The organism is Stenotrophomonas sp. STEN018, from assembly GCF_056760235.1.
Genome location: NZ_JBRREK010000015.1, coordinates 1 through 86,322 on the forward strand (window position 1 = coordinate 1; position 86,322 = coordinate 86,322).

Annotated in this window: 72 protein-coding genes and 2 tRNA genes; 41 read left to right on the forward strand and 33 right to left on the reverse strand. The window is 63.0% G+C overall.

The features are described 5' to 3' along the window. Positions 1-353: 353 nt before the first annotated feature. Positions 354-1,448, reverse strand: coding sequence for an ABC transporter ATP-binding protein (locus ACVOMB_RS07900; RefSeq protein ID WP_481530658.1), 1,095 nt, complete (start codon positions 1,446-1,448; stop codon positions 354-356). Between the two features lie 185 nt (positions 1,449-1,633). On the opposite strand from ACVOMB_RS07900, the gene zwf reads away from it, so the two are divergent. The 5 genes from zwf (at position 1,634) to eda (ending at position 7,689) form a co-directional block, all read left to right on the forward strand. Continuing rightward, positions 1,634-3,205, forward strand: coding sequence for a glucose-6-phosphate dehydrogenase (zwf, locus tag ACVOMB_RS07905; RefSeq protein WP_481530659.1), 1,572 nt, complete (start codon positions 1,634-1,636; stop codon positions 3,203-3,205). Then, complete coding sequence (glk, locus tag ACVOMB_RS07910) at positions 3,202-4,209, forward strand: glucokinase (protein WP_481530660.1); 1,008 nt, start codon at positions 3,202-3,204, stop codon at positions 4,207-4,209. Before zwf ends, glk begins: the two co-directional genes overlap by 4 nt. After that, on the forward strand, positions 4,206-4,925 hold the full coding sequence (pgl, locus tag ACVOMB_RS07915; protein ID WP_481530661.1) for a 6-phosphogluconolactonase: 720 nt from the start codon (positions 4,206-4,208) through the stop codon (positions 4,923-4,925). Before glk ends, pgl begins: the two co-directional genes overlap by 4 nt. A gap of 141 nt (positions 4,926-5,066) precedes the next feature. Then, the gene (gene edd / locus ACVOMB_RS07920) at positions 5,067-6,977 is read left to right on the forward strand and encodes a phosphogluconate dehydratase (RefSeq protein ID WP_481530662.1); all 1,911 of its coding nucleotides are present in this window, start codon (positions 5,067-5,069) and stop codon (positions 6,975-6,977) included. Positions 6,978-7,029: 52 nt separating this feature from the next. Further along, positions 7,030-7,689 (forward strand): bifunctional 4-hydroxy-2-oxoglutarate aldolase/2-dehydro-3-deoxy-phosphogluconate aldolase, encoded by a 660-nt coding sequence (gene eda, locus ACVOMB_RS07925; RefSeq protein WP_481530663.1) that lies wholly within the window; start codon positions 7,030-7,032, stop codon positions 7,687-7,689. Positions 7,690-8,023: 334 nt separating this feature from the next. On the opposite strand, the gene ACVOMB_RS07930 is transcribed toward eda, so the two are convergent. From ACVOMB_RS07930 to ACVOMB_RS07970, 9 genes are all read right to left on the reverse strand, one after another. Next, entirely contained in the window at positions 8,024-11,173 is a 3,150-nt protein-coding gene (locus ACVOMB_RS07930) for a discoidin domain-containing protein (RefSeq protein WP_481530723.1), read from the reverse strand. A gap of 139 nt (positions 11,174-11,312) precedes the next feature. Beyond that, entirely contained in the window at positions 11,313-12,149 is an 837-nt protein-coding gene (locus ACVOMB_RS07935; RefSeq protein WP_481530664.1) for a carbohydrate ABC transporter permease, read from the reverse strand. Beyond that, positions 12,146-13,027: a carbohydrate ABC transporter permease gene (locus ACVOMB_RS07940; protein ID WP_481530665.1), complete on the reverse strand. Its 882-nt coding sequence runs from the start codon at positions 13,025-13,027 to the stop codon at positions 12,146-12,148. The genes ACVOMB_RS07935 and ACVOMB_RS07940 overlap by 4 nt, the downstream gene beginning before the upstream one ends. Then, the gene (locus ACVOMB_RS07945; protein ID WP_481530666.1) at positions 13,024-14,298 is read right to left on the reverse strand and encodes a sugar ABC transporter substrate-binding protein; all 1,275 of its coding nucleotides are present in this window, start codon (positions 14,296-14,298) and stop codon (positions 13,024-13,026) included. The genes ACVOMB_RS07940 and ACVOMB_RS07945 overlap by 4 nt, the downstream gene beginning before the upstream one ends. A 13-nt stretch (positions 14,299-14,311) precedes the next feature. Continuing rightward, positions 14,312-15,886, reverse strand: a complete 1,575-nt coding sequence (locus ACVOMB_RS07950; RefSeq protein WP_481530724.1) for a glucoamylase family protein — start codon at positions 15,884-15,886, stop codon at positions 14,312-14,314. A gap of 157 nt (positions 15,887-16,043) precedes the next feature. Beyond that, positions 16,044-19,001 (reverse strand): TonB-dependent receptor, encoded by a 2,958-nt coding sequence (locus tag ACVOMB_RS07955; RefSeq protein ID WP_481530667.1) that lies wholly within the window; start codon positions 18,999-19,001, stop codon positions 16,044-16,046. 76 nt (positions 19,002-19,077) lie between these two features. After that, entirely contained in the window at positions 19,078-20,097 is a 1,020-nt protein-coding gene (locus ACVOMB_RS07960; RefSeq protein WP_481530668.1) for a LacI family DNA-binding transcriptional regulator, read from the reverse strand. A 144-nt stretch (positions 20,098-20,241) separates the two neighbouring features. Continuing rightward, positions 20,242-20,520, reverse strand: coding sequence for a BolA family protein (locus ACVOMB_RS07965; protein ID WP_481530669.1), 279 nt, complete (start codon positions 20,518-20,520; stop codon positions 20,242-20,244). After that, on the reverse strand, positions 20,517-20,816 hold the full coding sequence (locus ACVOMB_RS07970) for a YciI family protein (protein ID WP_481530670.1): 300 nt from the start codon (positions 20,814-20,816) through the stop codon (positions 20,517-20,519). The genes ACVOMB_RS07965 and ACVOMB_RS07970 overlap by 4 nt, the downstream gene beginning before the upstream one ends. 351 nt (positions 20,817-21,167) lie before the next feature. Here ACVOMB_RS07970 and ACVOMB_RS07975 point away from each other — a divergent pair, with 351 nt between their 5' ends. The 3 genes from ACVOMB_RS07975 to ACVOMB_RS07985 are packed head-to-tail and all read left to right on the forward strand — an operon-like array spanning position 21,168 to position 24,577. Further along, positions 21,168-22,064 (forward strand): segregation and condensation protein A, encoded by an 897-nt coding sequence (locus tag ACVOMB_RS07975; protein ID WP_481530671.1) that lies wholly within the window; start codon positions 21,168-21,170, stop codon positions 22,062-22,064. 16 nt (positions 22,065-22,080) lie between these two features. Continuing rightward, positions 22,081-22,932, forward strand: a complete 852-nt coding sequence (gene scpB / locus ACVOMB_RS07980) for an SMC-Scp complex subunit ScpB (RefSeq protein WP_481530672.1) — start codon at positions 22,081-22,083, stop codon at positions 22,930-22,932. Then, a complete protein-coding gene (locus ACVOMB_RS07985) occupies positions 22,925-24,577 on the forward strand; it encodes a pseudouridine synthase (RefSeq protein ID WP_481530673.1) in 1,653 nt (550 codons plus the stop codon). Before scpB ends, ACVOMB_RS07985 begins: the two co-directional genes overlap by 8 nt. Positions 24,578-24,692: 115 nt before the next feature. Here ACVOMB_RS07985 and ACVOMB_RS07990 read toward each other — a convergent pair whose 3' ends face one another. The 5 genes from ACVOMB_RS07990 to ACVOMB_RS08010 all read right to left on the reverse strand — a co-directional run bounded on the left by ACVOMB_RS07990 (position 24,693) and on the right by ACVOMB_RS08010 (position 27,854). After that, positions 24,693-24,926, reverse strand: a complete 234-nt coding sequence (locus tag ACVOMB_RS07990) for a hypothetical protein (protein WP_481530674.1) — start codon at positions 24,924-24,926, stop codon at positions 24,693-24,695. Between the two features lie 108 nt (positions 24,927-25,034). Then, a complete protein-coding gene (locus ACVOMB_RS07995) occupies positions 25,035-25,466 on the reverse strand; it encodes a hypothetical protein (RefSeq protein WP_481530675.1) in 432 nt (143 codons plus the stop codon). 92 nt (positions 25,467-25,558) lie between these two features. Continuing rightward, positions 25,559-26,374: an amidohydrolase gene (locus ACVOMB_RS08000; protein WP_481530725.1), complete on the reverse strand. Its 816-nt coding sequence runs from the start codon at positions 26,372-26,374 to the stop codon at positions 25,559-25,561. A 5-nt stretch (positions 26,375-26,379) separates the two neighbouring features. Continuing rightward, a complete protein-coding gene (locus tag ACVOMB_RS08005) occupies positions 26,380-26,691 on the reverse strand; it encodes a hypothetical protein (protein ID WP_481530676.1) in 312 nt (103 codons plus the stop codon). A gap of 14 nt (positions 26,692-26,705) precedes the next feature. Continuing rightward, on the reverse strand, positions 26,706-27,854 hold the full coding sequence (locus tag ACVOMB_RS08010) for a pyridoxal phosphate-dependent aminotransferase (protein WP_481515500.1): 1,149 nt from the start codon (positions 27,852-27,854) through the stop codon (positions 26,706-26,708). Between the two features lie 182 nt (positions 27,855-28,036). Here ACVOMB_RS08010 and ccmA point away from each other — a divergent pair, with 182 nt between their 5' ends. The 19 genes from ccmA to ACVOMB_RS08105 all read left to right on the forward strand — a co-directional run bounded on the left by ccmA (position 28,037) and on the right by ACVOMB_RS08105 (position 46,621). Continuing rightward, positions 28,037-28,696, forward strand: coding sequence for a heme ABC exporter ATP-binding protein CcmA (gene ccmA, locus ACVOMB_RS08015; protein WP_481530677.1), 660 nt, complete (start codon positions 28,037-28,039; stop codon positions 28,694-28,696). After that, complete coding sequence (gene ccmB, locus ACVOMB_RS08020) at positions 28,693-29,388, forward strand: heme exporter protein CcmB (RefSeq protein WP_481512113.1); 696 nt, start codon at positions 28,693-28,695, stop codon at positions 29,386-29,388. The genes ccmA and ccmB overlap by 4 nt, the downstream gene beginning before the upstream one ends. Before the next feature lie 99 nt (positions 29,389-29,487). Beyond that, complete coding sequence (locus ACVOMB_RS08025) at positions 29,488-30,120, forward strand: TetR/AcrR family transcriptional regulator (protein WP_481530678.1); 633 nt, start codon at positions 29,488-29,490, stop codon at positions 30,118-30,120. Between the two features lie 129 nt (positions 30,121-30,249). Beyond that, positions 30,250-31,293, forward strand: a complete 1,044-nt coding sequence (locus tag ACVOMB_RS08030) for a DmsE family decaheme c-type cytochrome (RefSeq protein WP_481530679.1) — start codon at positions 30,250-30,252, stop codon at positions 31,291-31,293. A 54-nt stretch (positions 31,294-31,347) separates the two neighbouring features. Next, the gene (locus ACVOMB_RS08035; RefSeq protein WP_481530680.1) at positions 31,348-33,837 is read left to right on the forward strand and encodes an MtrB/PioB family outer membrane beta-barrel protein; all 2,490 of its coding nucleotides are present in this window, start codon (positions 31,348-31,350) and stop codon (positions 33,835-33,837) included. Then, positions 33,834-34,592, forward strand: coding sequence for a c-type cytochrome (locus ACVOMB_RS08040; RefSeq protein ID WP_481530681.1), 759 nt, complete (start codon positions 33,834-33,836; stop codon positions 34,590-34,592). Before ACVOMB_RS08035 ends, ACVOMB_RS08040 begins: the two co-directional genes overlap by 4 nt. A 73-nt stretch (positions 34,593-34,665) precedes the next feature. After that, positions 34,666-35,118: an azurin gene (gene azu, locus ACVOMB_RS08045; protein ID WP_481530682.1), complete on the forward strand. Its 453-nt coding sequence runs from the start codon at positions 34,666-34,668 to the stop codon at positions 35,116-35,118. A gap of 141 nt (positions 35,119-35,259) precedes the next feature. Further along, positions 35,260-36,012 (forward strand): heme ABC transporter permease CcmC, encoded by a 753-nt coding sequence (gene ccmC / locus ACVOMB_RS08050; RefSeq protein WP_481530683.1) that lies wholly within the window; start codon positions 35,260-35,262, stop codon positions 36,010-36,012. Then, a complete protein-coding gene (gene ccmD, locus ACVOMB_RS08055; protein ID WP_481530684.1) occupies positions 36,009-36,182 on the forward strand; it encodes a heme exporter protein CcmD in 174 nt (57 codons plus the stop codon). The genes ccmC and ccmD overlap by 4 nt, the downstream gene beginning before the upstream one ends. Beyond that, complete coding sequence (gene ccmE, locus ACVOMB_RS08060; protein WP_481530685.1) at positions 36,179-36,646, forward strand: cytochrome c maturation protein CcmE; 468 nt, start codon at positions 36,179-36,181, stop codon at positions 36,644-36,646. The genes ccmD and ccmE overlap by 4 nt, the downstream gene beginning before the upstream one ends. After that, the gene (locus ACVOMB_RS08065; RefSeq protein ID WP_481530686.1) at positions 36,647-38,581 is read left to right on the forward strand and encodes a heme lyase CcmF/NrfE family subunit; all 1,935 of its coding nucleotides are present in this window, start codon (positions 36,647-36,649) and stop codon (positions 38,579-38,581) included. After that, positions 38,578-39,204, forward strand: a complete 627-nt coding sequence (locus tag ACVOMB_RS08070) for a DsbE family thiol:disulfide interchange protein (protein WP_481530687.1) — start codon at positions 38,578-38,580, stop codon at positions 39,202-39,204. The genes ACVOMB_RS08065 and ACVOMB_RS08070 overlap by 4 nt, the downstream gene beginning before the upstream one ends. Further along, positions 39,201-39,653 carry a cytochrome c-type biogenesis protein gene (locus ACVOMB_RS08075; RefSeq protein ID WP_481530688.1) on the forward strand — a complete coding sequence of 151 codons (453 nt, stop codon included), beginning with the start codon at positions 39,201-39,203 and terminating at the stop codon, positions 39,651-39,653. Before ACVOMB_RS08070 ends, ACVOMB_RS08075 begins: the two co-directional genes overlap by 4 nt. After that, a complete protein-coding gene (locus ACVOMB_RS08080; RefSeq protein ID WP_481530689.1) occupies positions 39,647-40,675 on the forward strand; it encodes a tetratricopeptide repeat protein in 1,029 nt (342 codons plus the stop codon). The genes ACVOMB_RS08075 and ACVOMB_RS08080 overlap by 7 nt, the downstream gene beginning before the upstream one ends. A 322-nt stretch (positions 40,676-40,997) precedes the next feature. After that, complete coding sequence (metX, locus tag ACVOMB_RS08085) at positions 40,998-42,122, forward strand: homoserine O-acetyltransferase MetX (RefSeq protein WP_481530690.1); 1,125 nt, start codon at positions 40,998-41,000, stop codon at positions 42,120-42,122. A gap of 92 nt (positions 42,123-42,214) precedes the next feature. Beyond that, positions 42,215-43,051 carry a DNA ligase gene (locus ACVOMB_RS08090; RefSeq protein ID WP_481530691.1) on the forward strand — a complete coding sequence of 279 codons (837 nt, stop codon included), beginning with the start codon at positions 42,215-42,217 and terminating at the stop codon, positions 43,049-43,051. A 240-nt stretch (positions 43,052-43,291) separates the two neighbouring features. Then, entirely contained in the window at positions 43,292-43,900 is a 609-nt protein-coding gene (locus tag ACVOMB_RS08095; RefSeq protein WP_481530692.1) for a DUF1294 domain-containing protein, read from the forward strand. 237 nt (positions 43,901-44,137) lie between these two features. Beyond that, on the forward strand, positions 44,138-46,126 hold the full coding sequence (locus ACVOMB_RS08100) for a PEP/pyruvate-binding domain-containing protein (protein ID WP_481530693.1): 1,989 nt from the start codon (positions 44,138-44,140) through the stop codon (positions 46,124-46,126). A 222-nt stretch (positions 46,127-46,348) separates the two neighbouring features. Next, positions 46,349-46,621 carry a hypothetical protein gene (locus ACVOMB_RS08105; protein ID WP_481530694.1) on the forward strand — a complete coding sequence of 91 codons (273 nt, stop codon included), beginning with the start codon at positions 46,349-46,351 and terminating at the stop codon, positions 46,619-46,621. 64 nt (positions 46,622-46,685) lie between these two features. Here the strand turns inward: ACVOMB_RS08105 and cydC are convergent, their stop codons facing one another. Together cydC and cydD are read right to left on the reverse strand one after the other, a co-directional pair. Beyond that, the gene (gene cydC, locus ACVOMB_RS08110; RefSeq protein WP_481530695.1) at positions 46,686-48,353 is read right to left on the reverse strand and encodes a thiol reductant ABC exporter subunit CydC; all 1,668 of its coding nucleotides are present in this window, start codon (positions 48,351-48,353) and stop codon (positions 46,686-46,688) included. Continuing rightward, positions 48,350-50,071, reverse strand: coding sequence for a thiol reductant ABC exporter subunit CydD (gene cydD, locus ACVOMB_RS08115; protein WP_481530696.1), 1,722 nt, complete (start codon positions 50,069-50,071; stop codon positions 48,350-48,352). The genes cydC and cydD overlap by 4 nt, the downstream gene beginning before the upstream one ends. A gap of 201 nt (positions 50,072-50,272) precedes the next feature. Here cydD and ACVOMB_RS08120 point away from each other — a divergent pair, with 201 nt between their 5' ends. The 6 genes from ACVOMB_RS08120 (at position 50,273) to ACVOMB_RS08145 (ending at position 54,835) form a co-directional block, all read left to right on the forward strand. Continuing rightward, the gene (locus ACVOMB_RS08120) at positions 50,273-51,859 is read left to right on the forward strand and encodes a cytochrome ubiquinol oxidase subunit I (protein WP_481530697.1); all 1,587 of its coding nucleotides are present in this window, start codon (positions 50,273-50,275) and stop codon (positions 51,857-51,859) included. 15 nt (positions 51,860-51,874) lie between these two features. Beyond that, positions 51,875-53,026: a cytochrome d ubiquinol oxidase subunit II gene (cydB, locus tag ACVOMB_RS08125; RefSeq protein WP_481530698.1), complete on the forward strand. Its 1,152-nt coding sequence runs from the start codon at positions 51,875-51,877 to the stop codon at positions 53,024-53,026. A 30-nt stretch (positions 53,027-53,056) separates the two neighbouring features. Then, entirely contained in the window at positions 53,057-53,167 is a 111-nt protein-coding gene (cydX, locus tag ACVOMB_RS08130; RefSeq protein WP_282269734.1) for a cytochrome bd-I oxidase subunit CydX, read from the forward strand. A 60-nt stretch (positions 53,168-53,227) separates the two neighbouring features. Then, positions 53,228-53,304, forward strand: a tRNA-Pro gene (locus tag ACVOMB_RS08135). Positions 53,305-53,466: 162 nt separating this feature from the next. Then, a tRNA-Pro gene (locus tag ACVOMB_RS08140) sits at positions 53,467-53,543 on the forward strand. An 80-nt stretch (positions 53,544-53,623) separates the two neighbouring features. Beyond that, on the forward strand, positions 53,624-54,835 hold the full coding sequence (locus tag ACVOMB_RS08145) for a CynX/NimT family MFS transporter (protein WP_481530699.1): 1,212 nt from the start codon (positions 53,624-53,626) through the stop codon (positions 54,833-54,835). Positions 54,836-54,950: 115 nt separating this feature from the next. On the opposite strand, the gene ACVOMB_RS08150 is transcribed toward ACVOMB_RS08145, so the two are convergent. The 11 genes from ACVOMB_RS08150 to ACVOMB_RS08200 form a co-directional block, all read right to left on the reverse strand. Beyond that, positions 54,951-56,207 carry a glutamate-5-semialdehyde dehydrogenase gene (locus ACVOMB_RS08150; RefSeq protein WP_481530700.1) on the reverse strand — a complete coding sequence of 419 codons (1,257 nt, stop codon included), beginning with the start codon at positions 56,205-56,207 and terminating at the stop codon, positions 54,951-54,953. 30 nt (positions 56,208-56,237) lie between these two features. Further along, on the reverse strand, positions 56,238-57,386 hold the full coding sequence (gene proB, locus ACVOMB_RS08155) for a glutamate 5-kinase (RefSeq protein ID WP_481530701.1): 1,149 nt from the start codon (positions 57,384-57,386) through the stop codon (positions 56,238-56,240). A gap of 4 nt (positions 57,387-57,390) precedes the next feature. After that, positions 57,391-57,648 (reverse strand): YciI family protein, encoded by a 258-nt coding sequence (locus ACVOMB_RS08160; RefSeq protein ID WP_481530702.1) that lies wholly within the window; start codon positions 57,646-57,648, stop codon positions 57,391-57,393. A gap of 460 nt (positions 57,649-58,108) precedes the next feature. Further along, positions 58,109-59,407: an argininosuccinate lyase gene (locus tag ACVOMB_RS08165; RefSeq protein WP_481530703.1), complete on the reverse strand. Its 1,299-nt coding sequence runs from the start codon at positions 59,405-59,407 to the stop codon at positions 58,109-58,111. Positions 59,408-59,491: 84 nt separating this feature from the next. Continuing rightward, complete coding sequence (gene argC / locus ACVOMB_RS08170; protein WP_481530704.1) at positions 59,492-60,445, reverse strand: N-acetyl-gamma-glutamyl-phosphate reductase; 954 nt, start codon at positions 60,443-60,445, stop codon at positions 59,492-59,494. Continuing rightward, positions 60,442-61,050: a GNAT family N-acetyltransferase gene (locus ACVOMB_RS08175; protein WP_481530705.1), complete on the reverse strand. Its 609-nt coding sequence runs from the start codon at positions 61,048-61,050 to the stop codon at positions 60,442-60,444. The genes argC and ACVOMB_RS08175 overlap by 4 nt, the downstream gene beginning before the upstream one ends. Positions 61,051-61,052: 2 nt before the next feature. Next, positions 61,053-62,381 (reverse strand): acetylglutamate kinase, encoded by a 1,329-nt coding sequence (locus ACVOMB_RS08180; protein WP_481530706.1) that lies wholly within the window; start codon positions 62,379-62,381, stop codon positions 61,053-61,055. A gap of 73 nt (positions 62,382-62,454) precedes the next feature. Beyond that, positions 62,455-63,552 (reverse strand): acetylornithine deacetylase, encoded by a 1,098-nt coding sequence (locus ACVOMB_RS08185; RefSeq protein WP_481530707.1) that lies wholly within the window; start codon positions 63,550-63,552, stop codon positions 62,455-62,457. Between the two features lie 282 nt (positions 63,553-63,834). Continuing rightward, positions 63,835-65,025 carry an argininosuccinate synthase gene (locus tag ACVOMB_RS08190; protein ID WP_481530708.1) on the reverse strand — a complete coding sequence of 397 codons (1,191 nt, stop codon included), beginning with the start codon at positions 65,023-65,025 and terminating at the stop codon, positions 63,835-63,837. Positions 65,026-65,174: 149 nt separating this feature from the next. Next, a complete protein-coding gene (locus tag ACVOMB_RS08195) occupies positions 65,175-66,185 on the reverse strand; it encodes an N-acetylornithine carbamoyltransferase (RefSeq protein WP_481530709.1) in 1,011 nt (336 codons plus the stop codon). Between the two features lie 302 nt (positions 66,186-66,487). Further along, the gene (locus ACVOMB_RS08200; protein WP_481530710.1) at positions 66,488-67,045 is read right to left on the reverse strand and encodes a hypothetical protein; all 558 of its coding nucleotides are present in this window, start codon (positions 67,043-67,045) and stop codon (positions 66,488-66,490) included. Between the two features lie 166 nt (positions 67,046-67,211). Between ACVOMB_RS08200 and cysS the strand changes: the two genes are divergently transcribed. The 3 genes from cysS to ACVOMB_RS08215 all read left to right on the forward strand — a co-directional run bounded on the left by cysS (position 67,212) and on the right by ACVOMB_RS08215 (position 70,447). Further along, positions 67,212-68,579, forward strand: coding sequence for a cysteine--tRNA ligase (gene cysS / locus ACVOMB_RS08205; RefSeq protein WP_481530711.1), 1,368 nt, complete (start codon positions 67,212-67,214; stop codon positions 68,577-68,579). Positions 68,580-68,777: 198 nt separating this feature from the next. Then, positions 68,778-69,215, forward strand: a complete 438-nt coding sequence (locus tag ACVOMB_RS08210) for a SufE family protein (RefSeq protein ID WP_481530712.1) — start codon at positions 68,778-68,780, stop codon at positions 69,213-69,215. Continuing rightward, the gene (locus tag ACVOMB_RS08215) at positions 69,212-70,447 is read left to right on the forward strand and encodes an MFS transporter (RefSeq protein WP_481530713.1); all 1,236 of its coding nucleotides are present in this window, start codon (positions 69,212-69,214) and stop codon (positions 70,445-70,447) included. The genes ACVOMB_RS08210 and ACVOMB_RS08215 overlap by 4 nt, the downstream gene beginning before the upstream one ends. Positions 70,448-70,512: 65 nt before the next feature. Here the strand turns inward: ACVOMB_RS08215 and ACVOMB_RS08220 are convergent, their stop codons facing one another. From ACVOMB_RS08220 to ACVOMB_RS08230, 3 genes are all read right to left on the reverse strand, one after another. Beyond that, positions 70,513-72,846 (reverse strand): glycoside hydrolase family 3 C-terminal domain-containing protein, encoded by a 2,334-nt coding sequence (locus ACVOMB_RS08220; RefSeq protein ID WP_481530714.1) that lies wholly within the window; start codon positions 72,844-72,846, stop codon positions 70,513-70,515. Between the two features lie 712 nt (positions 72,847-73,558). After that, a complete protein-coding gene (locus ACVOMB_RS08225) occupies positions 73,559-75,880 on the reverse strand; it encodes a beta-glucosidase (protein WP_481530715.1) in 2,322 nt (773 codons plus the stop codon). Between the two features lie 199 nt (positions 75,881-76,079). Continuing rightward, positions 76,080-77,444, reverse strand: coding sequence for a carbohydrate porin (locus tag ACVOMB_RS08230; RefSeq protein WP_481530716.1), 1,365 nt, complete (start codon positions 77,442-77,444; stop codon positions 76,080-76,082). On the opposite strand from ACVOMB_RS08230, the gene ACVOMB_RS08235 reads away from it, so the two are divergent. Continuing rightward, positions 77,437-77,592 (forward strand): hypothetical protein, encoded by a 156-nt coding sequence (locus ACVOMB_RS08235; RefSeq protein ID WP_481530717.1) that lies wholly within the window; start codon positions 77,437-77,439, stop codon positions 77,590-77,592. The genes ACVOMB_RS08230 and ACVOMB_RS08235 overlap by 8 nt on opposite strands. A 290-nt stretch (positions 77,593-77,882) precedes the next feature. After that, positions 77,883-78,548, forward strand: coding sequence for a TetR family transcriptional regulator (locus tag ACVOMB_RS08240; RefSeq protein ID WP_481530718.1), 666 nt, complete (start codon positions 77,883-77,885; stop codon positions 78,546-78,548). Between the two features lie 402 nt (positions 78,549-78,950). On the opposite strand, the gene ACVOMB_RS08245 is transcribed toward ACVOMB_RS08240, so the two are convergent. Both ACVOMB_RS08245 and dksA read right to left on the reverse strand, forming a co-directional pair. Beyond that, positions 78,951-81,968 (reverse strand): ATP-binding protein, encoded by a 3,018-nt coding sequence (locus ACVOMB_RS08245; protein ID WP_481530719.1) that lies wholly within the window; start codon positions 81,966-81,968, stop codon positions 78,951-78,953. 338 nt (positions 81,969-82,306) lie between these two features. After that, positions 82,307-83,449: an RNA polymerase-binding protein DksA gene (gene dksA, locus ACVOMB_RS08250; protein ID WP_481530720.1), complete on the reverse strand. Its 1,143-nt coding sequence runs from the start codon at positions 83,447-83,449 to the stop codon at positions 82,307-82,309. A 259-nt stretch (positions 83,450-83,708) separates the two neighbouring features. On the opposite strand from dksA, the gene yidD reads away from it, so the two are divergent. The 3 genes from yidD to ACVOMB_RS08265 are packed head-to-tail and all read left to right on the forward strand — an operon-like array spanning position 83,709 to position 86,180. Then, positions 83,709-83,981 (forward strand): membrane protein insertion efficiency factor YidD, encoded by a 273-nt coding sequence (gene yidD, locus ACVOMB_RS08255; RefSeq protein WP_481512077.1) that lies wholly within the window; start codon positions 83,709-83,711, stop codon positions 83,979-83,981. 1 nt (position 83,982) lies between these two features. After that, entirely contained in the window at positions 83,983-85,329 is a 1,347-nt protein-coding gene (locus ACVOMB_RS08260) for a dihydroorotase (protein ID WP_481530721.1), read from the forward strand. Further along, a complete protein-coding gene (locus ACVOMB_RS08265; RefSeq protein WP_481530722.1) occupies positions 85,329-86,180 on the forward strand; it encodes a M23 family metallopeptidase in 852 nt (283 codons plus the stop codon). Before ACVOMB_RS08260 ends, ACVOMB_RS08265 begins: the two co-directional genes overlap by 1 nt. Positions 86,181-86,322: the final 142 nt, after the last annotated feature.

An 86,322-nucleotide genomic window follows, 5' to 3' on the forward strand; every position in this document is an offset into this window, starting at 1 on the left:
CCCCCCCCCCCCCACGTGCAGGGCCGCCCCCGCTCCCCCCCGGCGGCCCCCCCCCCGGCGCGCAATGGGGCTTACCCCCAAACCCCGCGCCCGAGCTGGCCGCGACACTACAAAGGCGTTGCCGGCCAACTGGTGTAGGAGCGGCGTAAGCCGCGAAGCCACAACTGCATCAGATCGTATCGAACGCTACCCTCCCCAGCCCTCCCCTTGCCTGCGGCAAAGGGAGGGAGCAAGAGCGCAGAGCCGAGCCATGCTCGGCTGGGGTGTTACCGATAGAGCCTCTGTCGAGCATGGCTCGGCACTACATGGCATTTCTGGTAAGGCCTCTGCCGAGCATGGCTCGGCACTACCGGTCAGGTTCCGGTTTCGATACGACTGCCACTGTCCGCTTCGAAAAAGTGCAGCTTCGATGCGTTCACTTCAACTGCTATCTCCTGCCCAACCTGCGGCAGCTGCTGCGGCGGCACCCGCATGATCAGCGCCTGCTCGCCATAGCGCAGATTGACGAAAATTTCGTTACCAACCGGCTCCAGCCCTTCGATGCGCGCATTGAACGCCGCCGCACCACTGCCCGGCTGCAGATGCTCAGGCCGCACCCCAACCACCAGTGGCTTGCCAAACCATTCTGCATCCAGTGACACAGCGCCGAACGTCACGTCGACACCCTCGTCCAACTGCAGCACAGCTACATTCGTCGCATCGCGCCGCAACTGACCGCGCAGCATATTCATCGCTGGGCTACCTAGAAAGCCCGCTACAAACAGATTGACCGGCCTGTCATACAGCGCCATCGGTGTATCGATCTGCTGGATGACGCCTTCGCTGAGCACAACGATGCGTTGCCCCAGCGTCATCGCCTCGACCTGGTCATGGGTGACATAGATCATCGTGGTGCCGAGCTTGCGATGCAGCTGCGCAATCTCGGTGCGCACCGAATGCCGTAGCTTTGCATCCAGATTGGACAGCGGCTCATCCAGCAGGAACACCGCCGGCTCACGCACCAGTGCACGCCCCAGCGCCACGCGCTGACGCTGGCCACCCGACATCGCCCGCGGCAGCTTGTCCAGCATCGAGGTCAGCCCCAACGAATCGGCAGCCTCCTGCACACGGCGCTGCACCTCGGCCTTGTCATGCCCGCGCAACTTCAAGCCAAAGCCCAGGTTTTCGGCCACCGTCATATGCGGGTAGAGCGCGTAGTTCTGGAACACCATGGCGATGTCCCGATCTTTCGGCGCGACGTCATTGACCACCCGCTCGTCGATACGCAGGCTGCCAGCACTGATCTCCTCAAGCCCGGCCACCATTCGCAGCAGTGTGGACTTGCCACAACCCGATGGCCCCACCAGCACCATCAGCTCGCCATCGGCGATATCGAAACTGGCCCCGGCCACGGCGACCTGACCGTTGTCATACACCTTGCGCACACCGTCGAATTGAACCTTGGCCATCACTACCTCGTTGCGAGTCGAAACCTGGAGCCGGGGAACACTTGCGTTACAACGACAGAACAGTTTCCTGCAATCGTATACATCCGAAACATTGTGCACGGTAAGCATATTCATATGGCACCATCACAGTCGCTATTACACGGCACCTGCGCTCCGCTGCACGGACCTGCTTCCGCCTTCGCGGCATGCTGCATTGCACAAGCACAGGTTGCCCACGCCCGCCCCCTCGCGCCGATGGACGCGGACGTCCCAATCGCGGCGCAGGCCTTGAAGACGAACAATTGACAACGATGTCATCCGCACCCGAAACTCGTGCAATGCACGACACCCTCTTCCTGTTCGGTGCCACAGGCGATCTGGCCCAGCGTTATCTGTTCCCGTCCCTGCTACGCCTGCTCGGCGACGGCCTACTTCCTGAAGATTTCCGCGTGCGTGCGCTGGCCTTGTCGCCGCATGACACCGAAAAATTCCGCGACCTGCTGCGTCCGCGCCTGGAAGCAGCCATGCCGCATGCCAGCCAGGATGACATCGGCAACCTGCTCAACCGCATCGACTACCGCTCGGTGGACCTGCGCAATGCCGAGTCCGTCGCCGAGGCCGTCAAGGACCTGGTGCACCGCAGGTGCGTCAGCTATCTGGCGATCCCGCCGGGCCTGTACATCTCCACCTGCGAAGGCCTGGCACTGGGCGGCGCCTTGGCTGCACCGAACCGGCTGATGCTGGAGAAGCCGATCGGCTCGGACAGCGACAGCGCCGAGGAGATCCTGCAATCGATTGGCAAGCTGATCGACGAAGACCGCGTGTTCCGCCTGGATCATTATCTGGGCAAGGCGCCGGTACAGAACCTGATGGCGCTGCGCTTCGGCAACACCTTGCTGGAAGCGGTGTGGAACCGTAACTACATCGCCTCGGTGCACATCCTGGTTGCCGAAAGCGACGGCGTGGATGGCCGTGACTCCTATTACTCGCGCTCCGGCGCCCTGCGCGACATGGTGCAGAGCCATATCCTGCAGCTGCTGTGCCTGGTGGCAATGGAGCCGCCGGCATCGCTGGAAGCCGACCGCATCCGCGATGAGAAGGTCAAGGTGCTGCGCGCCCTGCGCCCGCTCGACGCCAAGCACGCAGCCAAGGACAGCGTGCGTGGCCGCTACACCGCCGGCACCATCAACGGTCAGCCGGCGCAGGCCTATCAGCCGCCGGAAGGCAGCGAGGCCGAAACCTTTGTCGGCGTCACCGCGCATATCGACAACTGGCGCTGGGCCGGTGTGCCGTTCCATCTGGTTACCGGCAAGCGTCTGCCCGAGCGCACCACCCGCATCGAGGTCAACCTCAAGCCGGTGACGCATTGGCTGTTCGAGCGCCCCGACCGCAAGAACGCCACCCCCAACCGCCTGACCTTCCAGCTGCAGCCGCAGGAGAACATCCAGCTCGGCTTGATGAGCTCGCTGGCCGGCCCGGAATGGGGCGCGCTGGAACTGCAGCCGCTGGAACTGGAACTGTCGGTTCCCACCGGCCTGCACCGCCGCATCGCCTACGAGCGCCTGTTCCTGGACGCATTCAACGGCAACCACGCACTGTTCGTACGCGATGATGAAGTGCGTGCCGCCTGGGCCTGGATCGACAGCGTCAGCGATGCCTGGAAGGCCGCCGACCTGCCGATGGAACCCTACCCGGCCGGCGGCTGGGGCCCGCGACTGGCGCAGGACTTCCTGCCCGAATCCATAGCCGCCGATGCCGGCCCGGAGCAGGGGCTGTGAGCCCCAGCCCTGACCTGGTACTGGTAGCGGATATTGGTGGCACCAACGCGCGCTTCGCGCTGGCCGACCGCTCCGCTGCCATCCCACTGGATCAGAGCAGCATCGACGAATACCCGGTGGCGCAGTTCGCGTCACTGGCCGATGCCGCCGCGCACTACCTGCAGCAACGTGGTGCGAGCGCCACCAGCGGCGTGTTCGCGGTAGCCGGCCGGGTCGACGGTGACGAAGCACGTATCACCAATCATCCGTGGGTGATCTCGCGTTCGCGCACCGCCGAGCAGCTGGGTTTCGAGCAGCTGCACCTGATCAACGACTTCGTCGCCCAGGCCATGTCGATTGCCCTGCTCGGTGTTGACGATGTGGTGCAGGTCGGCGGCGCAGGCTGGCAACCCGCCGCAGAAGGCGAATCGCGCAACTACTGCGTGCTCGGCCCCGGCACCGGTCTGGGTGTTGGTGGTTTGGTGGTGCGTGACGGTCGCAATTACCCGCTGGCTACCGAAGGTGGCCATGCCGGTTTTGCACCGAACTCGCCGGAACAGATCCGCATTCTGGAAATCCTCTCGGCACAGTTCGGCCGGGTTTCCAATGAGCGCCTGGTCTGCGGCCCAGGCCTGGTCAACATCCATCGCGCCATCTGCGAGATGGCGGGTACCGATCCGGGCCTGTTGCAACCGGCCGACGTCAGCGCACGCGCTGCCGAAGGCGATGTACTGGCCAGCCGTGCAGTTGAAGTCTTTCTTGAAATATTCGGCGCCGTCGCCGGTGACGCGGTGCTGGTGCAAGGCGCCTGGGACGGCGTATTCCTGACCGGCGGGCTGGTCCCGCGCCTGCTGCAGCAGCTGCAGCATTCCGGCTTCCGCCAACGTTTTGAAAGCAAGGGCCGGTTTGCCGCGACCATGTCGCAGATTCCTTCAATGGCCATCGTCCATCCCTGCCCCGGGCTGCTTGGTGCCGCCGCTTACGCGCTGGACATGCAGCGCGCCAACTCTGGAGTTACCGCATGAACGCCGCTGTTTCCGACCGCATCACACTTGTCCGCCATGCTGACGAAGAGGCCTGGACCGAAGGTGTCGCCAAGGAAATGGCAGCGCTGTTGAGCGCGGAAATCGAGCAGCGCGGGCGCGCCCGCATGCTGCTATCCGGCGGTACCACGCCGGCTCCCATCTACGAACTATTGTCCGACCAAGGCCTGGAGTGGGCGCGGGTTGAAGTTGGCTTGGCCGACGAACGCTGGCTCTCGCCACAGGACAAGGATAGCAACGCCTGGCTGGTACGCGACAGCTTCCTGCGCCATGCCGAGGGTGCGCATTTTGATCCGCTGGTGCGGGTTGGCCTGCCCATCGCCGAATGCGTGCACACCGCCAATCTGCTCGCCACCCATTCGCAGCCGGCCTGTCTGGTGGTGCTGGGCATGGGCAACGACGGCCATACCGCCTCGTTGTTCCCGGGCTCACCCGATCTGCCGCAGGTACTGCAGAGCAAGCACCCTTATGCGGCATTGGATGCCACCGGCTGCCCGGTCGCCAAACACTGGTCCTTGCGCATCACCTTGACCCCGCACGGGTTGGCTTTGGCCAATCAGCGCCTGCTGCTGCTGCGTGGCAAGCAAAAGCTTGAGGTGCTCGAAGCCGCACTTGCATCCGGCGACGTGCATACCTACCCGATCCTTGCTGCGATCAATGCGCCCGGCAACAAGCTGCGCGTGCATTGGTGCCCTTGAGCGGGGAGTAGCGCATCGGGAACATGGAATGGACCTCGCCCGCAGCTCCCATCAGCTGCAGGCGGAATTTTTCGAACCACCAGAACCCGAAGCCCACCGCTCTGCTTGCTGCACCCTCCTCCTCATTCCAGCCATAGAGCCATGCATCCGAAAATCCAAGCCATCACCGATCGCATCCGCCAGCGCAGCGCCCCGTCGCGCGCGGCTTATCTGGCCGGGATTGACGCCGCACTGCGCGAAGGCCCGTTCCGCTCACGCCTGAGCTGCGGCAACCTGGCCCACGCCTATGCCGCCTGTGGCCCAACCGACAAAGACCGCCTGCGTGGCGACGTGACGCCCAACCTGGGCATCATCACTTCGTACAACGACATGTTGTCGGCGCACCAGCCGTTCGAGAACTACCCGGAGCTGATCCGCGACGCTGCCCGTGAGCTGGGCGCGACCGCGCAGGTAGCCGGCGCAGTGCCTGCGATGTGCGACGGCGTTACCCAGGGCCGTGGCGGCATGGAGCTGTCGCTGTTCTCGCGCGACGTGATTGCCCAGGCAACGGCAATTGGCCTCAGCCATGACATGTTCGACGCCACCATCTATCTGGGCGTATGCGACAAGATCGTGCCCGGCCTGCTGATCGGCGCCCTCGCCTTTGGTCACCTGCCGGCGGTGTTCGTACCGGCCGGGCCGATGACCCCGGGCATTCCGAACAAGAAGAAGGCCGAAGTCCGCGAGCGCTATGCCGCCGGCGAAGCCAGCCGCGAAGAACTGCTGGAAGCCGAATCGGCCTCGTACCACGGCCCGGGCACCTGCACCTTCTACGGCACCGCCAATTCCAACCAGGTATTGCTCGAAGCAATGGGCGTGCAGCTGCCTGGTGCCTCGTTCGTCAACCCGGAACTGCCGTTGCGCGATGCCCTTACCCGCGCCGCCACTGCGCGCGTATTGGAAATCAGCGCGCTGGGCAATGACTTTCGCCCCTTCGGCCGCGTGATTGACGAGCGTGCAATCGTCAACGCCGTGGTCGCACTGATGGCCACTGGCGGCTCCACCAACCACACCATCCACTGGATCGCAGTCGCGCGTGCCGCCGGCATCGTGTTGACCTGGGACGACATGGACGAGCTGTCGCAGATCGTGCCGCTGCTGGCCCGCGTCTACCCGAACGGCGAAGCCGACGTGAACCGCTTTGCAGCGGCCGGCGGCCCCGGCTTCGTGTTCCGTGAGCTGATGGACGCTGGCCTGATGCACGCCGATGCGACCACCATTGCCGAAGGTGGCATGCGCGCCTTCGCCCAGGAACCGCGCCTCACCGACGGCAAGGTCACCTATGTTCCCGCCGCTGAACTCAGCGGTGACGACGAAGTGGTACGTCCTGCCTCCAATCCGTTCGAGGCCCAGGGCGGCCTGCGCCTGCTGCGCGGCAATATTGGCCGTTCGCTGATCAAGCTGTCGGCGGTGAAGCCGCAATACCGCACGATCGAAGCCCCGGCCGTGGTCGTCGACGCACCGCAGATCCTCAACAAACTGCATGCCGCTGGCGTCCTGCCGCAGGATTTCGTCGCCGTGGTCCGCTATCAGGGCCCGCGCTCGAACGGCATGCCGGAACTGCATTCGCTGGCACCGCTGCTGGGCCTGCTGCAGAACCAGGGCCGACGCGTCGCGCTGGTCACCGATGGCCGCCTGTCGGGTGCCTCCGGCAAGATTCCGGCCGCCATCCACGTTACTCCGGAAGCCTCGCGCGGCGGCCCGATCGCACGCATCCGCGAAGGCGACATCATTCGCCTGGACGGCGAAGCTGGCACGCTGGAAGTGCTGGTCGATGCCGCCGAATGGGCAGCGCGCGGTATTGCCGCCAACACCGCACCGGCAGGCTCGGACATGGGCCGCAACCTGTTCGCGATGAACCGCCGCATCGTCGGCCCGGCCGATCAGGGCGCGATTTCGATCTCCTGCGGCCCGGCCCGTCCCGACGGCAGCCTGTGGGACTACGACGCCGAGTACGAACTCGGCCACGACCACGCTGCTGCCGCCGCCCCGCACGAAGCCAACGACGCCTGAGATTCGCGAGTCTGGATTAGAGATTCGCGAACACGTAATCAATGAGGACACTATGAGCATTGCCCAATATCAGGACCGCGCCGAGCAGCTGCTGAGCGCCGCTGGCATCCTGCCGGTCGTTACCGTGCACACCCTCGATCAGGCGCGCGCCGTCAGTGCCGCCCTGCTCGAAGGCGGCCTGCCCGCGATTGAACTGACCCTGCGCACGCCGGTGGCGATGGAAGCACTGGCCATGCTCAAACGCGAACTGCCGGATGTGGTGGTAGGTGCCGGCACGGTACTGACTGTCGAGCAGATGCAGCGCTCGATCGATGCCGGTGCCGATTTCATTGTCACCCCGGGCACGCCAGCGCACATGGCCGATGCCCTGGCTGCCGCGCCGCTGCCGGTAGTCCCGGGTGCCGCTTCACCGACTGAACTGCTGGAACTGGTTGCGCGCGGCTTCCGCGTCTGCAAACTGTTCCCGGCCACCGCCGTTGGCGGGCTGGCGATGATCAAGGGTGTTGCCGGTCCGATCCCGGAACTAAAGCTCTGCCCCACCGGCGGCATCACCGAAGCCACCGCAGGCGACTATCTGTCGCAGAAAAACGTGGTCTGCATCGGCGGCTCGTGGATGGTGCAGGACAGCTGGATCCGCAACGGCCAATGGGACGAAGTGAAAAAGTCCGCCGCCGCTGCCGCAGCCATCGTCAAGCAGGCTCGCGCCGGCTGATTCATCGCCGTCTTTTCGTGGGAGCGGCGTAAGCCGCGAAACCGGCAGCATCGAAACCACCCGCATCCGCTTCCCAAGGTTCCGACCAGGAAGTGGATGCCGTTTTATGCATGATCTGCAAGCAATATCAGCTTCGCGGCTTACGCCGCTCCTACAAGCATTTTCCGGGAAAGCCCCTGCCGAGCATGGCTCGGCACTACATCTTTGCTCCCAGCCATTGGCCGCAAGCCAACGGGAGCATGGTGGTTTCTTTTTCTCAGATCCGACGGAAGTTCTTCCTCTCCCTCTCGTCGACTGGCCTGCGCCTCGGTATTCGAGGCGCAGTTTTTATCTTTCAGCGCTTGCTGCGCTCACTGCGGCGCAGCTCAGCAGGAATCTCGATTTCGGCCTTGGCTGGCAGGCTGCTGATATGCAGTTCATTGCCCAGCCACTGTGCCGGTTCGCCATTGATGGTCGCTTCCCCCGGCGTGCCTTCATAAGGCCACTGCAGCAACAGCCCCGCAGCCGGCAAACGCAGTCCTTCAGACACCTGCAAGGTCAGCTGCTTGTCACTGCGTTGCAGCGCGTAGCTCAAGGTGCCGTGCGAGGTATTCAAGTCCTCGATGGCGATGCCCTTACCGGTCAGCCAGGCACTGGGCACACCAGCAGCCAACACGATCGGCCCGTCCACATCGCGCTCATAGGCAAACATGTCCAAGGCCGAACGAACGAAATCCGACGCCACCCAGGCATGTGGCAGGTCGCCGACAAAGAATGGCTGGCGCGGCGTGGAAGACACCACCTCGGCCCACTGGTTCCAGGCAGGCGGCGCACGGTCCTTGAAGAAGAATTCGGTCGCCTCCCAGGCCCGCGCACGCCAGCCCAGGCGCACGAAGGCGCTCACATTGCGCCACTCGTATGGTGTGTAGTCCTTCCATTGGCGTTTGCCGTCACGACGCTCGACGAAGTGCTGCCAATAGCGCTCGAAGGTATTGTCCAAGGCCGGCTGCGGCAACCTGCCCTGCTCGCCCCCCGGCGCCAAGGCAATCGTGGTCGAGGTGGCATCGAAGTCACCCAGCTCCACCGAGCCGGGCAGATAGTCGATCTTGTGCGCCGCCATCGCCGCACGCAGTGATTCATCCAGGTCCTGGCGGAACTGATCGCGCGACGCGGCCATGGTCAGTGCTTCGGCTTCCAGACCCAAAGCAGCTGCCATATCTGCTGCGTCCTTGTAACCGCGCAGCGCCCAGAAGTTGTCCCAGTACGAATGCACCGGCTTGGCCGAATAGCCTTCGTGACTGATCGAAGCCGGCATCATTCCGTAGAAGCCGGCATTGCGCTCGCGGTTGGCCTCGGTACGCTCACTCAGGCGCAGTTGCTCCATGTAGTTCCACGCCTTCTGCACGTGCGGCCACATCTGCTGCAGGAAGGCGGTGTCACCGGTATGTCGCCAGTACTCGGCAATGGTGTAGATCAGTTCGCCGTGGCTGTCGTTCTCCGGCACCGGGTCGCTGCCACGCGCGTCCACACAGCACGGCACCATGCCGCTTTCAAACTGATACGGCGCATACCAGTCGACGTACTGACGCACTGCATCGGCGCGTCCCATCCGCAACAAGCCCTCCGAGATCATCGCGCCGTCGCGGATCCAGCTGCGTGCATAGGAACGCGTGCCCGGCTGCAGGCTCGGCCCAACCCGCGAGATCAGCATATGTGCGAGCGCGGTGCGCAGCGTATTGGCCAACGGCTGGCCCGCCTCAGGCACGCGCAGCTTGAGCTCGTCCAACTTCTGCCGCCACATCGTGGCGACCTGTTGCTGCGCTTTGTCGGCATCGAACTTGGCCGGCATCTGCCAATTGCCTGTCTGCGGCAGCACCAGCACTACTTCACGGCGCTGGCCCGGCTCCAGTTTCCAGCTATAGACCAAGGCACCCGACGCCAAGCCGGTGGCGTCGCGAACCTCCTGCGTAGCCGGCAAGTCCTTGTCAGCCAGATGGGTGACATCCAGCTTGCTGTCGAAGCTGCTGGCGAAACTGGCATCAGCCGGTGAGGTGGCATAGACCCGTGGCTGGCCGTTGACGCTGATCCGCGCGTTCTGCATGGCCAGATTGTCGATGCGACTGACGCCGCCGACGGTATTGAGGAACTGGCTGGGCGGATTGACCTGGAATGGCCGCACCGCAAGCGCCAATCGGTACTCGTGCGCAACCTTGTCGGTATTGCGCAGCTCGTAGCGCGCCACCAGCTGCGCCTGCTCCGGCCGGCCCTGGACGAAACCGCTCACGTTCAAACCAAACTGATCGTGCTGCCAGGCCACCGACGGCATCGGCAGATAACCGTCCTGCAGACTCTGGCTGGACTTCACCTCGGCCCAACCAAGCACCTTGCCATCGAGCACCACAAACGGCTCGATACTGAAGCCACCCTTCATCGCTTCCAGTGCGCCGTCCTCGCTGATCAGCGCCTGCTCGCGGCCGCCGTCCAGGCCCAGGATGGTCCAGTACGGTTGCTCGCCACTGAAGCCACGCGGCAAGGAACCGCGCGGCAGATCAGCTGCAACGGAGCGGACGAAATCATTCGGCGTATTGGCAAACGACAAGGGCTTGAGGCTGATATCACGGATGCCGTAGCGCCAGTTGGGGCCATCGACCAGATCAAAGCGCAGGTAGCGCGCCTCGGTCTCCGGCAGTGCCAACCAATCCTTGCCACCAGTACCGCTGGTGACTTCACGCAGCGTCTTCCAGTCACGCCCATCGGCGGACGCGCGTACCACGTAACGGCTCGCTTCCAGACCGGGCGCCCATTGCACGACCGCGCCGCCGAACTCGCGCACCTTGCCCAGGTCCAGGCTGACCGTCTGCTGCTTTACCCCGCCGCTGATCCACAAGGTATCCGGCTTGCCGTCGGCGATGCGCTGCTGCAGCGCAGTCGCGGTATCGGCGATCACCGTGGTGGTCAGCGCCGAGTTGTCTTCCTTCGGCAGCGGCTGCAGGGTCAGCTGGTCAAAGCACACCGTGCCGCGGCCGCCGACCTTGCTGTAGATGGTGAATTCCACCGCTGCGCTGCGGCGCAGGGTCTTGTCCTGGTCCGGGCCCCAGGCCTTCTCGATATGCCGCTTGCGATAACTGATGCGCGTCCAGTTCTTGGGGAAATTGAAACCGGGACGATTGACCCACCAGACGTTGTCGCCACTGGCGTCTACCAGCTTGAACTGCAGGTCGTTGGCCGGCGAATCGCCACGCAGATCGAAGGACAGTTGGTAGTTCTCCGGCCAGGTCACGTCCAGCGCGCGGCGGATGCCAACATAGCCGGAGACTTCATGAAAGTCATAGTCCAGGCACAGCGCACGCCCGTTGTTGCCGGCCACCGGCCGCAAGGAGCCACTCACCTGCGGCGAGGTGATCAGCTGCCACGCCGCAATATCGTCAAACTTGGTGAGCACGGCGGCGCTGGCCGGTTGCACCCACGCCAACAGCAAACCCAGCAGGCCGATCACATAACGCATATTCATCACCAGAGTTCCAATTCACCACCAGCAATACCTGCTGGATTTTCGCAAAGATCAGCGCCATTCGCGGCGGTATGTTACGTATGGAAGTGCGGCATCGCGGGCGCATCAAGACCCCGTGCTTCACCGCTGCAACTCAGCCCTTGACGCTGCCAAGCAACAGGCCCTGGATGTAGTAACGCTGCAGCACCAGGAACAACAACAGTACCGGCAACACCGTCACCACCGCGCCGGCCATCATCATTTCCACATCCATGATGTGCTCGCGCGACAAACTGGCCATTGCCACCGGCAAGGTGTAGTGCTCCTGGTCGGTCAACACGATCAACGGCCACATGAAATCGTTCCATGCGCCCATGAAGGTGAAGATCGCCAAGGTCACCAGCACTGGCTTGAGCATCGGCAGCACGATCTGGAAGAAGATCCGCGCCTCACTGGCTCCATCGATACGCGCCGCTTCCAGCAACTCATCGGGAATCGAGCGCGCGTACTGACGTACCAGGAAGATGCCGAACACGCTGGCCAAGGCCGGAATCACTACACCACCAAAGGTATTCACCAAGCCCATCTGCTTCATCAGCAGGAATAGCGGCAGCATCGCTACCTGCGCAGGAATGACCAACGCGGCCAACAACATCTGGAACAGCCGCTCGCTGCCGGCGAAACGCAGCTTGGCAAAGGCATACCCAGCCAAGGTATTGAACAGCAGCGAACCCAAGGTGATCGCAATCGAGACCAGCAAGCTGTTGACGAAGTTGTTGCCCATGCCGGTGCGGGCAAACAAGGCCTGGTAGTTGGCCAGCGTGGTATGCGCTGGCAGCAGCGGTGGAGGGAACTGCGATGCCTGCCCGCTGGGCATGAACGACACCGACAGCATCCACGCCAACGGCGCCAGGCTAATCACCGCCAGCAACAACAGCCCACCGTTCACCCACCACGCATGCCAACGCGACTGACCAATCTCGCGGCTCATACCAGCTCCCTACGCTTGCCGAAGCGCAACATCAACGTAGTCACCGCCAGGATGATCAGGAACAACAGGAAGGCCACGGCCGAGGCACGCCCCAGGTTCCACCACTTGAAGCCTTCCTCGAACATGAAGTACAGCACGCTCACGGTACTTTGCAGCGGATCGCCACGGGTCATCACATAGGGCTCGGCAAACAACTGAAAATACCCGGAAACGGTGATCACACCGACCACCAGCAGTACCGGCCCCAGCATTGGCAAGGTGATATGCAGGAACTGCTGCCACCGCGAAGCGCCGTCAATGCGCGCCGCCTCGTACAGGTCCTTGGGAATCGCCTGCAGACCGGCCAGGAAGATCACCATGTTGTAGCCGAAGTTCTTCCACACCGCGAAACCAATGATGGTCGGCATCGCCCAGTTCGGGTCGCCGAGCCAGTCGATCGGATTGATGCCGATCTGGCCCAGCCCCCAGTTCACCAGCCCGTAGCGGGTGTGGAACAGATAACGCCAGATCACCGCCACCGCCACCAAGGTAGTCACCACTGGCGCGAACAATGCGGTGCGGAACAGAGCCTTGAAGCGCGAGGCCGGAGCGTTGAGCAACAGCGCAGCACCCAACGAAACACCTATCGACAAGGGCACGCCGGCCACCACGAAGTACGCGGTATTTCCCAGCGATTTCCAGAACATCGGCGTCTGCAGCAGGTCGATGTAATTACCAAGGCCGGCGAAGCGCAGGTTGTGCGGATCAGCCAAGGCATAGAGATCGAAGTCGGTCAGGCTCAAGGCCAGCGCCGACAACACCGGCAAGCCAAAGAACACACCGATCACGATCAGCGCCGGTGCGGCAAAGATCCAGCCAGCCAGCGAGCCGCGCTTCATGGCGCCGCCTTCGCAGCCGCAGCAGCCTGCTGCTCGACGATCCAGCGGCGCTTGGCGAGGATATCGTCCACCTGCTGATCCAACTGACCTACCGCCTTGTCCTGCGGCAAGCCGCCACGTACCACCTGCTCGGTAACCACCCGCATCTGCTGGGCGATGCGCTCCCACTCCAAAACCTTTGGTGTGGGCTTGACCCGCTCCAGCTGGTCCGCGAACGCGGCGGTCAGCGGATCGTCGCGAAGCTCCGGCGAATCCCAAGCACTGCGCCGCGGCGGAAGATCACCAATGATTTTGTAGAAGCGTTGCTGGATGGCAGGACGCGACAGGAACTCGATCAGCTTCCACGCCGCCTCTTTCTTCTGCGAGGAACGGAACACCACCAGGCTGGTGCCGCCGGCAATACCCGTGCCGGGGCCGTTGGGACCGGGTAACGGCGTAGTGCCCCACTCACCTTCCATGCTGGCTGGCTGGCGCTGACGAAACTCGCGGATGTTCCACGGGCCCGACAGATAGAACGCGGTGAAGCCACGGAAGAACTCATCCCAGACATTGGATATCTGGGTCTCGGACATCTTCGGCGCCCAGCCCTGCTCGAACATATTGTCGTAGAAGGCCAAGGTGCGACGGAAACCGGGGCTGCCGAAGTTGCCGCGGGTATCGCCATCGCGCAACAGCGAATCCTCCTGCTGCAGCGCGAACGACAGCTGCGGCTCGAATTCGTTCAAGGGCATCAGCACCGGGTAGCCACGCGTGCCCATGATCTTCTTCAGCGCCGCGTTCATCTGTTCCCATTCGGCCCAGGTCTTCGGCGGTTGCGAGTAACCGGCCTGACGCAATAGATCCTTGCGATAGAACAGCAGCCGTGTATCCACGTACCAAGGAATACCAACCAATTGACCATCGACGACATTGGTATCCCAGATGCCGGGAAAGTAGTCGTGCCGATCAATGACCGTGGAGGCGTCAACCAGTGGTTGCAGCGGTGTCAGTGTCTGCAAGGTGGCGAACTCGGCGATCCAGGTGTTGCCGAGCTGACAGACATCGGGCAAGCCATCAGCCGCATAAGCGGTCAACAGCTTCTCGTGCGCCGCCGTCCACGGAATGCTTTGCACATCAACACGAATGCCCGGGTTTTCCGCCTCGAACTCACGTACCAGCTCGCCAACCACCTCAGCCTCACGGCCCATCGCCCAGAACCGCAAGGTGGTGCCCTGCTCTGGCTTGGCGCAGCCTGCGAGCAGCAACAGCAACAGCATGCCCAGCGCGCGCATCATTGGTTGCGCATCACTGTTTTTTTACCGGCGGCGTCGCCGGTTGCTGGCTGGCCGCCTTCTGCTCGGCTGCAGCCGCGGCGCGCGACTCGGCAATACCCGATGCCCGCGCCGACGCTGCCTGCTCGTCCTTCTGCAACGGCTGGAAGCTGTCCTCAGGCGCCAACCAACCGCCGGTGAACCCAGCCCGCTCCAAGCCCTTGCGAATATAAGGATTGGTCTTCATCACGTTCCAGACGAATTCGTTCCGGTAGTTGGCGATGCCGGCCAAAATCGGCCCTTGGTCGATGGCGATGTAATCACTGGCCACCCAACCACGGTCCGGGATCAGCCGGCCAGTCTTGAGCGGGATGTCGTAGTTGAAACTGGGGTTGAACGAATCCAGGAAGCCATAGCTGGAATACAGATAGTCGCCATAGCGCTTGTGCATCTCCACCGTGGTTGGAATCACGACTTCCGGGGCGAATGGCAATGAAGAAATAGCTGCCGAAGGCACGATGGTGCCGTCGTCAAAGTTCTCCCGCAAACCCGCGCCACGCGAGGAGTAATGGCGGAACTGGCGTTGCTCACCCTTGTATTCCTGGGTGGTGTTCTGCGGACCATCGCCAGCGGTCAGACCCCAGACATTTTCGCCATAGTCCTTCCACTGCATCGGGTTCTCGATCGCATACTCGCGCTGGGCCAAGGTTGCGCGCCGGCTATTGAGAAAATAGTCGATGCCGCGTTCACGCATGTACGGGTCCTGGATATCGCGGAAGTCGATCCAGACGTGGCTGTACTGGTGGCCGAACAGCGGCCCAAACGACAGGTACTCCTGCCCTTGGTACACACCCCAATCGTTGTCATAGGTGCGTGTCCATACCGTCCATGCATCCGGCTCGACCGGATGGGTCGGCGAGCCCAACGCGAGCACGTACAGCATCATCGCCTCGTTGTAGCCCATCCAATCATGCTGGATGAAGCCGCTCTCCGGGAACCAGCCCATCGACACCAACGGCTTGTTGCGTTGCAGCCACTGCCAATCCACCCGCTTGTAGATCGTATCGGCTATCTGCCGGATCTCTTTCTCGCGCGGATCATCCTTGTCGTAGTAACTCTGTGCAAACAGCACACCCATCAGCAACAGCGCTGTATCCACGCTGGACAGTTCCACCCAGCTGTCGTAACGACGGCCCTCGTGCATGTCCAGAAAATGGTAGTAGAAGCCCTTGTAACCCGCCTTGCCGGTGCGCTGCGGGCCACTTGGCAGATCGCGGAAGAACTTCAGCGTCAGCAAGGTGCGATCCACCGCCTGATTGCGACTGACCCAGCCGTTCTCGATACCGATCGGATACGAGGTCAATGCGAATCCCACCGAAGCGATGCTGGCGAACGGCCGCGACGGATAGCGATCAGGAGTAAGCCCGTTCTGCTCGTTGGTGGTGTCCCAGAAGAACTGGAAGGTGCGTCGCTCGATGTCATCGAACAGCGGCGGCAGTTCCGGCTTCATCGGCCTCGGCGGCAGGTCCGCCTCGATCAGGATCACCTGCGGCAATACCTTAGGCATCGGCGGCTCCGGCGCTTTGCCACAGCCCCCCAACAACGCCAGCCCGATACCGGCGAGGACACAGGCCAACAACTGCGGGGTACGTGACTTGCTCAAGGCGACATCCATCTCGAAAACATAGCACCACACTCACGTGGCGAAGGCGTACTGCATATAGGAAACGTCCCGGCCGACTATAAGCCGGCCGGGACGTTGGCACTTACCAATCCAGACCAAATGACAACTTGAAGGTACGGGTGGCGTACTGGTCCCAACTATTGACCACGCCGGTATTCCAGTTGATGCCGTAACCGCCCCAGTTGGTCCAGTTGAAGACATTGATGATGTCGGCACGGACCTTGAGCTTCAGGTCGGTGCCGGTATCCCAGGTCTTGGTCAACGACATGTCGAACTGCTTGAACGCACTACCACTCGCCTCCCAGCTGTGCGGGCGCTCGTAGCCACCGTAGGCGTCGGTTCCGTCGATATCCCAGCGCTTGATCTTGCTGGCAAGGGTCAGCTTGCCAGACGCGCTGATGCCCCACGGCAGATCGGTGAAGCCGCTGACCACCAGGCGGTGTTTCGGTGCCCAGGCACCATCGAACCAACCACCCTGCTGGAAGTACCAGCCATACACCGGGTCCTTCTCGTGAATGTTCTGCTTGGCATCGGTCAAGGTGTAGGCCACGTTGAGGTTCCACGGGCTTTCAGCCGTATACGGCTTGTCCAAGCTCAGCAGCAATGCCGTGTTCTTGGACTCGAAGCCGTTGGTGGCAACGATCAGCGCACCGAGACCTGGCAGGCCCGGCGCGTTCCACGGGCTGCCGTTGGGAGCAAAAACGCCGCCATCGGCATAACGGTTGCCACGCGAGATCAGCAAGCCATCCTTGTAACGGGTGTGCTGGATGGTGGCCGAACTGTTCCAATCCTGCCCGCCCATGTTGAAACTGCTGCGGATGCCTAGGCTGAACTGGTCGGAGTACGGGGTCTTCAACTTGTTGTCGAACATCCACACTTCGCGACCTGCCTCGGTCGAATCGATCAGCGACATCAGGTAATCGCGGTCAAGCAACTGCGGATTCCAGTCCAGACAGTCGCCACCCACCGCACAGGCATGCCCGGGCGAGTTGATCTTGAAGCGGCGGGTCGGGAACGAGGCCTTGCTGCGTTCCAGCTGCAGGTAGTCGAACAGATTGCGGTCGTAGGAGCGACCGACACCGCCGAACAACACCAGCCGCTCATCGCCGCTGAGGTCATAGGAGAAACCCAGACGCGGCTGGATGGCATTCTTGAACGGCTTGCGATTATTGCCGGTGCTGATGTAACGGTTGACGTCGATGCCCCCCAACGCCAGCGTCTGCGCATAGGTCTGCCCAGCCGCGGCGTTGGGATCCTGGCTGGCCAGCGAGGCCAGCACATCCGGCGCAGTGGCAAAGTCCAGATACGACGGGGTCTTCTCGTAGTCCCAACGCAGGCCCAGGTTCAAGGTCAGGCGATCAGTGACATCCCAGTCATCCTGGATGTAGATGCCGAACTGCTTGTTCTTGGAGGTAACCGCGCCGCCGTCGGTACCGACAGCCGGGCTGCCAAAGCGCACGAAGTAAGGAACGACGCCGCCTTGGTTGATGTCGTAGTAGAACTGCGGGTTGTACGGCTGCTGCTCGATGGTGTCGAGATCAACCTGTTTGTACTTCACACCGAACTTGAGCGTGTGCCCCTCCCAGCCGAAGAAGGTGGTGTCGTTCTGGAACGACCAGCCCTTCTGCCCCTTGTCCTGCAGGCCGCCTTCACCGGCACCGATGCGGTAGATCTGCTTGCCGTCATCGCCACTGCCGTCGGTCAGCACACTGCCGTTGCCAAAGTTGACCGGCGCCTTGGTCCAGAATGCTTTTTCGTAAGTCAGGTGCGAGTCACTGAGCCAGTTGGTACTGGAGTATTGCCAACGCAGGTCGTAGCGATCCTCGGTCACGCCGGTATCAGTGCCGTAGCTGCGCGCACTCTGGCCGCCAACGTTGCCGATCTCGCTTTCCTCGCGGCGCTTGTAGGTGAATTCGAGCAGGTTGGCATCGTTCACCGACCAATCCAGCTTGCCGAAGTACAGGTCTTCCTTGAATGGCGTTGCGGTGGCGCCAAGCTGGTCACGCCAGGCCTGCGGCAGGTCGCTGGGCAGCCGCCCCTCACCGGGCTTCAAGTCCTGCGGTGCGTTGTATTCCTTGCCTTCATAGGTAACGAAGAAGTGCGCCTTGTCCTGCACGATCGGGCCGCCGAAGCTGGCGCCGTACTGTTTCTCGCCGGAACGGGTCTTGCCGACGCCGTTCTTCTCACTCTCGCGCGGCGCGCGCCAATCCTGATTGGTGTAATCCCAGAAGAACGAGCCCTTGAATTCATTGGTACCGGACTTGGTCACCGCAGTCACCGCCGCGGAGCTGATCTGGTCATACTCGGCCTTGTAGTTCGAGGTGATGACCTTGTATTCACCGATGGCCAGCTGCGGGAACGGATTGCCGCGACTTGCGTCCTGACCGGTGATGCCGCCTTGGGTGACGTAGTTTTTCTGGCCCACACCGTCGATGTAGACGTTGACGTTGTTGGCGCTCTGCACGCCACCACGCAGCTTGGTTGAACCATTGGCAGGGTTCTGCTCGAACGCCATGCCAGGCACGGTGTCGGCAAACGCCAGGAAGTTGCGCGTGCCCTGCGGCAAGGCCTGGATCTGCTGCGGAGTGATGTAGGTGGCGATTTCCGAAGTCTTGGTTTCGATCGGCGCCTGCGCCGTTACCTGCACCGCATCCAGCGTGGTAGCCGAACCACCGCCGCTTTCTGCCACACCGCCCACACCCAGGTTCACTGTCGCGGTCTGGCCCACGGCCACGGTGATGTTCTGGCTGCTGCTCTTGCCACCGGCTTTGACGTCCACTTTGTAGGTACCCGGCGGCAGGCCGGCCAACGAATAGCTGCCAGTGCCGGTGCTCTGCACGCTGCGGGTCAGGCCGGTGGCGATATTGGTAGCGGTGATCTGCGCCTGCGCGGCGGGGGCCGCGTCAGCCGTCACCTGACCACGGATGGTCGCGCTGGTGCTCTGCGCGAACACAGGTGCCGCGCCCAGCAACAGGCAAGCAGCAAGCGCGCTGCTTAACAGTTTGCGTGTATGTGGAAACTTACGAGCTTTGTTGTTCATTCTTTACCTCTCCCGAAGCGACGGCATAGGCCGCAAGGAATGTGTCTGTGAGCAGCTGTCCCGGTCTATCGCCGGGTCAAGGGAAGTCGTTGGCGGCAGTGGAGTCGCGTACGACCAGGGTCGGAACCAGCGTTACGCCAGGTGCTGTCTGCGCCTGCCCGCTATCGATCATCTGCACCAGGTGCAGCATCGCCCGCTCGCCCAACTCGGCGATGCTGACCTGCATCGTTGTCAACGCAGGGTGAACAAAGCGCGCCAATGGAATGTCGTCAAAGCCTGCCAACGCCACTTGCGCAGGCACTTGCACGCCTGCCTGCGAGAACGCATACAAGCACCCCAAAGCCATCATGTCGTTGGCGGCGAACACCGCATCGGGCAGCTCAGAACCCGCCAGCAGCGCCAATCCGGCCTGGTGACCGGAGGCCTCGTCGAAGTTGCCTGACAGTTCGATGGCTTCTGCTTTTCCATCAAATGCCGCCATCGCCTCGCGGAAACCGAGCAGCCGTTGTTGTGCGTCATGGTTGTGTTCCGGCCCGCCGATGAAGGCGATACGGCGATGCCCACCTTCAAGCAAATGCCGGGTCATGCTCAGTGCACCGGAATAATCATCGATGCTGAAGACCGGGTACTGCGAATCGGCCAAAGGCGTATTGATCAATACCGTAGGCAGCGCAGGCGGCAGATTGTCGACCAGGAAATCGGAATCGCCGGCATAAGGCGACAGCACCAGCAGACCATCAACGCGTCCGCGCATCGCCTGCAATACCGAACCTTGTTGCTGCTGGTCACCGTGGTAGCTGGACACAAGCAGATGCCGACGATGGGCGCTGGCGACGCCGTCAATGCCTCGCATCAACTCAGAAAAGAACTCGCCGTACAGGTCGGGAAGCACCACACCGACTGTCTGGGTACTGCGGCTGCTCAGGCTGCGGGCGGCCGCATGCGGGGTGTAACGCAGCCGGCTGGCTACTTCCAACACCAGTTTGCGGACCGGCGCGGCGACGTTGTCATGGCCGTTGAGGGCGCGCGACACGGTTGCGACGGAGACATTCGCCTCACGGGCAACATCCTTGATCGTTATTGCCGACTTCGCCACTGACCTACCCACCGCAGTACAGGGTCGGGCGGACTGTAAACGTTTTCAACTGTACTTGTAAACCGTTCGTTAGCTCAATTTGACCTATCTGGACAACGCCTGTCCCGGCAGCTCTGGCGGAAGCCCCGCAGCGCCCCATCCCGTTCAACCTGCCTCGCCCAGTTCCTGCGGCGTCAGCGCCTTGATCGACAGCGCGTGGATATCTGTCTCCATCATCTCACCGAGTGCGGCGTACACCGCCCGATGCCGGGCAAGCGGCGCCTTGCCGGCGAAGGCATCGCTGACCACCATGACCTTGAAGTGGCCGCGCCCATCGCGGGCGCCGGCATGACCGGCGTGACGGTGGCTGTCATCCTTCACTTCCAGTTGCAGGGGCGCAAAAGCGGCCTGCAGGGCGGCCTGGATCCGTTCGACCCGGCTCATGGCAGCACCTTGCGGAACGGGCGCACTTCCACACGCGCATAGACGCCGGCTGCCACATACGGATCAGCATCGGCCCAGGCCCTCGCGGCAACCAGGTCCTCAAAGCTGGCAATCACCACGCTGCCACTGAAACCGGCCGGGCCGGGGTCTTCCGCGTCAATCGCAGGACAGGGACCGGCCAAAAGAAGTCGCCCCTGGTCATGCAATGTCTGCAATCGCGCCAGGTGCGCCGCCCGCGCCTGCAGCCGCGCCGCCAGTACATCCGCTCCGTCATAGCCCTCAATTACGTACCACACTGGCCTTTCTCCGCTTGTCTGCTGAATGGAAGGATGCCAAGTCTAGCGTCACAAGGCTGGACAGCGCCCTGCCCGGGCGATTACTCTTTAGTCCATTGCACGCAGTCGGCCAGTAGCCGCTCGGTGCGGTGGCAGGCCCAGACCTGCCACCCAACCACCGCAGCACATCACTTCCCGTACCGCGTAGACGACCTCCTCGTAATGACGCTACCGCTGATCCTGCGGCGCGTCTTGTTGTTCATATGTGGAAGCGCGCAGAACAAGCGCGAGTAGCTCGTAATACAGGGCTGGAATCCTCTCGGGCGGGAACCCGGGGTGTGCACAGTTCGCAATACCCCGAATGTCGACCTGATGACTTCCGAACTCGCGCACGACGCGAACCCGCCAGCGCAGCATCCCTTACCTCAGCAGCAGGAAATGCCGCTGGCGATGGTGCATGGCCAGCCGGTACTGCAGATTCCTCAGGATCTGTACATCCCACCGGATGCCCTGGAAGTCATTCTCGACGCCTTCGAGGGCCCGCTGGATCTACTGCTTTACCTGATCCGCCGGCAGAACCTGGACATCCTGGATATCCCGGTCGCCGAGATCACCAAGCAGTACGTGGAATACATCAACGTCATGCAGGAGCTGCGCTTCGAACTGGCGGCCGAATACCTGGTGATGGCGGCGATTCTTGCTGAAGTGAAATCGCGCATGTTGTTGCCGCGCCCACCCAGCATTGAAGGTGATGAAGCAGATCCGCGTGCCGAGCTGGTACGCCGCCTGCAGGAGTACGAACGTTTCAAGCAGGCTGCCGAAGATATCGACGACCTGCCCCGGCAGGACCGCGACACCAGCCTGGCGCACGCCTTCGTGCCGGAGCGGGTATTGGTCAAGGCACCGCCGCCGGTGGAACTGAAGGAAATGCTGTTGGCGCTGCACGATGTACTCAAGCGCGCCGAGCTGTTCAGCGGCCACGCGATCAAACGCGAAGCGCTGAGCGTGCGGCAGCGGATGGGCGAGGTACTCAGTCTGCTGGAAGGCGACAAGTTCTACCGTTTTGAAAGCCTGTTCACCGCCGAAGAAGGCAAGCTCGGCGTTCTGGTCACCTTCCTCGCGGTATTGGAACTGGCCAAGGAGCAACTGCTGGATCTTGTGCAGGAAGCCCCGCTCGCCCCGATTTACGTGAAGTCCCTGGCCACCGGCAACACCAACGCACCGCTGCAGTTTTCCAGCGAGTTCGATGACGCTGACACCACCGCCTGAGCAACCGACCCAACGCATGGATCAACCGCTGATCAACCGTATTGTCGAAGGTGCCCTGCTTGCTTCCAGCCAGCCGGTCACCTTGGCGCAGCTGCAGGGCCTGTTCCCCGAGGATGCGCCAGCACCGCCGGGCAGCATCGAGCGGGCGCTTGAACTGCTGCGCGAAGGCTGTGCAGGGCGCGGCGTGGAACTGACGGAAGTGGCCTCCGGCTACCGCTACCAGATCACCAGCGAAGTGCACGGCTGGGTGTCGCGGCTATGGACCGAGCGCAAGACCCGCTACACCCGTGCCACCCTGGAAACACTGGCCTTGATCGCCTACCGGCAGCCGATCACCCGTGGCGAGATTGAACAGGTGCGCGGCGTGGCGGTGAGCAGCAACATCATTCAAGCCTTGGAAGAGCGCGAGTGGATCCGGGTCATCGGCCACCGCGACGTGCCCGGCAAGCCGGCCCTGTTCGGCACCACCAAGGGCTTTCTGGATTACTTCGGGCTCAAGCGCCTGGACGAACTACCGCCACTGTCCGAACTGCGTGACATCGGCGAGCTGGAACCGCAATTACCGCTGGATGGCGACGGCCAACCAGCTGCCCCGCTTGCCGCTGGTGCCGCCTCGCCGCAAGGCCTGGATGCCGCCAACGACAGCGACCCCACACCCGTGGCTACGCCAGAATCCCCGGATTCGAACGCAGTCGCACCCAACACCGCCTTCACCGGCGAACCCGACGCCGCGCCGGGAGAGCGCGCGGCGGAAGTGGAACAAACTGAAAACAACGCCGTCGCGACGACGACCGTGGCTGTTGATGTAGCCGATTCCGAACCAGAGGCCGACGCGGAAAACGCCGGCCGGAGCCAAACAGATGAGTGACACCCCCCGTAAACCTTCGTTGAACAAGCTCTCGCTCAAGCGCGAAGCCGACACCGAACAGCAGCCCAAGCTCGAAGAGCGCCTGCACAAGGTGCTGGCGCAAGCCGGCCTGGGCTCGCGCCGTGCGCTGGAACAGCGCATCGCCGATGGCCTGGTCAAGGTCAACGGCGAAGTTGCCAAGACCGGCATGTCGATCAAGAGCGGCGACAAGATCGACCTCGACGGTCGCAGCTTCGTTGCCAGCGCGCTGACCGACCCGTCGCGCGTACTGATTTACAACAAGCCCGAAGGCGAAGTCACCACGCGTGACGATCCCGAAGGCCGCCCGACCGTATTCGAAGCACTGCCGCCGTTGAAGGGCGCACGCTGGATCGCCATCGGCCGCCTCGACATCAACACCACCGGCTTGCTGCTGGCTACCACCGACGGTGAACTCGCCAACGCGATGATGCACCCGTCGTTCGAAGTCGAGCGCGAGTACGTGGTGCGTGTGCGCGCACCGGAAGGCGAAGAGAAGGTCTCCGACGAGATCATCGAGCGCCTCGGCCGTGGCGTGCTGCTGGAAGACGGCGGCGCCAAGTTCGACGAAGTCGAGCGCATTGGCGGCACCGATTCGCACGACTGGTTCCGCGTGGTCGTCAAGGAAGGCCGCAACCGCGAAGTGCGCCGCCTGTGGGAATCGCAGGGCTGCCAGGTCAGCCGCCTGAAGCGCACCCGCTACGGCAAGATCGAGCTGCCGCGTGAACTGATGCGCGGCAAGTCGGTGGAACTGACCACCCAGCAGGTCGACGCACTGCGCGCCCAGCTGAAGCTGGAAGAAGGCACCCCCTCTGCACTGACCCTGCAGCCGGTGATCGGCCAGCGCAAGGCAGTCAAGACCACCCTGCGCGTGTCCCGCGAAGGCGGCCGCGGCAACGCCTACGTCAACGGCCACAACACCGCTGACGAAGGCCGCGAACTGCGTCGCTTCGATAACGTGCGCGAAGACCGCGGCGGCCGTGGCCGTGGCGGCAACAGCGGCGGCGGTTACCGCGGCGGCCTGACGGTCAGCGGCGAAGCCGCAGCCAAGCAGTCGCAGAAGCCGTTCAAGCAGCGCAAGCCCGCTGGCGACCGCAGCCTGCCGGACGGCAACCCGGCTGCGTTCCGCACCTGGTATGTGCCGGACGGTGTCAGCACCGGCCCGAGCGGCCACCGCAATGCAGGTCCGGGCGCAGCACGCGGCCCGGGCGGCAACCGTGGTCCGGGCCGTGGCCCGGCCGCCGACGGCCAGGCCCGCCCCTACGGCAAGCCGCGTCCGGGCGGCGCTCCAGGCGCCAGCCGTGGCGGCCCCAGCCAGGGTCGTCCGCAAGGCGCCGGCGGCCAGGGCGCAAGCCAGGGTCAAGGCCAGGGCCAACGCAAGCACCCTTACGGTCACCCGGGCAATGCCCCGAGCTTCCCCTCCGATCACGCCACCCCGAGCTACAGCCCGTACGGCGCACGCCCGGCCGGCGGCCGCCCGAGTGGCGGCAACCGCGGCCCAGGCGGCCCGGGTGGTCGTCCGTCAGGTGGCCCACGTCCGGGCGGCAACCGTCCAGGCGGCGCAGGCCGCCCGGGTGGCGGCGGTCGTCCCGGTGGCGGTGGCAACCGCGGTCCGCGCGGCGCCTGATAAATCCACTCTCAAGCCTCAGGCTTGAGTAGTGAGGTAACAAAAAAGCCCGACGCTATGCGTCGGGCTTTTTTCATCATCGCGGCAGATGTAACACCACGACTTTCAGACGGACTTAGTAGGCCTCGAGAGCAACTTCGTACTGGTTCAACAGATCCGAGCCGGAATGCGACGCGTAGGACGCGTAGTGAGCAGCGTTGTTCTGAGCCGCAACAAGGGGAGCCTGAGGGGCTGACGTGAACAACTCGTCGCCAACGACCACCAGCGACAGCTCGACACCATCGCCGCGCGATACCTCGTTGATGCCACGCGAAACGCCCCAGCGAGCGCCACCGCTGCTTCTATGCACTCCCTTCTCCCGCTAGCGGGAGAGAGGGCCTGCCTCGCGAAGGCGGGGGTGCCCCACAGGGGCGGATCAGGACGGACCTATGCTCTAAGACTCACCGCCACAAAAAAATCAGCGACGCTCGATTACGAACTTGCCGAAGCCAATACCCAGGCTCCAGCCACGGCCGGTTCCAGCCAAAGCAAGCGAAATGTCACCCTTTGTCATCGCCTGAGCATCAGTAGCACGCGAAGCACTGGCATGCACTTCAGCCGCCGCGTACGTACCCAACAAGTCGTTGAGCGAATACGCGCCGGTGAACTTGCCGCGGCCATCGGTGATGGTGGTCCGCCCCACTGTCAAACCACCACCTTTGGCGGTGATCTTGACCGGGATGCTGGCACCGTTGTCACAGGTAATCGTGCCGGTGCCGCTGGAGGTTTTGTAGAACGCCGACCAACCCGACAGGTTGTAATGCAGTTCGCAATCGATATTGCCCGCTGCCTGCGCTGCCGGCGCAATACCCAGCGCCACTACAACAGCCACTGCCATCATCTTCTTCATCGTGCATCCCCTACTTGATTGGAGCCAGCACCGAGACTGACAGCACCCCTGCACATTGCAAAGAGCTGGCAGACCCAGCGCGCGGCCGGCGTTCAGCGAACCACTACCGGGCCGCCCAAGGTAAACGCATCAGCATCCAGCATCGCCGGGAAGCGCTCACGATGTGCCGCCAGTGCCTGTGCCGAGATGGTGGTGGTAACCACCTGTTCGCGCTCGCGTATCTCCAGCTGCGGCTGACCGAGGAAGTCGATCACCGCGCTGTCACCGGAGTAGTGCAGACCATTGCCGTCCACGCCGATCCGATTCACCACGGCCACATAGCAGAGGTTTTCAATCGCACGCGCACGCGCCAAGGTCTGCCACGCGTATGCGCGCGCCGATGGCCAGTTGGCAACGAAGATCTGCAGGTCGAAATCCATCTGCCCCGCCCGCTCCACATCGAAGCGGTTGCGGCAGAACACCGGGAAACGCAGGTCGTAGCAGATCTGTGGATTGATCCGCCAACCCTTCCATTCCACACATAGCCGCTCGTTGCCGGCGGCATAACGCTTGTGCTCACCGCCAAAGCGGAACAGGTGACGCTTGTCGTAATAATGCAACTCGCCTTCAGGCGTAGCCCACAGCAGGCGGTTGTAGACGCTGCCATCCACCCGCAGCTGCACGCTGCCGGTTACTACCGCGCCCAGCACGCGTGCCTGTTCGACGATCCATGCAACGGTCGGGCCGTCCATGTCCTCGGCCTGATCAATCGCGTCGTTGGAAAAGCCACTGGTAAAGGTCTCCGGCAGTATCACCAGATCGGTGTTACCGGCCAGCGGCGCCAGCAGCGCACCGTAGTAATCGCGGTTACCCGCCGGGTCGTGCCAGCGGGTGTCGCCCTGCACCAGAGAAATACGCAGGTCCTGCATTGTCGTCATCGTCCTGTCAGCCATGAAGATAGAACAGCGCTGACCGCCACGGCAGCGCCGAGTACCGGCACCCACCACTGCAGTCGCGCAATCCAGCAATTAACCGGCTGGCGCCGCTCAACATCATCAAGCAGCGCCAGATACTCGCGGGTATAGCGGCCAAAGCTGCCACGAAACGCCAGGCGCCCCTCGTCCACCGACACTCCACGCGCGTGCAAACCGGGTTGAACCACGGAAAGGAACAGATAGCCTTTCACCGCAACCGCAAGCAGGAACGCGCCGAACGCCAACAGAAAAACGAGCAAACCAGTGTCCATGGTGGCTATGCGTGTCAGAGCGCGCGCAGGCGCTCGATAGCAGCATCCAGCGTCGCATCGTTCTTGGCGAAGCACAGCCGCACCAGACGCTGCCCAGCCGGCGGGGTTTCATAGAACGGCGACAGCGGAATCGCGGTAACTCCCTTCTCGATGGTCAGCCAGCGCACGAACTCATGGTCCGGCAGGTCGCTGATCGCCGAATAGTCGACCAGCTGGAAATAACCACCCGGCACCGGCAGCGGCTTCAAACGCGTGCCCAGCAGCTGCTCGCGGAAGCGGTCGCGCTTGCTCTGGTAGAACGCACCCAGCTCCAGGTGATGCTCGGGCTCATCGCGGATCATCGCGGCAAAACCATACTGCGCCGGGCTGTAAGTGGTGAAGGTGTTGTACTGATGCACCTTGCGGAACTCGGCCGTCATTGCCGGCGGCGCGATGGCATAGCCGATCTTCCAGCCGGTGCAGTGATAGGTCTTGCCGAAGCTCGAGATCACGAACGCACGTTCGCGCAGTTCCGGGTAACGCAATGCCGACTCGTGACGGGCGCCGTCATAGATGATGTGTTCGTACACTTCATCGGAGATCAGGTAGATGTCGGTGCCACGCAACACATCGGCCAACGCCTGCATGTCATCGGCAGTCAACATCGCGCCGGAGGGGTTGTGCGGCGTGTTGACCATCAACATGCGCGTCTTCGGGGTGATGGCCGCGCGCACGCGATCCCAATCCACCGCAAACGTCTGCGGGTCCAGCGGCACATGCACAGCGCGCGCACCGGCCAGATCGATCGCCGGCTCATAGCAGTCATAGGCCGGGTCCAGCACGATCACTTCCTCACCGGCCCGCACCACCGCGTGGATGGCATTGAAGATCGCTTCGGTGCCGCCGGAGGTGACGGTGATCTCGCTGTCCGGGTCGACCTGCGCGCCGTAGCAGTCCAGCGCCTTCTGCGCGATGGCCTGGCGCAGCGGTGCCACGCCGGTCATCGGCGCGTACTGGTTCAAGCCCTCACGCATGGCCTTGGCGGTTTCATCGATCAAGCGCTGCGGGGCGGAAAAGTCCGGAAAGCCCTGGCCAAGATTGACAGCGCCGTGCTCGGCGGCCAGCTGTGACATCACGGTAAAAATGGTGGTGCCCACCTTGGGCAACTTGGTCTGCGGATGCATTGGTAGGTACACGCCGGGGGAGAAAACACCGAGTGTACGCAAAGCCGGCAGTCTCGGCCTCCCAATCAACCGCCGGAACCGTGCCCGCGCGCCGCAGGACAGCCGCGGCCCGGCGCTATACTGCGCGCCCCGATGCGCTGCCCAGCCTGCGCCACCTCCCAAGGACGGAAGCGCCCGATCCGATGATTGAAACCGCGAACATCCCGCCGCTGCTCGACGCACACGGCCTGCGTTTCACCCGTAATGACGATCCGGTATTCGGGCCGCTGGACCTGCACGTGGATGCAGGCGAAGCGCTGTTGGTACAAGGGAGCAATGGCGCAGGCAAGACCACGCTGTTGCGCGTATTGGCCGGACTGCTGCGCCCGGACGAAGGCCGGATCGAGATCGACGGGCGGCCCGCCAACAGCGCGGATCGCTCCCGCTACATCGCCTACCTAAGCCACCTGACCGCACTCAAACAGGATCTGGGCTGTCTGGAAAACCTGCATTTCCTGTGTGGGCTGCAGGGCCGCCGCGCGCGGCAGATGCCGGGCAACGCCTTGGCCATCGTCGGCCTGGCCGGCTATGAGGACACCTTGGTACGGCAGTTGTCCGCCGGCCAGAAGAAGCGCCTGTCACTGGCCCGGATCTGGCTGTCACCGGCACCGATCTGGCTGCTCGACGAGCCCTACGCCAATCTTGACCTGGATGGGATAAATCTGGTCAACCGGATGATTTCCGCGCATCTGCGCGGCGGCGGCGGTGCACTGGTGACCACCCACGGTGCCTACGCGGCACCGCCGGTACGCAATCGCACCCTTACCCTGGCCAACCAGGCAGCGCAGGAGGACGCGGCATGAGTCTGCCCGGTCCGCAACCAACCCTGCTCTCCGCCGCCCGCGCCCTGCTGGCGCGCGACTTGAAGTTGTTGTGGCGTCGCCGCGGCGATGCCGCGCAGCCGATCCTGTTCGCACTGCTGGTGGTCGCCTTGTTCGCGCTGGCCCTGGGCGGCGCACCCAAGCTGCTGCAGAGCGTTGCTTCGGCGGTGCTGTGGCTGTCCATCCTGCTGGCCGGCCTGCTGTCGCTGGACACTTTGTTCCGCAGCGATGCCGAGGATGGCTCATTGGAACAATGGCTACTGTCGCCGGTGCCGTTGGCCTGGCTGGTCGCAGTGCGGGTGTTCTCACACTGGTTGACCACCGCGTTCCCGCTGGTGCTGGTCAGCCCGCTGCTGGCCGAACTGATGCACCTGCCACGCGAGCAGCTGCCGGTGCTGATCACCGCACTGGCGCTTGGCACGCCGTTGTTGAGCCTGCTCGGCGCGGTGGTCGCGGCCTTGACCGTGGGCATGCGTCGCGCCGGCATCCTGCTGGCGTTGCTGGTACTGCCGCTGTACGTGCCGGTACTGGTGTTCGGCGCCGGCGCGGTGGCAGCAGCGGCGCAGGGCTTTGATCCCAGTGGTGCGCTGCTGATGTTGGCGGCCGGCTTGCTGGTCAGCGCGGTGCTTGCCCCGCTGACCGCGGCAGCGGCAATCCGCATCGCCAACTCCTGAGCGCAAAACAGCGCTATTCTTGACGCTGACTTCACAAATCGAACCAAGCACATGGTTGAGCGGCCCCACACGGAAGTTCCGAGCGTAGACAAACCTACCTTGCCGCCCCGTCCCGTGGTCGAGCTGCAACGCCGTGGCGAGCTGCGCGTAGAAAAGTTTCTTGCAGCCGCCACTGAAGTCTTCAACGAAAAGGGTTATCAAGCCGCGCGACTGGCCGACATCGTCAAACGCGCGGGCGGCTCGATGGCCACCTTGTACCGCGCCTTTGGCGACAAGGAAGGCCTGATCCATGCCCTGATGGAGCAGAGCATCAATGATTTCGGCCGCAGCCTGGACACCTTGCTGCAGTCTCCGCTGCCACCGACCGAGGCCTTGGAAGAAGCCGCCAGCCAGATGGCCGAGGAGGTTCTTTCGCCCGCACGCCTGGCCTGCCATCGCGTGGTCATTTCCGAAGGCATGAACCAACCCGGGCTGCGCGATTGGTTCCATGCCCATGGCGTGGCACCGATGGAAGTGTTGCTCAGCCAATACTTCGCCCGCGAGACCGCAGCTGGGCGCATGTACATCGAAAACCCCGAACAAGCCGCGCATTTCTTCTACATGGTGGTGATCGGCGGCTTGATCCTGCGTTCGGTCAATGGCCGCGTGGTTGCCAGCGACCTGCCCCGGGCCCAGGAACAAGCCCGCGCGGCGGTACGCCTGTTCATGGCCGGCGCGCTCCCTCGAAACTGAACCCAAGCTTGCTGCAACGCAGCTTGAACTGTACCCAAGACACTCCCAGAATCGCGACGTAATCGCCATTACGTTCTGATTGCCCGCTGTCACCCACCTATCGGCAGGGACAGCGCAAAGGAGGGGGTCGTGCGGTTCTATCTTGCATTGCTGATGCTGATCGCAACCGCGATTCTGGTCTCCGTCGCGTGGCTGGCGCCAGTCAAGGCCAACGCCAACGGACAAGCCGTAAAGCTGCCCGAGACCCAGTTCGCCTCCACCCAAACCGGACACGGTTTCAATGCCCCGCCCGGCTTCGCCGACGCTGTGCCGGCGCGCAACAAGGCACACCCGGAGGCCAAACCGGTAGGCCAGCAGGTCTGCACTGCCTGCCACGGCAAAGAGAACGACAACTTTGCCCATACCGCGCATGCCGCTGGCATGCAGGTCGCACTGGCCGCCAATCCCAACACCGCAACCTGCGAGGCCTGCCACGGCCCCGGCTCGGTGCATGCGGCCAACCCGACCCAGAAGGGTTCGATCATTGCCTATACCCATGACGGCGGCACGCCGGTGGCGAACCAGACCGAGAGCTGCCTGGGTTGCCATTCCGGTGGCCCACGCGATGCATGGCTTGGCTCGGTGCATCAACGCAATGATCTTTCGTGCAGCGACTGCCACAACCCGATGGTCAAATTTTCGGCCGAAGGTTTGACCGCCAAGCAATCGGTCAGCGAAACCTGCGCTACCTGCCACAAGGACATCCGCCAGCAGTTCAACCGCCGCTCGCATATGCCGCTACCCGAAGGCGCGATCAGCTGCGTGGATTGCCACAACCCGCACGGTACGCTCAACCCCACCCTGCTAAAGACCGACACGGTCAACGAAACCTGTTACCAATGCCACGCCGAGAAACGCGGCCCGTTCCTGTTCGAGCACGCGCCAGTGCGCGAGAGCTGCCTGAACTGCCATCAGGTGCACGGCTCAAACCAGCACGCACTGCTGGTCGCACCGATCCCGATGTTGTGCCAGCAGTGCCACTCACATACCCGCCACCCCAACGACCTGCAGACCGAAACCTCCCTGGGCAACGGGCTGACAGCTGATGAGCGCTTGATGGGCCGCGGCTGCATCACCTGCCACGCCCAGGTCCACGGCTCCAATCACCCTTCCGGCCCACGTCTGCACAAGTAGAGGGAGAACGGCATGTGCACACGGAATCGTTCAAGGAACCGCCGCTGCTCACTGTTGTCCCTGGCCATGATCGCCGGCCTCGCCCAGGCCCAGGACAGCGGCGCCGGTATCGACCTGCAGTTCGGCAACTGGCTGGACCCCAGCGGCCGGATCGGCTGGGAAGGTTGTGACCCAGAAGGCGGCAGCTGGCTGAGCGCCGAACCCAAGCGCACCCCCACCGGCTTTCTATATGGCTGCGCACCGCGGATGGCCGAAGCAAAGCCGCTGGGCGAGAGCGGCTGGAGCTGGTCAGGAAGTGCCGCCCTCGGCTACCTGCATGTCAACGGCGACACCCGAAACAGCAACTGGCGGCGCTTCCGCGATGCGGACGACGGAGTGATCCTGCAGGCCGACTTCAGCCTGCGCCGGGCCAGCGACGGCAGCTACGCCGATGTGCGCATGAGCCATCTGGATCGGGACAACCAATACCTGCGCGCGGTATTTGGCCAAGCCGGCCGCTACAAGGTCCAGGCCTTCGTGCGCAGCACGCCAAATGTACTCAGCGGCAACGCGCGCTCGATCTGGGATGGCGTGGGCAGCTCACATCTGACTCTGAAGCCGGGCCTGAGCGCTGCCGGCAGCAGCGCAGCGCAGGTGGCTGCGCTATCCGCGGCCCAGCCTTTCACCAGTTTGAGCGTGGTCCGCGACAAAGTTGGTGTGAGCATCAACTACCTGCTCAACCCGCGTTGGAGTGGCTATGCCAGCCTCAGCCACGAGGAGCGCAGCGGCGCAAGGCCGTTCGGCGGTCCGTTCTTCTTCAACTATCCGTTCCCGGCCAATGGCGGCATCTATGAGATTCCGCGCCCCATCGATGACAGCACGCTCAACTTCATGGGTGGCTTCCGCTTTGTCGGCAACGTCTGGCGCACCGACTTCAACTACACCGGTTCGTTTTTCCGCAATGCGCACAGTTCCTACGACTATCAGGTGCCTTACGGTCTGTACTCGGTGGCCGGTGCGTACACGCCGCCGCTTACGCAGGGTTCGTTCGCCTACGAGCCCGAGAACGACTACCACCGCCTCGGCGCCACCTTCGGTCGCAAGCTGCCGTCCTGGAATGGTGACTTCTCGGTAAACATGGCGCTGACCACGATGCGCCAGAACGACAAACTGCTGGCCCCGATGGATTGCCAGGGCCAGTTCGGGCAAGCGCTGGCGCCGCCCTTCATCTACGACTGCGCCAACTGGAACACCACCGATGCGCTGTCGCGCAAACGCGCCGGTTTGGCCATCAACAACCAGAAGCTGGATGCGCGACTGGTGCTGATGCCGAACGACGATGTCACCTGGCGCAACACCGCACGCTACCTGCGCGAGGACTACAGCGGCACCTACTGGGCCTACAACCCACTCACCGATCAATACGGTTACATCGCCGAGAACGGCGCCCAAGGCAGCGTGGTTCCGGGTGAAATGGGCGTGTGGGATCGCGGACCGAATGCCTCGGTGCTCACCCGCATTCGCAACCTGCCATTGGACAAGGAAACCCGCGAGATCTCGACCGGCGCGGATTTCCGCAGCAGCAACAAGAACACCTTGTCGGCCAGTTACACCTATACCGCCATCGAACGCGCACACCGCGAAGTCGCCACCACCCACGACAACCTGCTCAAGCTTGGCTGGAACAACCGCGCGCTCAACTGGCTCACCTTCCGCGCCAACTATTCCTATCTGGACCGCAGCGGCAGCAAGTACTACTACGATCCCTACGAGTTCACCTTCTCCAGCTCCCTGCCCGGCTTCGTCGAGCCTGCAGGTGGGTTGAGCCCGCATACAGTCTCCAACCTGCGCAAATACGACATCGCTTCGCGGACCCAGCAGAAGCTCGACCTGATGGCCACCTTCATCCTGCCGCACGACATGACCGTCTATGCCTCGCTGCGCGGCGACCGCAACCGCTATGACGCACAGATTGGCCGGCAGCGCTTCGATACCTATGCCGGCAGCGTGCAATGGGAATGGCAACCCAACCCCGATACCACCGCCAGCGCCTGGTACGGGCATGACCGCTCCACCCTGGTGTTTGCCAATGTCAACGATGCCGTCGGCTCCGACCCTGAGCTCGGCGGCCCCACTTATCCCGATGCCAACCGCTGGTGGATGGACGATGCGCAACGCAATCACTATGCCGGGCTGAACTTCACCCGCCGGCTTGGCCGCGCCACCCTGGATCTGGCCTGGAACTGGACCTATTCGAGCGGCAAGACCAGCTACCGGATGAACTCACCGGCCGCCCTGACCACGCCCGCCAACGCGCCGCTGACCACCGGCAGCTATCCAATGATGGTGTACCGGGTAAATTCAGTAACTGCCGGCTTGTCGCTGCCGCTGAACAAACGCATGCGCCTGCGCCTGTTTGATACCTATGAACGCGGCAATCTGTCGGACTGGCACTACTTCGGCTTCGAAGACACCCTGGTCTACGACCATCGCGTCTATACCGATGGCGGCCCGTCCAGTTACAACGTCAATCTTGTCGGCATGCTGTTCGAGGTGGCCTTATGAAGGCGCTCTGGTTGATCGCCGCGCTAGCGGCCACCTCGCAGGCCGACCCACCGACGGTGCCCGATGCCGCACCTGCAGAAAACGGCAGCAGTGCAAGCGCCGCGCCCACGCCACCTGCCCGCTACGACCTGCGCACAGCGCATGCACCGAGCGGCGACGCCCAGGCAGGCAAAAGCAAATCCGAGGTCTGCGCCGCCTGCCATGGTGCCGACGGCATCGCCATTACTCCGGCATTTCCGAACCTTGCCGGGCAGAAGCAAAGCTATCTGTACTGGATACTGCAGGCCTACAAGAGCGGGCGCATGCCCGAATCCCCGATGACCGCGATGGCCGCAGCACTGGAAGAACAGGACATCCGCGACCTATCCGCTTACTACGCCAACCTGCCAGTGCCACCAGCTGACCCCAGTGCACCACCCATCGACCTCGACCCTGCCCTGCTCGGCCAAGGACAGGCTATCTATATGGGCGGCGACAGCAGCAAGGGCATCCCCCCCTGCCAAGGCTGTCACGGTGCCGATGGACGCGGCAATCCGCAGGCGGCGTTTGTCGACCGCAGCGGACGCACACCCTACGCCGCCTACCCCGCCTTGCGTGGGCAACAGGATGACTATCTGCAGACCCGCCTGCAGCAATTCCACGATGATGCCATCGATGCCTCCAGCAACAGCCGGACCATGCACGGCATCGGTCAGCGACTGGATGCGGACAGCATCAAGGCGGTGTCCACCTGGCTTTCATCGCTCAAGCAATAAGAACCTCTCCGCACGCCATAGCCCGGCGTGTTTCCGTAATCCTGCTGAAGAATTCACCGATGAGGAGTCACCCATGAAATCCCGAATCTTCCTTGCCCTGCTGCTGATCGGCACTGCGTCCTCCGCCTACGCCGCAGACACCTGCTCGGTCAGCCTGGAAGGCAACGATGCGATGAAGTTCAACGCCACCAACATCGACGTACCCAAGAGCTGCGCAAACTTCACCATCAACCTCAAGCACGCCGGCAAGATGGCCAAGAACATCATGGGCCACAACGTGGTGGTGGCCAAAACCGCCGACATGGCCGGCATCGACAGCGACGGCATGAAGGCCGGACTGGCAGCGGACTACATCAAGGCCGGCGACAGCCGCGTCATCGCCCATAGCAAGGTGGTGGGCGGCGGCGAAACCACCTCCATTTCCATACCGGTCGCCCGCCTCAACGCCGCAGCCGCGCCGTTGTCGTTCTTCTGCAGCTTCCCGGGCCACGCCTCGATGATGAAGGGCACGCTCACCCTCAAGTAAGCCGCGCTGTCCCCGCCGGTTTTCCGAAATTGCGGTATCGTGCGCTAGTCTGAAAACAGCAACGGTGGTGCAACCCGCACCGCCCAGCCGGTTGGGCCGTTGATCGCGGCCTGGTCATCGTCTTCCTCAGCGAGCGAGCGGATGTTCAAAGGTTTAGTTGGTTGGTTTCACAAGCTGGGCTCACCGCCTTACTTCGACACCTTCGCCGCCCGTTGGTCCACCTGGTGTTACATCGCCGCGCTGCCGCTGTTCGGTTTTGGCCTGTGGCAGGCACTTGCAGTGGTGCCGGCTGACTACCAGCAAGGCGACAGCTTCCGCATCCTGTACATCCACGTGCCGTCAGCGTGGATGAGCCTGTTCGTATTCGGACTGATGGCCTTCTACAGCGCTATCGCGCTGATCTGGCGGATCAAACTGTGCGAGATCCTGGCCATGGCCTGCGCGCCCATCGGCGCCGCATTCACTCTGATCACACTGCTCACCGGCAGCATCTGGGGCAAGCCGATGTGGGGCACCTGGTGGGATTGGGACCCGCGCCTGACCACTGAACTGATCCTGCTGTTCATGTACCTGGGCGTGATGGGGTTGTACGGCGCCATCGATGACCGCCGCGCCGCCGCCCGCGCCGCCGGCCTGCTGGCAATCGTCGGCGTGGTGATGCTGCCGATCATCCGCTACTCGGTGGTGTGGTGGAACTCGCTGCACCAGGGCCAGACCATCCGCGTGTTCGGCGACTCCAGCATGGACAGCAGCATGATCCTGCCGCTGTGGATCATGGTGCTGGCCACCAAGTTCTGGTTCGTTGGATCACTGTTGTCGCGCGCGCGTGCCGACAACCTGCGCCGCGAAGTCGGCAAGGCCTGGCTGCGCGAGAGGCTGGAGAAATCGGCATGACCTATTTCAAATACGTCGCACTGGCCTATGCAGTGTTCTTCATCGTGCTGGCCTGGGACTTCATCGTGCCGCGCCTGCAGATCCGCCAGCAATTGCGCGAGGCGCGCGCACGCATCAACCGCGCCAGCCGCAGCGGCGCAGCGCCGGTTGACGAGGAACTGAGCCGATGAGCCCGACCCAGCGCCGTCGGCTGTTGTGGGTTCTGCTGGCGCTACTGGTAGCCGGCGCCGCCGTCGCCCTGGTCAGCACCGCCTTGCAGCGCAACATCGCCTATCTGTACACGCCGGCCGAGGTCAAAGCTGGCAAGGTCGCTCCGGACGCGCGCTTCCGGCTGGGCGGCATGGTGGCCAAGGGTTCGTTCAAGCGCGAACCCGGTGCGCTGCTGGCGCGCTTCGAGGTCACCGACGGTGACGCAATGCTGCCTGTTACCTACGACCGCATCCTGCCCGACCTGTTCCGCGAAGGTCAGGCGGTGGTCGCCACCGGGCGTATGGCCAACGGCGTATTCGTCGCCGAAGACGTGCTCGCCAAACACGACGAGACCTATATGCCCAAGGAGCTGGCCGACAAGATGGGCGTGGCGCACGACAAGCATCAGGTCCCGGCCACCACCCCAACTACGGAAACGCCCTGAGTGCTCGGTGAAATCGGACAGGTATTACTGATCCTCGCCCTGCTGGCAGCCCTGCTGCAAAGCGTCCTGCCACTTGTCGGCGCCCAGCGTGGCATCCCGGCACTTACCGCGATCGCACGCCCGGCGGCGATGCTGCAGCTGACCATGGTGCTGGCGGCCTTCGTGGTGCTGACGATTGCCTTCGTCCGCCAGGATTTTTCGCTGCGCTATGTCGCCGACAACTCCAATTCGCTGCTGCCGATGATCTACCGCTATTCGGCGGTGTGGGGCGCGCACGAAGGTTCGTTGCTGATGTGGTCCCTGGTGCTGGCACTGTGGACCGCCGCGGTTGCCGCGTTCTCGCGGCAGCTGCCGCCCGAGGTGATGGCGCGGGTGCTGGCAGTGATGGGCATGATCAGCGTCGGCTTCCTCGCCTTCCTGCTGTTCACCTCCAATCCGTTCGCGCGTCTGCTGCCGGCACCGAGCGAAGGTCACGACCTGAACCCGCTGCTGCAGGATCCGGGGCTGATCATCCACCCGCCCCTGCTGTATCTGGGCTACGTCGGCTTCGCGGTGCCGTTCGCCTTCGCCATTGCGGCCTTGATCGATGGCCGCATCGACGTGCGCTGGCTGCGCTGGACCCGGCCGTGGACCAATGCGGCCTGGGGCTTCCTGACCATCGGCATCGCGCTGGGCAGCTGGTGGGCGTACTACGAGCTGGGCTGGGGCGGCTGGTGGTTCTGGGACCCGGTGGAGAACGCCAGCTTCATGCCGTGGTTGGTCGGCGCCGCCCTGCTGCACTCGCAAGCCGCCACCGAAAAGCGCGGCGTGTTTGTCGGCTGGACCCTGCTGCTGGCGATCGCAGCGTTCGCGTTGTCCTTGCTTGGCACCTTCCTGGTGCGCTCGGGCGTGCTGACCAGCGTGCACTCGTTTGCCGCCGATCCTTCACGCGGCCTGTTCATCCTGATCTTCCTTGGCATTGTGGTTGGAGGCTCGCTGCTGCTCTATGCAATCCGTGCACCCGGCATCGGCGGCAACAGCGCCGATCCGCGCCGCGCATTTGCACTCAACTCACGCGAAAGCCTGTTGCTGGCCAACAATCTGCTGCTCAGCTGCGCCTGCGCCATGGTGCTGCTCGGCACCTTGTATCCGCTGCTGGCCGATGCGCTGGATCTGGGCAAGGTTTCGGTGGGCCCGCCGTACTTCGGCACCCTGTTCGTGTTGTTGATGGCACCGATGATCGTGCTGCTGCCGTTTGGCCCGCTCAGCCGCTGGCAGCGCGAGCAAGGCCTGCGCACGCTGGCGCTACTCGCGCCGTGGGCTGGTTTGGCAGTGGTGCTGGGCATCCTCGGCTGGTGGATGGCACCGCAGGGCAGGTTCAAGACCGGCATCGGTATTGCAGGTGCTGTATGGGTAGCTGGCGGCACCGGCTATTACCTGTGGACGCGGCTGCGCAAGAACGGTCGGCTCAATGCCGAAAGCTGGGGCATGCTGATCGCCCACTTCGGGGTCGCCGTGTTCCTGGTCGGCGCCTTGCTGGTGGAAGCCCTGCATGTGCAGCACGAAGTCGCACTGGCGCCGGGCAAATCCATCGACGCTGGCGGCTATACGCTGCTGTTTGAAGGTGTGGATGCTACCGACGGCCCCAACTACCACTCCGACCGCGGGCACCTGCAGGTATTGCGCGGTGACACCTTGATCACCCGCCTGCACCCGGAAAAACGCATGTACGCCAGCGGCGGCCAACCAATGACCGAAGCCGGCATCCACCCCGCCCTGGGTGGCGATATCTACGTGGCACTGGGAGAATCACTGGGCGACGGCTCCTGGGCCGTGCGCGTACAGATCAAACCTTTTGTCCGCTGGATCTGGTTGGGCGCGGCGCTGATGGCGCTGGGCGGTTTCATTACCGCCGTCGACCGCCGTTTCCGCCGGCTGCCTGAGAAATCGAAATGAATAGTCCCTCGCCCGAATCCAAAACCAAGCATCGCCTGCCGCCAGTCGCCATCGTCCTCGGCGCACTGTTCTTCCTCGGCCTGATGGGTTTGATGCTGTACGGCGTAAGCCGCTCCGGCAAGCCCGATCGCGACAGCCTGCCCTCGGCGCTGATCAACAAGCCGGCCCCGGCCTTCTCCCTGCCGGTGCTGCATGACCCCAGCGTGCATGTCACCGACAAGCAGCTGCGCGGTGCCCCCTACCTGCTCAACGTCTGGGGCAGCTGGTGCCCGACCTGCCGCGATGAACACCCCATCCTCACCCGCTTCGCAGAGACCAAGCGCGTGCGCGTGGTCGGCTACAACTGGAAGGACGAACCCAGCGAAGCACTGCGCTGGCTGGAGCAGCTGGGCAACCCGTACATGGTGGTGCTGGCCGATCAGGAAGGCCGCACCGCGCTGGACTGGGGCATCGCCGCCGCACCGGAAACCTTCCTGGTCGATGGCAGCGGCATTGTGCGCTGGAAGTACAGCGGCGCCCTCACCCAGCAGGTCATGGACGAACAGCTGATTCCGGCGCTGGAGAAAGTGGAGGCCGCCGCCGGTGGCAGGCACGGCGCACCGGACTTCGGAGCCACCCGATGAAGGTCTGGGCTGGTGTGTTGCTGTGGCTGTGCCTGGCCTTCGCGGCCAGCGCGCAGCCGGCCGGCGACCCCAGCCCATTGCAGTACCGCGATCGTGCCGAGGAAGTGCGCTTCCACGCACTGACCGCCGAGCTACGTTGCGTGCAATGCCAGAACCAATCGCTGGCCGACTCCAACGCGCAGATCGCCCACGACCTGCGCCGCGAAGTGCTCAAGCTGATGCACGAAGGCCGCAGCGACACCGAGATCAAGCAGTTCCTGGTCGATCGCTACGGCGAATTCGTGCTGTACCGCCCGCAGCTGGAAGCCGGCACCGCGCTGCTCTGGTTTGGCCCCGGCCTGCTGTTGCTGGCCGGCGCCGTGCTGTTGGTCGTGTATGTGCGGCGACGTGGCCGCGCCGTTCCCGTTGCCAGCAATGACGACGCCAGTCAGGAAGAACGCGAATGGTAAATGCTGGCTTCCTGGCAGGCGCTGCAGTACTGGCGGTAGTAGCCACCGGCATCACCTTGTGGCCGCTGTGGCGCGCCGGCAAACGACGGATCTGGGGTAGCCTGGTTGCGATGGCGCTGGTCGCTACGCTGGGCCTGTACCAGTTGCTGGGCACCCCGGCAGCGATGCAGCCGCAGCCCGAAGCCGCCGCCGCACCGCAGACCATCGAGGAAGGTATTGCCCAACTGCAGGCCGCCTTGAAGCAGAACCCCGAACGCGTCGACGGCTGGGTGCTGCTGGCCCGCTCGCAACTGGAGATCGGCAAGGTCGCCGATGCCGCTACGGCCTACCAGCGCGCCGCACAGTTGGCGCCCGACGAACCCGGCCTGCTGCTCGAAGCCGCACAGACCCGCGCCCAGGCCGACCCCAAGTTCCTGTTCGACGAAACCGCCCAGCAATGGCTTGCCCACGCCCGCCAGATTGCACCGGACAACGAACGGGTGATCTGGCTGAGCGGCATCGTGCAGCGTCAGCAAGGCCAGAACGAACAGGCCGCGCAGACCTGGGAGAGCCTGCTGCCACGACTGGAGCCCGCGGCTGCCACCGCGCTGCAGGAACAGATCGATATCGCCCGTGGCAAGACTCCGGGCACCACTACCGGCAGCGCCCCGGCAACAGCAGCGGCGGCGGCAGCGCCCAGCAGCTCAGGCATCACCATAACGGTGACGCTCGCACCGGCTTTGGCCGCGCGCGCCACCTCGGGCAAGGAAACCATCTTCGTCATCGCGCGTGTTCCCGGCGGTCCGCCGATGCCGGTCGCCGTCGAGCGTCACCCTGCGCAGACAGCGCCACTGACCGTCACCCTCGACGATGGCGACAGCCCAATGCCCACCCAGAAGCTGTCAGCCCTGCCGGAAGTGGAAGTGTTCGCCCGCCTGTCCGCCAGCGGCACCGCCATGCGCGGCGAAGGCGATGTCGAGTCGGCACCGATCAAGATCAAGCTGCCGACTGATAAGCCGTTGACGATCACGCTGGGTCAATAGCGCGCTGCAAGCTGTCTTGTGGGAGCGGCGTAAGCCGCGAAGCGAGCACATCCATCAGATAACACAGATGCCATGTGCTCAAGCAATGTCAGCTTCGCGGCTTACGCCGCTCCCACAAAAGGCAGAAGCCGGCTCGCGACATCGCTGTTGCCCGGGTAAGCACAGCGCATCCGGGGCTGATCGCGCATGGCAGGAATCACCATCGGAACACTGCTTCCCGGCGCGCTGCGCTCTCCCGGCCGCAGCGCACCAGCAATACCCAAATAACCACTGGTTATCATCCATGCGAAGATGCGCCCGGCATCCCCGCTAAAATTGGCCGATGACTGAATTCATTCCTGATGGCAGCCGTTTCCATGCGCTGTCCTCGCCGTTCCCGATGAAACGCGGCGGCAGCCTGATCGGCGCCCATGTCGCCTACGAAACCTGGGGCACGCTGGCCGCCGATGCCAGCAACGCCATCCTGATCGTCACCGGCCTGTCGCCCGATGCGCACGCCGCCAGCAATGCCGGCAACCCGGCCAATGGCTGGTGGGAACCTATGCTCGGCCCCGGCAAACCGATTGATACCAATCGCTGGTTCGTCATCTGCGTCAATTCGCTGGGCAGCTGCAAAGGTTCTACCGGTCCAGCTTCGCTGGATCCGGCTACCGGCAAGACCTACCGACTGTCCTTCCCGGAGTTGTCGATTGAAGACGTGGCCAATGCCGCCGCTGAGGTCGTGCGCGCACTCGGCATCAAGCAGCTGGCCTGCCTGATCGGCAACTCGATGGGGGGCATGACTGCCCTGGCCGTGTTGCTGCAACACCCCGGCATCGCCCGCAGCCATATCAACATCTCCGGCAGCGCCCGCGCCCTGCCGTTCTCGATCGCCATCCGCTCACTGCAACGAGAGGCCATCCGCCTCGACCCGGCATGGAACAACGGCGACTACGACGAGCTGCATTACCCCGAGTCGGGCATGCGCATGGCGCGCAAGCTCGGCGTCATCACCTATCGCTCGGCGCTGGAATGGGACGGCCGTTTCGGCCGCGTGCGGCTGGACTCGGACCAGACCGACGAAGATCCGTTCGGCCTCGAATTCCAGGTAGAGAGCTACCTGGAGGGCCACGCCCGCCGCTTCGTGCGCCACTTCGACCCGAACTGCTATCTTTACCTCGGCCGCTCGATGGACTGGTTCGACCTGGCCGAGTACGCCGATGGCGATGTACTGGCCGGGCTGGCGAAGATCCGGGTTGAACGTGCGCTCGCCATCGGTGCCAATACGGACATCCTGTTCCCGGTGGAGCAGCAGCAACAGATCGCCGACGGACTGCGCGCAGGCGGTGCGGACACCCAGTTCATCGGTATGGATTCGCCGCAGGGCCATGACGCGTTTCTGGTTGATTACGACCGTTTCGGTCCCGCCGTAGCGCAGTTCCTGCAGACACTGCCGACAGGCGCGTAAACATTGCGCCGACCTTCAATGCAGGTGGCCGCTGATGGCTGCCTGCATGCGCCGCACAGCACCCTTGGGCCTCCAACAACTGGAGGCTGGTCATGCCGCGCCTGCTCGTGCTTCTGCTGTTCTTCCTGTGCGGCTCGCTCAACGCAGCGCTCGCTGCCTCACCACCGTTGATGCTGGCCAGCAGCTGGCAGGACGGACCGGATGTATCGCAGTATCTGGTCAGCGAGAAGCTTGATGGTGTGCGCGCACGCTGGGATGGCCACGCACTCTGGACCCGTGCCGGCCACCGCATCGCGGCCCCCTTTTGGTTTACCCAAGGCTGGCCCAAGCAGCTGATCGACGGCGAGTTGTGGGTGGCACGCGGTCAGTTCGAAGCCACCAGCGCACTGACCCGCAGCACCTCGCCCGACGAGGCACAGTGGCGCAAACTGCGCTTCATGGCCTTCGACCTACCCAGCGCCACAGGCGGCTTTGCCCGGCGCCACGACCAACTGAGCCGGATAGTCGCCAATCAGCCAAGCCCCTATCTCTTCGCCATAGAACAACGCCGCCTGCCCGATACGGAAAGCCTGCATCGCCATCTTCGCAGCATCGTACAAGCCGGCGGCGAAGGCGTGATGCTTCATCACCAAGACAATCGTTACAGCGCCGGCCGCAGCAACGGTCTGTTCAAACTCAAGCTGCATGACGACGCCGAAGCGCGTGTGATCGGCTACGTCCCCGGCAAGGGGAAATACACCGGCCTGGTTGGCGCGCTGTTGATGCGCACCGACAGCGGCGCACAGTTCCGCATCGGCAGCGGCCTGAGTGATGCGCAGCGCGCCGATCCACCGCCGATTGGAAGCAACATCACCTACCGCTACAACGGCCTGACCGTGCACGGGTTACCACGTTTTCCGCGCTTCCTGCGGGTTCGTGACGAGCCTTGAACGGGCTCGATTCAGCTGTAGTGTTACACACAAGAAATGACCGATGCAGCCGGCTTTTTTGTGGGAGCGGCGTAAGCAGCGAAGCTGACAATGTTGAAGGTCTTGGCATCTTTGCAATCTGATGAAGCCTCTGCTTCGCGGCTTACGCCGCTCCCACAAAAATAGCCCCTATGCAGAAAAATGGCTTCACAGCCCCTCACGTTTGCGCTGCAATAGCGACAACAAACGGGGGCAAGCTCAATGCGCTATCAAGGACGGCTGCAGGATTGGAACGACGACAAGGGTTTCGGCTTTGTGATCCCGAACGGCGGCGGTGACCGCGCCTTCGTCCATATCAAGGCTTTCGAGCAGCGCGCGCAGCGGCCCGCAAACGGCGTACTGATCAGCTACGCGCTGCGCAAGGACGAACGCGGCCGCCTCAATGCCATCGCAGTGCGTTCGGCAACTGCAGCCAAAGCCGTCACTTCCAAACCAAAGCGCGCCCCGTTTACCGCGCGCCTGCCGCATGTATTGCTGGGCGTATGCGCCCTGCTCTGCGTACTCGGACTATGGGTTGCCAAGCTCGTACCTGACTGGACCTTGCCCTTGATCGGCGGGATGAGCGTCGTTGCGCTGGGCTTCTATCTCTACGACAAGGGCGCAGCGGCCCGTGGCGAACAGCGCACCCCCGAAAACACCTTGCACCTGCTCTCCCTGCTCGGCGGCTGGCCGGGCGCGCTGATCGGCCAAGGCCTGTTCCGGCACAAAACCAGCAAGTCCAGCTTCCAGCTCGTGTTCTGGCTGACGGTTGTGCTCAATATCGCCGCAATCTGGTTGCTTGCCAGCGGAAAACTGGTGATTCCCCAATAGGTCGAGGGTCTTGACCTCAACCCGGCCCGGGCAAGCACTGCGCACTCGGATTTGTTGGCGGACGACCGGGAAAATCAGCTGAACCTCACACCCAGGAGGCGCAACGCTTAACGGGCTGCGCCGCTGCAAACCACACCAGTGAGATTGCGCTGCTTTCAGCGTTGCAGCTAGCCGGTACACAGCCCGGCAGACGCCGGTCGCTTATCATCTGCCCTCCACCAGTTCCAGCACGGCATCATGGATCGAGCCCGTACGCAGTCCGCACTGCGCCTCGTTTGTTTGCAGCGTCTCGTCTTCTGCGCTTTCCTGCTCAGTGCGATTCCTGCCGCGCTGGCGCAAACCGCCCGCAAGCCTTCGCCTTACGAGGCCCGACAAGGTACAACTGCAGCTGCCACCGACAGCGCGCAAACCCCGGCGCATCTGCCGCGCATTGGTAGCCGTGATGACTTCATGCGTCTGGCGCGCGTTTACAACCCCGGCACGCCGTTGGAAATGCCGCATCTGATCTTCACCATCGATCGGCGCGACCCGGCCCGCATCTATTACATCAATACGCCACGCTACGAACTGCACGAGCACTTCGTGCGCCGCGAGCGGCTTCTGCCGCAGCTGAACAAGGCTACGCTCAACGCGCAGTACAAAGATCCGCAACGGCGCTTCCTGTTCGGCACCGTAAGCTGGCAGCGCGACCTGCCCGGCTATACCTATGAATTCTGGGAAGGCGACCAGCTGACACCGGCCCTGCTCAGGCAGACCGACCAGTTGGTGCGCGGATCGTTCTACGAGCCAATCCGCTTCAAGACCAACTCCACCCTGCACGAACAAACTGCACGTACCGCAGGGCTGGCCTTCGTTACCCAGGAAGCGTTACTGCGTGAGCAGTCCTTCCTGCCGTTGAACACGGGTACCGCACAGGGCCGTCTGCGCATCATCCGCTCGGTCGAGCAGGCGAGCGATCTATCGCCGCAGGACATCGTAGTGCTGGATGAAGTGCCGATCTCGCTGCCACCGGTGGCCGGCCTTGTCACCCAGCGTCCATCGACACTGCTGTCACACGTCAACCTGCTGGCCAAGGGTTGGCGTATCCCCAACGTCTATGTCCGCGACGCGCAGGCCGCATTGCGCGTTTACGACGGACAGTGGATCGAGTTGGAAGTCACCAACAACAACTACAAGGTGCGGCCAGCCCTTCGCGCTGCCACTGCGCCCTCCAGAACCGCGCAGGCCACCATACGCAGTCTACCGAGGCCCGACGTATCGGTAAGCGCACTGAAGCCGCTTTCGGCACTTCGTGCCAGGGACAGCAGTCACTGCGGGGTCAAGGCTGCCAATCTGGGCACCTTGAAATCCGCACTACCGCCGTCTGCACGGGTCCCGGACGGATTCTGCGTCCCCTTCTCGTATTACCAATCTGCAATGCAGAAACTGCGCATCAACGAGCGCCTAGCCGCGTTACAGCAGCAGCCCGGCTTCGCCAGCGATGCCAAGGCGCGCCGTGACGCACTCAGCGCGCTGCGGGCTGAGATCAGCAGCGCAGCGCCGGACCCGGCGTTGGTCCGCAGCCTGCAGTCGCAGTGGCAGAACCAATTGCAGGGACGCGGCGTGTTCGTACGCAGCTCTTCCAACTCGGAAGACCTGCCGAATTTCAGCGGTGCCGGCCTGTATACGACCGTGCCCAACGTGGTCGGCGCTGAAGCGCTGCTGCGTGCGGTGCAGACAGTGTGGGCGTCGGTTTACAACTTCGAGGCCTACGAAGCACGCCGCGCCGCCGGCCTTGGCCAGGATGCGGTGGCGATGGCGGTACTGGTGCAGCTGGCGGCGCCGTCGGACAGCTCGGGCGTGATGATTACCCGTGACCCATTCGATGCAGGGCGTCGCCATATCACCTACATATCGGCAAAACGTGGCCTCGGCATCCGCGTGGTGGAAGGCAAGCGGCAAGCCGAACAGGTGATGTATTCGAACTGGTCAAAAGCAGTGCAGGTGCTCAGCCGCTCGGCCGAAGACACACAGTTGGTGGCCAATGCCAGCGGCGGTGTGCGCGAGGTGCCACTGACCGGCTCCCGCCAAGTATTGACCGATGCCTTGATCGCCAGGCTGGCAGCAGTTGGCAGCCGTACCAAACAGGCGCTGGGCGGTGTCGATCAGGACATTGAGTGGGCGGTTGTTGGCGACGACATACTCATCCTGCAGTCGCGCCCCTATCTGGATGGCGGCAGTCGCTGAGCAGCCAGCAGAAGTCGGCAAGCAGGATAAGGCCCGACGGTTGAGCGCCTGCATGCCTTCGTCAGCGAGCACTCCGCATTGCGCGGCAAACACCACGAGATCTACCTGAGCGCCACCAGACAAGCCGGGCCGGAGAAGTGGAAAGCCATCCTCCGCCAACCCATGCAATGATGGCCCAATGACGACCAACCCAGCCGTTGACCCGCCTAGCAGGAATCCACCATGACCTTCTGGTTGGTCGCAATTGCAGCCAGCGTTGGCTTTGGCTGGGCCGCCAGCGCAGTGTGCCGCCGCACCTGGCTTGCGGTTCTGCTTGCAGCGCTGCTCGGCGGTTTGCTCGCGCCCTATCTTGGATTGCGCTTTGTATGGGACGTGACCGGTCACCATGATGCGCAGGATGGGCTGGCCTTCCTGTTCGGCCCAATGGTCACGGTGCCGATCGCCAGCGTCGTTGCCTACTGTTTCAAACGCTGGCGTGGGAACAAAGCACGCTGAACGCTCGTACTTTCCTGCCGCAGCCTTGATTGCATCGGAGCCGGCAGACCCGGCTCCGTACTGGCTACTGCAGGCTCAACCACCCCTGCTGCAACCGGTACTCGCGCTGCACCACGCCTTCCGGCAAGCGGTCGTGGGTGATCATCAACAGGCTGCGCTGGCCCAGTGCCGCGGCCAGATCGATCAGCAAGGCATGCGCGGTATCCACGTCCAAGCCCTCGGTCGGCTCATCCAGCACCATGATCGGCGCATTGCGCAGCAGCGCGCGCCCCAGGGCCAAACGCCGCGCCTGACCCGCCGACATGGTGGCGCCGTTCTCGCCCACCCACGCGCCCAGCCCACCTTGTTGCTGCGCCCAGTCGCTCAAGCGCAGCTGCGCCAGCACCGCCCACAGGGCTGCATCGCTGGCTTGTGGATCACCCAATCGCAGGTTCTCGGCAATGCTGCCGGCGAACACCGGCGCGCCCTGCGGCAACCAGGCAATCTGCCGGTACCAGTCGCCCTGGGCGAACTCACGCAGATCGACACCGCCGAAACGCACTACCCCTTGCTGTGGGTCCCATAGCCGCAGCAGCAAGGCTGACAAGGTCGTCTTACCGCAGCCGCTGTCGCCACGAATGGCAATGCGATCACCCGGCGCCAGTTGCAGATCCACGCCATCCAGCAAACGCCGCGTCTCGCCCGGCCAGGCAAACACCACTTGTTCGAACGCCACCGCCGCTGCACCTGCCGGCACCGCATGCGGCTGTGCCGGCTCCTGCACCGCTGGTGGCTGATCAACAATCTGCCGCAGACGCTTGCCGGCGACCCGCGCCGACTGCAAGGCCTGCCAGGCGATGCCACTGCCCGCCGCAACCTCCAGCAGCGCAACGGTCAGGAACACCAAGGTCGCCGCATATGGCGCTTCCACCTTGCCAGCCTGGAACGCCGTCAAAGCCAGCCACAGCATCGCCAACAGACCCAGCCCGGCGAGGGCCGAATGCAGCACATTGCCGCCGATCAAACGACCGCGACGCCGTTGATCGCTGCGCGCCAACTGCTGCGCCGCTGCATCCACACGCAAGGCCCAGTCATCGCGTGCATCCAAGGCGGTGAGATCGGCCGCACCTTCCAAACCCTCGAACGCCAAGGTGCGCAGGCTGGCGCGCTGCTGCGCGCGTCCGGCCTCTACCGCATCGCCACGCCGCACCGCGAACACCGGCACGCCAATACCCACCAATACAGCAAGCACCAGCAACAGCAGCGCCGCTGGCCAATAGATCAACGCCGCTGCTGCAACCGTTGCCAGCGCGATACCGGCCAAGGCCAACAACGGACTGATGGCACGCACCATCAAACCATCGACTTCGCCGATATCGGTGATCAGCCGTGCCAGCAGCTCGCCGGTACGGCTGCTGCCCAGCCGCGCCGGCGCCAATGGCAGTGCCCGTTGGAAAAACCACACGCGCAGGTCACGGGCAATCCGCAAGGTCGCGTCATGGCCTACGAGCTTCTCGAAATAACGCGAAGCGATGCGCGCCATCGTCAACCCGCGGATGCCTGCCGACGGTGAGAAAAAATTGAAGGTACTGCCCATGCCCAAGGCGCCGGCCAACGCCGCCGCCGTGAGGAAGCCGCCGGACAGACCCAGCAGGCCAACCCCGGCCAGCATGGTGGTGAACAGCAGCACGGTAGCCAGGACCAGACGCCAGCGGTGCCGCTTGAATACATCACGCATCGTCTGCGGGCTCATGCGCGCTCTCCCTGCACTTCTGCCTGCTCGTAATCCTGCAGGTCGATGACCTTGTCGGCCCAGCGCATCGCCGCCTCGCTGTGAGTGGCCATCAGCACGGTGCGGCCACGGGTATGTGCGGCCAGTGCCTGCAATAGATCCGCTTCGGTCTGCGGGTCGAGAAACGCCGTGGGCTCGTCCAGCAGGAACAGGTCCGGCTCCAGCAGCAACAGCCGCGCCAGCCCTATGCGCCGCGCCTCGCCGCCGGACAGGCCGAATCCGCGCTCACCGATCACCGTGTTCAAACCCATCGGCAGATCCTTGGCGAAACGCATCACCTGCGCGACTTCAGCAACCGCCTGCAGCCGCGCAGCACTCACCGCCGGATCGGCCATGCGCAGGTTGTCAGCAATCGAGCCATGGAACAGGTAGGGGCGCTGGCCGGCGTAAGCGATGCGCACTCCATCGCGGACCACGATTCGACCTTCGCGCGGCGGCAGCCAGCCGGCCAGGGCTTCCAGCAAGGTGCTCTTGCCGCTGCCACTGGGACCGATCAGGGCCAGGCGCTGACCGTCGCCGATCTCCAGCGAAAAGTCCTTCAACACATCATGGGTAGCGCCTTGCGGACGCAAAACCACATTGCGCACCGAAACCAGCGGCGCATGCAGCTGTGCCGGTTCCGGCGCCACCAACGGTGCCGCGGCGGCGGCAACTGTCGCCAGGTCCTGATCGTCAACCAGCAGGCGCTCGACCTCGGCCGCTGCCGCCAACGCATTGGCGCGGTCATGGTAATGCGCGGCCAGACGCCGCAACGGCGCATAGAACTCCGGCGCCAGCAGCAGGCAGAACATGCCGGTGCCCAAGGTGGGCACCACCGAATGCAGGGACATCAGGCCCAGATAACTCAGGCCAAGGTACAGCGCCACCATCGCCACGCTGACCGAGGCGAAGAATTCCAGCACGGTCGAGGACAGGAAGGCGATGCGCAGCACCTTCATGGTGCGCTCGCGCACGCCATCAGCGGCGGCGGCAACGCCCTCCAGCTCGGCCTCACCGCGCCCGTACAGGCGCAACAGGCCCAAGCCCTTGATGCGGTCGGCAAAGTGACCACTCATGCGCGCCAGCTCGCCCAGCTGTGCCCGACCGGCGGCCTCGGCGCCCCAACCCACCAGCATCATGAAGAACGGCACCAGCGGCGCGGTGAAAAGGAAGATCAGCGCCACCACCCAGTCCACGTAGGCCACCGCAGCGGCAATCAGCAGCGGCACCACCACCACTTCCACCCGCACCGGCTGGAAACCGGCGTAATAGCCCTCGATGGCATCGCCGTGTGACAGCAGCAGCTCGCCCAGCTCGCCGCTGCGCTGACGGCGCAGCCACAACGGTCCGCGTGCCATCAAACGCCGGTAAACCTGCTCACGCAGGGCCAGCTTGGCGCTGTCGGCGACCTTGCCGGCGGCGGTCTGGGCGACCCCGCCCAGCAGGCTGCGCAACACCAGCACGGCCGCCAATATCCAGAAACCGTGAATTACCTGTACCCAATTCAGCCGTTCCACGACTATGCTCTGGATCAACCAGGCAATGGCGCCAGCCTGCACGATCAGCAGCGCACCTGAAGTACAGACGGCCAAGGCCGCCAAACGCTGCTGCGACCGGGCACCGGACGCCAGAGCCGCCAGCCACTGCTGCTGTACGCGGCGTTGCTGTTGCACCGCGTTGGAATGTGGAACTTCGCTCAAGACTGACAACTCAGGTGAAGGAGAACATAGGTGATTGTAAGCAAGCCGTACCCAGCCTGCCGGCCCTGCACGATCGGCGTTGGACAGCCAGCCCACATTGATCCAGATCAAGGCATTGGCAGGCCTGAACGGGGAGTATCGCTGCCATAGAACCCCTCCCAGCCACACCATGACGCCCAATTCCCACGAGGTAGCCAGGCCATGATCGACTCAACAGTCGTAGAACTGTCACGTCTACAGTTCGCACTGACCGCGATGTACCACTTCATTTTCGTCCCGCTAACGCTGGGGCTCTCTTTCATGATCGCGATCATGGAGAGCGTCTATGTAATGACCGGCAAGGATGTCTGGCGCCGCATGACCTTGTTCTGGGGCGTACTGTTCGGCATCAACTTCGCCATGGGCGTGGGTACCGGCATCGTGATGGAATTCCAGTTCGGCATGAACTGGTCTTATTACAGCCACTATGTGGGTGACATCTTCGGTGCGCCGCTGGCCATTGAAGGCCTGATGGCGTTCTTCCTGGAAGCGACCTTCATTGGTCTGTTCTTCTTCGGCTGGGGCCGCCTGTCCAAGGTGCAGCATCTGACCGTGACCTGGCTCATGGCGCTGGGCACCAACCTGTCGGCCCTGTGGATCCTGATCGCCAACGGCTGGATGCAGTACCCGGTGGGTGCGGTGTTCAACCCGGAAACGATGCGCATGGAGGTGGTGGACTTCGCCGCCGTACTGCTGAACCCGGTGGCACAGGCCAAGTTCGTGCACACCGTTTCGGCCGGTTATGTGGCTGGCGCGATGTTCGTGATGTCGATCTCGGCCTTCTTCATGCTGCGCGGCAAGCACCGTGAAATCGCCCGCCGCTCGTTCGCGGTGGCCTCGGCATTCGGCCTGCTGGCCTCCATCTCGGTTGCCGTGCTGGGTGATGAATCCGGTTACGCCACGGCGGAAAACCAGAAGATGAAGCTGGCTGCCATCGAAGGCATGTGGCATACGCACCCGGCCCCGGCACCGTTCACTGCATTCGGCATTCCGAACCAGCAGGAACAGCGCAACGACTTCGAAGTCCAGATTCCGTACGTGATGGGCCTGATCGCCACCCGTTCGCTGGATGAAGAGATCCCGGGCATCCTTGACCTGGTCAAGCAGGCCGAAGGCCGCGTCAAGGGTGGCCAGATCGCCTACGCCGCACTGGAACGCATCCGCGCCGACAAGAACGACGTTGAAGCCCGCGAGGTCTTTGACCGTCATTGGCAGGACCTGGGCCACGGTCTGCTGTTGAAGCGCTACCGCGACGACATCGAGAACGCCACCCCTGAGCAGATCGCACAGGCAGCGCTGGATACCGTACCCACGGTTGCGCCGCTGTTCTGGACCTTCCGCGTCATGGTCGGCCTCGGCATCTACATGATTGGCTTCTTCGCCCTGGCCTTCTATTACTCCTGCCGCAACAACTTCGAGCACAAGCGCACCTTCCTGCGGGTTGCCCTGTGGTCGCTGCCGGCACCGTGGATTGCTATTGAATGTGGCTGGTTCATCGCCGAGTACGGCCGTCAGCCGTGGGCTGTTGATGGCGTGCTGCCGACCTTCTATGCCGCTTCCGGCCTGGCTGTCTACGAAATCCTGGCAACGCTGGTCGGCTTCACCGCGCTGTACACGGTGCTGCTGGTGATCGAAATCAAGCTGATGCTCAAGGCCATCCGCAAGGGCCCGGACGACATCCTGCCCTCGCTGCAGCAGTCGGCCGTCGCAACCAACCACGCCAATGCCACCGGCAACGGCCAGGCATAAGGCAGGAGAACACTCATGGAATTCATTCTTCTGGACTACACGACGCTACGCGTGATCTGGTGGTTGCTGCTCGGCATCCTGTTGATCGGCTTCGCGGTAATGGACGGCTTCGACCTTGGCGTTGGCACCTTGCTGCCGTTCGTGGCCAAGACCGATGAAGAGCGCCGCTTGGTGATCAACACCATCGGCCCGGTATGGGAAGGCAACCAGGTGTGGCTGGTGCTCGGTGGTGGCGCGATCTTCGCCGCCTGGCCGCCGCTGTATGCGGTGAGCTTCTCCGGCTTCTACCTGGCGATGTTCCTGATCCTGTTCGCGCTGATCCTGCGCCCGGTTGGCTTCAAGTACCGCAGCAAGATGCCGACCCAACGCTGGCGCAACAACTGGGACAAGGCGCTGTTTGTCGGCGGCTTCATCCCGGCGCTGATCATGGGCGTGGCAGTTGGCAACGTGCTGCTCGGCGTGCCGTACCACTTCGATGACACACAACGCGTGTTCTACACCGGCAACCTGCTCGGTCTGTTGACCCCGTTTGCCCTGCTGGCAGGCCTGGTCAGCGTGGCGATGCTGGTCTCGCACGGTGCCGCCATGCTGGTGCTCAAGACCAGCGGCCCGGTCGCCGAGCGTTCGGCAAAGATCGGCAGCATCGCCGCCATTGCATCGTTCGTGCTGTTCGCACTTGCTGGTACCTGGGTTGCCTTCGGCCTGCCGGGTTACCAGATCACCTCGCAGGTGGTGACTGACGGTGCCAGCAATCCGCTGCTGAAGACCGCCGAGTTCTCCGCCGCTGGCGGCTGGCTGCACAACTACAGCAGCATGCCGGCCACGATCCTGGCACCGGTAGTTGGCCTGCTGGGTGCACTGGCCAGTGCGGTCCTGCTGCGCAAGCGTCGCGGTGGCTTGGCCTTCCTCGCCTCGGGCGCCTCCATCGCCGGCATCATCCTCACCGTCGGCTTTGCGATCTTCCCGTTCCTGCTGCCCTCCTCCACCAGCCCGGGCTCCAGCCTGACGGTGTGGGACGGCTCCTCCAGCCACCTGACGCTGTGGGTGATGCTGCTGGCCACCGTGATCTTCCTGCCGATCATCATCGCCTACACCACCTGGGTGTACCGCGTCATGAAGGGCAAGACCACGCTGGAAGAGATGGGTGAAAACCCGAACGCCTACTGATCCGCAACGACAACATCAAGGAGACAACTCATGTGGTATTTCGCTTGGATTCTGGGTGCGGGCCTCGCTGCGACGGTCGCCATCCTCAACGGCATGTGGTTTGAAGCGCGCGAAGCAAACAAGATCGATGCAAAGCGCTGAAAAATTGCGTGAAGGTATTGCCAAAACGCCGGACTGAGCGTATCTTTCCGGCTCCCTTCGCGGGGTGTAGCTCAGTCTGGTAGAGCGCTACGTTCGGGACGTAGAGGTCGCAGGTTCGAATCCTGTCTCCCCGACCAAAGGGTCGGTAAAAAAGCCTGGAATAACGGCAACGTTTTCCAGGTTTTTTATTCGCCAGTACACAGTTGCTGGCAGTCAACGCACCACGCCTTGCAGGCAGCGTTGGCTGAACAAAAGAACTTGCAAGGCACGAGGTTCACCGCTATCATAGGCGGCTCCTTCGGGGTGTAGCTCAGTCTGGTAGAGCGCTACGTTCGGGACGTAGAGGTCGCAGGTTCGAATCCTGTCTCCCCGACCAATTTGACAAAAGCCGGCCTTTGGTCGGCTTTTGTTTTTGGTGGGTTTCAAACGACGCCACCCACCGCGTCGGAGTAAGCAATGTCCACGCCCGCCCAGTCCCTCATCCGGCACCCCCTGTTCAAGGGCCGCCTGCTGGCGTTTGTCGCCATCGTCCTGGTCTCGGCCAATCTGCGCAGCGCGGTCACCTCGCTGACGCCGTTGCTGGACCGGCTCGGCCACGTCTTCGATTTCGGCAGCACCATGACCGGTGTGCTCGGCATGATGCCGACCGCCGCCTTCGCCGTATTCGGCCTGGCCACGCCACGCATCACCCGCGCCATCGGCCTGGAACGCACCGCGGTGCTGACCATGGTGCTGGCCACCATTGGCCTGCTGCTGCGCGCCTTCGCCAACGACGTCGGCATGCTGCTGTTCGGTTCGGCCGTCGCCCTTGCCGGCATGGGCATGGGCAATGTTGTGGTACCGCCGCTGGTGAAGCGTTACTTCGCCGATCGTGTGGGTACGCTGAGCACGGTCTACATCTCGGTACTACAGGCCGGCACGATGGTGCCTGCACTACTTGCAGTGCCAGTGGCCGATCAGTTCGACTGGCGTGTTTCGCTGGGCATGTGGTCGATGCTGTCGGTAGCTGCATTGCTGCCTTGGATCCTGCTGGCACGCAGCGCCCCGCGCGTGGAGGCAACCACCACCAGCACTGAGCATGCCGCCGGTCGCGTCTGGAAGACGCAACTGGGCTGGGGCATGGCGCTGATGTTCGGCATGACCTCGCTGGGCACGTATTCGCTGTTCACCTGGTTGCCGAAGGTGATGGTGGAAGCCGGTGCCAGTGAATCATTCGGCGGCGTGATGGTTGCGGTGTACTCGGCCATCGGCCTGCTGCCCTCGCTGCTGGTGCCGGCATTGGCAGTGCGCATGCGCAACCCCTTCCCGATTGCGGTGATGGTGTTCGTGCTGAACATGATTGCCTTCGCCGGCCTGTTGTGGGCGCCGATGAGCGCACCGCTGCTGTGGGCGGTCATTGCTGGTCTTGGCCCGTCGACCTTCCCGCTCGGCCTGACCCTGATCAACCTGCGCACGCGCAGCCAGGCAGGTTCCGCGGCGCTGTCCGGCTTCATGCAGGGCGTGGGCTACAGCTTGGCCAGCCTCGGCCCGCTGCTGTTCGGATGGCTGCATGGCGTGAGCAACGGTTGGACCTGGTCGTTCGCCTTCCTCGCCTGCTGCTCGGGCGTATTGCTGACCGGCGCATGGTTCGCCTGCAAGCCGCAGCAGCTGGAAGATCACTGGAAGTGAGCAGCAGCTGAAACACGAAAGCCGCCGATGTAAATCGGCGGCTTTTTCATGTACGCGAGAACACAGTAGCCCGGGGGCGCTGCGCATAGCCTGGCTACCAGGGTTGGCTCCACGGTTACTTCAGCGGATGCCTTACCTGGCCTTCGCCACGGACCACGAAGCGCTCGACCGTCAGCGCCTCAAGGCCCATCGGCCCGTAGGAATGCAGGCGGGTGGTGGAAATGCCGATCTCCGCACCCAAACCCAGCTCGCCGCCATCGGAGAACCGGGAGGACGCATTGACCATCACCACCGCCGAGCGCAGTGCGCGCACGAAGGCTTCGCCGTGGGCCGGATTACCGGTGGCGATGACTTCGGTGTGATCGGAGGTGTAGGTCTGGATGTGGGCAATGGCCGCCGCCATGTCCGGCACCACCCGGATCGCGAGGATCAGATCGAGGTACTCGGCCGCGTAGTCATCTTCCGTTGCTGGCACGATGTCCGCGACCAACGCCTGGGTCGCCGCATCACCTCGCAGCTCCACAGCACGCTCGCGCAGCGCGGCCGCTGCCAGCGGCAGGAACGTCGGCGCGATGGTCTCATGCACCAGCAGCGTCTCCAGCGAGTTGCAGGCTGACGGGCGCGAGGTCTTGCCGTCGATCAGCAAGTCCACAGCAAGCTGCAGATCGGCGCTGTCATCGACAAACAGATGGCAGACGCCCTTGTAGTGTTTGATCACCGGCACCCGCGCATGCTCGGCAACGAAGCGGATCAGGCCTTCGCCGCCGCGCGGAATCGCCAGATCGATGATGTCGTTGAGCTGCAGCAATTCCAGCATGGTTTCGCGGCGCAGATCTTCAACCAGCGTGAGTGCCGCATCCGCCAAGCCCGCCTCGCGCAGGGCGCGCTTGAGGCTGGCAGCGATCGCGGTATTGGAATGGATGGCTTCAGAGCCACCGCGCAGGATCACGCCATTGCCAGCCTTGATACACAGCGCTGCGGCATCAGCAGTCACATTGGGTCGCGCCTCGTAGATCATCGCGATCACGCCCAGCGGCACACGTACCTTCTGCACGCGAATGCCATTGGGGCGATCGTAGTCGCGGGTAACCTCGCCGACCGGGTCCGGCAAGGCGGCAACTTCGCGCAGCGCATCAGCGACACCACGTAGGCGCTCTGGATTCAGGGCCAGGCGATCCAGCATTGCCGAACCCACACCCTTGTCGCGTGCCGCCTGCAGGTCACGCGCGTTTGCGGCGAGGATGCTGCCGGCATCGGCTTCCAGCGCGTCAGCCATCGATTTTAGAAGCGCGCTGCGGGCGACGCTGGAAAGCAGGCCCAGCTGCTGCGCGGCATCGCGGCACTGCAATGCCAGGGTACGGATATCACTCATGATCTGACCTGCCGGTAACCAAAGGGAAACTCACAGCAACACCAGGTCGTCGCGATGGACCACGTTGTCGCCGTAGTTGTAGCCAAGGATGGATTCGATCTCACTGGTGTGATGCTGACTGATGCGGCGGATGTCCACGGCCGAATACTGGCTGACGCCGCGCGCCACGCGTTGCTGGCCCTGCGGATCGAACAGGCGCACCTCCACCATGTCGCCACGACGGAACTCGCCTTCCGCGCCGACCACACCACCGGGCAGCAACGAGGCCCCTTTGTCGCGTAACGCACGCGCAGCGCCCGCATCGATCAGGATCGCGCCCGGCTCCAGTGGTGCGTGCTTCAACCAGTATTTGCGTGCGGCGATGCGCGACTGCCCGGCATGCAGGCGGGTGCCGTGCAGCCTGCCCTGCGCCATACCGCGCACCACGTCACCGCTGCGGCCGTTGAACAGGAAGGTGTCGATACCGGCCGCACCGGCCTTGGCCGCAGCCTGCAGCTTGGTGTGCATGCCGCCAGTGCCGACTGCGCTACCGCTGCCGCCGGCCATGGCCAGGATCTCCGGCGTCAGCTCAGTGACTTCGTTGATTGGCTGCGCGTCTGGATTGCTGCGCGGGTCGGCGGTGTACAGGCCATCGATGTCAGTGGCGATGAACAACGCGTCGGCATCGACCAAGGCGGCGACGATCGCGGCGAGGTTGTCGTTGTCGCCGAGCTTGAGCTCATCCACCGACACAGTGTCGTTCTCGTTGATGACCGGCAGCGCGCCGAGCGCCAACAGCTCGTTGAGTGTTGCGCGCGCGTTGAGGTAACGACGGCGGTTGCGCAGATCATCGTGGGTAAGCAGTACCTGTGCCACCGGGCGCTCGAAAAAGCGCTGCCATAGCCCGATCAGCTGCGCTTGACCCAGGGCAGCCAATGCCTGCCGCGCCGCCATTGCCGCCCCCGCCTCTGCTGCCTTGGGCACGATAGCGCGACCGGCGGCGACCGCGCCGGAGGAGACGATCACTACTTCACGCCCGGCCAACACGTTGGCCGAGACAAACTGCGCCAACCCGAGTGCGAATCGCGGAGTCAGGCCGCCACCGTCGGCGGCCAGCAGGCTGCTGCCGACCTTGAGGACGGCGCGGCGCCACTGCGGCAGCGCTTGTTCGGTGAACGGCGAGAACGAAGTCTGGATCATGGGATCAGCGTGTATTCCACTCATGGATGGTCAGCTCGGAGCTGTCGTGGATGGCCAAGGGGTCGGTGGCGACGATGGCCTGGGCGGCTTCCAGAGTGTCGATATTCTTCAAGACATAGGCGCCGCCCGTGCCGTCGCTGAAGCCGCCGGTCAGGTGCAGCTGATCTTTCGCAACGAGTGCGTTGAGGAAAGCTATGTGTGGGGCAATCACTGCGTCGTCGAATGACGGCTTGCGCATTGCCAGTACCAGGTAGAGCTTCATTGCATTCTCCTTTAGCTGCATATGACACCACGCCGACAACAAAGATGGCGCGATTGCTTTCGCTTGGAACTTGCTTCGGCTTTTGGCTTTTGCTTTTGGCTTTTGCTTTTGGCTTTTGCTTTTGGCTTTGGCTTTTGGCTTTGGCTTAAGCCCCTCTCCCGCCTGCGGGAGAGGGGTTGGGGTGAGGGGAAGCTTCTAGCCAGGCAAAGTCAAAAGCCCCCCTCATCCGCCCTTCGGGCACCTTCTCCCGCAAGCGGGAGAAGGGACAGCCAAAGCAACAGCCAAAGCAATAGCCAAAGCAACAGCCAAAGCAACAGCCAAGGCCAAGGCCAAGGCAACCACGTCGCCCTCCCGCCCCTGCGGGGCATTCCCGCCTTCGCGAGGACAGGCCCTTCTCCCAGAGGGAGAGGGGATAAAGCCAAACCAATACGGGCGCCTTCCGGCGCCCGTATAAAACCCATCAGCCCTGCAGCGCGCTCCAGCGTGCAGAAAGCTCATCCAACCGAAGATCCGCCGCAGCACCAGGCGACACGCGCGCAGCCAGACTACCCTCGGGCGTACGCCCCTGCCCCGCCGTATCCGCTGCCTCTGCTGCTGCCTTATAGGCATCACGGAACGGCACACCCGCTACCGCAGCTTCCACCGCAACGTCGGTCGCATACATACCCGAATCAATCGCAGAGCGGATGTTGTCATCGCGCCAATCCAGATTCGACAACAAGGCCGGCAACAATTCCAACGCCGCCAGACCACGACCAAAGCCGTGCACGATCGCGCCCTTGGAGTTCTGCAGGTCACGCTGGTAACCGGACGGCAGCGACAGCAGCTGTTCGATCTCGGTACGTGCAGCAGCGATGCTGGCGTGGGTGGCGCGCATCAGCTCGATCACGTCCGGATTGCGCTTGTTCGGCATGATCGAGCTACCGGTGGTGTACTGCGCCGGCAAGGCCACGAAGGCGAACTCACCAGTGGTGAACAAGGACAGGTCCCAAGCGATACGACGCAGGTCCAAGGTCGCACCGCCCAGCGCTTCCAATGCCGCAAGTTCGAACTTGCCGCGCGAGAGCTGCGCGTAGATCGGGCTGATCTGCATGCGCGAGAAACCCAGCGCTGCCGTGGTGTGCTCGCGATCAAGCGGCAGGTTGACGCCATAACCGGCAGCCGTGCCCAGCGGATTGGTGTCGATCAGCGCACGCGTATCGCGCGCACGAATGGCGTTGTCGATGAAGGCTTCGGCCCAGCCGGCCCACCACATGCCCGCCGAGGACACTACCGCGCGCTGGATATGGGTGTAGCCAGGCAACGGCTGCAACTGCTCGGCAGCCGCGCGATCCAAGGCAACCTTGGCGACCTCGGTGCTGATCTGCGCCACGCGTTCCAGCTTGTCCTTCAGCCACAGACGGGTTGCGACCAGGATCTGGTCGTTGCGGCTGCGGCCAGTGTGGATCTTGCGGCCGGCATCGCCCAGGCGTTCAGTCAGGCGCGCTTCGATGGCCGAGTGGCAATCCTCGTACTGCTCGTCCAGCACGAACACGCCACTGCGGAAATCCTCAGCCAGAATCGCCAGCTCGCGCTTCAACGCAGCCAACTCGTCGGCGCTGAGGATGCCGATGTGCTGCAGGCCTTCGGCATGCGCGGTGCTGGCCTGGATATCGTGCAGGAAGAACTCGCGGTCCAGGATGACGTCGTCACCGGCCAGGAAGGTCTGGATCTTCGCGTCAACCGCAACGCCGGGTTTCTGCCAAAGCAAATTAGTCATGTCGATCTCTATAAATGCAGCTTTGTAGGAGCGGCATAAGCCGCAAAGCTGGCAGCCTTTCAGCCGCCATCACCCCACCAATAGTCAGTACGGAACAGCCATCAACTCATCCAGCCCCAACGCCCGGTTGAGGTTCTGCAGAGCCTGCGTAGCCGCGCCCTTGAGCAGGTTGTCGATGGTCGCCACCACCACCACGCGCTTGTTGCCTGGCGCCATGGTGAAGCCGCCAATCTGCACGCCGTGCTTGCCGGCAATGCGACTGACCCACGGCGCCTCGTCGACCACTTCGATCAACGGCTCGTTGGCATAGCGCTGCTGGTACAGCGCGACGATCTCTTCGCGGCTGCGCGGCTGCTGCAGCCACAGGTTGACGGTCATGGTGATGCCACGGAAATGCGCGGCTACATGCGGCATGAATTCCACCGGCACGCCGAGCTGGGTCGCAACCTCGCGCTCATGCACGTGGTTGGTCAGCGCGTACGGCATCAGGTTGTCGCGCAGCAGCTCAGGATTGTTTTTGTCCGACGGCGTGGTGCCGGCACCGGACCAGCCAGAAACGCCGAAGCAGGTCGGTGGGCCAGCCAACTGGCTCAGTAGCGGCGTGATCGCCAGCTGCATCGCTGTGGCGTAGCAGCCCGGGTTGCTGATCCGCTTCTGCCCGGCATAACGGGAACGAGTCAGCTCTGGCAGACCGTAGTACCAGCTGTTGTCGAAGCGGTAATCCGCCGACAGATCAACTATCACCGTGTCCGGTGCGCTTGCGTCCAGTGCGGCGACAAAGGGTTCGCCCTTGCCGTTGGGCAGTGCCAGCACCACCGCGTCCACACCCTTGGCGGCGACCGCCTCCGGGTCCAGGCTTTCATAACGCAGCTCGCCGTTGTAGGCGTCGTTATGATCGGCGACACGCTGCCCGGCCAGCTCGCGCGAGGACACGAAGGCCAGCTCGATGCGCGGGTGCGCGGACAGCAGGCGGATCAGTTCGGCGCCGGTGTAACCGCGCGCGCCAACGATACCTACCGAGAATTTGTTGTCAGTCATGAATGCGAATCCAGAAGGAATTGCAGGTGGGTTTTCACCGCCGGCCACTCCGTGTCGATGATGGAGAACACCACGGTATCGCGGCGCGATCCGTCAGCGTGACGCTTGTGGCTGCGCAGTACGCCATCCTGCTTTGCGCCGAGGCGGGCAATGGCGGTACGCGAGGCGTGATTGAACCAGCTGGTCTCGAAGCCCGCGCTGATGCAGCCCAGGGTTTCAAACGCATGTCGCAGCAACAACAGCTTGGCCTCGGTATTGAGCCCGCTGCGCTGCACGCGCGGGTGGTACCAGGTGTAGCCGATGTTCAAACGCGGCACATCGGCTTCGAGCGCGTAATAGCGGGTACTTCCAACAACTTCGCCATTGGCATCCTTGACCACGAAGGCCAATACCCTGCCCTGCGCCTGCGCCTCCAGCGCGGCGACGATGTAATGCCCCGCATGCTCTGGTGTCGGCACGCTGGTGTACCAGCAACGCGACAACTCGCCCTCGCCCAAGGCTCGTTGCAGCGCAGGCACGTGTTCGAGCTGCAGCGGCTCCAGCGTCACGTGCTGGCCCTTCAGGGTCGGCACCTGGCTCCAGTGCCCGGCGGTGGCAAGATCCATGCTCACCCTTGCAGGCTCGGCTTGCGCTCACCGCAATGCGCGACGTAGCCCTTGATGCTGTCGAAGTCGGTGGCACCAAACCAGAACACCTTCCAATGGCCGAGTTTGTAGCAGCCATCGGATTCGGAATAGTAGAAATGATTGACCGGGTTGCCGTTGCGCGAACGCCAGAACAGCTGCGGGGTTTCTTCCAGCATCACGTTCCACACCGCGCGGCCAAGGCCTTCGCCCTGGGCGTCGTCGAGCACCGCGAATTTGTCCAGGTACACGCCCTCGGCCTCATCGGTGAGCACCACCGCAGTGCGATAGTTCTCGCTGACATAGGCGCGCAGCAGCTTGGTTTTCTCGAAATAGTCCGGCACCAGGGTGCGGCCGAAACTCGATTCGATCAGCGACTTCAGGCGCGCGGTATCAAGCTGATCCCAGGACGTTGCCTTCAGCACCTTTTCGCCACGACGCACCAGCGTGCCGGAACCCTTATGCGTGAACAGCTCCTTGGCCAGATCAGCCGGGCGCGTAATCGACACCGAGGACTCTTCCGGCAAACGATCCAGCAGGTCCTTGATCTGCTCGATCTTGACCCGCATGCCGCCATGGATCCACGGCTGCTGCATCAGCTGCTCGTACTCGGTGGACAGGTTGATCGAGTCGATCAGCTTGCCTTCTTCATCGAGCAGGCCGCCGGTGCCGGTGAGGAAGATGATCTTGTACGGCTGCAGCTCCTGCACCAGCTCGTTGGCGGCGAAGTCGGCGTTGACGTTGAGGATCTGCCCGCTCGGGGTTTCGCCCAGGCTGGTGATCACCGGGATCGAACCGGCGCGCAGGCTGGCTTCAATCGGCGCCAGATTGACCTTCTTCACCTCGCCAACCAGACCGTAGGTATCCAGATCCAGATACTCGGCTTCGAACACACCACCGGTGATCGAAGTAGCACGCGCACCGTTCTGCTGCAGCGCTTCGACCAGCTTGAGGTTGGACTGCTGGAACACCTTGCGCACGATCGCCAATGCTTCCGGCGAGGTAACGCGCAGGCCATCAATGGTCTTCTTCTCGATGCCAGCGGCAGACAGCTCGGCATCCAGCTGCGGGCCGGCACCGTGCAGCACGATCGGGGTCAGGCCGACTTCCTGCAGGAACGACAGCGACGAGGTCAGCGCGTCCAGATCGTCGCGCAGCACCGCGCCACCGACCTTGACCACGGCAAAGCGCTTGGCATCAAGCTGCGAAAAGCGCTTGAGGTACTGGCTGATTTCCTTCGCACTGGCCATGCTCGAAAGCAGGCGGACGATGGTCTGGCGGGTCTGGCGGTGCGGCTGCATGGCTGGGGACATTACTTGTATCTACATGGCGACTTTAAGGAGTCGCGGGAAGGAGCCGGCGGCAGGCCGCCGGGCCACGAGCGGCTCAGGCGCCGCGTTGCAGGATCTGCAGCACCGATTCGGCGTAGCGCTGTAGTTGTTCCAGCGTCACGAACTCATCGGCGGTGTGGGCCTGGGCGATATCGCCGGGGCCGTACACCATGGTTGTGTAACCACCAGCCGAGAACAGCGAAGCCTCGGTCCAGAAATCCACGGCATTGCCGATTGGCAGGCCCAGCTCGTCAGCCACATCGCGCGCGGCCAGACGACGTTCCTCGGCGCGGGCGATATCACCGGAGGGCAGGCTCGGGCCGCGGAAGGTTTCTTCAAAATGCGCGGCCTGCGGCTCGGCAAAGCCAGCGAAGGTACCCAGCAGCGCGTCGATATCCATCGACGGCAGCGGCCGGAAGCCAAACCGCAGCTCGGCTTCGGGCGCGATCATGTTTGCCTTGATGCCCCCTTCGACGCGGCCGATGTTGAAGCGCAGGCCGGTCAGGCCGCCAAAGCGCGCATGCGCCAGCGACTCGACATGTTCCAGCGCCTTGCCACCCCAGCGCATCGCCTGATGCAGCGCGCTGGCGGACGGATCCTGCTTGCCCGAGGCGTGGCCGGCGCGGCCCTGGAACTTCATCAGCACCGAGCTGATGCCTCGGTGTGCGAGCACCGCTTCGCTCATGGTTGGCTCGGCGACGATCACCGCTTCATAGGCGATGCCACGCGCCAGGAAGGCAGCGATGCAACGCGGATCGTTGGCTTCTTCGTCACTGGAGAACAGGAACGCGGCGTCGCCGTCGGTCAGGTTGGCGGCGGCCACCAGCGCCGCAGCGGCGCCCTTGATATCGCAGACGCCGAGGCCGACAACGCGGTCGTCCAAGCGACGCATCACGTGCGGATCGGCGGACCAGTGCGGCGAATCCGGCACGGTATCCAGATGCACATTGAACAGGTATTTGGGCTTGCCGCGCACCGCGTAGAAGCTGACCGCACCGGCACCGTGGTCGATCACCTCGACATTGAAGCCCGGCAGGTTGTCGCGCAGGTAATCAAAGATGCCACCGGTGGTGATGGCACGCGGCGGATTGCGGGTGTCGTAGGACACCAGCTTCTCCAGGTGATCGAGGGTGGATTGGAGCAGGTTGGTCATGGTGGGCAGCAGGTCGGCAGATCAATGATCGGAGGGTTTCCCTTCTCCCGCTTGCGGGGGAAGGTGCCCGGAGGGCGGATGGGGGGAGCTTTTGCCTTGTGGGGTTTGCCTTGAGAGCGAACAACGACAGAAGCAAGAGCTCCCCTCACCCCAACCCCCGCTCCGCGCCCCGGCCCTTGCGCTGGCGCAAGGGCGTTCAACGGGGTACGAACCGGTGGTTCGTAAGCACCCCTCTTTCACCCCGCATGCGGGAGAGGGGCTTTGAGCATCACGCATCTCGCCTTAGCGATTTACCTGCGCGTACAGCGTGGAGCTCATGCCGAACAGCTTGATGAAGCCTTCGGCTTCTTCCACGCCCCAATCTGCCGACTGCGCATAGGTCGCGCCCTTGGCGTTGAGGATGTGCTCCGAACGCACGGCCACTGCATCAACCCTGCCACCGCGGGTTTCCAGCACCACTTCACCGGTGACCTTGGCCTGCGAGGCCTTCAGGAAGGCTTCGATGTCGGTCTTGAGCGGGTCGTGGTAGAAGCCTTCGTACACCAGCTCCACCCACTTGCGCGCGACTTCCGGCTTGAAACGGTTCTGCTGCTTGGTCAGCACGGTGTCTTCCAGCGCGCGGTGCGCGGCCAGCAACGAGACCAGGCCCGGTGCCTCGAACACGATGCGGCCCTTCAGGCCGATCACGGTGTCGCCGGTGTAAACGCCGCGGCCCACGCCGTACTGCGCGAACAGCTTGTTGAGCTTGGCCAGGATCTGCTCACCCGGCAGCGCCTTGCCGTCGATGGCAACGGCTTCGCCTTCGACGAACTTCAAGGTGACGGTCAGCGGCTCGATCGGCCACGCGCTGCGCGGTGCGCACCAGCCACGTGCGCCTTCGCCCGGGGCTTCCCACTTGTCGATCTCGCCGCCGGACATGGTCAGGCCCAGCAGGTTCTCGTTGATGGTGTAAGCCTGCTGCTTGGCGCGCACGCCGAAGCCACGCGCTTCCAGGTACTTCTGCTCGTAGGCGCGGGTCTGGGTGTGTTCTTTCTGGATTTCACGGATCGGCGCGACGATCTGGTAGTCGCCCAACGCCTTCACCGCCAGGTCGAAACGCACTTGGTCGTTGCCCATGCCGGTGCAGCCGTGGGCGATGATGTTGGTGCCCAGCTCGGCGGCGCGCTTGAGCGCGGCATCAACGATCAGGTAACGGTCGGACACCAGCAGCGGGTACTGGCCCTGGTAACCCTCACCTGCCCACACGAACGGCTTGACGAAGCCATTCCAGATGGCCGGGCCGCCATCGACGGTGACGTGGCTGGTGACACCCAGCTCGGCCGCACGCTTTTCGATGAAATCACGTTCGTCGGCATCCACGCCGCCGGTGTCGGCGAACACGGTGTGCACGTTGTAACCACGTTCCTGCAGGTAAGGCACGCAGAAGCTGGTGTCGAGGCCGCCGGAGAAGGCGAGGACGATGTCTTTGCTCATGGGGAAGGAATCTCTGCTTTTGATCTTTAAGCCCCTCCCCCTCCGGGGGAGGGGTTGGGGAGGGGGTAGGCGTTTACGAGGATGCATCTGGAGTAAGGAGCACAACCCTCACCCCAACCCCTCTCCCAGTGGGAGAGGGGCTTCAAGCATTACTTGCCGATCACCGCCGCCATGATCGCCTTCTGCACATGCAGGCGATTCTCGGCTTCGTTGATTGCAATACATTGCGGCGAATCCATTACGCCGTCGGTGGCCTTGACGTTGCGGCGCAGCGGCAGGCAGTGGCTGAACACGCCATTGTTGGTCAGCGCCATCTTGGCTTCGTCGACGATGAAGTGCTGGTACTGGTCGCGGATCGGCTTTTCCGGCTCCCAGTTGCCGAAGAACGGCAGCGCACCCCAGCTCTTGGCGTACACAACATCGGCACCGGCGTAGGCACTCTGAATGTCGTGGCTGACCTGCAGCGAACCGCCGCTCTCGGCCACGTTCTGCTCGGCCCAGCCCATGTAGCGCTCGTCCAGGATGTAGTCCGGGGTCGGGCACAGCAGGGTCACGTCCATGCCCATGCGGGTGGCAATGGTCAGCGCCGAGTTGGCCACGGCGGTGTTCAGCGGCTTGGGGTGGTAGGTCCAGGTCAGCACGTACTTCTTGCCGCGCAGGTCGCTGGTGCCGAAGTGTTCCTGCAGCGCCATGATGTGCGCCAGCTCCTGGCACGGATGGGTGATGGTCTCCATGTTGATGACCGGCACCGGCGAATACTTGGCGAAGCTCTTGAGCACCTGGTCCTCGCGGTCCTTGCTCCAGTCCACGAACTTCGGGAACGCGCGCACGCCGATCAGGTCGACGTAACGGCCCAGCACCTTGGCCACTTCGGCAATATGCTCTTCGGTATCACCGTCCATCACCGTACCGAGGTTGAACTCGATCGGCCATGCGTCCTTGCCCGGCTGCAGCACCACCGCGTGGCCGCCCAGCTGGAACGCGCCCAGCTCGAAGCTGGTGCGGGTACGCATGGACGGATTGAAGAACACCAGGGCGATCGACTTGCCCTTCAGGTCATGACCCAGCTTGTTCTGCTTGAACAACGACGCTTGGGTGAGCAGCGCATCCAATTCGGCGCGGCTCCAGTCCTGGGTGTTCAAAAAGTGCTTCAGAGACATCGATCCATCCTTTATTGCGGAGATCCACCGTCGCCGGTGGGCGGATGCGCATGCGCGCGGCTCATTGCGTTTGTAACTTTTGCCGAACCAGAAACGAAAAAACCCAGCCTGGGCTGGGTTTTCAGAACGGACAGCACGAAGCCCCGGTCACCCAGCGAATATGTGGGATTCCGGTCGGCGGGCACGCGACGTCATGCCGGTGGCCATCCGGGCGGTGCTGGTTTCGTGCTGGAAGCTGGTGGCTTTCATCGTCGGGCATACTCGCACGCAGGTCAGGCTGGCGCAAGTGGCGCGGTGCAACATCATGGAACGCTGTTCGCGGCCGGCGGTGCCTGGCCGATATCCGGGGTGATCGACACCCGCAGCTTGAGCCGGTTACCGGGGTCTTCCGGCAGCCGCGAGCGGAATTTGATGCCCTTGTAGACGTAATCCACGTCATAGGCGATGGGCCGGCGGAACTCACGCCCAACCTCGACGATCTTGCATTCCGGGGTCAGCAGCGCGGAAGAAGCGCCAGCACCCTGCGGGGCAAGCGCCATTTCTTCTTCCTGTGCCTGCCCTTCGTGCTGGCTGAAAATGCCACGCACCGAGTCCCAGAAGCGGCGCAAGCCGCCCTTGTCTTCCTCACCCTTGACCTGCACCGGCGCCAGCGTCCGGGTGGACACCGGCTCGCAGTGTTCCTCGGTACGGCTGGCACGCAGGGTCTGGAAGACCGGCTCGACATTGAGCACCTGCGCATAGTCGTAGCGCACGTTTTCCATGATCACCACGCGATTGCGCTGCTCCGGTTCCTGCGCAAGCGCGGGCACGGCGGCACCAGCCAACAGGCAGATCGTCGACAGCAATGGAGCAGGTTTCATCAAAAGGTTTGGCTTTGAGCTGGGTACGGGTGACAGGTACTAGTGTAGGCAGCACAGCTGCCCCGGGCCTGAACATTACCCATCCGTACGCGTATTGCCCAGCCCGGGGATGCCCGACCCGGCCCGGACCGCTAGAATTGGCGGGTTCGCTTACCCCCGGATTACCATGACCCTGCGCCTGCACAACAACCTGACGCGGCAGCTGGAGCCGTTTGCTCCGCTCGACCCCGCCGCTCCCACCCTGTATGTGTGCGGCCCCACGGTCTATAACTATGTACATATCGGCAATGCACGTGGCCCGGTGGTGTTCGGGGTGCTGGCCGATCTGCTGCGCCGCCGTTACGGGAAGCTGCGCTACGCGCGCAACATCACCGACGTTGACGACAAGATCAACGCCGCGGCCAAGGACCAGGGCGTGCCGATTTCGGCCATCACCGACCGCTTTGCCGCCGCCTACCGCGAAGACATGGCCGCGCTCGGCGTGGTGCCGCCGGATATCGAGCCGGAAGCCACCGCGCATATCCCGCAGATCATCGCCATGATCGAGCAGCTGATCAGCACCGATCATGCCTACGCCGCCGAGGGCCACGTGCTGTTCTCGGTCAGCAGCTTCGCCGATTACGGCAAGCTCTCGCGCCGCGACCCGGACGAAATGCTGGCCGGTGCCCGCGTCGAAGTGGCTCCGTACAAGCGTGATGCCGGCGACTTCGTGCTGTGGAAGCCCTCCAGTGACGACCTGCCGGGCTGGGAATCGCCCTGGGGTCGTGGCCGTCCGGGTTGGCACATCGAGTGCTCGGCGATGGCCGCCGCGCATCTGGGCCCGACCATCGACATCCATGCCGGCGGCGTCGACCTGCAGTTCCCGCACCACGAAAACGAGATCGCGCAAAGCGTCTGCGCCCACGGCGGGCAGACCTTCGCCCGCTTCTGGCTGCACAACGGCATGCTCAACTTCGGCGGCACCAAGATGAGCAAGTCGATCGGCAATATCGAGCGCGTGCACGATCTGGTGCGCCAGCACCCGCCGGAAGCGCTGCGTTATGCACTGCTGTCTGCGCACTACCGGCAGCCGCTGGAGTGGTCCGATGCGCTGATCGAACAATCGGTGCGCACCTTGGACCGTTTGTACGGCACCTTGCGTGATCTGGCTGATGTCAGTGTTGAAGGCGCGATTCCGGCCGGCGTCGAGGCGGCGCTGGACGATGACCTCAATACGCCGCTGGCCTTGGCTGAAGTGGCGCGTATCGCCAGCGAAGCGCGCAAGGCCGAGTCCAGCGAAGACAAGACGCGCCTGAAGCGTGAGCTGCTCGGTGCCGGCCTCGCTCTTGGTCTGTTGCAGCAGGCGCCAGCCGAATGGTTTGGGCGTGGTGCTGAAGCTGGTGACGATGCACGCATCCAGGCGCTGATCGACGAGCGCATCGCCGCCAAGCAGGCGCGCGACTTTGGGCGCGCTGACGCTATTCGCGACCAGTTGGCTGCGGAGAACATCGTGCTGGAAGACACGCCGCAGGGTGTGCGCTGGAAACGCGGGTAAGGCTTCCCCTCACCCCAACCCCTCTCCCGTGAACGGGAGAGGGGCTTAAGCGGAAGCTGCAATTGCACATATGGCGTCGGCTCGCGGCGCACTGAGCCCCTCTCCCACCGGGAGAGGGGTTGGGGTGAGGGGGACCTCCCGACACCCCGCACCAAAGCCCATCGCCATCAAGGCGACAGGCCAAGCACAGGACCAATAATGATCAACTCCCCCTTCCCGCTCGAACCCACACCCGCCGAAGCCCAGGCCGCCATTGCCGAGGAGTTTTCCTTCTTCGGTGACTGGTCCGAGCGCTACCAGTACCTGATCGACCTCGGCCGCAAGCTGCCCACCTTCCCCGAAGAATGGAAGACCGAGGAAAACCGCCTGCTCGGCTGCCAGTCCATGGTCTGGATCGTGCCCGAAGGTGACGCCGACAAGCTGGTGTTCCATGCGATCAGCGATTCGGCCATCGTCTCCGGCCTGATCTACTTGGCGTTGCGCGTGTACTCGGGCCGTTCGGCGGCTGAAATCCTCGCCACCGAGCCGGACTACGTGTCCGCCATTGGCTTGGCCAAGCACCTGTCGCCGACCCGCAGCAACGGTCTTGCCGCGATGCTCGCCTTCATCCGCGACACCGCACTAGCCAAGCAGTGAACAAAACCGGCTCCATCTCCGAGTTGTTGCGCCAGCCCGGCTTTACCCAACTGCTGCTGTACCGCATCGCCGGCATGCTGTCCTACCAGATCGTCGCGGTCACGGTCGGCTGGCATATCTACGAAGTCACCCGCAATCCGTTCTCGCTGGGCCTGATCGGCCTGGCCGAGGTGCTGCCCTACTTCTGCGTGGCGCCGTTTGCCGGCTATCTGGTCGATCACCTGCCACGCCGCAAGCTGGGCATGACCGCCTGCCTCGGCCTGATCGCCACCGCCCTGATGCTGGTAGCCGTGGCCACCGGTTGGCTACCGGTCAAAGGCGTCTGGCCGATCTATCTGGCAGTCGCGCTGACCGGCATGGTCCGCGCCTTCCTGTCACCGGTCTACAACGCCTTGTTCGCCCGCGTGCTCAAGCGTGAGCAGTTTGCTCGTGGCGCCGGCTTCGGCACCGTGGTGTTCCAGATGGGCATGGTGATTGGCCCCGCACTGGGCGGGGTGTTGGTCGCGGTTGGCGGCAAGGGCCTGTCCTATGGCGTGGCGGCGACGATGGCGGTGCTGGCACTGATTGCACTGGCCTCGCTCAAGGTCAGCGAACCCGCACCACCGCAGACCCGCGCACCGATCTTCGCCAGCATCGCCGAAGGCGCACGCTTCGTACTGTCCAACCAGATCATGCTCGGCGCGATGGCGCTGGACATGTTTTCGGTGCTGCTTGGCGGCGTGGTCGCGATGCTGCCGGCCTTCATCCAGGACATCCTGCACTACGGTCCTGAAGGCCTGGGCATCCTGCGTGCGGCACCGGCACTGGGCTCGATCGCGGTCGGCCTGTGGCTGGCCAGGCACCCGCTGCGCCGCAATGCCGGGCGCGTGCTGCTGTTCGCGGTGGCGGGATTCGGTCTGTGCGTGATCGCCTTCGGCCTGTCCAGGAGCTTCTGGCTGTCCGCCGCGATTCTGGTGTTCTACGGCGCCTGCGATGGTGTGTCGGTGGTGGTGCGTTCGACCATCATGCAGTTGGTTACACCGGATGAAATGCGCGGCCGGGTGTCGTCGATCAACGGCATCTTCATCAGTTCATCGAACGAACTGGGCGCGTTCTACGGCGGCAGCATGGCACGCCTTTTGGGTTTGGTGACGGCAGTGGTGATCGGTGGTTGCGCAGTGCTCGGCGTGGCCGCAGTCACCGCATGGAAAGCGCCGCAGCTGCGCAAACTGGACAACCTGCAGGATCTGTAGCCAGATCAACTCCGGGGCAAGCACCACGCTTGCCCCGGCTAGTGCATCTCAAACGACAACACCCATCACGGCGCGTAGTCGCTGGCTTGCGGCTTCTCGAACGCCTGCTGCACGCGGATATCACGCGAAGAAGCGCCGACACGCAGACTGTAGGTGCCCGCATCGGCTACCCAACGGCCCCGGCCCGCATCGAACGAGGCCAGGTCCTTGCCATCGATCTTGAACTGCAGCACCTGCGATTGCCCGGGCTGCAGATCGCCGGTTTTGCCGAACGCGCGCAATTCCTGCGATGGCTTTTCCAGTGCACCTTGCGGCGCGCTCACATAAACCTGTGCTACCTCGCGCCCGGCAACCTTGCCGGTATTGGTGACCTTGACGCTGGCACTGAGCTGACCATTGGCGCCGAGGTCCACCGTCAGGTCGCTATAGCCGAAGCTGGTGTAAGACAGGCCGAATCCGAACGGATACGCCACCGCGGCATTGCGCGTATCGAAGTGCCGATACCCCACCCAGATGCTGTCCCGATACTCCACCTCCGCTTCGCGTGGCATTGCGTCGAATATCTCGATCCCCGTTTTGATCGTGGGGTCCGGGCCCAACAGAACCTTGCCCGGGAAGCTCGCAGCAGCGGGATAGTCAGCCAGATTGAGGGCGAATGTATCCGTCAGCTTGCCGGAGGGATTGACCGTACCAGTCAGCACATCGGCAACAGCATTGCCACCTTCCTGACCCGGCTGCCACGCCAGCAGGATCGCATCAGCCAGACCACTCCAGCTGGCTGTCTCGATCACGCCACCGATGTTCAGCACCACCACCACCTTCTTGCCCTTGGCGCGGAACACGCGCGAGGTGTTCTCCAGCAAAGCGCGTTCGACTGAAGTAAGCATGAAATCATCTTCCAGCTTGCGGTCCGTGGCCTCACCCGAACTGCGGCCGATGGTTACCACGGCTACATCACGCTGCAGCGCCAACCGCTCCAGCTCGGCAACATCCACTGCAAGCTGCGGAATCCGCCGTTTTGGCAGGTACCACGGAGTCTCCGGCAGCTTGGCCAGTTCCTCCGCGACATAACGGACGTAGCGCTCACCAAGCGCGGCATCGTTGCTGAAACCCGCACTCACCAGGCCTTTGTCCAAGGTAATGGAATAGCCCTTGTTCACATCACCGCTACCGGTCCCGCCAGCGATGATCTGGTAACTGGCCTCTCCCAGCAGGGCAAGTCGCTGCGATGTGGCAAGCGGCAGCGTTGCCGTCTCGTTCTTGAGCAGTACCATGCCCTGAGTAGCCGCCCGCCGCGAGACAACGGCGTTGGCGCGCAGATCTGGGGCGTCGGAGTGTGGAGCATGCTTGAACGCACGACTGCGCATTACAAGCTCCAACACCCGCGCGACGTTGCGATCAAGCACGGCGACGTCCAACCTACCTTCAGCGACGGCCTTGACCAGCGACTTGCGCTGATATCCGGTACCCGGCATCAACAATTCGTTGCCTGCACGCATCTGCGCCACAGCATCACGCCCGCCGAACCAGTCGGTCATCACCAGACCTTGGTAACCCCACTGGTCGCGTAGCACATCGGTCAACAGCCAACCGTTCTCCGAGGCGAACCTGCCATTGATCTTGTTGTAGCTGGACATCACAGTCCACGGCTGCGCCTTGCGTGCGGAGATCTCGAAGCCCTTTAGATATATCTCGCGCAACGCACGCGCATCCAGCTTGACGTTCAGGGCATTGCGATTCCACTCCTGGTTGTTGACGGCAAAGTGCTTCACCGAAGCACCAACGCCACGATCCTGCAGGCCTTGCACCAGCGCTGCGGCGGCTTCGCCGCTTACCAACGGATCCTCCGAGTAGTACTCGAAATTCCGCCCGCCCAGCGGATAGCGATGAATATTCAGTGCCGGGGTAAGCATTACGTCGATATCGTATGCCGCCGCTTCATCGGCAATGGCCGAGCCCACTTCACGTACAAGCGGCATGTCCCAACTGCTGGCCAGGGCAGTCCCGATCGGAAAGGCGGTGGCGTAGAACGTTTTACCCGGTGCATCCTTGCGCGTAGGTGCTATGCGCACACCGGCGGGTCCATCAGCCATTACCACCGACGGGATGCCAAGACGCGGCACCGCCACGGTAGCGCCAGCCGCGCCGGGCACCTTGTCCTCGATTGAGCCCACTGCCGGCGGCTGCCATGTATCAGGCAACCCTGGCATCACCATGCCTTGGCCAGTGAGCAACTCAACTTTCTCCTCCAACGTCAGCGCGGCCACCACCTGCGCCAAGGGAGCCTGCCCAAGTTGGGGCAGCTCTTTGGCTTGCACGTGCACAACCAGGGACAGGCTGACGGCCAGACCGAGCAAGGTCGGCGCCGGGCCCAGCATTCTTTTTTTCGTTGTTGCCATGCGGAAACTCCACGTTGCGGCCTGCTGTAGAGCAAGGCGATATAGTCATGAAAGTGACGCGCCCCCTCCCGGCAACGCGCTATTGCCACCTCGGTAAAACCGCAGGCACCTGCGGCTGGGTCCGCCGACGAGCGCCTACGTTGCTGCAACAGGAATCGTGGGCGTCTCGCCGACCGCCGCGAGTCCTGTCAGGTCGATGCATCGCGTCGGCACGCGTGACGGTGCCACTGACTTGCACGCCTGGCTCAAGGTAGTGAGCCGGTTAGCCATCGCGCATGGCGAACCAACTGTTTTCACAGCACTGTTCCCTTCCGAGCCCCCAATTGATAACCAAGCTGGCCGGCACAAGCCTGCCTTCCGCCCCATACACCCATATCTTCAGACGCAGGCATGGGCGCTTACCTCAGGCTCGCCAGCATTGGCCGAGCCAACGCTTTTCGCAGCAGGCATGCCCAGTTGCACACATCGGGAGCTATACGGAGAGGTTCGCATTCCCGTGCGACCACCTAACCGGTGCGCGCCGTGGCGCGCCTACCCAGACTATCGACTGCAGTGGCAATCGGTGCTCGCGCGATGCGCAGCCCTGAGCGAATTCACCGCATGAAAAATCCGCAACTGCGCGTCAGGACAATCTGCGGCAACTTCACGCAGATCAAAACAGGGACAAGCATTGCACCTGCCCCGGTTCTCGCGCCTCAAGCAGCGCGCAACATCAAGGCGAGTACTCACTTTCCTGTTGCTTCTCGAACGCCTGCTGCGCGCGGATATCACGCGAAGAAGCGCCGACACGCAGACTGTAGGTGCCCGCATCGGCTACCCAGCGGCCCCGACCCGCATCGAACGAGGCCAGGTCCTTGCCGTCGATCTCGAACTGCAGCACCTGCGATTGCCCGGGCTGCAGATCGCCGGTTTTGCCGAACGCGCGCAGTTCCTGCGAAGGCTTTTCCAGTGCACCTTGCGGTGCACTCACATAGACCTGCGCTATTTCGCGCCCGGCAACCTTGCCAGTGTTGGTGATCTTGACGCTGGCCCGCACCAGACCAGGCTTGCTGGCATCCACTTGCAGATCGCTATAACCGAATGTGGTGTAGGAAAGGCCGAAGCCAAATGGATAGGCAACCTCCACTTTGTGCGTATCGAAGTGGCGGTAGCCGACCCAGATGCCATCGGTGTATTCCACTTCGGCGGCGCGGGCAACCTGCCCGAACAGCGATTTCGCATTTGGATCCGGCCCCAGCAATTCCTTGCCGGGGAAGCCGTTGCTTGCCGGGTAATCGCTCAAACGTACGGCGAACGTATCGGCCAGCTTGCCGGAAGGATTGACCGCGCCAGACAACACATCGGCTATGGCGTTGCCAGCCTCCTGGCCCGGTTGCCACGCCAGCAGGATGGCATCGGCAAACCGGCTCCAACTGGCCGTTTCGATCACACCGCCGATATTGAGCACCACCACCAGCTTCTTGCCCTGGGCGTGAAAGGCATTGGCAGTACGCTCCAGCAAGGCGTGCTCGGCGGCGGTCAAGGCGAAATCCCCCTCGGCCTTGCGGTCGACGAATTCACCCGAGATGCGGCCGATGGTGACTACCGCCACATCCTGCTGCTGTGCCAATTCCTGCAGTTCCGCATCGCTTATCACACGCTCGGCAATACGTGGCTTGCTCAAATACCACTCCGTCTTCGGTAGCTTGGCAACCTCTTCACTGATGTAGCTCGTATAGGCCTGCTCGAGCCCGCTCGCATTGCTGAAACCTGCATTTTCCAAACCGCGCGGCAGCGCAATGGCATAGGCCTCGTTGACGTCACCACTGCCGGTGCCGCCTAGTATCACCTCATAGCTGCCGTGGCCCAGCAACGCCACTCGCGCCGCAGCACGCAGCGGCAAGGTTGTGTCCTTATTTTTCAGCAGCACCATGCTTTGCGTGGCCGAGCTGCGTGAAATCCCCGCATTTGCCCGCAGATCTGGTTGATCCGAATGCGGCAACTGTTTGAAAGCACGGCTGCGCAGCACCAGTTCCAGCACCCGGGTAACGTTGCGATCAAGCACCGCTTCATCCAACGTGCCGTCGCCCACTGCCGCCAGGATCGCCTTGCGCTGCTTGCCGGTGCCTGGCATCAACAGTTCATTGCCCGCCCGCATCTGCGCAACCGCGTCCTGCCCGCCAAACCAGTCGGTCATCACCACGCCCTGATAACCCCACTGCGCGCGCAGCACATCGGTCAGCAACCATGGGCTCTCCGAGGTATAGGTGCCATTGAGCTTGTTGTAGCTGGACATCACCGTCCAAGGCTGGCCTTTGCGCGTGGAGATCTCGAAACCTTTCAGGTAGATCTCGCGCAACGTGCGCTCATCCACCTTTGCGTTGATGGTATTGCGGTTCCACTCGTGATTGTTGACAGCGAAGTGCTTCACCGATGCGCCCACACCACGATCCTGCAGCCCTTTCACCAAGGCTGCGGCGGTCTCGCCGCTGACTACCGGATCTTCCGAGTAGTACTCGAAGTTGCGTCCACCCAAGGGGTAACGATGGATGTTCTGCGCTGGCGTCAGCATTACATCGATACCGTACGCAGCGGCTTCAGCGCCAATGGCCGCGCCTACCTGGCGTACAAGTACCGGGTCCCAGGAACTGGCCAGGGCACTGCCGATCGGAAAAGCAGTGGCATGGAAGGTCTTTCCAGGCACATCCTTGCGGGTCGGTTCTATGCGCACGCCGGCCGGACCATCGGCCAGCACCAGCGAGGGAATGCCCAGCCGTGGCACCGCCACGGTCGCACCCGCGGCACCTGCGACTTTGTCTTCGATGGCGCCAACTACCGGCGCCTGCATATCGTCAGGCAGGCCGGCATAGTTCATACCCTGACCTGTGACCAGTTCGACCTTCTCCTGCAAGGTCATTGCCGCCACCACCTGCGCAAGCGGCGCCTTGCCCAATTGCGGGAGCTCTTTGGCCTGGGCAAGGTTCATCACCAGCACGTTTACCGCCACACTGATCAACAAGGGCTTGAGCCCCAGCTCTTTCTGCATCATTGCCATCTTGCGTACTCCGGTTTGCGCCAGCGTGGTAGCGCTGGCCGCTGCATGTCTGGAAGTGGCGCGCCCGCATCCAGGCAGCGCGCAATCGTCGTCTCGGTAAAACAGCAGGCAACACGCCACCGTCAACGCGTCCGCATCCCTGCGCCGCCTGCCTAGCTGCAATACGAAAGTCCAACCACCGGATGTGGATGGGGAAAACTCAGAACGAGAACGTCAACTGACTCTGCAGATTCACAGCATCCGGATGCGGCGTGCTGATTACCGGGTTACGCGTATAGCTCAAGGTGTTTACCCAGTAGATGCCGCGGAACGCACGCAGGGCATACGAGGCGGATGCAGAGGAACTGAAGCGCACCGGATCCAGGCCCAGTGAACGCAGGTAGTGCTGCGCGTCCTTGCTTACCTCGGTACGGGAATAGCCCAACGACACCATGTCACCCGGGCGCGTTGCGAACGGCGCCAAGCTGTAAAGTGTCACCGCGTAATCAGAACTGTAGATATTGTGCTCGGGTGCTGCGTAGTTGGCTTTCAGATTCAGATACCAACCGCGGTAAGGCGCGGATATATCAGGCTGGGTGAGCTGGTGGTCAGCGACCAGGTAGAAGGCTCGGTTGGTTCCCTTGCGGTCCGGGTTACGATAGTCGGTGTAAAGCGTGCGGTTGTAGATCGTGCCCTGGCGTATCCAGGTCATGCGACTATCAGCGCTGGAGGCAACCCGATAGCCAATTTCATTGACGTAGATCGGCTTGGTATTGGCCACACTCCACTTCAAGCCTGTCGGGTTTGCTTTGCTGTCGACCAGGAACCCATCCGGGCTCTGTGAACGCGCAACGCCGAAGTGGTCATAGAAGCGGCCGTTCTTCGAGTACAGACGGATATCCATGCCGGGTACCGGCTTGAAGCCCGCCATACCGGCAAGGTTCGGAAGGACGCTGTTGGGGCCGAGCGCAGAGGATGCCGTGCTCGCACCAAGAAACAAGCCGATGAACTGGCCCAACATGGCGTAGTAACCGTATTGGAGGCGCACCCGGCCGTCCGCGAACTCCTGTTGCACCGATAGCTGGGCCACTGCGGCATCGTCGTTCAAACCAGCATCGCGATACACGGTGCGCCAGCTATTGGCCTCAAAGGTGAGCTGCGATCTTTTGCCCCACCAGCCCAGCCGCGACAGATCATAGGTGGTGATGGTGGACAGCGTGCTGCTGAAGCTTGGCCGCTGCCCGTTGTAGGCCTGAGGCCGGGCCTCGTGGCCGCGAACATCGTAGGTTTCGGTGGCGCTGTAGTAACCCATGAACATCCAGCCGTTGTCGTAGAGCTTCGGCCTCAGTCCAAACAGTTCCGGCGACAGCGTTTCGCAGGTGGTAATAATGGGCGCTTCGGAACCGCGACTGACGAAAGCATCGTAGTCATGGCAGCTCGGCGTCGAAGCCCGGCTCGACGCCAGTGCAGTCGAGGACTCGGCCTGCGGCTCAGAGGCCGTCGTCTCGCCTGTCAGCGGTGCAGCAGATGCGGCATCGGGTTGCGCATAAGCCATCGACGCGGCGAGGCCCAGGCAGATGGCCATCGTCATCCTGCTGAAGATGATGGCCCTCCCGTTACAACAGAACGTGTTCATTACTTTTCTCTCCAGATTGATGAAGAGCAGCCAGCGCCACAACGTCGACCGCCCGCGCAAACACAGCAACTCGGCATGCGCCGGGCGGACGCGTTGATCCAGCCCAGGCACTCCAACGTCGGCCTTTCCGGCACGGTCTTCATCAGGCGGGGTTGGTCGCTGCACAACTGCCGCAATCAGTGCGGCGGCGCGGTCCAGCTGCGTGCAATCCCCCTCCGGGATGTTGTTGTAGCGATACGACTAGTTGCCGTTGCGCCGACGCCGCGGCAGTAAACCTACCTGCCAGTAGGTTTGTCAAAAACTGTGACGCGGGTACAGTTTCAAAACAAATAGCGCGGGTGGCAGACGCGGATACACTGCGCACCTACCCCGAGTAGGGATCGCGCTTTGCCCACCTCCACGCAGACAACGCCAGTCACCCGTACTCGCCGACGCTCACCCAAGGGCGACCAGCGCCGGCAGCAGATTCTCGATGCAGCAATGCGCGTGTTCGCGCGTGATGGCTACAGCAATGCCTCCATCGCCGAGGTTGCAACCGACGTCGGCCTCACCCTGCCTGGCCTGCTGCATTACTTCCCCAGCAAGACCGACATGTTGCTGGCGGTACTGGAAGTCCGCGATCAACGCAGCCCGCGCCTACCCGACTATCCGCAGAACTACATGCTCGAAGATGCAGCAGCCGGTCCACCGCTCCCCTGGTCGGATGTTATTGACCAGTTGCGTCTGGTCAATCGTGCCAACGCCGACATCCCGGGCGTGATCAAGGCTTTCTCTTTGCTCAACGCCGAAAGCCTGAGCGAGGATCACCCCGCCAAAGACTGGTTCCACGTGCGCTCGGCGCAGATGCTGCAGTACATCGCGCTCAGCCTGCGCCATGGTCAGGAATCGGGCGAAATACATTCCATGATCGATCCAGACCAGATCGCCGCCGAACTGATTTCCATGATGGATGGTCTGCAGCTGCTGTGGCTACGCCATCCTGACAAGATCGATCTGGACAGGTACTTCGAGGACTATCTTCAGCGATTGGGGCGCGCGCTGGCGCCACCTTGATGCGACAGCGTCGCGTCCAAGGCCGGGCCTGGTCCACATAGGTTCCCCGCAAATCGCTGGAGGATAGTTACGGTCAAGCGACACGGGTGTTCGCAGGCAACAGAGATTGACCTACCTGCAGCCCTGAGCATGAGCGGATGCTATCGATCCAGGAACGAATGGATGACGAAGCACCGACGGCACCCGGCACCCGGCACCCGGCACCAGATCTTTCCCGTAATTTGACATCACAAGGTGCACCCTGCGCCTCCAACTCCGCAAGCACAGGCAACCTGCTCTCCATCAAGTAGTCGGCATCAATGCCCATACAGGGGAACAGCCGTCCCAGCATGACAGTGAAGCGCTGACGTGACGCGTACTTGTCCGTCACCTGTCCGTCCAAGTCCAATAGATGTGACGCAATCAGGGTGAGCGCAGTTTGAGCACCATACGGGAACTGACATCAAGTTCATCGATACCGGCGGCGAGCGAACTGAAATCCCCTTCACGAAGAAGCTGCTCAAGACGCCCGCATGCATCAGCGATTTCAATCGCATGAATCATCGCAAACGCCCCCCGGATGGAATGCAACTCTGCTCCTATTCGCTCCCGGCCGGCATTGGTTATAGCCACGCCGGCAATGAAAGCGGCCAATTCATCATGCAGTTTGCGCAGCGATTCGCCCAATGCGCCAAGCAGTGCCTGATGCACCTCCATCGGCAATGGCCCCTCCATCAGGCTCCGTTCCTTCCCGTGCTTGACCGGCGATTGTTTCGTACTCAGCCGCCGCCGAATCACCTTGTCGAGCGCGCCCAGCAAAATGGGTTTGGTCACGACTTCATCGATGCCGATGTCCGTGCAACGCTGGCGATCCCGCTCGGAGGCATACGCGGTGATGGCGATTATCGGGATGCCAACACCCTGCTCTCTCAATCGTCGCGCCAGTGTATAGCCATCCATTCCCGGCATATTGAGATCCGTCATCAACAGGTCGTACGCCTTTTCAGCAAACAGGGTAATCGCCTCATGGCCATCCTCTGCCTGATCCGACGCATGGCCCAACGTTTGCAACTGGAGACGTATCAGCTGACGGTTGGCTGGGTGATCATCTACCACCAACACTCGCAAGCCCGATGATGCTGTGCCATCAAATGCTTTGGCTGGGGCTGCAGCCTCGATCTGCGCAGGAGCTTCATCACTCACTGGCAAGGGCAAGAAAACCATGAAAGTACTACCGACGCCGGCCTTGCTATGCACGCTGATGGTCCCACTCATCAGCTCGGCCAGGCGACGGCACAGTGCCAAGCCCAGACCGCTGCCACCATAGCGGCGGGTGATGGTCGAATCTGCTTGCCTGAAGGTCTGAAACAGCGACTTCTGCTGTTCCGGAGTGATCCCTATGCCGGTATCGCTGACACCTATGACAACGTCCGAATCACCTCGATGTTCATCCCGCGGATAGATCTCCAGCAATACGTCACCGTGATCCGTAAACTTGATGGCGTTGCTGATCAAGTTGTAGACGATCTGGCGCACACGCGTGGGGTCGCCGATGTATGCCGCTGCGAGTGACTCATCAACGCTCAATTCCAGTTGCAGCCCCTTTGCTCGCGCCACCGGCAGAAAGAACTCCACCGTCTGCTGTGCAAGCAATTTCAAATCGAAGCTGATGGCCTCGATGCTCATCTGCCCGGACTCGACCTTCGAAAAATCGAGGATGTCATTGATGACACTCAGCAAGGCCGACGATGAAGACGCCACAGTACGCAACTGCAGGAGCTGTTCATCGGAGAGCGGCGTGCGCTCCAGCAACTCGATATTTCCCAGAATGGTATTGAGCGGCGTCCGTATCTCATGGCTCATGGTGGCCAGAAACGCCGATTTCGCATGACTGGCATCCTCGGCTGATTGACGCGCTTGCTCCAGCTCATGCTGGGTCTTCTTGCGGAGGGTAATGTCCTTGAAATTGCACAGAAGGACATCCGAGCCCAAATATTTGGTCCGCACACTACTGACCAATAGATCGCAACTGGACCCATCTTCCAACATCAGCTCGAACTCACGTTCGCCCTGGCTGCCAGCGCCGCCATTGCTGAAAAGAGCAAGAAAACGCGTATGCAGGGGCGGATCGCCCCGTCGGGCCTCGCTGGCGTAATCGAGCATCGTGGCGTTTTGCAGCAGGACTTGACCGCTGGAGACAGACAGCAATGCCAAGCCGAACGGAGCAGTGGTCACAATCGTTCGATTCAGGTCTTCACTCTCGATGATTCGTTGCGAACGAGCGAAGCCGGGCTTGAAGACTTTCCGGTCGATCAGCAGCAGTACCCCCCAGACAAAGGCGATCATCAACAGCACCGCACCAATGTAACTGACCAGTCGAGGCCACAGCGCAGCCAGCACTGTGCGCCAGGAAAATGCATGCAACAACTTCCAACCAGAACTGGAAATCTCATCGCTGACTATGAAGTAGCCATCGCGATAGCTCAGCCTTTGCAATGCCTCCTGTGGCACATCAGTGGAAAGACGCAGGACGTCGGCCATGGTCTCCTTTGCTGCAGATCCCACCAGAACCCTGTTCTGCGGGCTTACGATGAGAGATGCCTCATGGGGATCCGTGCTTACCAGCAGTGATGCCAGCATCTGGGTCGGATAGGACGCCACAAAGATCGCGAACAGCTTTCCTTCAGCTGCCGCGCCCTGCACCAGGCGTATGGAGGAGACACCACTCAGTGGATCCTGCTCAGGCGGCAACCACCACGGAACCTTTGTATCGAGCAGACGGGCGCGTATCGCCGGTGAATTCAGATCTCCCAAGTTCGGCCCTATACGCTGGAGCAGACTGGCAGCGCTGGTATGCATCATCTGCTGGGCAGCCGCATTGCTGGGCAGTGGACCCAGCATGACAAAACGCATATCCGGGCTAAATAGATAACCTGCCGCCACCAGCTCCTGGGAATACGCACCTGACTGGTAGCTGACATCGTCCGCCATCCGCAGATAGGCACCGAAGCGTTCAGCCGGGTAGTCCTGCGACACGTCTCCAATGACAAGCGCAGGGGGGAAACTGCTATTCCGTTGCAGAATCATTCGCCCATTGGCATCAGCAAAACGCTTCATCAACAACGGATCAGGCACCTGTCGCATCAACCAGACATACTCTTCCTGCCGCACGCCGATACGAAGCGCACCTTCACGCACAGCAAACATCGCCCTCAGGGTGGTCCTGCGCAATACGTGTTCGGTGTAGCGACTGGCGACATAGTCTTTCACCTGGGATTGCACCAGCACGACGGTGGCCGCAATCAACACCAATGATGTCACCAGACCACCAATGTAGAGGAGCAGACGCTGATGCCGGCCAAGAAGGCTGAGTGCACTGCCACCGGAAGCGACCTGGCCCGCGCCAGGAGATTGCAAATGCTCGGCTGGCTGCGCTGTCATCTACCCTTGCCCTGGCTAGGTTTGGCTGCATCATAGCCTCTCCGAACGGCGTTCTGGCCGCCTATTTGGCGCCTGGGGGGGCTGATCATAGAGCACCAGTTGGGCGGCCAAGGCAGGCCTGCGGCCGCAGCTGACACGCGTCAGTTCAAGTCGATACCTGCAAAGATCGAGACCTGCCTTGACGATGGCCTGCGTGGCACGAAGCGGGCGTAATCTCATCGGAGCAGCATGCGCGCACCCAAGCCTTGGCCGCCAACCGGTGTTCTGCGGGCCAGATGACCCACATCCAAAAAAAACCCCGCCGAAGCGGGGTTTTTGTTCAACCAATGTAACCGGACTCAGTCGCCCTGCTGCTTCTGCAGGTGCTCCCAACGCTCCTGCGCATCAATCGTGCGTTCGGCGGTGAGACGGGCTTCTAGGCGATCCAGACCGATGTCTTCGCCAGTGTCGACGCAGAAACCGTAATCACCAGCTTCCAGACGCTTCAGCGTGCTGTCGATCTTGCCGATCAGCTTGCGGTAGCGGTCGCGGGTACGCAGTTCCAGCGAGTTTTCCGTTTCACGGGTTGCACGCTCGGCTTCATCGCCGATGTCACGCACTTCCTCGCGCAGGTTCTCGATGGTCTGCTTCGACTCCTCGACCAGGTCCGCACGCCAGTTCAACAGGCGCTGGCGGAAGTACTCCTGCTGCAGCGTGCTCATGTACTCCTCATCTGCGGACGGCTTATAGCCAGCCGGCAGGATCGGACGGCCAGTGGTCTCGTCGATGTTGTATTCGACAACCTTGTACTTGCTGCGCGGCGCCGGAGCGGTCGAACGCGCGGTGACAGCGACTGCAACCTTGCCGACCGGACGGACGGCAACAGGAGCGGTGGATTTGACGGGAGTTTTGACGTTGGATTTCGAAACAGGCACGGGATTCTTGGATTGCGGGGTCTTGGCCGCTGGAGCCGGCTTGGCAGCGACCGGCGCAGGTGCCGGAGCTGGGGCCGTCTTGGCGACTTCGACCGGGACAGACTTGGCCGCCGCCGGCTTTGCAGCTGGCTTCGGTACGGACTTGACCACGGGTTTGACAGGAGTCTTGAGCGTCTTGGTGGCCACTGGTTCGGCCACTTTTTTAACTACGGGTTTGGCAACGGGCTTGGTGGCCTTGGCAACCGGCGCAGCTGCTTTCTTGGCAACTGGCGCGGCAACCGGCGTGGTCACCTTTTTGACCGCTGCCTTCTTGGCAGGGGCCGCCTTTTTAGCGACTGCCGTCTTAACCGCAGCCTTCTTGGCGACGGGCTTGCTGGCAGGAGCTGCTTGCTTGACCGGCGTTTTCTTGGCGACCGCCTTGGTGGCGGGCGCTTTCTTCGCTGCCGGCTTGGCAACCTTTGCGACCGGCTTGCTTGCAACCGGCTTGGACGCCGCCTTCTTGACTACAGGTTTGGCGGTTTTCTTGGCGACCTTGACGGCCTTTTTTGCAGGTTTTTTAGCAGCCACGAAACGCTCTTCCTTGTTTCCCCCGGGGCCCGGGAAAGCGGGCCTTTATAGCCTACCCGACCAGCAGCAGCAACCGCGCCGGGCACCGTATGTGAACGGATGCCCGACCCGTGCAGTACAGGTCCGGTGGCGTCACCGGACCGTTTCGCGCAGTTCGGAACGTAACCAGGCGCGCCATCGCCCCTGGCTGGCAGCGGAAAGCACGTAGTGTTTACCGGCGCCATCCCGCATCCTGCGACAAATACTGCTCGCTTGCCAAGTGGCTTATCATTTAACCGTGATCGGCCGACTCCTCATTGCCGTACTGCGCTCCTACAAGCGCTTCATCAGCCCCCTGCTTGGGCCGCGCTGTCGTTTCTATCCCAGCTGCTCGGAATACTCCATGGACGCGATCCGTATACACGGTCCGCTACGGGGGTGTTGGCTTACCCTGCGCCGGCTGGGGCGCTGCCATCCGTTCCATCCGGGCGGACTGGATCCGGTCCCGGAGCGCGCCGATTCCCCCTCTTGCCGCTGCACAGGAAAACACTGACATGTCCTCCACGCTTATCCGCAATGCCCGCATGGTCAACGAAGGCCGTACCTTCGACGGCGACCTGCGCATCGAGAACGACCGTATCGCGCAGATCGGCAGCGGCCTGACTCCGCGCGATGGCGAGCAGGTGGTGGACGCGGGCGGGCGCTGGCTGCTGCCCGGGATGATCGATGACCAGGTCCACTTCCGCGAACCCGGCCTGACCCACAAGGGCGATATCGCCAGCGAGTCGGCAGCCGCGGTTGCCGGCGGCCTGACCAGCTTCATGGACATGCCCAACACCAACCCGCCGACCCTGGATTCGACCATCCTCGAAGCCAAGTACGAACTGGCCAAGGGCCGCGCGTGGGCCAATTACGGCTTCTACCACGGCGCCAGCAACGACAACCTGGAAGCGATCCGCGTACTCGACCCGAAGAAGGCGCCGGGCGTGAAGGTGTTCATGGGCGCCTCCACCGGCAACATGCTGGTCGACAACCCGGAAACCCTGGACGCGATCTTCCGCGAATGCCCGACCCCGATCATCACGCACTGTGAAGACACGCCGATGATCGACGCCAACATGAAGGCGTTCCAGGAAAAGTACGGCGACGCGCTGACCCCGGACATGCACCCGGACATCCGCTCGCGCGAGGCCTGTATCAAGTCCACCCGGCTGGCAATGTCGCTGGCGCGCAAGCACGGCACCCGCCTGCATGTGCTGCACATCTCCACCGCCGACGAGCTGGCCCTGTTCGAGAAGGGTCCACTGATCCGCGCCGACGGCAGCCGCAAGCAGATCACCGCCGAAACCTGCGTGCATTTCCTGCATTTCGCGCGCCCGGACTATGCAACCAAGGGCAACCTGATCAAGTGCAACCCGGCGATCAAGGAAGTGGCCGACCGTGAGGCGATCACCGCCGCACTGGCTGACGACGTGCTCGACGTGTTGGCCACCGACCACGCCCCGCACACCTGGGAAGAGAAGCAGAAGCCCTACGCACAGGCCCCATCCGGCCTGCCGCTGGTGCAGTACGCGCTGGTCGCCGCGCTGGAGCGCGTGCACGAAGGCAAACTGACCCGCGAACAAGTGGTACAGAAGTTCGCCCATGCGCCGGCGCAGCTGTTTGACGTCGAAGAGCGCGGCTTCCTGCGTGAGGGTTACTTCGCCGACCTGGTACTGGTCGAGGACGTGCCGTTCACGGTCAAGCGCGAGGACGTGCTGTCCAAGTGCGGCTGGTCGCCATTTGAAGGCACCACCTTCCGTTCGCGCATCGCTTCCACCTGGGTCAATGGCCAGCAGGTATGGGACGGCAGCAAGCTGGTGGGCGCACCGGCCGGCCAGCGCATGACCTACGACCGTTGATGCGTTCGGTCCTGATGATGGGCGCGCTGCTGCTGGCAGCGCCCCTGCTTACCGCCCTGCCCGCGCAGGCCCAGGATGGCATCGGCAACCTGCTCGACAACCGCGTCGTGTTCCCGGCCAGCGCCTCGCAGGGCGCGATGGTGATCGGCAAGGTGCCGGCCGGCAGTAGCGTCCGTTATGCGGGCCGCGAGCTGCGAGTCAGCAGCTATGGCAGTGTGGTATTCGGCATCGGACGCGACGAGAAAGGCCCGCTGCAGGTACAGGTGCAACGCCCGGACGGCGGTAGCGAGGTCGTTTCGATTGCAGTGACTGCGCGCGACTGGCCGGTAGAGCGGGTCAATGGCGTGCCGCCAAAGACGGTGAATCCGCCGCCGGCAATCGCCGAGCGGATTGCCCGTGAACAGGCGCAAGTGACCGAATCACGCAAGCGCGACGACAACCGCACCGACTTCACCCAGACCTTCATCTGGCCGGTGCAGGGCCGCATCAGCGGCCGCTTCGGCAATGCCCGTGTCTACAACGGACAACCTGGCAGCGGTCATTCCGGCATGGATATCGCCGTGCCTACCGGTACGCCGGTGAAGGCCCCGGCTGCGGGTATCGTGACGTTTGCAGGCCCGGATCTGTACCTGACGGGCGACACCCTGGTGCTGGACCATGGCTTCGGCATCAGTTCCAACTTCCTGCACCTGTCACGGATCGATGTGAAGGTCGGCGACCGGATCGAGCAAGGACAGAACATCGCCGCAGTTGGCGCAACCGGCCGCGCGACCGGCCCGCACCTGCACTGGGGCATGAACTGGTTCGACACCCGCATTGACCCACTGCTGGTGCTGGAGCGCGGCAAATAAAGCCGCAGATATGTAGTGCCGAGCCATGCTCGGCAGAAGCTTCACCTGTAGTGCCGAGCCATGCTCGGCAGAAGCTTCACCTGTAGTGCCGAGCCATGCTCGGCAGGGGCATCACCGGCAGAGCCTCAGCCGAGCATGGCTC

What these genes read in the sequence shown, in the direction of transcription:
- ACVOMB_RS08225 (WP_481530715.1), bottom strand. Translation starts at nt 75,880, where the DNA reads ATGGCAATGATGCAGAAAGAGCTGGGGCTCAAGCCCTTGTTGATCAGT.
- ACVOMB_RS07900 (WP_481530658.1), bottom strand. Translation starts at nt 1,448, where the DNA reads ATGGCCAAGGTTCAATTCGACGGTGTGCGCAAGGTGTATGACAACGGT.
- ACVOMB_RS08075 (WP_481530688.1), top strand. Translation starts at nt 39,201, where the DNA reads ATGAAGGTCTGGGCTGGTGTGTTGCTGTGGCTGTGCCTGGCCTTCGCG.
- ACVOMB_RS08095 (WP_481530692.1), top strand. Translation starts at nt 43,292, where the DNA reads ATGCGCTATCAAGGACGGCTGCAGGATTGGAACGACGACAAGGGTTTC.
- ACVOMB_RS08165 (WP_481530703.1), bottom strand. Translation starts at nt 59,407, where the DNA reads ATGACTAATTTGCTTTGGCAGAAACCCGGCGTTGCGGTTGACGCGAAG.
- ACVOMB_RS08245 (WP_481530719.1), bottom strand. Translation starts at nt 81,968, where the DNA reads ATGACAGCGCAGCCAGCCGAGCATTTGCAATCTCCTGGCGCGGGCCAG.
- ACVOMB_RS08105 (WP_481530694.1), top strand. Translation starts at nt 46,349, where the DNA reads ATGACCTTCTGGTTGGTCGCAATTGCAGCCAGCGTTGGCTTTGGCTGG.
- ccmE (WP_481530685.1), top strand. Translation starts at nt 36,179, where the DNA reads ATGAGCCCGACCCAGCGCCGTCGGCTGTTGTGGGTTCTGCTGGCGCTA.
- ACVOMB_RS08150 (WP_481530700.1), bottom strand. Translation starts at nt 56,207, where the DNA reads ATGAGTGATATCCGTACCCTGGCATTGCAGTGCCGCGATGCCGCGCAG.
- cydC (WP_481530695.1), bottom strand. Translation starts at nt 48,353, where the DNA reads ATGAGCCCGCAGACGATGCGTGATGTATTCAAGCGGCACCGCTGGCGT.
- ACVOMB_RS07965 (WP_481530669.1), bottom strand. Translation starts at nt 20,520, where the DNA reads ATGAGCCGGGTCGAACGGATCCAGGCCGCCCTGCAGGCCGCTTTTGCG.
- ACVOMB_RS08080 (WP_481530689.1), top strand. Translation starts at nt 39,647, where the DNA reads ATGGTAAATGCTGGCTTCCTGGCAGGCGCTGCAGTACTGGCGGTAGTA.
- ACVOMB_RS07945 (WP_481530666.1), bottom strand. Translation starts at nt 14,298, where the DNA reads ATGCGCGCGCTGGGCATGCTGTTGCTGTTGCTGCTCGCAGGCTGCGCC.
- ACVOMB_RS08005 (WP_481530676.1), bottom strand. Translation starts at nt 26,691, where the DNA reads ATGGACACTGGTTTGCTCGTTTTTCTGTTGGCGTTCGGCGCGTTCCTG.
- ACVOMB_RS07975 (WP_481530671.1), top strand. Translation starts at nt 21,168, where the DNA reads ATGACTTCCGAACTCGCGCACGACGCGAACCCGCCAGCGCAGCATCCC.
- ACVOMB_RS08265 (WP_481530722.1), top strand. Translation starts at nt 85,329, where the DNA reads ATGCGTTCGGTCCTGATGATGGGCGCGCTGCTGCTGGCAGCGCCCCTG.
- eda (WP_481530663.1), top strand. Translation starts at nt 7,030, where the DNA reads ATGAGCATTGCCCAATATCAGGACCGCGCCGAGCAGCTGCTGAGCGCC.
- scpB (WP_481530672.1), top strand. Translation starts at nt 22,081, where the DNA reads ATGGATCAACCGCTGATCAACCGTATTGTCGAAGGTGCCCTGCTTGCT.
- ACVOMB_RS08010 (WP_481515500.1), bottom strand. Translation starts at nt 27,854, where the DNA reads ATGCATCCGCAGACCAAGTTGCCCAAGGTGGGCACCACCATTTTTACC.
- ACVOMB_RS07935 (WP_481530664.1), bottom strand. Translation starts at nt 12,149, where the DNA reads ATGAGCCGCGAGATTGGTCAGTCGCGTTGGCATGCGTGGTGGGTGAAC.
- ACVOMB_RS08180 (WP_481530706.1), bottom strand. Translation starts at nt 62,381, where the DNA reads ATGTCCCCAGCCATGCAGCCGCACCGCCAGACCCGCCAGACCATCGTC.
- ACVOMB_RS07940 (WP_481530665.1), bottom strand. Translation starts at nt 13,027, where the DNA reads ATGAAGCGCGGCTCGCTGGCTGGCTGGATCTTTGCCGCACCGGCGCTG.
- ACVOMB_RS08200 (WP_481530710.1), bottom strand. Translation starts at nt 67,045, where the DNA reads ATGAAACCTGCTCCATTGCTGTCGACGATCTGCCTGTTGGCTGGTGCC.
- argC (WP_481530704.1), bottom strand. Translation starts at nt 60,445, where the DNA reads ATGACTGACAACAAATTCTCGGTAGGTATCGTTGGCGCGCGCGGTTAC.
- ACVOMB_RS08175 (WP_481530705.1), bottom strand. Translation starts at nt 61,050, where the DNA reads ATGGATCTTGCCACCGCCGGGCACTGGAGCCAGGTGCCGACCCTGAAG.
- cysS (WP_481530711.1), top strand. Translation starts at nt 67,212, where the DNA reads ATGACCCTGCGCCTGCACAACAACCTGACGCGGCAGCTGGAGCCGTTT.
- ACVOMB_RS08230 (WP_481530716.1), bottom strand. Translation starts at nt 77,444, where the DNA reads ATGGCCATCTGCCTGGGCCTCGCCGCGTCGATGGCTTATGCGCAACCC.
- azu (WP_481530682.1), top strand. Translation starts at nt 34,666, where the DNA reads ATGAAATCCCGAATCTTCCTTGCCCTGCTGCTGATCGGCACTGCGTCC.
- ACVOMB_RS08260 (WP_481530721.1), top strand. Translation starts at nt 83,983, where the DNA reads ATGTCCTCCACGCTTATCCGCAATGCCCGCATGGTCAACGAAGGCCGT.
- cydB (WP_481530698.1), top strand. Translation starts at nt 51,875, where the DNA reads ATGGAATTCATTCTTCTGGACTACACGACGCTACGCGTGATCTGGTGG.
- pgl (WP_481530661.1), top strand. Translation starts at nt 4,206, where the DNA reads ATGAACGCCGCTGTTTCCGACCGCATCACACTTGTCCGCCATGCTGAC.
- edd (WP_481530662.1), top strand. Translation starts at nt 5,067, where the DNA reads ATGCATCCGAAAATCCAAGCCATCACCGATCGCATCCGCCAGCGCAGC.
- proB (WP_481530701.1), bottom strand. Translation starts at nt 57,386, where the DNA reads ATGATCCAGACTTCGTTCTCGCCGTTCACCGAACAAGCGCTGCCGCAG.
- ACVOMB_RS08120 (WP_481530697.1), top strand. Translation starts at nt 50,273, where the DNA reads ATGATCGACTCAACAGTCGTAGAACTGTCACGTCTACAGTTCGCACTG.
- ccmB (WP_481512113.1), top strand. Translation starts at nt 28,693, where the DNA reads ATGAGTCTGCCCGGTCCGCAACCAACCCTGCTCTCCGCCGCCCGCGCC.
- ACVOMB_RS08220 (WP_481530714.1), bottom strand. Translation starts at nt 72,846, where the DNA reads ATGGCAACAACGAAAAAAAGAATGCTGGGCCCGGCGCCGACCTTGCTC.
- ccmA (WP_481530677.1), top strand. Translation starts at nt 28,037, where the DNA reads ATGATTGAAACCGCGAACATCCCGCCGCTGCTCGACGCACACGGCCTG.
- ACVOMB_RS08185 (WP_481530707.1), bottom strand. Translation starts at nt 63,552, where the DNA reads ATGACCAACCTGCTCCAATCCACCCTCGATCACCTGGAGAAGCTGGTG.
- ACVOMB_RS08195 (WP_481530709.1), bottom strand. Translation starts at nt 66,185, where the DNA reads ATGTCTCTGAAGCACTTTTTGAACACCCAGGACTGGAGCCGCGCCGAA.
- ACVOMB_RS08160 (WP_481530702.1), bottom strand. Translation starts at nt 57,648, where the DNA reads ATGAAGCTCTACCTGGTACTGGCAATGCGCAAGCCGTCATTCGACGAC.
- ACVOMB_RS07985 (WP_481530673.1), top strand. Translation starts at nt 22,925, where the DNA reads ATGAGTGACACCCCCCGTAAACCTTCGTTGAACAAGCTCTCGCTCAAG.
- zwf (WP_481530659.1), top strand. Translation starts at nt 1,634, where the DNA reads ATGCTGCATTGCACAAGCACAGGTTGCCCACGCCCGCCCCCTCGCGCC.
- ACVOMB_RS08190 (WP_481530708.1), bottom strand. Translation starts at nt 65,025, where the DNA reads ATGAGCAAAGACATCGTCCTCGCCTTCTCCGGCGGCCTCGACACCAGC.
- cydX (WP_282269734.1), top strand. Translation starts at nt 53,057, where the DNA reads ATGTGGTATTTCGCTTGGATTCTGGGTGCGGGCCTCGCTGCGACGGTC.
- ACVOMB_RS08000 (WP_481530725.1), bottom strand. Translation starts at nt 26,374, where the DNA reads ATGCAGGACCTGCGTATTTCTCTGGTGCAGGGCGACACCCGCTGGCAC.
- ACVOMB_RS08090 (WP_481530691.1), top strand. Translation starts at nt 42,215, where the DNA reads ATGCCGCGCCTGCTCGTGCTTCTGCTGTTCTTCCTGTGCGGCTCGCTC.
- ccmD (WP_481530684.1), top strand. Translation starts at nt 36,009, where the DNA reads ATGACCTATTTCAAATACGTCGCACTGGCCTATGCAGTGTTCTTCATC.
- ccmC (WP_481530683.1), top strand. Translation starts at nt 35,260, where the DNA reads ATGTTCAAAGGTTTAGTTGGTTGGTTTCACAAGCTGGGCTCACCGCCT.
- ACVOMB_RS07995 (WP_481530675.1), bottom strand. Translation starts at nt 25,466, where the DNA reads ATGAAGAAGATGATGGCAGTGGCTGTTGTAGTGGCGCTGGGTATTGCG.
- ACVOMB_RS07930 (WP_481530723.1), bottom strand. Translation starts at nt 11,173, where the DNA reads ATGCGTTATGTGATCGGCCTGCTGGGTTTGCTGTTGGCGTGGGTGCAA.
- ACVOMB_RS08210 (WP_481530712.1), top strand. Translation starts at nt 68,778, where the DNA reads ATGATCAACTCCCCCTTCCCGCTCGAACCCACACCCGCCGAAGCCCAG.
- ACVOMB_RS07955 (WP_481530667.1), bottom strand. Translation starts at nt 19,001, where the DNA reads ATGAACAACAAAGCTCGTAAGTTTCCACATACACGCAAACTGTTAAGC.
- ACVOMB_RS08070 (WP_481530687.1), top strand. Translation starts at nt 38,578, where the DNA reads ATGAATAGTCCCTCGCCCGAATCCAAAACCAAGCATCGCCTGCCGCCA.
- ACVOMB_RS08145 (WP_481530699.1), top strand. Translation starts at nt 53,624, where the DNA reads ATGTCCACGCCCGCCCAGTCCCTCATCCGGCACCCCCTGTTCAAGGGC.
- ACVOMB_RS08235 (WP_481530717.1), top strand. Translation starts at nt 77,437, where the DNA reads ATGGCCATCGTCATCCTGCTGAAGATGATGGCCCTCCCGTTACAACAG.
- ACVOMB_RS08040 (WP_481530681.1), top strand. Translation starts at nt 33,834, where the DNA reads ATGAAGGCGCTCTGGTTGATCGCCGCGCTAGCGGCCACCTCGCAGGCC.
- metX (WP_481530690.1), top strand. Translation starts at nt 40,998, where the DNA reads ATGACTGAATTCATTCCTGATGGCAGCCGTTTCCATGCGCTGTCCTCG.
- ACVOMB_RS08100 (WP_481530693.1), top strand. Translation starts at nt 44,138, where the DNA reads ATGGATCGAGCCCGTACGCAGTCCGCACTGCGCCTCGTTTGTTTGCAG.